This is a genomic window from Promicromonospora sp. AC04 (assembly GCF_003058225.1).
In the GTDB taxonomy this organism is placed as follows: domain Bacteria; phylum Actinomycetota; class Actinomycetes; order Actinomycetales; family Cellulomonadaceae; genus Promicromonospora.
Genome location: NZ_QBUG01000008.1, coordinates 1 through 115,343, shown reverse-complemented (window position 1 = coordinate 115,343; position 115,343 = coordinate 1). Strand labels below are relative to the sequence as shown.

Genomic DNA, 115,343 nt, shown 5'->3' with positions numbered 1-115,343 from the left:
GGGAGCAGCACCGAGCGGAACTTCTGGAGCAGCAGGTCGGTAGCGGCCCGCCGGCTGTGCCGCAGCCGGACGCGCAGCACGTCGGAGAGCTGGCTGCCCAGGCTGAGGGCGGGGTTCAGCGCCGTGCCCGGGTCCTGGTAGATCAGGCCGACACGCTGGGCGAGCGTGGTCGCGGGCACCCGGCCGAGCAGGTCGGTGCCGCCGAGCTCGAGCCGGCGCGCGGAGGCGGTGAGCCCCTCGCCGACGAGCTGGGCGACCACCGAGGCGGTGAGCGACTTGCCCGAGCCGGACTCGCCCACGATGCCGAGCACCTCTCCGCGGCGGATCGTGAACGAGACGTCCTTGACGAGCTCGCGGCCGGAGCCGCCGTGCTCGACGCGGATGCCGTCGGCGACGAGCACGGCGTCCTCCTCACCGGTGCCCGGGGACGGGGTGCCCATGCCGCGGACCAGGCGGGAGCGCGTAGTGTTGGAGCGCGGGTTGGCCGCAGCGGCGAGCCCGTCTCCCACGAGCAGCGCCGCGAGCGAGGTGAAGGTGAGCGCGACGGCCGGGCCGACCACCACCACCGGGTTCATGACGATCTTGCTCAGGCCGTCGTTGAGCAGCGTGCCCCAGTCGAAGGCCGGCGTCTGGGCGCCGAGGCCGATGAACGACAGGCCGGAGATCTCGACGAGCGCACCCGAGAAGGCCCCGGCCACGAGGATGAGCGTGGGCTCTGCCATGTTCGGCAGCACGTGGCGGGTCGCGACGAGATGGGCCGGCACACCCATGAGACGGGCAGTGGTCACGTACTCGTTCGACGCGATCCGCGCGGCGAGGTTGGCGGTCAGCCGGGCGAAGCCGGCGATGTTGGCGATCGCGATCGCCACGACCACCTGCACGATGCCCTGGCCGAGGATCGCCGCGACGATGATCGCGACGAGCATCGTCGGGTAGCTGACGGCGAGCTCGATGGCCCGCAGCCCGAGCTCGCGCAGGCGGTGGGGTGCGAGCCAGACGGCGACGCCGAAGGTGATGCCCGCGACGGCCGAGAGGGCCGTCGCCGCGAGCGCCATGAGGACCGTGGACCGGGTGGCGACCAGCGTTCGGGCGAGCATGTCGCGTCCGAGGGAGTCGGTGCCGAGCGGGTGGCCCGGTGCGGGTCCGAGGTTCGGGGTGCCGCCGATCCCGGACGCCTGTGTGCCGAGTGCGATCGGCGCGAGGACCGCGACGATCGCCACGACACCGAGCATGGCGAGGCCGACGACCAGCCCGGCGTTCCAGGCGAAGGCGCGGGGCCGCCCGGTCGGTGCGGACCCGACGGACGGTGTCCCGACGGAGGAAGTGACGGAGGGGATGACGGAGGGGATGGAGTCAGCCACGCTTCTCTCCGAGGGTGCGCGGGTCGATGAGACCCAGGATGACGTCGATGACCAGGGTGATGACGAGCGAGATCAGCCCGATGACGAAGACTGCGGCCCGGATGACCGGGTAGTCCTTGTCGATAGCGATCGCCTGCACGATGACGCCGCCGAGGCCGGGCCAGGCGAAGACCGCCTCGGTGACGAGCGCCGAGCCCAGCAGCGCGGTGAGGATGATGCCCGAGAGTGTCAGCGCCGTGGTCAGCAGGTTCGGCAGCATGTGCTTGGCATAGAGCGAGAGTGCGGGCAGGCGCCATCCGCGCGCTGTGCGCATGTAGTCCTGCTCGAGGATGACCGCCGTCTCCCGGCGCACGATCCTGGCGACCGAGCAGGTACCGCTGATGGTCAGTGCCGCGATCGGGAGGATCGCCGCCTGGCCGAAACCGTAGGCGGGCGAGTACGCGGGCGGCAGCCAGCGCAGCGTGATCGCGAAGACGGCCACCAGGGCCGTGGCCATGACGTACGTCGGCACCGACGAGACGAGGCCGGTCACCAGGTTGAACGACAGGTCCAGCCACCGGTGGCGGTCTCCGCGCGTGGCGACGCCGACCCCCATGCCGAGCGCGACCCCGAGCGCGAGGAGGAGCAGCACCGCGATGAGCGTGATGCTCAGGGTGAACGGCACCGCCGCGGCCACGACGTCCAGGGCGGGGACGCGGTACCGGTAGGAGTCCCCGAAGTCGCCCTGCACGACGCCGGCGAAGTAGGTCCCGAGCTGGACCAGCAGCGGCTGGTCCAGCCCGAGCTGCGTACGCACGAGCTCCACCTGCGCGAGGGTGGCGCTCTCGCCGGCGATCGCGACGGCCGGGTCGCCGGGGATGAGCTGCACGATCAGGAACGTGACGAGCAGGAGCAGCACGAGGTTGACCGCGAGCCCGCCCGCCCGGCGCAGGAGGAACCTGCGCCAGGCCCCGGCCAGGGATGCGGCGCCCGGGGCGCCGTTCGGGCCGGGGGCGCCCGGGTCGGGTGCCGTGGACGGCTCGGCGGTCAGCGTGCTCATGGGTTTCCTCTCGGCGTTCCGGTCCTTGCGACTCCTGGCGACCTCAGCTGAGGATGCGCATCGCGGAGATGTCCCAGTAGCCCGAGAACACGTAGGTCGCGAAGCCTTCGCGGGCGACGTAGCGGTGGCTGTCGGTGACCAGCGGAACCATGTCCACCCGCTCGAGGATCGACCGCTGGGCGGCGAGGAAGTTCTCGCACTGTTCGTCGGGGTCGTCGGCGCTCATGCCGGCCTCGAACAGCTCCACGCCCTCGGGGTTGTCGGTCGACGCGACGTTCGTGCCGCCCTCGGGGTAGGTCGCGCCGAGGTACCGGGAGATCGAGGTGTGGATGAGCCCGGTCTCGGCGTTCTCCGCGGCGACCGCGACGTCCCACGTCTTGGGCTCGGTGCGCATCTGGGCGGTCCAGTCGGCGGGGTCCGGCGCCGAGACCTCGACGGTGGCGCCGGCTGCGCGCAGCGACTCGGCGAGGAAGTCCGCGGCCGGGTCCCAGTTGCTCATGATGAGCAGGCGGATGGTCTGGCCGTCGAGCACGTCGGCGGCGGCAGCGGGGTCGTACTCCTGGAGCAGTGCCGGCTCCTCGAGGGCGCAGGCGTAGCTCGCCGAGTTCACGGTGTACTGCGCGACGCCGAGGCCGTCCAGGCCCGCGTCGTTGAAGCCCTGCGGGTCGATGGCCTGGGCGACGGCGGTGCGCAGCTCCTGGTCGCCCTCGAAGACCGAACCGGATCCCGGGGCCTGGTTGAACACGAGGTTGTACGCGGAGCTGGCGAACGTGACCGTGTTGTAGGCGTCGTCGTCCTCGAAGCGCAGCGCGTTGGAGTCGTAGAAGCGCGCGACGTCGACGCCGCCGGACTCCAGGAGGTTGGCGCTCGTGTTGGAGTCGGACTGCACCGTCAGGTTGATGGTCGCGGCGGGCTCGCCCTCGACGCTCTCCCAGGCGGGCCACTGGTCGTAGCCCTCGCGCAGCGCGTAGGTGGCACTCACACCGGCCGAGAAGTCGGTGAGGGTGTAGGGGCCCGACCAGGCGCCGTCGACGGTACCGGCGGCGAGCCCCTCGGGGTCCTCGAGACCGGCGGGGCAGATGATTCCCGTGCCCGGTCGGGTGACGCCGCCGAGCAGCTGCGAGTAGGGCTCGCTGAGCGTGATGTCGAGCGTGCCGGCCTCGTCGTCGGGCGTGAAGGTCGGCTCGCCCGGGCCGAACGCCTGGTTCTTCCAGGTCTGGGCACCCGGGTCGTCGAGGCCCACGAGGTACTCGAACGAGTTCGCGACCACCGACGGGCTGATGGCCGTACCGTCGGCACAGGTCGCGTCGTCGCGGAGGGTGAAGACGTACTCCGAGGCCGAGACCGCTTCCCACTCCGATGCGAGCCCACCCATGTACCCCTCGGTCTCGCCCTGACGCAGCAGGGTGTCGAAGCCGAGCCGGGCGACGTTCACGTCCGCGGTCGCGGACGCCCGCGCGGGGTCGAAGGTCGCGGGCGCGTACCAGAGCTCCGCGTTGATCGTGTCGGTCGGCGCGGCTTCGGTGCCGGACGCGCCTCCGGCGCATGCGGTGAGCGCGAGGCTCACCACCGCCAGCATCACGCCGGCAACAGTGCTCTTCCTAGCCATGGGTGCTGTCCTCCAGGGAATGTGGGTGGTGCATCGAGGTGAGCTCCGGATGCCGGAGGCAGGATCACCTCGAGTCCAACTTGGATCCAATATAGCCAAGTACGCATCCAATAGTGTTACCGCCGGATTACAAGTGCCGAACACTCGCCCGCGTGCGGAACGGCCTCAGGCGCCGAACACCGTGCGACCTCCTACCTCGGTGCGCAGCACGCGCGCGGCAGCGAAGGCCTCGGGCGCGCAGCGCGCCGGGTCGACGTCGAGCAGCACCCAGTCGGCCAGGTAGCCCTCGCGGAGCATGCCGCGCCGGTCCTCCGCCAGGCTCGCGAAGGCCGCGCCGCGGGTGTAGCCCTCCAGGGCCTCCAGCAGCGTGATCGCCTGCCCCGGGCCGACCGGCGCGTCGAGCCCGCGCATCCGGCGGATGGCGGCCATGGGCGCGAGCCTGCGCGGGTCGAAGGGGAAGTACGGGGCGTCGGAGCCGAACGCGAGATGCGCACCGGCGTCGAGCCAGGCGCGCACGGGGTTGACCTCGGCCGCGCGCTCCCCCAGCCTCGCGGTGAGGCCGGCCGCGTTGTTCCAGGCGATCGAGGGCTGCAGCGAGGCGATGACGCCGAGCCGGGCCGCACGGGCGATGCTCTCGGGGCTCGGTTCGAGGTAGGCGTGGATGAGCTGGCAGCGCAAGGGTTCGAGCCCGCCGGGCGGGGCGGCCGCCTCGAAGCCGTCGAGCACCTCCGCCACCGCACCGCCGCCGACCGCGTGCACGCCGAGCCCCCAGCCCGCGGCGACGCAGGCCGCGGCCAGCCTCGCGAACTCCTCGGGCGAGATCCGCCGGACGCCGTGGTAGTCGTCCCGCCACGGGCGCTCGAGCAGCGCCTGCCCTTTCAGGCCCTCGCCGTCGTAGTAGACCTTGATCGGCCCCAGCCGCAGCTGGTCGTCACCCGTCCCGGTGGTGCCGCCGATCCCGGCGAGCAGCGCGGGCACCGCGTCGACGTCGGGGACCTCGGGCGTGCCGAGCTCCGGGTAGGGCATGGCCACGATCCGCAGGGTGAGGGCGCCCAGGCGGCGGGCCTCGCGGTAGCCCTCGAGCTCGGGGACCGTGACGGCGGGGTCGATCACCCCGGTGAAACCCATGGCGTGCAGCAGCGGCTGCACCCTGCGCAGCGCGGCGAGACGCTGCTTCACCGTCGGGGGCTCCTGGCCGAGCCAGTCGGGCGCGTCCGGGTCGGCGTCGGCGTCGGCGAGCATCGCGGCGGAGAAGGCTTCGGCGTCCGCGTCGTCGTCCAGGAGCTGCAGCGCCTTGAGGCCGGCGCGCTGGGCATGGGCGTGGGCGTCGATCAGCCCCGGGACCAGGTAGCCGTCGAGCACCTCCTCGACGGCGCCCGACGGCGCGGCGGCGCGCACCTCGTCCGCCTGGCCGACGGCCCCGATCCGGTCACCGACGACGAGCACCGCCTCGGCGTCCGGCTGCTCCGGGTCCATCGTGCGGACCGGGGCGACGAGGATCCGCGGCCCGACGCCGCGTTCAGGCACGAGCCGTCTCCTGCTCGTCCAGCCACGCGTGCACGTCCCCGGAGGTGACCAGGGCGTCCCGCTGCAGGTAGGCGATGGCCTCCAGCGCGGCGTCGTGGGCGCGCAGGCTGGAGCCGCCGACGCAGTCCGTGACGACGCGGACGAAGTAGTCGTGCTGGTGCGCGTCCGCCGCCGTGTAGTGGATGCAGACGTCGGTCAGCCCACCGACCAGCAGCACGGTCCCGGCCTGGTACGCCTTGAGCACGATCTCGAGCTCGGTGCCGAAGAAGGCGGAGTAGCGCCGCTTGCGGATGACGAATTCCTCCGGCCGGGGCTCGATCCACGACGCGAGCTCCGTGCCGTCCTCACCCTCGATGCAGTGCGGCCCCTCGGACCCGTCGAGCTCGCGGCCGATGTCGACGAGATCGGGCTTGTGCACCTCCTGGATGAAGACCACCGGCACGCCGTTCTCGCGGCAGTGCGCGATGAGGCCGCGCACGAGGGGCGCACGTTCCTGCTTGCCCGCCATGACCGGGATACCCGGCGTGGGCAGGGAGGCGGTCGCGCCGCCCTGGATGTCGACGACGATGAGCACGGGTCTGCCGGTCACGGCGAGCATGACGTAGTTCCTTCCGGGACGATCGTGAAGGGGTAGTGGTGCGCCCTGGCGCGCACGAGCCGTCCGTGCCGCCATCCTCTGCGCGGTTGATTTCGCGGTGTGTTTCAGCGGCGTAAAGCCGCGGTCAGACGGGCCGGTCGGCCCGGCGGCGGCGGAACGGCAGCAGCTCGCGCACCCGGACGGCGCCGAAGCCGTCGCCGACGGCGACCCACACGACGGCGTCCGGCGCGTGATCGCCGAGCAGCTCGGCGCAGACGCCGCACGGCTCGATGATGTGGTGGCTGCCCCCGGGGCGGCGCAGCACGCCGACGATCGAGACGACCGGCGAGCCGGCGGCGATCGCCGCGCTGAGCGCCGCAGACTCGGCGCACACGGAGGCGCGGCCGGTGCTCGCCTCGACGTGCAGCCCGGTGACCACGCGCCCATCCGCGAGCCGGAGCGCGGCCGCGACCTCGTGCACGCCCGCGACGTAGCGCGCGTCGAGCAGGGCCCGTGCGGTGCGCAGCAGCTCGCGGTCGGCGTCGCCCATCCCGGCGGGCGGGCCGTCGAGCACGGGACGCTCGGCCCCGGTCATGCCCAGCCCAGGATGCGTGCCATGTTGCCGCCCTCGACCAGCGCGCGATCCGCCTCGTCGGGGATGGCCTTGGCGATCTTCATCCGTTCGAGGTCGAAGTCGCTGCCGGGCCACTCCGAACCCAGCAGGATCTTCTCGGCGCCGAGCCGCGCGTAGGCGCGCTTCACGTCCGACATGAGGGTGGCCGAGGTCTCGAGGTAGATGTGCGGGTTGCGCTCCGCGACGATGATGGCCTCGGGCACGTTCCACACCGCGCCCATGTGGGCGATGATCGTCGGCACCTCCGGGAAGCCCTTGGCGATCTCCTCGATCGCGAGCGGCGCGCAGAACGCGTCGTCCAGGGCGTTGATGAGCACCGGCATACCGAGCTCGGCGCAGATCGCGAAGAGCGGGTCGAGCAGGCCGTGGTCGGCGACGTGATACCCGTGCAGGCTGGGGTGGAGCTTGAGCCCGACGAGGCCGCCCGCGTGGAACCGGCGGATCTCGTCGGCCGCGTTCTCCCACTGCGGCATGACCTGGCCGAAGCCGAAGAACCGGTCGGGATGCTTGCCGACGAGCTCCATGAGGAAGTCGTTCTCGATGCCCTGGGCCAGGGAGCAGACCATCGCCCTGTCGACGCCGGCGGCGTCCATGCGGTCGAGGATGCGCTGCGGGTCGAAGGGCGTGTAGGCCGGCGGCTCCTCGCCCGGGCGCGCGCCGCTGAGGTAGTCGCTGCGCCCCCGGCGGTCCTGGGTCGTGTTGTACGCGTCGATGATCATGCGTCGTCTCCTTGCGGGCCGGTGGGTCGGGACGACCCGCGGCCGCCTATCCCATACAATCTAGTAAGTATTGGATCCAATCTACCGCAGACCGGTACGGCGCGTCACCGGCCTCGGGGACCAACGGGGATCCAATCTTTGACATCATTGGATACGCAGGGCAGACACTGCCCGCGACCGAAGGGAACAGCGACGTGACCACGACCGACGGCAACGCCCTCGTTGACGACCTGGCAGCACGCATCCGCGCCAGGATCATGTCCGGCGAGATCCCGATCGGGGCACCGCTGCGCCAGGCCGAGCTCGCCGCTCAGTTCGGCATCAGCCGCACGCCGGTGCGCGAGGCCCTGCGCCAGCTGCAGAGCGGCGGCCTGATCGAGGTGGTGCCCAACCGCGGCGCCGTCGTGCGGGTTCCCGCACCCTGGGAGGTGCGCGAGGCCTACGAGGTGCGCGCCGAGCTCGAGTCGCTCGCCGCGCGCCGCGCCGTCGACCGCCTCGACGACGCCACCATCGCCGAGCTGCGCACCGCCAACACCGCCATGTACGAGCACTCCGTCGCGGTCGCCGCCGGCAAGGCGACGGGGCAGGACGGGAGCGAGAACGACCAGTTCCACGGCCTGATCTACAACGCGTCGGGCAACGCCCGGCTGACCCGCATGCTCATCGAGATCAACGACGCCTTCCCCCGCAACGTGTCCGCCCGCGTGCTGCGGGACTACACCCGGTACCGCGACGAGAACTTCCGCGAGCACGAGGAGATCGTCGACGCCCTGGCCGCCGGCGACCGCGACCGCTCCGCCGCGCTCATGCGCGAGCACGTGCTGCGTTCGGGCGAGCATCTCGCGCAGTGGTACGAGCGGCGCTCCTCGACGGTGTTCACGGGCTGACCCAGGGCCCGGCGGCCTGGCCCGGCGACTGCAGACCTTGCCGCACGCCCTTTCGGCGACTGCAGACTTGGTCGCGGATATCCACCCTGTAACCGCAACAAGCTCTGCACTCGCCGAAACGGGCCGCGGCAAGGTCTGCACTCGCCGACCGGTGGGCAGACCAGCCGAGGTCATCGGCGAGACGGGAACGGCGTTCGGGCGATCCAGCCGGTGGCCTCCTCGATGGCGCGGGTCACCGCGAGGAGCTGCGCCTCCCGGCCGTGGCGACCGACGACCTGCACCCCGACGGGCAGCCCGTCCGGGGTGAAGCCCGCCGACGTCACGACCACGGGGTGCGCGGTGAGCGTCAGGCGGTTGGCGAGCATCTGCCAGGTGAAGTACCGGTCGAACCGCCGGCCGTCGACCTGATCGACCCACTCGAGCTCGGCGGGCGGTGCCGCGACCGGGGTGGCCGGCAGGATGAGCACGTCGTGCCGCTCCAGGAGCGCGGCGGTGTCGCGGTAGGCGCGGGTGCGTCGTTCGTAGGCGTCGGCCAGCTGCGTGGCGGTCGTGGCTCGTCCCTGTTCCACGTTGCGCAGGTAGTCCGGCCGGAAGCCGGACGCGCCTGCGTCGACGGCATGCCGGCCGCCGAGGAAGAACTCGAAGGTCTCGATCGTCTCCCATGCCTCGTCGGCGCCGTCGAAGTCGGGCTCGCCGGGCTCGACGACCACGCCGAGCCCGGCGAGCTGCTCGGCGAAGGCCGCGTGGACGGCGCGGATCGCCGGGTCGACGGGCAGGCCGCCGGCGTCCGCGCTCCATGCGATGCGCAGCCCGTCGAGCTCGACGGGGCGGGCCGGACGGTTGGGCAGGGAGGACAGCGGCCAGACGCTCTTCTCGACCGCGAGGGCGTCGAGGAAGTACGCGGCGTCGGCGGAGTCGCGGGCCATGGGGCCCGTGACGCCGTGCGGCGTCCAGGCGTTGCCGGTGCGGCCGCTCGCTACCCGGCCCGGGCTCGGCCGCACGCCCACGACGTTGCAGAACGCCGCGGGGTAGCGCAGGCTGCCGCCGCTGTCCGAGCCGTCCGCTATGGGCAGCATCCGCGCGGACAGGGCCGCCGCCGCGCCGCCGCTCGACCCGCCCGCGTGCCGCGTGGTGTCCCACGGGTTGACCGTGGTGCCGAACACCGGGTTGAAGCTCAGCACGCCCTGGCCCATCTCGGGCGTGTTCGTCTTGCCGATGATGATCGCCCCGGCCTCGCGCAGCAGGGTCGCGAGCACGCTGTCGTGCTGCGCCGCCGGTGCGTCGGCGAACGCCGCGGAGCCGTGCGTCGTCGGGAAGCCCACCACGTCCATCAGGTCCTTCACCGCCGTCGGCAGGCCGTGCAGCGGCCCCAGCTCCTCCCCCGTGGCACGACGCCGGTCGGCGTCCCGCGCGGCGGCCAGGCTGACCGAGTCCGGCTGCTGCGAGACCACCGCGTTGATGACCGGGTTGCGCTCCTCGATGCGCTCCAGGTGGGCACGCATCACCTCGACGGCCGAGACCTCGCCCGAGGCGATCGCCCCGGCGAGGCGCACGGCACTCCAGTCCGCGAGGTGCTCCATCAGTGACCGCCCTCCTCGCCGTGCCCGCAGTCGCAGGCCCGCCCGCCGTCGCACGCACAGTGGCCGGAGGAGTGACCTGAGGAGTGGCCAGAGGAGTGACCGGAGGCCGACGGCGGCACGTCCAGGGCGGGGTTACGGTCGAAGAAGCCGTCGGGCTCGAGGCGCAGGCCGATCTTGTCGACCGGCATGACCGGCCACTGCTCGGGGCGCGGAAAGTGGTGCACGCCGAGCACGGGCCAGAGCACGAGCCGCTCGTTCTCAAGCGAGCGGTCCGCGCGCTGCCAGACGTGCACGCCGTCGTCCCCGAGCTCGCCCTGGTTCGGGTACTCGCCCGCGATGAAGCGCTGCTCGGGGTCGAACGCGCTCGCCCACAGGTGGCTGCCCACGAAGGGCGCCTTGCGCTCGACGACGCTCCCGGGCCGGGCGTACAGCTGGGCCGTGTTCTGGATCGCCAGCCGGTACGCGGTGCTCTCCCCGTAGCGGTTCACGCCGGACCCGCTTTCGACCCGCCAGTGCAGGGCCCTGGACGGGTCGGCGCGACGGGCCCCGAGCGACTCCGACGAGATCGGCGTCTCCACGGCGACACAGGCGTTGCCGTAGGGGTTGAGCGCCTCGTCCGGCTCGGGTTCGGCATGCACCTCGACCAGCCGGTTCAGCGGCCCGTCGACGGCGGTGTCCAGCCGCACCGCGAAGTAGTGCTGGTGCGTGGGCGCCTGGACGTTCGGAGCGACGAGCCGTCCGTAGCGCGGCCGCTCGCCGTCCGCGATACCCGAGACCGACATGAGGCCCGTGAGCTTGACCTCGAGCTCGACCGAGCCGTCCTGGTAGAGCGACCAGTAGAAGCCGTAGTCGTAGTTCGCCACGGTCGCGAAGCTGGAGACGACCAGACGGCGGCTGCGGCGCACCTCCGCGCTGCCGGTCCGGGTGTTGACGTGCTTCCAGAGGATCGAGTCGTCCTCCTCGTGCAGGCAGATCCCGTTCGCGATCGTCTGCGGCACGCCGTGCCCGTCGAGGTAGTCGACGTCGAAGTAGCGGATCTCGCCGAGGCAGTCGCAGCCGAGCTCGAGGCTCGCGGTCAGCGGTCCCGCACCGTACTCGCCCCAGTCGAAGAAGTTCTTGCGGTACGCCGTCGGGTCGCTGTCCAGGTAGGGCACGTACATCTCGTTGACCGCGGCACGGCGCAGGACGGGACGCTCGACGTCGCCGTCGCGGTAGGTCAGCTCGTGCAGCACCAGGCCCTCGCGGTGGGTGAAGCCGATGCGGAAGCTCCAGTTCTGCCAGGTGACCCGGTGCCCCTCGATCCGGAAGCCTGGCCCCTCGGGCTGCACGACGTCGAGGGGCGCGACCGTACGATCCGCTCCCCAGGTACCGGAGGTGTAGACGCCCGTCTCGCTCGCCATGGGGATGACCCCGTGGTCCTCGATGCGAACCACCTCGAGGGTGTCGAGGTCGAGGATCGGCACGAGGCCGGCGACGGGCCGCGCGTAGCCGTTGTCCTCCGGGAACTCGCGGTACCAGACGGTGCCCCAGCTGAGCCGGCGGTCGGCGAGGTCCTCGGGCACGAACCCGGTGATCGACTCGGGGTCGACCCAGACGAGCGAGGTGTCCGTGATGCCGCGCTCGGCGAGCGCCGCCTTCAGCAGGGGCGAGTTGCGGGCGGCCTGCGCGATGAGCCGCGCCTCGTCGCTCGAGACGCCGGGTCGGCGGTGGTCGACGTCGGACCACACCTCGACGACGGCCGGGCTCTCGGGTCCGGAGGTCCAGCCGCGCACCTCCCACGCGGCGTGCGCGTCGGGGTTCATGACGACGAGCCGCACCGGCCGCGGGCCGCCGGGCTGGACGCCGCGGGCCTTCTCCTCGTCGAGGGCGACGCCCCAGAAGCGTGGGCGCGCGCCGATCCGGTCGCTCTCGCGGACGACGGCGACGAAGGAGGCGATCTCCGCGGACGAGAGCGGGTCGAGGACGTGGGCGCTGGTGCTCATGGTTCTTCCTTCGGGTACCGGGGTCGTGTGCGGGGTGCTGGTCCGTGGGCGTCGAGGACGAGCGCTCGCCCGTCCGCGCGGGGGTCGCTCGCGGCGTCGAGCCGGCCGTCGGCGTGCAGGCGCACGGTCTGCACGTGACCCGCCTCGTCGATCGGCCCGTCGGCCCGGGCGACCGGCAGGCCGAGCTCGTTGGCGGCGGTGACGGCGTCGCCGACGCCCGGCTCGGCCACCAGGGTCATCACCTCGTGGCCGAGGTCGCGCGAGCCGACGACGAAGCGCGGGCGCAGGAGCACCTCCGCCGGGTCCGTGGTGCGGTCGAGCAGGTCGCGGGCGACCTGCGCGAGGATCCACGGCTGAGCGCTGCCGCCCTGGCAGCCGAGGCCGACCACGAGCCCGTCGGACTCCGCGATGACCGGCAGCAGGGTGTGCGGCGGCCGCAGGCCCGGGCCGACGCGGCCCGGGTGGGCGGGATCGGTGCTGAAGGCGGAGCCGCGGTTGTGCAGCACGACGCCGGTCGCGGGGTCGAGGATGCCGGACCCGAACAGCTGGTAGACGCTCTGGATGAGGGTGACAACGGTGCCGTCGCTGCCCGCGGCGGTCACGGCGACGGTGTCGCCCAGGGCGCGGCCGGCACGCGGGAGCGCCCCGTCGCCGGCGCGTCCGCGCGGATCGAGCATCGCCGCGACGTCGATCGCGCCGCCCCGCGGATCGCCGAGCCGCGCCTGGCGGGTGAGCGCCGCCTCGTGCACCGCCTCGACGAGCTCCGCGGTGTCGCCGTCGAGCGCTTCGGGAAGGATGCCGAGCAGCACGACACCCTGGCTGGGCGGCGGGGCCACCGACCAGCGCACTCCGCCCGCCTCGACAGTGGCCGGCTCCAGCAGCTCGGCGCGGTGCCCCGCGAAGTCCGCAGCGGTGTGCGCACCGCCCAGCGACCGCAGCCGGGCCGCGAGGGACTCGGGGATGCGGCCCTCGTACATGGACCGGGGGTCTTCCGCGAGCTCGGCGAGGGTGGCGGCGAGCGCGGGCTGGACGAGCGTGTCGCCCTCGCCGAGCAGGCCGCCGTCGCCGTCGCCGAACACCTCGCGCAGGCCCTCGTCGGCGAGGAGCTCGCCGCGGCGGGTCGCGATCGCCCGGGCCAGTCCTGGCGAGATCGGGAAGCCCTGGGCCGCGAGCCCCGCGGCGCGGCGCAGCGGTGCCGCGAGACCGAGCCGCGCGCCGAGCCCCGCGATGGTCTCCCAGCCGGCGACCGCGCCGGGCACCGTGACGGTCTGGGCGCCCTGCCGTGGCATTCGCTCGTCGCGGGCGAGGGCCGCGGCGTCGATCCCGGCAGGGGCGGCGCCCGCTGAGAGCACCGCGACGACGCCGTGGCCGGGGCGCCGCACGAGCGCGACGAGGTCACCACCGATCCCGCACTGGTGCGGGTAGACGACGGTGAGCGCGGTCGCCGCGGCGAGCGCCGCGTCGATCGTGCCGCCGCCGGCCGCCACGGCCTCCGCGGCGGCGTCCACGGCCGCCGGGTGCGGGGCGGCGACGGCGATGCGGTCAGGGGTTGTCATGCTGCGGTCACCATCCGTGCGGGGTCCAGGAACGCGAGGTCGGGCCGGTCGACGCCGGCGACGAGGTCGGCGACCGCCTCGCCGATCGCCGGGCCGAACTTGAAGCCGTGTCCGGAGCACGCGGCGGCGACGATCACCTCCGGACGGCCGGGCAGCGCTCCGAGGACGAAGCGTCTGTCGGGCGTCATCGTGTAGAGGCAGGCGGCGGCCTCGCCGCCGTCTGTCGTGATACCCGGCGCGAACCGGCGCAGCAGGCCGGCGAGGTGCTCGGCCTCGGCGTCGGTCGGCGGAGCAACGGGGACCTCCGGGTCCCAGACCGGCCCCGCATCGAGACCGATCTTCGCGCCGGAGCCGGCCGCCTCGGGCAGCCCGAAGACGAGCCCCTCCGGCAGGTCGACCGAGAAGCAGCCGAGCGCCGGCGGCTGGGCGACGGGCTGCCCGGTCGGCGCGGTGAAGGTCACGATCCGCCAGACCTCGAAGAAGCCCGCCGTCGCAGGCAGCAGGCGCGGTACCCACGCACCGCCGGCGATCACCAGACGGCGGCCGCGCAGCTCGCCCCGGTCGGTCCGTACCGTCACCGTCCCGTGCTCCGCCGTCCCGTGCTCCGCCGTCCCGTGCTCCGCCGTCCCGTGCTCCACTGTCCAGCCCAGCACCGACTCCTCGAAGCGCAGCGTCGCACCTGCCCCGAGCGCACCGGCCTGGGCGTGGGCGAGCGCACGGGCGGCTTCGAGGACACCGGCGTCCGGGTCGTGGACGGCACCGTACCCCTGCGGGAGCCGCAGGGAGGGGGCGACGGCGCCCACCTCGGCCCGTTCGACGGGCCGGCTGCGGCCGCCCTGCATGGTCGGCATGCCCCGGTGGGCGTAGAGGCCGCCGGTGGGGTGGAGGAAGGGCGCGCCGTCGTCGGCGCCCCAGCGCTCCCAGCCGCGGTGGGCGCGCTCGACCAGGTCGTTCCACAGGGGGTTGGGGTAGGCGCGGCGGAACATGCGCGTGGCACCGTGCGAGGACCCGCGTGCGTGGCCCGGTGCGAAGCGGTCGATGCCGACGACGTCGAAGCCGCGCCGCGCGAGCTCGTAGACCGCGGCGGACCCGTGGATGCCCAGCCCGAGGACTATGGCGTCGTGCCTGTTCATCGTGCTCATCGTGCCGTCGCCTCGGTGGCGATCTCCGCCACGCGACCGAGGAGCACGCCGACGTCCGCCTCGTCGTTGTAGACGTGCGGCGAGACGCGCACGACGCTGTCCAGACCGCGGGTGCCGAGGTCCCACTGCGCATGGCTCGCGGGGATCGCGATGGTGTCGATCCGCGCCTCCCGCAGGCGGCCGACGACCTGGTTGCTCGGCAGGCCGGCGACCGTGAAGGTCACGATGCCGGACGGCGAGGCGGGCGGGTCCGCGACCGTCACGCCGTCGATCGCGGCGAGCGCCCCGCGCAGACCGGCACCGAGGCGCACGAGGTGCGCCTCGGTGGCGGCCATGCCCCGGTCGAGCGCCTCGCGCAGCGCGACGCCGAGGCCGAGCCGCGCGGCCACGGCCGCCTCCCAGGTCTCCAGCTGCCGCGCCGTGCGGTCCGTCGTCCACTCGTCCGCGCTCGTCCAGACCGCGCCCCGCACGTCCGGTGCCCACGTACCGAGCCCGTCGAGCACGCCGCGGCGCAGGTAGGCCAGCGCGGTACCGCGCGGGCCGCGCAGGAACTTGCGTCCCGTGGTGACGAGCGCGTCGCATCCGATCGCGCGGACGTCGACGTCGATCTGACCGACGGACTGCGTGGCGTCGAGCACCGTGAGCGCGCCGCGGTCCCGCGCGAGTGCCGCGATGGCGGCCACCGGCTCGACGAGGCCCGACGAGGTGGGCACGTGGACGGCGCTGACGACGACGCGGCCGGTCGCCTGACCCAGCGCCCGCTCGAGCGCCTCCAGGTCCATGCCCCCGGCGGCGTCGTTGGGCACGACGTCGAGACGCACGCCGGCGTGCCGCTTCATCGCGAGCAGCCGGAGCGCCTGGCTCACGTAGCTCGATCGGGGCGCGATGACGGTGTCACCCGGCCCGAGGCGCAGCGCGTCGAAGATGCTGCGCAGCCCGCTGGTCGCCGAGTCGAAGCAGGCGATCTCGTCGGCGGCCGCGCCGAGCAGGGCTGCGGCGGTCTCGTAGAGCTCGGCCGCCTCGTCGGCCATCGCCCTGGCGGCCTCGTAGCCGCCGACACCGTGCTCGAGGCGCAGGTGGCGGATCGTGCGCTCGAGCACCGCGTCGCTCATCAGGCCCGCGCCGGCGGCGTTGAAGTAGCGCCGCCCCAGGGCACCGGCCGTCCGGGCGCGTTCGGCGGCGACGTCGATCGCCGCGGTCGCCGGAGTCGCCGGGGGCAGGGACGCGCCGTCCTCCAGGCCGATCGTCATGGTGCGGATCCTTCCTCGGGCGGGCGCCGCCACGCTCGCGACTGGATCCGATGCTAGCCTGATTGTATCCATTGTTCCAACCAGCCCGTCCTGATCCGAGAGGTCGTCATGCCCGACTCCCCCGAAGCCCGTGTGCGAGAGCTCGACCTTGCGATCCCGGACTACGCGAACCCGCCCTACGGCGGCCGGTACGGAAGCGCGCTGAAGGCGTTCCATCGCACCGGGGACCTCCTGGAGCTCAGCGGCCTGACGCCCGAGTCACGGGACGGCACGCTCCTGCACCCGGGATCGGTCGGCGTCGAGGTGACCCTCGAACAGGCGCAGGAGGCCGCGCGCTACACCGCCGTGAACGCGCTGGGCATGATCCGGTACGCCCTGGGCTCGCTCGACGAGGTGGTGGCACTTTCGCGCGGCCTCTGCTTCGTGCTCTGCCCGCCCGGCTTCGAGCAGCTCAACGAGGTCTCGAACGCGGCGAGCGATCTCTTCCTCGACGTGTTCGGGCCCGTGGCCGGCCGGATGGGCCGGGCCTCGATCGGCGCGACCGCCCTGTCGCGGAGCGCCTGCTTCGAGCTCTGGCTGAGCCTGGAGTGCCGGCCCCGCTCGGCCGCGGACTGACGGCTCAGAGCGCGATGACCACGCTCTTCGGCTCGCAGAACGCGCGCAACGCGTCCTCGCCGAGGTCGCGGCCGAGCCCCGAGTCCCCCACCCCGCCGAACGAGAGCGCCGGGTCGAAGATGTTGTAGGTGTTGACCCACACCGTGCCCGCTCGCAGCCGCTGCCCCATCCGGTGGGCGCGCGAGAGGTCGCGGGTCCAGACGCCGGCCGCCAGGCCGTAGTGCGTGTCGTTCGCGATGGCCACCGCGTCGTCCTCGTCGTCGAACGGGATGATCCCGACGACCGGGCCGAAGATCTCCTCACGGGCGATCGTCATCGTGTTGGTGACCCCGGTGAAGAGCGTGGGCTCCACGTAGTAGCCCTCGCGCTCCGGCACGCCCCCGCCGACCGCGACGGTCGCGCCCTCGGCACGACCCCGCTCGATGTAGCCGAGCACCTGCTGACGCTGCTCCTCCGAGACCAGCGGCCCGACGGTCACACCGCCGGCCAGGCCGTCGCCGAGCGCCACGTTCCGCACTGCCGCGGCGAGCCGCTCGGTGGCCTCGTCAAGGATCGAGCGCTGCACGAGCAGCCTGCTGCCCGCCGTGCACATCTGGCCCGAGTGACCGAACGAGGCGCGCATCGCGGTCAGCACCGCCGCGTCGAGGTCGGCGTCCTCGAAGACGATGTTCGGGCTCTTGCCGCCCAGCTCGAGCGTGAGCCGCTTGAAGTCCGCGCTCGCGGCGGTCATGACCTTGCGACCGACCTCGGTGCTCCCCGTGAACGAGACCTTGTCGACGTCCGGGTGCGCACTCAACGCGGCACCTACCCGGCCGTCGCCGGTGAGCACGTTGACGACGCCGGCCGGTACCCCGGCCTCCGCGCAGATCGCCGCGAGCCGCAGCATGGTCAGCGGCGTCTGCTCGGCCGGTTTCACCACCACCGCGCAGCCTGCCGCGAGCGCCGGGGCCAGCTTGAAGCTGGCGGTCATGACGGGGAAGTTCCAGGGCAGGATGAGGGCGGCGACGCCGACGGGTTCGAGCGTCGTGTAGACGTGGTGCGCACCGCCGTCGACCGGGACGACGGCGCCGGTCAGCCGCGAGGGCGCACCGGCGTAGTAGCGGAAGACGCGTGCGGACGTCGCCGTGTCGGCGCGGGAGCGCTCGATCGGCTTTCCGTTGTCGCGCGTCTCGAGGATCGCGAGGTCTTCGAGCCGCTCCTCGATGAGGTCGGCCACGCGGTGCAGCACGCGGCTGCGGTCGTGCGGGCTCATGCCGCTCCACCGTCGGTCCTGGTGGGCACGCCGGGCGGACGCGACGGCTGTCTCGATCTCGGCGGCTCCTGCCTGGGGCACCCGGGTCAGGAGCTCCTCGGTGGCGGGATCGATCACGTCGAGCAGCTCGGCACCGTCCGGGGCGAGCCAGGCGCCGTCGACGAGGTACGGCTCGACTGGGGCGAGGGGAGTGAGCTGGTCTCTCATGAGGAATCCTCCGAGGCGGTGCGGGTGTGGGTGGGGGGACGTCGCCGTCAGCCGGCGCGGTCGAGCAGGCGGGCCGGCTCTTGGACGCTCATCCGGTCGAGCACTTCCTGCGGCACGCCAAGGGCGCGCAGCCCCGGCAGGACGCGGGCGGGTAGGTGTTCGAAGCCGGGACCGCCGAATCGGCGCAACTGGCTCTTGGTCCAGGTGGCGTGTCCGAGCACCCACCGGAAGTCAGGCTCCGTGGCGAGCAGCTCGAGCAGTGCGTCGAGGCGCTGTGGATCACTCGCGTTGCGAATCCGGCCGACGTGCGAGCCCTCGTTGCCGAAGCAGAGCTCCAGCACCGCGCCGGACTGACCGAGATCACGCAGGTAGGACAGGTCGAGAAACTCGTCGACGGTCGCGATGATCACCCGGTCTACCGCGACGCCCTCGGTGAGCACGTGCTCGAGCACCTTGAGGCCGTTACGAGCATCAGCCGCGAGCCGTACTGTCACGGCCGCGCCGGTGCGCGCGGCGGCGCGAGCCGCGGCAGTGAGGCTGATCCGTTCCTGTTCCCCCTCGGGGGCACTGAATGCCTCCGTCGTCCCCATCAGGCCGAGGATCCCGGCGGTGTAGCCCACGCCCGGGATCGCCTCGATGAGTGCACGCTCGAAGAGCGCTTCCCGCCCATCCAGATCGAGGTCGACGAACCAGCCAGGAAGGAGCCGGGGCAGATAGGCGCCGTATCCGGCGACGAGATGCACGCCTGCGGCGCGGGCCAGTGCAGGTAGGCGCGAGTGGTCGGGCCCGAAGCCGAATGAGCTGAGGTCGACAGCGGCGCGCAGGCCAGCCTGGGCAGCGAGGAGCAGCTCATCGGAGAGCAGCTCTGGATCGTCGAGGCGCAGGTTGTCGGACAGCCCAAGCTGACTCCAGCGCAGAGCACCGGCAAGCTCGGACGTAACCGGCTGATCGGCGTCCAGGTCCTGGACCCCTCGCCGCACCAGCGCACTCGCGTCGGTCAACAGGTGCTCGTGCATGCTCACCGTGCCGAGATCTGCGGCGTCGACCGCGCCGAGGACCGTGTGAATCATCCGTGCACCCCTCAATCGCCGGGGATCGACCTCACCCGGCACGAATATTGGATGCAATCTAAGCATACTTGGATCCGCATGGCCTGCCCCACGCGGTCTCGGTGAGGTCGAGACCGACACTCCGCCGATGCGGTCCAGCGAGAACCGCCATCCCCGCAGCCGTCCCGATGGGTTGTCGGCATGGTCGGCGATCCGAGCCTGTCCAGAGGTGCATGCGAAGACGGCGCAGATCGGGTCGTAGCGGAACTTGCACTGCAAAACCGATCGGTTTATGTTGTGGGAAACCGGTCGGTTTCTCAGCACGTTCGGTCCCATCGAGAGAGCCGTTGAGTGCCCGGTCCGGAGCCGTGCCGGACGTTGCGCGAACCGTTTCAAGACTGCTTTCAGCGAGGTCCGCGCCAGACACCGGGCGTCCACCGCATCGACCACGCATGACTCAGGCTCCAGGAGAGAAGCGAATGGCCTTCAGCACCGAAGCAACGAATTTTGGCTGGCTGCTCGACAACTTCGTGCATACCGTCCCCGGCAGCCGACACACGCTCGTCGTATCAGCAGACGGCCTGCTCATGGCGATGTCCGACCAGCTCGACCGCACCAGCGGCGACCAGCTCGCGGCAATCGTCTCGGGCATGTCGAGCCTCACGCGTGGAGCGTCCCGTCAGCTCAACGGCGGCAACGTCCGTCAGACGATCATCGAGATGGACAGCGGGTTCCTCTTCCTGATGAGCGTCTCGAACGGGTCAGTGCTCGGCGTGGTCGCGGAGGCCACGTGCGACATCGGCCTCATCGGCTACGAGATGGCTCTTCTGGTGTCCCGCACCGAGGCCACGCTCACGCCGCAGCTGATCTCGGAGATGCGTGGCGGCCTGCCGGTCGACGGGCAGACCCGGGCCGCCAGCGCGGGATGAGGACCGCAACCCTGCGCCCGGCGGGCGAAGCTCTGAGCGCGGCAGTACCGGCACGACGAACCCTCTCGCTGGGCGTCTTCGGGCTCCCACTGGGACTGGCAGGTCTCGGCGGCGGCTGGACGGCCGCGTCGCAACTTCTCGACGCGCCCCGGTGGCCCGCGGAGGTGTCCTCATCTGCAAGCACCAGGTGGCCTCAGTGCACACCCATCGCATCGAGCAGAGTGGCCGCGGTGGGCACGAGCAGTCCCGTCAGATCGTCGGCCCCGATCCCGGCACGGGCGCTGCCGCCGTCGAAGACGATGCCGAGCTGCCGGGCCAGCAGGTCCGGATCGCCCGCCCCGCCCCGTTCGGCCTCGCCACGGAAGAATGCCGTCAGGTTCGCCTTGACCCGGTGCGCCACCTGGCTCGCCGGATGGCTCGGGTCCTTGAGCTCGATCTGGATCGCAAGATACCGGCAGCCCTGGAACTCGGGCGCACCCGCCTGCAGCTCTACCTGCTCGAAGACGTGCAGGATCCGCTCGCGGGGTGGACGGCGATCATCCGCTGCGGGCAGGAGGCTCGCCACGAAGGCAGGGGCGCGGTCCTCCAGGCTCGCCGCCAGCAGCTCGCCCTTGCTCGCGAACAGCTGATACATGGAGCGTTTCGACACTCCCGCCGCTCTGCACAGCGCCTCGATGCCGATACCGACACCGTCTCGGTAGGTGAGCGTGGCCGCCGCCTCGAGCAGCCGCTCTCGGGGACCAGCCTTCGCCTCAGTACTCATACGGCGAGATTATCCCGGGCCCCGCAAATTGGAAACCGATCGGTTTACGAGCGAGCTCACAACATCGTCGCCCACCACATCCCGCCGCTCGCCCGCCCGCCCGGCCGACGCGCCCGACCGGACCGGCCTCGCCGTTGCTGGCCGCCTACGTCCTGGGCTGCTGCTCCCACGGGCAGAACACGCGGACGCCCAGGGGAGTGAAGTGGCGCAGGTTGCGGGTGACCACGGTCATCCCGTGGGCCTCGGCGACGGCCGCGATCTGGGCGTCGTCGTACGGAGCGTGCTCCGGGACCGGGTAGCGAGCAAGGATCCGCGCGGCAGGCAGGTCGAACGGCAGGACGCGGCCGGCGAAGCCGGGCAGGACACGCTCTGCAAGCCATCGCCGAAGGACCGACCCCTGGGCGGGATCCGTCTGCTCCTTGCGGACGACGCCACGCTCGATCTCCGCGACGGTCAGCGCCGTCACGTACTGGTCGACGAGCGGGACGCTACGTGCCCAGTCCGCGACCACAGGTTCGCGGTCGGGTCGCCTCAGGGCGGAGACGACGTTGGTGTCCAGGACGTACATCAGAGCTCGGCGGTGCGGGCGGTCAGGCCCAGACGCCCGGGCTCGAAGTCGATGTCGTCGCTCTCGGGCATTGCAAGGTAGTCGACGATGCTCGTCGGTTCGCCGACGAGGGCTTCCTCCACGATGGCCCGGGCCTCGGCCTCCATCGACCGGTGGTGCCGGGCGGCGCGCTCGGTCAGGACCGCCTTGGTCCCGGCGGGCAGATTGCGAATGAGGATCTGTTCCATGATGGCCACCTCCAAACGATATCGAGTCAATGATATCGCGCACGTCAAGCACGCTCACCCGCGGACAGTACCGTCGCGGCCATCGCCCGACGGCGCCATCGGGCACGGGGTGACACCGACGTCTTCCGACCACATAGGTCCGGGCGCAGCGGCCTCGCGCTCCGGGATCCGGAGCGCGAGGCGCGACAATCACCGCTCCGAGACGAGCGTGACGAGCGATCGGGCAGGCAGCTCCAGCTCTGTGCTCCCGCGTACCGGGGTGGCGATCGTGTCCACCTGCTCCAGGTCGTGGTCGTTGTCGGTCAGGTAGGCCGTCACGGGTCGGGGCAGGTCGATGTCCGTGCTCACCGGCGCCTGGTTCAGGTTGAGGAGCTGCACCACGCGCGAGCCGTCCGGGTTCCGGTAGGCCGAGACCTTGAGGCCGTCCGTCTCGTGCTCGACGTCGAACCGCACGGCGCCCGCGTCGATGTACCGGCTGAACGCCGAGAAGGCGTAGTACCTCGACGACACCCGGTACGTGTCCCCGGCCACATCAGCCTGGATCAGCGACGCGGAGGCCCCCTGGCTCACGCCGAGCCACCACAGGTAGGCGGTGACCCCGGCCTGCGCCAGCGAGTCCTGCATGTGCTCCGCCATGACGATGCCGTCGGTGGAGACGCCCTGGCCGCCGTCCCAGTTCTCGTTCCACCCGGCCGCCGAGGCCGACGTCGCCCATTCCGACATCCAGACGGGCTTGTCGGTGTCGGCCGGCGTCACCGACGGGCTGGCGTAGGAGTGCGCGCTGTACGCGTCGAGGTAGCGCCACGCGTCCCTGTCGGCCATGAGCGCCTCGAGGTACGGCTTGCCCTGCTCCCAGCCGAACGAGTCGCAGCACACCACGCCGTAGCCGGCCCTCTTCGCGATGGGTCCGACGATCCCGGTGAACTCCGCGGCCTGCGCCGGGGTGAACAGCATCGACTCATAGCTCGCGTTCCAGTCCGGCTCGTTCGTGAAGGCGAGGCTCTCGATGTCGATGCCCTCCTGGGCATAGAGGTCAGCCCACGCCACGAGGTAGTTCGCGTAGGCCTCGGTCCAGTCGCCGCTCGCACAGGTCGCGTTCGAGAGACCGCACAGCGCGCCACCCCGGACGGCCGAGCCGTTGGTCTTCATGTAGGCGGGGGCGGTCCAGGCGTTGCCGTAGAAGCGGTCGACGCCGCGTGCCTTGGCCTCCTGGGCGAACCAGACCGAGCCGTTGTCCCACCCGTCCCACTGGTACTCCGGCTCGGCGTCGGGGCCGCCCGGGTCCTCGGGCTGGATCGAGAGCATCACGTCGTAGGTGTCATTGCTCTGTCCCCCGATCCCTATCCGCAGGATGTCGGGTGCGGCGCCGTCCCTTCCCAGCAGGAGGTCCAGGGCCTCCGAGCGCTGCGGCTCCGAGATCTGGTACAGCAGCGTGGCCCGCTGGAACGCGCTCGAGAACCCGAATCCCTCGACCGTCTGACGCTCGTCCCTCGGCTGGAGGTCGATAGCGGTCGTGGAGCGTTCCGGGCCATCGGATACCTGCCCGACGGCGCCGGGTGCCAACGCCGCCCCCACGAGGCAAGTGGCGGCTGTCGTGGCCAGAACAACGGAAAGTGCTCGTCTCATGGTGCTCTCCTTTGAGCCCTTGGGGTCGCCTTCCACACGTGCGACGGTCACGCTATCCCGAGATCAGCCACTTTGAAAACGTTCTCGTAGTGGCGCCAACCCGGGTGCGCCGGAGGGCGTCGTCGACGCCGGTCCGGGGTCGGACGCCCAGGACTGCTGGAGCGGCTGCAGGATCAGCCCCGTTGCCCGAACGGGTGCGAACGGGGCCGAGCCCGCTCAACGCACGCAAGGGAGCTGCAGGAGCAGGGTCGTCCCCTGCGGCGAGGTCGACTCGACGGTCACGTCGCCGTGATAGCGGCGCGCGATGTCCCGCACGAGCGCCAGACCGAGGCCGAAGCTCCGGCGCCGCGGGTTCCCGGACGAGCGGGCGAACCGGTCGAAGACCCGCTCCGGGCTGATTCCTTGGATCCCCGGACCGCTGTCGCGCACCCGAAGCGACGCCGTCCCGCCGTCCGTCCCGACGAGCACCTCGACGACCGCGCCGGCCGGCGAGTGCTGGACCGCGTTGTCGACGAGCGCCACGACGCACCGCGCCAGGGAGACGCGCGGCACCGCGACGGTCGGCGTCGCGTCGATCCGGGTCTCGATGCGGAGCCCTGCCTCCTGCGCGAGGACCTCCAGGGAAGACACTGCGGTCCGGACCGTGTCGGCGACGGCCGTCACCGGATCACCCGGCTCCGCGTCTCCCTCCGCGCTGAGCAGCAGGTCGTTGATGACGTCCGCCATCGACGCGGCGTCGGCCCGCAGCTGGCCGACGACCTCCTCGGCGGGCTCCTCGCGTTCCAGCCGACGCTCCAGCACCTGCAGCCGGCTGGTGAGCACGGTCAGCGGGGTGCGCAGCTCGTGGCTGGCGTCGGCGACGAAGTTCCGCTGCAGCCGCAGCGCCTCGGCGAGCGGCGCGACCGCGCGGTGGGCGGCGAGCCAGGCGACGAGACCGACCAGCACGATGCCGATCGCGCCCAGCACGACGACGAGGCCGATCACTTCGTCCCGCTCCACCACCCACGCGACCTCCTCGCCGCCGCGGGGGCGGGAGATCCCGTGCTCGATGCTCTCCTCCCGCGCCCGCAGGGAGATCACGGTGACCAGCGCGGCCACGCCCGCGACCGTGAGGACGGCCGAGGCGATGCCGACGTAGAGGCCGATCGCGAGGGCCGCGCGGCGCACGCGCGACCTGTCAGAGGTCGCGGTCACGGCATGTCCCCCACCCGGTATCCCCGTGCGCGAACGGTCTCGACCATCTGATGGCTGGTCTTCCTTCGGAGATAGTGCACGTAGGTGTCGACGCTTCCCGGGGAGTCGTCGGCGCTGAACACGGCGTGCAGGATCTCGTCACGGGAGAACACGTGCTCCGGGCTGGAGCTGAGCAGGTCGAGCAGTGCGTTCTCCGTCGTCGTGAGCGGGATGCGGGCGCCCGTGGGCGAGTAGATCGTCTGGTTGTCCGGCGTGTAGATCCAGTCGCCGAGGTATCGGCGTCGGCCGGCCGCCGCGAAACCGCGCCGGAGCGCCCGCAGGCGGGCCAGCAGCTCGTCGAACTCGAACGGCTTGACCAGGTAGTCGTTCGCGCCGCCGTCGAGGCCCGAGACCTTGTCGTCCACCGTGCCCAGGGCGGTCAGCATGAGGACGGGCGTGTTGATCCGGGCTCGCCGGACCGCGGCGACCAGCGTCACGCCGTCCATGCCCGGCAGCCGGCGGTCCACCACCAGCGCGTCGTAGTGCCGGTGCAGGCACAGGTCCAGCCCGCGCTCCGCGTCGGCGGCGTGGTCGACCTCGTAGTACTCGGACAGGACCTCGGACATCATCCCCGCGATCTCCAGGTCGTCCTCCACGACCAGGAGCGCGGGCCGCGGGGGGGCGGTCTGGGAGTCCATTCTCGCCTCCTGGACGTTTCGTGGAGCGCTGCTCCGGCTCATGCCTATCCTCCGTCCACGCTCCAAGAGTTCGCTAAGAATCGGCAGCGCGCGCCCCGGGCCCGAATTCTGAGCCCAGTCTTAGAGACCGGGTCCGACGCTGTGGACATGGACACCCTGGTACGCGGTACACCGGCCTCGGCACGACCTGTCCCGTCGCACGCTCCGCGCGAGCGCGGCGGCCTTCGCAGCCTGCGTCTGTGGCGGACGGCGGGGATCGCCACCCTCTGGCTGACCAGCCTGTTCGTGGTGGCGCTGTGGGTCGACGGCGGTGGGATCCAGTCCACCGTGCAGGGCGGCGCACCGATGCTGACCACGCTCGGCCGGATCACCGGGCTGGTGGCGGCGAACCTGCTGCTCTACCAGGTGCTGCTGATGGCCCGGGTGCCGCTGTTCGAGAAGGCCTTCGGCCATGACACGCTGACCCGGGGCCATCGCCTCACCGGGTTCTGGTCGTTCTGGCTGATGCTCGCCCACATCGTGCTGATCACCTTCGGCTACGCGGGCCTGGCAGCCATCGGGTTCCTCCCGCAGCTCTGGGAGCTGATAGTCGACTACCCCGGCATGCTGCTGGCCGCGGCGGGCACCGTACTCATCATCGGCGTGGTCGCCCTGTCGATCCGGCGCGCCCGGCGCAGGATGCGCTACGAGTCCTGGCACCTGCTGCACCTGTACGCGTACCTAGGGGTGGGACTGGCGCTGCCGCACCAGCTCTGGACCGGCGCGGACTTCCTCGCCTCGCCGGCGGCGACCTGGTACTGGTGGACGCTGTGGGCGGTGGCCGCCGGCTGCGCCCTCGTCTACCGCGTGATCGTCCCTCTCGTGCGGTCGGCACGCCACAGCCTGCGTGTGGCCGAGGTGGTGCCGGACGGGAGCAGCGGGGTGACCGTGCGGCTGACCGGACGCAACATGCACCGGCTGCGTGTCCAGGCCGGGCAGTTCTTCGTCTGGCGCTTCATGGACGGGCCCGGCTGGTCACGCGGTCACCCGTTCTCCATCTCCGCCCGTCCGAGCGCGGACGGGCTGAGCCTCACGGCGCGGGTGGTGGGCGACGGGACCAGCCGTCTGGGCCGGCTTCGCCCGGGCACGACGGTGCTGGTCGAAGGGCCGTACGGCCACCTCGTCGGAGCGCGGCGACAGGGTACGAAGCTGCTCATGCTGGGCGCCGGTGCCGGCGTGGCGCCCCTGGTCTCCCTGCTGCAGGAGCAGCCCTACGCGCCGGGCGCCGCGACCCTGGTCACCCGGGACAGCCACCCTGAGGCGGCTCTGCTGAGCGAGGCCGTCGCCGCACTCGTCCGGGAGCGCGGCGTCCGCCACGTACCGCTCGACGGACCGCGCACGCGCGTGAGCTCCCCCTGGCTTCCGCGCCAGCACGAGCAGTGGCAGGGGACCCAGCTCATCGCACACCTGGCCCCCGACCTGGCCCAGTACGACATCTACCTCTGCGGGCCCGTGCCCTGGATGGACGCCGTGCGCGCCGACCTCGACCGCCTGGGCGTGGCCCCGTCCCGCATCCACTCCGAAGCATTCGCGATCTAGGAAACGACAGGAGCAATCATGAGCAGGATCATCTACGCACTCCTGACCACCTTCACCGCCCTGGTGCTGCTGTTCGGCTACCGGACCTCCACCGAGGTGGTCACGCCGACGGCGCTCGAACCTCTGTCGCTCTCGCCCACGGGCCAAGGAAACAGCACGGGCGGCACGACGAGCTCGGGCGACGAGTCCGACGACGGGTCGGGCTCGGCCGGCACGACGAGCTCGGCCGGCACGACCAGCTCGGCCGGCACGACCAGCTCCGGCGGCTCGACGTCGGCAACCTCGTCGGGCCTGCAGGACGGCACCTACCAGGGGACGACCGCCTCGACGCAGTGGGGTCCCGTGCAGGTGCAGATCACGGTCTCCGGCGGACAGATCACCGACTCGCAGGTCCTCCAGTACCCGACCGGGAACGGCAGAGACGAGCAGATCAACGGCTACGCCATCCCCGTGCTCAATGGCGAGGTCCTCGCCGCGCAGAGCGCGCAGATCGACATGGTCTCGGGTGCCACCGTCACGAGCGGCGGCTACCTCGACTCGCTGCAGAGCGCCCTCGACCAGGCGCACGGCTGACCGGGGTGATGAGCATGAGCCAGAGCAGCTTCCGCCGGTTGGTCGACGTCGAGCAGATCATGGGTATGCCGATCAGCGTGCACGTCGTCCTCGGCGACCTCGACCGTGACCTCGACACGACGGTGGTGCACCGCGCCGTAGGCCGAGCCTTCGACCACCTGCGCGAGGTCGACCGGGTCTTCTCCACGTTCCGCGAGGACTCCGACCTCCGCCGCATGGCCCGGGGCGAGCTGGACGTGGCGGACGCCGACCCGATGGTCGCGGAGGCGCTCCGTGAGAGCCAGGCCGCCGAAGTGGCCACGCGCGGGAGGTTCTCCGCGTGGTGGCAGGGCTGGTTCGACCCGACGGGGCTGGTCAAGGGCTGGGCCGTGGAGCAGGCGACGGCCCGGTTCCTGCAGCCGCTCCTGGCCGAGCCGCGTGTCGAGGCGGTCGGCATGAACGCCGGCGGCGACATGCAGCTGGCGACCGCCCCGGGATCGGCCTGGCGCTGGCGCGTCGGTATCGCGGACCCCGAGGTCCGGACCGCCACGCTGGCCACTATCGACGTCGGCGACGGCGCCGTCGCCACCTCGGGCACCGGCGAACGGGGCAACCACATCGTCGATCCCCGGACCGGGCAACCCGCGACCGGGGTGCGCTCCGCGACCGTCGTGGCCGACCGGCTCGCGCACGCCGATCTCTGGGCGACCACGGCCGTCGTCGCCGGCTTCGACGACCTCGGCTGGCTCGGCGATGCGGACAGCACCTCGGGGATGCTCGTCGCGCCGGACGGCCGCGTCCGGCGCTGGGCGGGCATCACCGAGGTGACCCTGATCGACGCCCACCCGTTCACCGTCGCCGGGTAGACGCGTCGAGCGACCGGCCGAGGGCCTGCCGACGTCCGGACCTCGCTCGGACCGCCTTGGCGGCGGCGTCGGCGAGGACGACGGCCACGGGCGCGGCGAGCACCACCGCCCAGCCGGCGGCGGGTGGCGGGCTCCCGCCCAGCAGGCCGGACAACGGGGGCGCCAGGAAGACCGCGAGCAGGACCAGCTCGACCGCCACCGCCCAGAGCAGCATCGGGTTGCCGGTCATCCGCATCGCACCGACCCAGCGGAGCTCGCTGCGGCAGGCGAAGGCGTTGCCGAGCTGCCCCAGCACGACGGCGGCGAACGCGGCCCCGGACGCCGCGGCCAGCGTCTGCGCGGAGGGTTCCGCGCCGACGACCCAGCCGGCCAGACCGAGGACCACGAAGAACGCCGCCATCTCGACGGCTGCCTCGGCCGGGCCGAGGATGCCGAACACCCGCCCCAGCAGCCCCCGGTCGATCAGCGCACCGGTCGACGGCCGCTGCCGCATCGTCGCGCGGCTGGGCGGCTCCGCGCCGAGCGCGAGCGCGGGCAGCAGGTCGGTGCCGATGTCGAGGGCGAGGATCTGCAGCACGGTCAGGGCAAGGGGTATGTTGCCGCCGCTGAGCGCCCAGATCAGGAACGGAGTCAGCTCGGCGACGTTGTCGGTCAGGTGGTAGGTCAGGAACCGGCGGATGTTGGCGAACGTCGTGCGGCCCAGCTCGACGGCGGCGACGATGGTCGCGAAGTTGTCGTCGAGAAGTACGACGTCCGCGGCCTCGCGCGCGACGTCCGAGCCGCTGCGCCCCATGGCGATGCCGATGTCGGCCTCGCGCAGCGCCGGCCCGTCGTTGACGCCGTCGCCCGTCATCGCGACCACGTGGCCGCGTGCGTGCAGCGCCCGCGCGATCCGCAGCTTGTCCTCCGGCGTGACGCGGGCGATCACCACTCCGTCCCGGTCGACCAGCTCGCCGAGCGCGTCGTCGTCCGCGGGGAGGTCGGAACCTTCGAGGACCGGTCCGTCCCGCAGCAACCCCACCTCTCGGGCGATCGCCGTCGCCGTCCCGACGTGGTCGCCGGTCACCATTGCCAGCTTGATCCCCGCCGTACGGCAGGCGGCCACCGCGCCGTGGACGTCGTCGCGGGGCGGGTCCTCCAGGGCCACGAGGCCGAGCAGCTCCAGGCGCGCCTCCACCTCGGCCGCGGGTGCGTCCACGTCGGCCGCGGTGGTGGGCCGCCGCGCGACGGCGAGGACCCGCAGACCCCTGGCGGCCAGCTCGCTCACGGCCCGGTCCGCGGCCTCCCCCGCGGACGTGGACGGCAGCACCGAGTCCGGGGCGCCCTTGACGTACACGTGGTCCCCGGCGACGACGGACATGCGCCGGCGGCGCGAGTCGAACGGCAGCCGCCTCCGCACCGGCGCCGCGGCCTCCGCGGCGTCCACGTCGACACCGGTCCGCAGGGCGAGCACGTGCAGCGCGACCTCCATCGGGTCCCCGTGCGCCGTCCACCGCTCACCGCTGCGGACCATCCGCCCGGTCGAGCAGCGGGTGGCCGCCACGGCCACGTCGCGGACGGCGGGCAGCGTCGCGGCGTCGGCGGTGACCCGTGCGGTCGGCGCATATCCGTGCCCGACGACGGACGCCGTCCCCCGGGGCGTCCACACCTCGACGACGGACATCTCGTTGCGGGTCAGTGTGCCGGTCTTGTCGGTGCAGATGAACGTCGTGGAGCCCATCGTCTCGACCGAGTCGAGCCGGCGCACGAGCGCGTTGCGGGACGCCATCCGCTGCGCACCCCGCGCCAGGGAGAGCGTCACCGTCGGCAGCAGCCCCTCCGGGACCAGGGCGACCATGACGCCGACGGCGAAGAGGAACCCGTCCGACATCGGCATCCCGAGTACCTGGGAGACGATGAAGAACGCGATGCCGACGGAGATCGCGATCCCGGCGACGACGCGCACGACGCGCCGCAGCCGGATCGCCAGCGGGCTCGCGGAACGGCTCGCCGTCCGGGTGAGGGCCATGATGTGCGCCAGCTCGGTCGCCTGCGCCGTAGCGGTGACCTCCGCTGCCGCCTCGCCCTCGACCACATAGGTCCCCGCGTGGACGACGTCCCCCGGCGACGGATGCGTGGTGGTGCTCTCGCCGGTCAGTGCCGACTCGTCGAGGGCGAGCCCGGTCACCGAGACGAGGCGGCCGTCCGCGGCCATACCGTCCCCGGCCTCCAGGAGAAGGAGGTCTCCGACCACGACGTCACGTACGGGGATCTGGCGGCGGCGCCGGTCGCGAAGGACCGTCGCCAGGGCCGGCATCAGCTCGAGCAGCTTCTGCCCGGCCTGGTCCGCCCGATACTCCTGCAGGAACGCGAAGACGCCGTTGACGATCACGACCACCGCGATGGCGATCGCGAGCTCGGGCATGTCGGCGAACCACGCAAGGACCGCCGCGGCCCAGAGCAGCAGCGCGAAGAAGTGAACCAGCTGCCCGAGCAGCAGTCGCACCGGAGACGGCGGCCGGGGCCCGGGAACGAGGTTCGGGCCCAGCTCCTGGAGACGATGAGCCGCCTCGGACGACGACAGGCCGGTGAGCTCGCTGCTGCCCGACGTGCTCGTGTCGGTCGTCGTCATCGTCTCCCCCGACGTCGCTCCGTGCCGCTGGCTCGGGCGAGCCGCGCGGCCACCCCGACGCCGCGCCCCGGCATCTCATCTCCGCACGGAGCCGACGCCGGCCATCAGGGCCGTCTGCCCCGCATCCACGGGACCTTTGGCACATGCCCCGGCACGAGCCTCGCGCGAAGACTGGCAACTGGGGACGGTGAGCGCGCTTCAGGAACGGGGTACGCGCCGAAACCTGGCAGCCGAGGAAGGGAGACGAGCCATGGACGTCGTCGACGCACGGGTCGAGAGGATCCTGAGGGCGGCTGGAGAGGCTCCCAGCGTCCTGAACACCCAGCCGTGGAAGGTGGCGGTCGCGGGCAGCACCGTGACGCTACGTGCCGACCGGTCGAGGCAGCTGCGGCACAGCGACCCCCAGGGCCGTGAGATGTTGATCAGCTGCGGAGCCTTCCTGTTCAACGCACGGGTGGCGGCCCGTCGCGAGTCGCTGACCCCGGTCGTCACGGTCCTGCCGGATCCGGACGACGAGCTGCTCGTCGCCGAGCTCGTCCTCGAACCAGGCGACGACCCGAGCGCGGACGAGCTCGAGCTGTCCGTGGCGATCGAGCACCGCGCGACGTCCCGCGTCCCCTTCGATGACCAGCCCCTCCCCGCGGACGTCCTGGTCACCATCCAGCGAGCCGCCTACGCCGAGGGGGCCAGCCTGCGCCCGATCCAGCCGTCGGACCGCTCGCGCACCGAGGTGATCGGGCTCGTGCGGAAGGCGGAGGCCATCGCGGCAGAGGACATGGCCGGCCGCGCCGAGGAGGCGGCATGGACCACCACCTGGGCAGGCCGCGACGACGGCATACCCGAGCAGCTTCTCGGGCGCGCGCCGAGCAACGCCGATGCGCCTGCGCGCCGGTTCCCCGCCAGTCGGGGCCGGGAACACTTCGAGCGGAACTCGACACTGGCCGTCCTGACCACCCCGGGCGACTCCCCCCGGGAGTGGGTCGCAGCCGGTCAGGCGCTGGAGCATGCGCTGCTGGTCGCCACGACCTACTTCGTCCACGCGTCCTTCGCGACCACCGTCCTGGAGAACCCCACGACGCGCCATGATCTGCGCCAGGCTCTGTCTCTCAGTGCCTTCCCGCAGATGCTCATACGGCTCGGGAACAGCCCGAGGCCGGAACACGCGCCCCGCCGGACGCTGGGTGCGACGACGACGTGAGCCCCGCCGTGCCCCCGTCCGTGGCTCCCGTCCGGCGATGCCGGACGGGAGCCGACGCACGTCGGATCATCGGTCGTCGTACGCCGGGCCGGTGAGCCTCGCGCGCGCCGCGGCCAGGCGGGCGATCGGGACACGGTAGGGCGAGCAGGAGACGTAGTCGAGGCCGATCCCGTCGAACACGATGATCGACGCGGGGTCGCCGCCGTGCTCGCCACAGATGCCGATCTCGAGGTCGGGTCTGGTCCGCAGCCCGCGCTCGACGCCGATCCTGACGAGCTCACCCACGCCGTCGGCATCGAGGGACGCGAACGGGTTGGCGGGCACGATGCCCGCCTCGAGGTAGGGGACGAGGAAGGAGCCCTCGGCGTCGTCGCGGGAGATGCCGATCGCCGTCTGGCTCAGGTCGTTGGTGCCGAACGAGAAGAAGTCGGCGTGCTCGGCGATCTCGTCCGCGGTGAGGACCGCGCGGGGCAGCTCGATCATGGTGCCGACCGTGTAGCGCAGGTCCGTGACCCCGGCGGAGGCGAGCTCGTCGTCCGCGGTGGCCACGATGATCTCGCGCATGCGGCGAAGCTCCTCGGCGAACCCGACCAGGGGCACCATGATCTCGACGCGCGGATCCAGGCCACGCCTCCGTACCGCGAGCGCCGCGCGGATGATCGCGCGGGTCTGCATGACGCCGATCTCCGGGTGCAGCAGCAGCAGGCGCACGCCGCGGGTGCCAAGCATGGGGTTCGCCTCGGACAGGCGCAGGATGCGGTCCAGGAGGGCTCTGGCCCGCTCCAGCTCCGCAGGTGCGTCGTCCGCCTCCAGCCGCTGCACCAGCAGGGACTGCTCGACCAGGTCGGGGAGGAACTCGTGCAGCGGCGGATCGATGAGCCGGACGGCGACCGGCAGGCCGGTCATCGCGGTGAAGATCTCCTCGAAGTCCGCCTGCTGCATGGGCAGCAGCTCGTCCAGCGCTGCCTGCCGGGCGTCGGTGGTGTCCGCCAGGATCATGCGCTGCACCACTGGCAGCCGGTCCGTGGCCATGAACATGTGCTCGGTGCGGCACAGTCCCACGCCCTCGGCTCCCAGCTCGCGGGCCTTCGTGGCCTCCTCGCCGGTGTCGGCGTTGGCGCGCACGCCCAGGCGGCGCACCTCGTCGGCCCAGCCCAGCACGGTGGAGAAGTCGTCGGTGATCTGCGGCGGCACCAGCGGGAGCGCGCCCGGGTAGACGGCCCCGGTGGTGCCGTCCAGCGTGAGCGTGTCCGCGTCGGTGAGGACGGTGTCGCCGACAGTCATGGTGTGGGCGTCGACGTCGATGCGCAGCTCGCCCGCGCCGGCCACGCACGGCTTGCCCATGCCGCGGGCGACCACGGCGGCGTGCGACGTCATGCCGCCGTGCGCGGTGAGGACGCCCTGGGCCGCCGCGACGCCGTGGATGTCGTCCGGGGTCGTCTCCCACCGCACGAGCACCACTGCCTCGCCGGCCTTGCCCCGCTCGGCGGCGGTATCGGCGTCGAACACGATCCTGCCCACCGCCGCGCCCGGGGAGGCGTTGAGGCCGCGCGTGAGCGGGGTCCCCGCCTGGGTGGGGTCGAGCGCCGGGTGCAGGACCTGGTCGAGCTGGGCCGGGTCGATCCGCCGCAGCGCCGTCTCCTTGTCGATCTCGCCCTCCGCGACGAGGTCGCGCGCCACCTTCAGCGCTGCCGCGGCGGTGCGCTTGCCGGTGCGCACCTGCAGCAGGAACAGCGTGCCGTCCTCGACCGTGAACTCGATGTCCTGCATGTCCTTGTAGTGGTGCTCGAGCTGGTCCATCGTCGCCATGAGCTGCGCGTACGCGTAGGGCAGCACCGATTCCAGCTCCGGCAGGCGCCGGGGGGTGCGGATGCCCGCGACCACGTCCTCGCCCTGCGCGTCTACCAGGAACTCTCCGTACCGCTCTCTGGCACCCGTGGCAGGGTTGCGCGTGAAGCACACGCCCGTCGCGGACGTGTCGCCCTTGTTGCCGAACACCATCTGCATCACGTTCACGGCGGTGCCGAGGTCGTCCGGGATGTCGTTCAGCCCGCGGTAGACCTTTGCTCGCGGGCTGTTCCACGATCCGAACACCGCGTCCACCGCCCGGCGGAGCTGCTCGCGCGGCTCGGTCGGAAGTTCGTGTCCGGTGCTCAGGCGGACCGCGCGACGGAACGTCGCCACGAGCTCCTTCAGGTCGTCGGCCGTCAGCCCGGTGTCCTGGGTCACCCCGCGGCGGTTCTTGAGCGCCGTCAGCTCGTCCTCGAAGACCTGCCCGGGCACGCCCTCCACCACCTCGCCGTACATCTGCACGAACCGGCGGTACGAGTCCCACGCGAACCGCGGGTCGTTCGACTCGGCGGCCAGGCCTTCGGCGGACTCGTCAGAGATGCCCAGGTTGAGGATCGTGTCCATCATCCCCGGCATCGAGAGCACGGCGCCCGACCGCACCGACACCAGCAGCGGCCGTTCGGCGGCCCCGAGCGTGCGGCCCGTGCGCCGCTCCAGGGTGCTCAGGTGCGCCTGGATCTCGTCCCACAGCCGCTCGGGCCAGGTGCCGCCGTTCCGCATGGCGGCGACGCACGCCGAGGTCGTCACCGTGAAGCCGTCCGGGACGGGCACGCCGATGCGCTTCATCTCGGCGACGCCCGCACCCTTGCCGCCGAGCAGCGCCTTCATCTCGGCGTTCCCCTCCGACAGGTCGTAGACGTACCGTCCGTCCATCACCTCTGCGCTCGTGGTGACGGCTCCGGTCCGGCTGTCCGCATGCGTGGTCATCGCGCCTCCATCGGTCAACGCCCGCGATCGGGTGCTCGTGCTGTACTCCACGGTCGTGCCGGGCAGGCCGACACGACTGCGTGAGTACTACCAGGCTCGTGGCCCGGAGCACCCCGCCGTCAGGGTCGTCCGCCCCGCATCCCTGGGACGTAGGTCCCCTCGTCGGCTCGCGTCCTTCCCCGTTCGTTCTCCCTCGGCGAGCTGGTGCCACGCTCGTCGTCGGGTCCCGGCTCGCGGCGGAAGTGGCCGCGCGTCACGTGAAGACGATCTGGCCACCGGCCGCGAGGTCGTAGAACTCACCGACGGTGATGATGTCCTTGACCTGCCCGATGAAGTCGTCCCTGCCGAAGCCGAAGAGATCGACCGATGCCTGGCACGCGTACAGCCCCGCGCCGGTGTCGGCGATCATCTGGACGAACTCAGGGATGGGTGGGATATCGAGCCTGTCCATCTTGTGGCCCATGTACCGGGTCATCGCCGCCGACACCCCAGGGATCGCGCCCGCCCAGGTCGGCAGGTGCAGGCCGGGGTTGCCCACGGTGGCCACCTTGATGTGCTCGTAGCGGTCCTTGTGGATCGCGTCCAGCCCGAAGAAGGTGAAGAACAGGTTCGCCTCCATCCCCTCGGCGCGAGCGCCGTTGGCCATGATCAGCCCCGGGTAGACACCTTCGAGAGAGCCCTTGGAAATGATGATCGAGACCTTCTCGATCTTGCCGTTGCCCGTCATGGCATGCCTCCTCTTCGTGGTCGTTCGTGGACCTCAGACGTGGATGTGGACCTCAGATGCAGCCGCGGGGCTTGGGAATGCCCGCGGTCTTCGCCGCCAGCTTCGCCGGGCCCTTCGGGAAGAGCTCGTAGAGCTCCTTGACGCTGACGCCGGAGGTCTTGCCCAGCGCCCGCACGGTCGGGCCGGTGCCCCTGAGCTCGTACTCGTGGCGCACGTGCTTGATGACCTGCCAGTGCTGCTCGGTCAGCGCGGGGATCCCGGCCTCGCGGGCGATCTCGGGTGCCATCTCCTCGCGCCACTGCTCGGGATCGGTGAAGAATCCCTCCTCGTTCACGAGCACCTGGGTGCCCGCGTAGGTCACGGTCGGCATGTCGCGCCTCCTCCTCGTCGTTCGGCTCGTCAGTGGTCAGTGGTCGCGGGTACGTGCTTGCTCGCGTGCGGCATCGCCGCGGCGACGCCGGGGATGTCCCGGCCGGGCAGCAGGATGTGCCAGTACAACCAGGCGAACATCCGCTTGCCGAGGTGGTTGAGCCGGGACTCCCTCAGCAGCGGCAGGCCCACACCGGCCGGGAAGCGGCCCGGCAGGGGCTCGGTGTCGTAGTTGAAGTCGATCAGCAGTGCCTTGTGGAAGCCGGTCTCGATGAAGCAGTTGGCGTGGCCGTCGAAGCCGGGCTCCAGCTCTTCACCAGCGAGGAACCGCGCGACGTTGCGGGTCAGGATCTCGCCCTCGAAGTGCGTCACGGAACCGGCCTTGGAGGTCGGGATCGCCGCCGCGTCGCCGATCACGAAGATGTTGGGCCGCACCGTGGACTGCAGGGTGTGGGGGTCGGTGGGTATGAAGCCGAGCTCGTCGCCCAGCCCCGCCGAGGCGTCCACGTAGGCGGCACCGCCGTGCAGCGGCACCATGACCGCCAGGTCGAAGGGGACCTCGCGGCCGTCGAAGGACACCAGGCGGTCACCGGCATCGTCGCCGTCGCCGCCCTCGACGCTGCCCGTGTTGAACTCGGTCACCAGCTCGATCCCCTTCTCGGCCAGCAGCCCCGCCAGGGCGCGGGCGGCCACCGGCTTCGTGAACGCCGCGTCCAGCGGTGTCACGAACGTCAGCGACACCGCGTCGCGGATGCCACGCTCCCGGAAGTACCAGTCGGCCAGGAAGCAGAACTCCAGGGGTGCAACCGGGCACTTGATCGGCATGTCCACCACGTCAACCACCAGGCGGCCGCCGTCGAAGGCCGCCAGCGCGCCGGCCAGCGCCTCGGCGCCCTCGTACTCGTAGAAGGTGTGCACCGTCGGCAGCCTGCCCGGCCCGGCGAGCCCTTCGGTCTCCTCCGGTAGCAGTCGTGCACCGGTGGCGATCACCAGCAGGTCGTACGGCAGCACCGCGCCGCCCTCCAGGTGCACCTGGTCCTTGTTGATGTCGACCCGTTCGACGCCCCTACGGCGATAGTCGATGCCGGCGTGCAGCTGACGCGGGCGGGAACGGACGAGACTCTCGGGCCGGGCCAGCCCGAAGGGGACGAACAGCAGGCCGGGCTGGTAGACGTGGTCGTCGTCGTGGTCGACGACGGTGATCTCCACGTCGTCGTCCAGCATCCCGCGCAGGCGGTTGGCCGACAGCGTGCCGCCGGTACCACCACCGAGGATCACGATTCGTTCGCTCATGCCCCCAGTCTCAGGACGCCGCCTCCTGACCGTTAGGGGCGTTGGTCCTTCACGGGCGGGGCCAAGGTCGCCGGTCAGTGGTCAGGCTCCGTTCCACTCCGCGTCACCCCAGGGCCAGCAAGCCCGGCCACGATCTGACCGTGGAAAACAAGTTCTCCCGCCGGTCCCTCTTCCGGGCCGCAGCGGCCGTCCCGATCATGTCAGCAGCCACCGCGACCGTAGGGACGACGGCGGCGTCCGCCGCACAGACGCCCGCCGCGCCGACGTCGGACGGCGGCCGGCCCGACCCGGCCGCCCCGCGGTTCACGATCGCCGTCCTGCCCGACACCCAGTACCTCCTGGACGACGGCGGCTCCGACGCCGAGCCCGTCCGCGCGACGCTGCGGCACCTGGTGCGCGAGCAGGCGCGGGACAACGTCGTGTTCATGACCCAGCTCGGCGACGTGACCGAGCACGGCACGGCGACCGAGATGCGCGCGGCGAGCCGCGCGTTCGAGGCCGCCGGCCGGCTGCCGTACAGCGTGCTGGCCGGCAACCACGACGTCAGCGGCGACGACCAGCGGGGTGACACGCCGTACCTGCGCACCTTCGGGCCGCAGCGGTTCGCCCGGATGGCGACCTACGGCGGCTCCTCCCCCGACGGCTACAACAGCTACCACGTGGTCCGCGGCGGCGGCCGGGACTGGCTGGTCCTGGCGCTGGACTGGCGCATGTCCGACGCCGGGCTCACCTGGGCCCAGGGCGTGCTGGAGTCGCACGCGCTGCCGACGATCCTGACCACCCACGACCTGGTCTGGGCCGAGGACGACGGCCGGGCCCACCTGTCCGACAACGGGCAGCGCCTCTGGGACCGCCTGATCAAGGGCAACGACCAGATCTTCCTCGCGCTCGGCGGGCACTACTGGCCGTCCGGCCGCACCACCCTGACCAACGACGCCGGCCACCCGGTGCACCTGCACATCACGAACTACCAGGACCGCTACTACGGCGGCGCGGGCATGGTGCGCTATTACGGGTTCGACCTGGCCCGCGGCGTGATCGACGTCGAGACGTTCTCGCCCTGGCTGCAGGCGAGGCAGGACCCCACGCCCCTGGAGACGGAGCACGTCGAGCTCAGCGGCGACGTCGACCGGTTCACCGTGGAGATCGACTTCGACCAGCGCTTCGCCGCCTTCGCGCCGCCGGTGCTGCCCGCGCCGCTGCCGCCGTCGGCCGTGATGCCGCGCGGCACAGTCGCGTACTGGCGGTTCGACGAGGCCGGGTTCGCGACGGCGGGGGCCGACGGCGCCCCCGTGGCGCCCGGCACCGTCGCCCGCGACCTCACCGGCAACGGTAACGACCTCACCTCCTCGCTCCTGCACGCCAGCCCCGCGGGGGCGCTGACCTGGTCGGCCGAGCACCACGACGCCCAGCCGGCCCACGCGAGCCTCCGGTTCGACGGCGGCCAGGGTCCCGACCGCGGCGCAGTGCTGCGGACCGGCCCCGACTCCCCGGTCAACAGCGCGAAGTTCGAGTCCGGCTACACGATCGAGACGTTCCTCAAGCTGCCGGAGCCTTATCTGGGCGACCACGCCTGGATGGGCATCCTCAGCTGGGAGGGCCGCGCGGGCGACGCCGGCAAGCACAGCGGCTGGTCCGACGACGAGCCGACGTGCAGCCTGAACCTGTCGGGCGAGCGGTTCCTGCAGTTCGTCGTCTACCCGGTACCGGTCGACGCCGACCCCACCTCCTGGAGCCACGCGATCCCGGTCGGCCGCTGGATGCACGTCGCGCTCGTCAACGACGGCCGGCACACGGTGATGTACGTCGACGGCTCGAAGATCGTGCGCAACGCCGCCGAGGAGTCGCGCGGCATCTCGACGCTCGGCAAGCCGTTCGCCATCGGCGGCACCCAGTCCGCCGAGCAGTACGGGCAAGGCTTCTACGGCTGGATCGGCGACACCCGGATCGTCTCCCGAGCCCTGCGGCCCGACCAGTTCCTCACGGCCCGGAGCCGCTGACGCCCTGGGGAGCGGTCGAGACGTCCCGGGACGTCTCGACCGCTCCGCTGTTGCGCAGGAACAGGATGATCCAGCTGAAGATGAGCACCGCCGCGACCAGCTCGACGGCCGTGAGGTTGTAGTACCCGGTGACGAAGAAGATCGCCAGGACCACTATGACGCCGACGAAGGTGTAGCCGAGCAGTACGAACACTCTTGGCATCGACGGAAGCAGCCTGCGAAGGCTCACGACCAGCGCGACGTAGACGACCACCATCCCGGTGGCGGCGATGTTGTGTACTGCCAGGAACTCGTCCACGGGAAAGATCCCCACGCACGCGAGGAGCACGCCGATGAGCACGAGCGCCAGGCGGACGCGGCTCCGGCCTCGCGCCTCCGGCCGGGTCGAGTCCGGGAGGTTCGCGGTCGCGTAGCTCGCGATCGTCGTGACGATGACGCCGGCCACGATCAGCGTCAGGTTGAACGCCATCGCGGAGAGGTCGTCGGTCATCCCGAGGGCGCTGAGGTTCTCCTGCCACCAGACCGGATCGGTGGCGCTGAGCATGCTGGCGAGGGCACCGACCACGAGGAACAGCGCCAGGACCAGCGAGAGCATCATCGGGGTGAGGTTCACGGCGGAGAGGAATGCCAGGTAGGCGGTCACGGCGAGGGCGACGCCGGCGAGCAGCGCGGCGGACGTCGCGTACACGGTCGCTCCGACGAAGCTCTCGCTCAGGACGGACGCGAACCCGGCCCAGCCCAGCAGCGCGATGATCGCGTGCGCCAGCGTCAAGGCCGCGATGTCGAACCAGCGCAGCCGCGGCCGGCCCCTGCCGCCGGCCGCGTCGCGTCGGATCTGGGTACGGCGCAGTGCGCCGCCGAAGAGGAACGCGGCGATCGCGACGACCGCTCCGCCGACGGCGGCGAAGTCACCGATCGAGCCGCGGCCGGAGATCGGCACACCCCGGTCCCAGAACACGACGAGCCCCACGAGCGCCCCCAGCACGAAGGCGCCCGCGCCGGCGAGCAGCGCGGACGACTCACGCGACTCCGTGCTCGCGACGGGGTGGCGAAAGATGCGGGCGATCGGTGACGGTTCGCTCATCTCGGGCCTCCTGTGCTCCGCGTCGTACCTGAACCAGCATTCCGCGGAGCCCGCTCCGTCCACGTCACCCGAACCGGATGATTCGGTGGTGGCCACGGCCGCACCGTCGCCTCTACACTGGCGGCGCTTGGTTGAAACGTTGCAATGGAGCAGACCTTCTCAACCGGACGATCACCGATGATCGTTCACGCCTGGAGGCGTCATGACCCTGGATCGCAGACTATTTCTGAAGACTGCCGGCGTCGCATCCACCGCCGCGGCACTGCCCGTCGGCACCGCAGCCGCGGCAGACGGGCCTCGTCACGGCGTCAGCGCCGTACAGCTGGCCGACCCGCTCGTCGAGAAGAAGACCAGCCCGCTCGGGATCGACGTCGACCGCCCGCGGTTCTCGTGGACCGTCGAGTCGGACCGGCGGGGCGTCGAGCAGGAGTCCTACCGGGTGCGGGTGAGCACCCGCGGGCCGCGGCCCCGCGCGGTGTGGGACAGCGGCGTCGTGCGCTCCCGCGAGTCGGCGAACGTCGAGTACGACGGGCCCCCGCTGCGCGCCGCCACGGACTACACCTGGCGGGTGGACGTGACGACCACACACGGGTCCAGCACGACGACGTCGGGCTTCCGCACCGGGCTGTACGAGGAGAGCGACTGGTCCGGCGCCGAGTGGATCGGCAACGAGCGCCGCCCGGCCCAGGTCACCGACCTGACCTTCGACGGCGCCTCGTGGATCTGGCTCGCGGAGGGTGCGCTGCCCAATCAGGACCGTGCGTTCCGCGTCACGCGGACCGCCCCGGACGGCGCGTCTGCTGTGCAAGCCGAGGTCCTGATCACCGCCGACGACTCGTTCACGCTCTGGGTGGACGGCGTCGAGGTCGGCGCGACCCAGCCCGTGGAGAACGGCTGGCAGGGCTCCCGCTTCTACGCGACCGACGTGTCCGGGGACACGACGGTCGTCGCGATCCGCGGGACGAACGATGCGGTCAGCCCGGGAGCGGTACTCGCCGTCGTGCGCCTGACGTACTCGGACGGGACGACGTCGATCCTCGCAACCGGGAGTGCCTGGAAGGCCGCGACGAACTTCCCGGCGGACTTCGCACGGCCGGACCTGGACGACTCCGGCTGGGTCGGAGCAACCGAGATCGCTACCTACGGTTCGGGGCCGTGGGGCAGCGGGGTACGGCTGCCGACGCGCGACCCGCTGCCCGCGCCGCTGCTGCGGAGGGAGCTGGAGATCGGGCCGCGCCTCGAGCGCGCCACGCTCTACCTGGCCGCGGGCGGCTACGCGAACGTGTCGCTGAACGGCAGGCCGGCCGACGACCAGGTGCTCGCGCCCGGGTTCACCGACTACGACGACACGGTCCAGTACACCGCCGTCGACCTGACGCGGGGCCTACGGCGGGGCCGCAACGCGCTGGGCATCGAGCTGGGCCGCGGCTTCTACGGGATGACCGGCGGCAACGTGTGGCGGTGGGAGGCGCCGCCCTGGCACGACGACCCGGTGGTGCGTGCGGTGCTGCACCTGGAATACGCCGGGGGCGGCGTCGAGCGCGTGGTCACGGACGCGGCCTGGCGGATCCACGACGGGCCGACGGTGTTCGACGACCTCTACGGCGGCGAGGCCTACGACGCGCGCCGCACCCTGCCCGGCTGGGACAAGGCCGGGTTCGACGACGGCGAGTGGGCGGCCGCCTCCGTGGCGCCGGGCCCGCGGGGCGTGCTGGTCAACCAGCGCCAGCAGCCGATCGAGGTGACCGAGTCGCTGCCCGCCGTCGAGGTCACGGAGCCGGAGCCGGGCGTCTACGTGGTGAAGTTCCCCCGGGTGATCGCGGGCTGGGTGCGGTACACCGTGACCGGGACGGCCGGGGCTACCGTCCGGGCCGCGCACGGCGAGAAGCTCACCGCCGCCGGGCGCGTCAACCTGAGCAACAACGGCGGGTTCCAGGCCGGATTCCAGACCGACCGCTTCACCCTGGCCGGGACGGCCGAGCCGGAGACGTGGGAACCGCGCTTCTCGTACAAGGGCTTCCAGTACATCGAGATCACCGGCTGGCCGCAGGACGGCCCGCCGCCCCTGTCAGCCTTCACCGCGCGGGTGGTGCACACGGCCGCCGCGGAGACCGGGTCGTTCGACAGCTCCAGCGAGATCATGAACCGGACCCACCGGGCAGTGGTGGACACGCTGAAGAACAACATCCACGGCATCCCCACCGACACGCCGATGTTCGAGAAGAACGGCTGGACCGGCGACGCCGCCATCGGCGCGGAGATGTTCCTGCTGAACCTCGACGTGCACGAGCTGTTCGCCAAGTGGCTGCGCGACGTGCAGGAGACGCGCGACGCCCAGGGCCGGCCGCTGGTCATCGCGCCCAGCTCGGGCGACTGGGGCGAGTGGGGCGTGTGCCCGCCCTGGCACGCGGCCTACGTGACGATCCCCTGGTTGCTCTACCAGTACGGCGGGGACCGGCGCGTGCTTGCCGAGTGCTACGACGGGATGAAGACGTACGTCGACCTGGAGTTCAACCGGTCCCAGGGCGGCATCGTCCCCGACGCGCGGCTCGGCGACTGGGTAAGCCCCGAGGCGAGCCCGGCGGGCGGCAACGCACCCGAGGACCTGCGCGTCTCGGCCACCGCCTTCCTGTACCTCATGACCACCTATCTGCGGCGCAGCGCCGGGTTCCTCGGCAGGGCGGCCGACGTCGAGCACTTCTCCCGGAACGCCGCCACGATCAGGGCCGCGTTCAACAACACCTTCCTCGACAACGCCGCCGGGCACTACCGCGGCGACGGGGACCGCGGGTACCGGCAGACGCACAACGTGCTCGCGGTGGCCTTCGGCCTCGTGCCCGACGCCGCGACGGCGCAGCAGGTGGTCGACAGCATCGTGGCCGACGTGCGCGCCAAGGGCACAAAGCTCAACACCGGCGTGCTCGGCACCAAGTGGTTGCTGCCGGTGCTGACCCAGCACGGGTACGCCGACGTCGCCTACGAGCTCGCCGTGCAGACCGGCTACCCGAGCTGGGGCTACATGATCAACAACGGCGCCACCACCATGTGGGAGCACTGGTCGCTGGAGGCGCGCTCCTACGGGCACTACTTCCTCGGCACCGTGGACGACTGGTTCTACCAGCACGTCGCGGGGATCCAGGCGTCGGCGGAGACCGGGTACCGGGACATCACGATCGCCCCGGCGGTCACCGAGCACCTGGACCGGGCCAAGGCCTCCACCCGGACGCCGTACGGCACGGTCGCCAGCGAGTGGCGCCGCACGAGCGCCGGTCTCAGGCTCACCGTGACCGTCCCCGTCGGGTCGATCGCGACGGTGCGGATTCCCGCCCGTGCTCCCGAGGCCGTCACCGAGCGGGGGCGTCCGCTGCGGCACGCGGAGGGTGTCACGGGTGTGTCGGTCGAGGACGGTACGGTCCTGGTCGGGGTCGGGTCCGGCCGGTACGCGTTCATCGCGGAGCGGTGACTGTCGGGACCATGAACAGGTAGCGGAGAGGTAGCAGTGCTACCTCTCCGCTACCTTCAGCGGTCACAACCAGCGGTCACAACGAGGCACGCTGCCACGCCTGGTTGGTCCCGCCGGTGCACGTCCACTGCTGCACCGTCCCGCCGTTCGCCGTGGAGAACGCGTCGACGTCGAGGCACTTGCCGCTGTTGCGGTTGACGACCTGGACGTACCCGCCGGAGACGTCCTGGACCCGCCACTGCTGGTTGGTCCCGCCGTTGCAGGTCCACTGCTGGACGGTCCCGCCGTTGGCGGTCGAGCTCGCGTTCACGTCGAGGCACTTGCCGCTGTTGACACCTGTGATCTGGACGTAGCCGCCGGCGACCGCCTGGACCTGCCACTGCTGGTTGGTCCCGGCGCCGCAGGTCCACTGCTGGACCCTGCCGCCGTCGGCGGTGGAGAACGCGTTCACGTCGAGGCACTTGCCGCTGTTGCGGTTGACGAGGCGTTCGGGCCGCTGCTCGACCAGGGTCCAGTCCTGCGAGCCGTCCGTCGCGGCCGTCTGGAGGGTGAGCGGTGCACCCGCGGTAGCCCCCGTCAGGTACAGGCCGGTGCTGGCGGCGGCCTGGAGCCTGGTGTACCCGTCGCCGGTCGTGACGAGGTTCCACAGACCGGACTCGGTGTTGTCCACCCACTGGCCGATCCGCTGGCCGGCGGATGCCGTGCCGGTCCAGATGCCCGCCGCCCGTCCGCCGGACTTGTTGAGCAGGGTCACCGCCCCGCCGGCCTTCGTGGTGACGTGCCAGAACTGCGTGTCGCCGTCGGCCACCGACCCGGCCTCCTCCAGGACGACGTCGGGAACGTCGCCGTTGCCGATGTTGGCATCGTTGCTGTGGTTGCCCGTGCCGATCACCTGGCCGGTCTTCCGGTTGACGAGCTGGTAGTACGTGCCCGCCGAGCGCCCGAGGTCCACCTCGCCGTACCGGATGATCGCGTTGCTCGTGGCGCCGCCCCACGTGCCTTGGAGGATGACCACCCGCCCGGTTCCCGTGACGTACTGCAGGGCCCGGCTGTAGCCCGCGCCGACAGTGGTCTGGTACTCGGTCCACGGTCCGGCGGCCAGCCCGCTGCGGCTGACCCAGATGTTCCCGCTGCCGCTCGCGTTGTAGGCGATCCGGCCGTCCGGCAGGGGGATCAGCACCGGGCTGCCGCCCGTGGCCAGCCTGCGCGATCCGCCGCTGACGCCGAGGGTGTCGACCCCCGTGCCGTCGACGTCTCCGTCGGCGAAGAACCGGAGCGGGTCGGTGGCGGTCTTGAACCGGGTGTTCGTCCCGCCGCCCCAGTACTCGAACGTGAGCAGCCACTTGCCGTCGGACGTCGGGGCGATGGTCGTCATGCCGGGCCGCCCGCCGCCGATCAGCGACTTCCCGCCGACGTTCACGGTCGTGCCGGCGACGTCCACGACCGGGGCGCTCCACGCCGCGCTCGTGCCGTCCCACGTGCGGTGGGCGAGGATCTGCCCGTGCGAGTCGGTGGCGGTGTCGTTCGCCGGGTCCAGCGTCGCGACGCCGGTGGTGCTGTTGTAGCCGAGGTAGTCGTTCTCGTCGGAGTAGTAGGTGACCAGCTTCCCGTCACGCACGATGAGGAACGGCTCCCAGACGGGGTCGACCTGCCGGTAGGTGTTGGCGGCGGCGACGTTCGTGCCGATCGCTCCGGCGCTGCCGCCCTGCCAGCCACCGGTCGCGATGATGTTGACGACGTCCCATGTCACGCCCTCGTCGGTGCTCGCGAACAGGGCGATCGCGAGGTCCTTGCGGTCGCCGTCGTTCGTCGGCGTCCAGCTCGGGTCGGCCGCCTTGTGCTCGGTGTAGTAGTAGTCCTCACCGGTGACGAGGCTCGCCACCAGCAGCGTGCCGGCGGCGACGTTGCCGACGGTCTGTGGCATGACGTAGAGGTACGGACTCCCCCAGTTGCTCGTGTACTTGGCGTAGGCGGGGTCGCTCGAGAGCTCCGCCGGCGGCCGGACGGTCGAGAGCGACTGCCAGGTGGTGCCGTCGTCGTCGCTCTTGTAGACCGGGAGGGTCCCGCCGGTCGCGGCACCGCTGACCGGGTTCACCGTCGCCTTCTCGAACGCGGCGACCAGGCGGCCGCTGGGCAGCTCCGTGGACTTCGGGTAGACGGCGCAGTTCCCGCGCCCCTTGAGACACTGGTCGGCGTCGGTGAGCTGGTACACGATGCCGCCGGTCGGCCGGTAGGCCTGCGCGATGGCGGTCGGCACCAGGACCGTCACGAGCACCGTGAGAAATGCGGCCAGGACGAGCCTGAATCTAGACGTCATGCCCCCTCCTTGGGGATGTCATCGACCCGTGCAGCGCTGCACGGGGTCACCACACGTGGCGCCCGTGCGGGCGCCACGGCCTTCCCGTCCATGGGGCCGACGCCGCTCTACCGGCGTCGGCCCCATGGACCGGCGTCACTTGTTGACGCCGAACCCCTGGGCGTTCCCGTACGCGACGAGCTGGTCCTGCCAGGCCTGCAGGCCGGCGTTGAGGTCGCTGTGGTCCGTGTAGGCCGCGCCGACGGTGTCGGGGAACACGCTGTTGGCGTAGACCTGGAACGGCAGGTACTGCCAGCCCGGCGCGACCTTCTCGGAGGCCTCGACGAGGACCTCGTTGATCTTCTGCCCGCCGAAGTACTCGGGCGCCTCGGCGAGGAACTCCGGAGAGCTGAGGTGCGCAGTGGTCGAGGGGAAGCCGCCCTGCTCCAGGAAGACGTCGACGCTCTCCTCGGAGCTGTTGAGCCAGCGCGTGAACGCCGCGGCGAGCGCCGGGTTCTTGCTCTGCTTGATGACCGACTGGGCGCTGCCGCCGTTCTCGGCGGTGGTCGCGGAGCCGTCGTAGCTGGGCAGGGGCGCGACGCGCCACTTGCCGGCGCCGTCGGGCACCGAACCCTCCAGGATCCCCGGCATCCACGCGCCGGTGACGATGGTGGCAACGGTGCCGTCGCTCAGGGCCTTCCACCAGTCGTCGCTCCAGGTGGGGATGTCCGCGAGCAGGCCGGGCTCGACGAGCTCGTTCCAGGTGTCGGCCCAGAGCTTGGTGCCCTCGTCCTGCAGGTTCACGGTCACGTCGGTGCCGTCGGTCGCGTAGGGGCGACCGCCCGCCTGCCAGATCAGCGGCTGCGCGAAGCCGGGGTCGCCGGCGTCGTTGGTGATGTACTTCGACGGGTCGGCGGTGTGCAGCTTCTTGGCGGCGGCGATGTAGTCGTCCCAGGTGGTGGGGACGTCGATGTCGTGCTCGTCGAAGATCTCCTTGTTGTACAGGAGGACCATCGGGCCGGAGTCCTGCGGCAGTCCGTAGATCGCGTCGTCGGCGGTGACGGCCGACCACGTGGAGGCCGTGTACTGGTCCTCCAGGTCGCCCAGGCCGTAGCCCGACAGGTCGAGCAGGCTGTCCGAGAGCACGAACTGCTGCAGCGCGTAGTACTCGATCTGCGCGACGTCGGGGGCGCCCGAACCGGCCTTGATCGCGTTCTGCAGCTTGGTGTACTCGTCGGTAGCGGTGCCTGCGTTGACGACGTCGACCGTGACGTTCGGGTACTCCTTCATGAACGCGTCGGCCTGGGCCTCGCCCGAGGGGGTCCACGTCCAGTAGGTGAGCTCGCCGCCCTCCTCGAGGGCCGCGTCGAGGTCGGCTGCCGAGCCGGCCGGTGTGCCGCCGCTCGGGTCGTCGGCGGTGCCGCAGCCGACGAGGGTCACGGCGGTCAGCGCCGCGGCGGCGAGAGCTGCCGCGGCCTTGGTGCGGGTGGTGCGGGTCGTGCGGGCTGGTCTGGTCATGATCTTTCCTTCACGTCTTTGTGGTTGGTCGGGGGTAGCGGGGGCGGGTGGGGCTAAGGGGTGGCCGGTCACTGCTTGACGCTCCCCGCGCTGAGGCCGGACTGCCAGAAGCGCTGCAGGAGCAGGAAGATGACGACGATCGGCACGATCGTGATGAGGGAGCCGGTGACGACGAGGTTGAAGATCGGCTCGGCCGCGACGCCTGCTGCCTGCGCGCTCCACTGGTTGAGCCCGACGGTCAGCGGGTACCAGTCCGGGTCGGTGAGCATGATCAGCGGCAGGAAGTAGTTGTTCCAGGTCGCGACGACCGAGAACAGCGCGACGGTGACGATGCCGGGTGCCAGCAGCCGGACCGAGATGGTGAAGAAGGTCCGCAGCTCCCCCGCGCCGTCGAGCCGGGCGGCCTCCAGGAGCTCGGTGGGTACGGAGTCGATCGTGTAGACCCAGATGAGGTAGAGCCCGAACGGGCTGATCAGCGACGGGATGATGATCGACCAGGGGGTGTTGGTGAGGCCGAGCTGGCTGAACAGCAGGAAGGTGGGCACGGCCAGGGCGGTTCCCGGCACTGCGACGGCGCCGAGGACGACGGCGAAGTACGCGCCGCGGCCCGGGAACCGGAACTTGGCCAGGCCGTAGCCGGCCAGGGTCGCGAGGAACGTCGCGCCACCGGCTCCGACGACGACGTAGAGCAGGGTGTTGGCGAGCCAGCGCAGGAAGATGCCGTCGTCGTGGGTGACGGTGGCGACGATGTTGTCCCACAGGGCGAAGGTGTGCCCGAACGAGAGACCGAACGTCGAGAACAGGTCGCCCTGAGTCTTGGTCGAGTTGACCAGGAGCCAGACGATCGGCACGAGCGCGTACACGAGGAACAGCACCATGAGCAGCGTCATGGCTACCGACTTGGGCGGGCGCGTCACCGAGAACGACCGGCGGGCCCCGCCGGTGCGCGCACGGACGTTGATGGTGCGGTGACCGGTGGACATCAGCGGTCCTCCTTTCGAGAACCGCGCATCTGCACCACGTAGGCGATCACCGCGGTGAAGACGCCCATGATGATGGCGACGGTGGCCGAGTAGTTGTACTGCTGCCCGGCGAACGACAGGTTGTAGGCGTACATGTTGGGCGTGAAGCTGCTGGTGATGACGTTGTTCGCGAGCGGCTGGAGCACGTTCGGCTCGTTGAAGAGCTGGAAGCTGCCGATGATCGAGAAGATCGTCGCGATCACTATCGCCCCGCGGACGGCGGGCAGCTTGATGGCCCGGACGACCTGCCAGCCCCGAGCGCCGTCGATCTCGGCCGCCTCGTACAGCTCGGTGGGGATCGTCTTGAGGGCCGAGTAGAAGATCACCATGTTGTAGCCGACGTACTCCCAGGTCACGATGTTGCCGATCGAGGCGGTGACCCACCGGCGCGCGAACGGCTGGAGCACCGTGCCGCCGAGCCAGTCGTTGATGCTCGCCGTCAGGCCGAAGTTGTCGCTGTACAGGAATCCCCACATGAGGACGGCGACGACGGCGGGCACCGCGTAGGGCAGGAAGACCACCACGCGGAACAGCCCGGTGGCGTACAGGCGCGCGCTGTCGATGGCCAGGGCAGCGACCATCGCGAGGAGCAGCATGATCGGGACCTGGATCAGCAGGAACCCGAGGACCCGCCCGAAGCCGTCCCAGAAGCTGGGGTCCTGGAAGGCGGTGACGTAGTTGCCGAGCCCGACGAACGAGTTGCCGCCCACGAGCTGGTTCTGGAAGAGGCTCAGCCACAGCGCGTAGACCAGCGGCGTGATGAACACGAAGACGAACACGAACGCGAACGGCCAGGTGAACAGCCAGCCCTGCCAGTCCTTCCTCCTGCGGCGGACAGCGGTCGAGGACTCCGCGGTGGTGCGGGAGGCCTCCTGTTCGCCGGTGGGCGCGGTGTACGGCGTGGTGGTCGTCATCGGACGGCCTCGCTGCTCTCGAGCACGGCGGCGGGTTCCGGCGCACTCTCGTCGACGAGCGTCCGGCAGCCCCACGGCCCGAGGGTGAGGTGCGAGCCGGCGGCGTGCGTGGCGCCGGCAGCGGTGTCCCGGACGCCGGCCGCGAGGACGAGTCGCTGCTCGCCCCAGCCCCAGTTGAAGACGAACCACGCGCGCCGCCCGTCGGGCAGCGTGCCCGAGGAGACGGTGACGGCCGGGGCGCGGTCGCCGGCCAGCAGGTCGCCGACGCCCTGGGGAGCGGCCCAGCGCACGACGGCGGTCGCGAGCGCGGGCGACGGGACCGTGCCGACGGTGGTGACCCGTCCGCTGCCGTGCGGGTGGGTGACGACCGTCGGGAAGTCGCCGAACCGCGGGTGCTTGTACGTGGCCAGGGCCTGAGCGCCGTCGGGGATCAGGCCGTCGACCCAGCGGTGTGCGCTGGCGTCCGCGTCCAGGACGAGCGGGCTGCCGTCGGTGGCCACCACCTGGACGTCGGCGTCAAGGTTGGAGAACTCCTCGTACCAGGCGCCCGCGGCGTCGTGCAGGCCGTCGGGTGCGATCGCGACGCGAGCGCGAGCCTCCGGGTCGGCGTACCCGGTGCGCGGACCGAGGATCAGGTGACCGCCGGCGGCGGCATACTCGCGCAGCAGGGTCAGGTCGTCGTCGGCAGTGAGGTACAGCCCGGCGGCGACGAGGACGGGGAAGCGGCGGGCCAGCTCCTGCGCTCCGACGTCGTGCGCCTGGGGCAGGTGCAGGATGCGCGCCTGCCGTCCGGCATCGGTCACACCGCGGTAGAACGAGTCGACGATCTGCTCGTAGGACTCGTCGTCGGCATTGCCGCCGGTGGCGAGCGGCGGCATGAACTGCATGGCGAAGCGGCTGGGGTTCGACCAGAGGATCGCGACGTCGGCGTCGGGCTCGTACCCGTCCAGGGTGGTCTCGAGCCGGGCGAGCTCGTTGCCGATCTCCGCGATCTCGGCATAGACCCGGCCCGGCCGGAGGCTGTGCGGCAGCACGCCACCCCAGTAGGTCTCGGCGCCGTACGGCAGCGTGTGCCAGTGCCAGTACTCGATCATCGCCGCACCGCGGGAGACGAACGCGTAGGCGGCCTGCTTGAGCTGACCCGGGTAGGGCGGGTGATTGGCGTGCGACGCGTCGATGGCCTGCGCGTTGGTCTCGGTGACGAGGTAGCGCGCCTGGCGCGAGGAGTACATACGGTCGGCCTGCCGCAGGAGCCCGGCCACGCCGGTGGTGTTCCAGTAGTTCGGCTGGGCGAGGTTGGTGCCGGCCTCCAGGTGGTCCTGCATGCCGTAGTACGGGTTGCCGGCCACGACGTCCAGGTGGCGCCCGAGCCGCTCGTCGTCGAGCGCGCGGCGGGGGTACTGCAGGCAGGTGGTGACGAACTGCCCGGGGCGGCGGTACTCGCCGACGATGCCCGCCTGCCAGGCGATGAACTCTTCCGTGACGGTCGCTTGATAGCGGCGCCAGGCCAGGTCGTACTGGGGGAAGGTGTTGCCGTCCGGCCGCCACAGCTCGTCCCAGCCGTCCAGGCGGTGCGACCAGTAGGTCAGCCCCCACTCCCGGTTGAGGGTCTCGACGTCGCGATACTGCTGCTTCAGCCGCCGTATGAACCGGGTGAACGTCCCGTGGTTGTGGATCAGCTCCAGGCCCGGCTCGTTGTCCACCTGGTACCCGATCACCGCCGGGTGCCCGGCGTACCGCTGCAGGATGGCGCGAATCACCCGCTCCGCGTGGTGCCGGAACGCCGGGTGCGAGTAGTCGACCTCCTGGCGGGCGCCCCACGGGATCGGCTCGCCGGTCCGCCGTTCGGCCGCGATCTCCGGATAGGCCGTCTGCAGCCACGGCGGCACCGCGTACGTCGGCGTCCCGAGGATGACGTCGATCCCGCGGTCCTGCGCCGCGTCCAGGACCGGAGCCAGCCACTCCAGGTCGAGCTCGCCGTCCCGCGGCTCCCACGTCGACCAGACCGACTCCCCCACCCGGATGACGTTGATGCCCGCCGTCACCATCAGGTCGAGGTCTTCGTGCAGCCGGTCCTGGCGGTGGTACTCCGGGTAGTAGGCCACGCCGAACATCACGTGACGCGGCAGATCGGGCGGGATGGGTGAGTCCATGAGGCAGCTACTCCGTTGTCGTGCGCTGGAACGTGAGTGACGCTAGCGTCGAATGTGACCGGTAACAAGATCCCGTGACCAAGTTGTTACCGGTCACATCGCTGGATGTGTCCCGTCGCGCCATACCGTGGGACGACTCGGATTCGTCGTACGAAGGAGACCGCATGCCCCCCGGCACCGCACCGCTGGAGACCGGTGAGGCGCAGGACGCGCCCCGGGAAGACCCGGCGCCCGAGGCCGCACCCGGCACCGAAACGGTCGCCACCTCGGCGGAGGAGCTGGGGCGGCCCGCGACGATCCGCGACGTCGCGGCACTGGCGCGGGTCTCGCACCAGACCGTGCACCGGTTCCTGCAGGGCTACGAGGGCATCCGGCCGGCGACGCGCGAGCGCGTCGTCGAGGCGCTCGCGGCGCTCGAGTACCGCCCGAACCTGACCGCCCGGTCGCTGACCACCGGCCGGTCGATGCGGATCGGCGCGCTGACCCACGAGCTCGACCAGTTCGGCCCGAGCAAGATCATCCAGGGCGCGGCGCAGGCCGCCCGCGACGCCGGCTACGTGCTCGACATCCTGAGTCTCGACATGGGCGATCCCGACGAGATCGACCGGGCGCTGCAGACGGTCACGCAGCACGACCTTGCCGGCGTGCTGGCCCTTGCCTCGACCGATCACATGGCACAGGCCTTCGGCACCGCCAACTTTCGGGTCCCCGCGTTCCTCGCCGGCGAGGAGGACGAGTTCGCGAGCGACCATCCCTCGCAGCTCACCAGCGTCGGGTTCCCCGCCCTCATCGACCACCTGGCCGAGCTCGGCCATCGCCGCCTCCTGCACCTCGCCGGCCCCTCGGCCTGGTCGGCGGCACGCAACCGCGCCCGCGCCTTCGAGGCCGCCGTCGCGGCCCACGGCCTGGTGTCCGCCGGCGTCGTGCACGGCGACTGGACCGCGCGCTCGGGCCATGAGGTGGTCTCGGCGCTGCCGTCGAGCCTCGACTTCACCGCCGTCGTCGCCGCCAACGACCAGATGGCGCTCGGCGCCCTCCTCGCCCTCCGGGAACGAGACCTGCGGGTTCCCGAGGACATGAGCATCACCGGGGTCGACGACATCCCGGACGCCGCATACTTCTCTCCCCCGCTCACGACGCTCCGGGTCGACTTCGTCGCCCAGGGCCGCCGCGCCGTCGAGCACCTGCTGGCGCGCATCGCCGGGCGCGAGCCCGAGGACGACGACGCGCTGATCTCGCAGCTCGTCGTGCGCCGGTCGACCGACGCGACGGCCCGGTAACAGGTACCGGCCGACGCCGCCCGACCGCCCGCTTCACCCGGTCGGAACCACCGGCCGCCAAGGCACCAGCCCTGCGGCGACCAGGGGTGGAGCGATGCACCCCGCGCGGTCAGAGCTCCGCGTGGGCCGGCCCGTTGGGACCCGACACGGCGCCGAGCTGGGCCAGCCCGTCGAGCATGTCGGTGCAGGTCCAGTACTCGACGAACCTGCCGTCGGCCACGCGGAGGATGTCGTGACCGCTGAACGCGATCCGCGTGCCGATGGGGGCGGTGGCGTGCGGGATGCCGCCGGTGTAGGTGGCGTTCATCGTCCAGCGGGCGGTGACGAAGTCGCCGTCGACAAAGGGCCCGAGGCCGACGTCGATGACGATTTCGCCAAATGCCGCCATGGTCTGCTCGATCTCGGGCAGCAGACGCTCCGGGCCGGTGACGAGCTCCGAGTCGCTGCCGTCGGGGCGCGCCTGATGGACGACGAAGCCGGCGTCGAGAATCTCTGCGGCGTGGCTGAAGTCGCCTCGCCACAGCTCGCTCCACCGGCCGTAGAGCGAGCGCAGCTGCTCGGGGGCGTGAGTACTCATGGATCCTCCTGTTAGATTGTTCTCGAACATACTGCGCCACACAGTCTCTGCGTGACGCAGACATTAGTGGAGCAGGGAGCGAACCGGAGTGTCAAACCGAAGCCGTACCGAGCTGATCGACGCCGTGAACACGGCTGCGCGTCGTCACCACGCCGCGTACTCATCGTTCAACCAGGCGCTGGCCGAGCGTGTCGGGCTGCACCCCACTGATCTGCAGTGCGTGAGCCTGCTGACTCTCGAGCCGGGTCCGCACACGATCGGTGCCATCGCCGAGCGGACCGGACTGACCTCGGGATCCGCGACCCGTCTGGTCGACCGGCTGGAGAGAGCCGGCCTCGTCGAACGACGAGCAGACCCCCAGGACCGGCGCAAGATGCTGGTCTCGCTCACGGCCGAACGCATCTCAGCCGTCGATGCGGCGTGGGAGAACCCGGGGCGCGCGTTCAACCTGGCGTTGGACGACTTCACCGCCACCGAGCTCGAGACGATCGAGCGTTACCTGCTGCGCATCACCGACGTCGGCAACGAGCAGGCCAAGGCCCTGAGCGGGAGCGTGGACGAAGACAGACGAACCTAGGGCCGCCGGACCCACCGGCGACCATGGACGGTCAGGTGCTCGGCACCGCGACCGGCCTGGCCAGCACCTGGTCGAGGACGCCGGCGAGGAACCGCGCAGGGTCCTGGACCGGTGCCGCGACCCGCATCGCGACTATCGCGTCCGGTCGCACGAGCAGGGCCCCGTCGTCGGGCAGCCACGGTACGGAGACCCGGTGCGCGGGCAGGTCGGTCTCCGCCGCGGCCGCGGACCACCGGTCGCCCGCGGTGCCCACCAGCAGGGTCCACCGGGACGCGACCAGGTCGAGCGTGGAGACGCCGTCGACCCACGCGTGAGGCACCCGAGAACCCGGCGACCCGTCCAGCGCCATCGCCAGGTCCACCGTGGACGGGAGCTCCGGCCGCGGGTCGACGACGGCGGTCGAGTCGTACCGCTGGCCGAGGTGCACGACCGGCGCCGCCCACACCCCCGCCGCCGCCCTGACCTCGTCGGCCTCGGGTCCACGCCCCCAGTGCAGCCGGGGGTCGGCGTACCGGCGTGCCGCCTGGTCGATCGTCGCCGCGGCGACCGGCTCACGCTCCTGCGCGTAGGTGTCGAGCAGGCCCGCTCCCGCCTCGCCGCGATGGACCGCGGCCAGCTTCCACGCCAGGTTGTGGGCGTCAGCGACGCCGGTGTTGAGGCCGAACGCGCCCAGGGGCGACACGGTGTGCGCGGCGTCCCCGACGAGGAACACCCGGCCGACGGCGAAGCGGTCGGCCAGGGAGCTCCGGGGCCGCCACGGGAGCACGCTGCGCACCTCGACGTCGAGGTCCGGATCGCCGACCGCCGCGCGGACGACCGCGGCGCAGCGCTCGGGCGTGAAGTCCTCGGGGCGCTCGCCGCCGTCGACGTCGCAGGTGACGTGGAAGACCCAGTCCCGCTCTCCGTCCACGGTCACCAGCAGACCGGATGCCTCCGGCGTGGTGATCGTGCAGGTGGCGAAGGACAGCCCACGGAGGTGGGGCCGGAGGTCGGCGCGGAACAGGATGTTGATCTTCGACGTGCCCAGGTCACCCGCCCCGGACGTGCCCACACCGAGGGCGGTCCGCACGGTGCTGTGCGCGCCGTCCGCGGCCACCACGCGGGTGCAGCGCAGGGAGTAGCGGCCGTCTGGGCCCTCCAGCTCGACGTCGACCCCGTCGGCGTCCTGCGTGATACCGACCAGACGGGTCGACCAGCGCAGGTCCGCTCCGCGGCGCGCCAGGTCGGCCGTCACCACGGCGTCGAGCCGGTCCTGGGCGCAGACGCCCCGCAGCCTGAACGGCGTCACGTCCAGCTCGTCGGCGGACGGGGTCGGCATGGGCACGGTCACGACGTCCCCCGCGCCCATCTCGACGACGGTCCGCGCCACCGCCTTGCCCGCGGCGCCACGGAGGTCGACCGCGACGGCGTCGACCGCGGCGTCGAGCCCGAGCTCGCGGAGGGCCTCGACGGTGCGCGGCCCGATGCCGGTCGCGCGCGGGTGGACCGACGGCCCGGACCTGCGTTCGACGAGCACCGCGGGGACGCCGTGGTGGGCGAGCAGAGCCGTGGTGAGCAGCCCGACGCTGCCGCCCCCGACCACGAGCACCGGCACTTCTGGATACACCGTCTTCGTCATGGCTACACCGTAGCCAGAAGGTAAGATGTCGGTCAACGAGGAAAGGAACCACGCGATGACCGAACCCGCTCCGTCGTCGGTGTGGACCAGGCCGCGCCCCGAACCGCGCCGCCGCGCGCCGGGGGTGGACCAGTACGTGGCCGCCGCGCTGGCCGTCGCCGACGCCGAGGGCATGGCCGCGGTGTCGATGCGCCGCGTCGCGAGCGACCTCGGTTCCGGGACGGCAACCCTCTACCGCTACATCACCAACCGGGACGAGCTGGTGGACCTGATGGTCGACGCGGTGCAGGGCGAGGACCCGCTCCCCGAGCTCGCCGGGGACTGGCGTGCCGGCCTGGCCGCCGTCGCACACGCGACGCGCGCGACCCTGCTGCGGCACCCGTGGCTGGCGGGCGAGCTGACGGGCAGGCCCTCGTTCGGCCCCAACTGGTTGCGGCGGTCCGAGTCCGCGATGCGCGCCGCCGTCGCGCTCACACCCGACATGACCTTGGCCACGCAGGCGCTCGGCACCCTGCATGCGTACGTGCTGGGCTCGGTGGCCACCCAGCAGGCCGCTCTGCGCGCCGAGCAGCGCACCGGCCTGACCGAGGAGCAGTGGCAGCGCAGCGTCGGCCCCTACATCACCGAGGTGCTCGCGGCGGGCGAGCACCCGATGATCGCCCGCCGCGTCCTCGAGGCCGAGGAGCTCGACCCCGACGCCGAGTTCACGTTCGGCCTGGAGTGCGTGCTCGACGGCCTCGCGGCGCGATCGGGTCGCTGACCGGCCTACCGCAGCGTGCGCAGGACCGCGACGACGCCGTGCTCCTCGACCGTCCCGGTGACCTCGCCCGCGGCATCGATGACGTCGGCCGGCGCGTGGCCCATCGCGACGCCGCGCGCAGCCCAGGCGAGCATCTCCAGGTCGTTGACCCCGTCCCCCACAGCGACCGTCGACCCAGGATCCACGCCGATGCGCTCGCGGACCCGCTCGAGCGCCGTCGCCTTGCTCAAGCACCTCGGTGTGACATCCACCCAGTCGGGCCCGGCAGGGCTCGGCGTGACTCCCAGCGCACGCAACGGCTCCCGCAGGGCCAGCACCCCGTCGGCCCGGAGGATGACGCGTGCGGCGGGCACGTTCCACAGTTCCGTGTCGGAGACCCGGCGCTGCTGCCCGTTCACCAGCCCCCGCTCGAAGAGGCGGTTGACCCGGTAGCCCCAGCCGATCTCCTCGACCCCCACCTGCACCGTGGGGATGGCAGCACGGGCAAGGCGGACCACCGGCTCGACGTCGAAGGAGTGCACCTTCTCGAGCCGGTAGCCGCCGGGCAGGGCACGACCGACGCGCGCGACCACCGCGCCGTTGGAGGCGACGACCCAGCCCTGGTCGATGCCGAGCTGGCGGGCGACGGGGAGCACGCCCACGAGGGACCGGCCCGAGGCGAGCACCACATGGTGCCCGGACCGCCGCACCTCCTTGACCGCCTGGACCGTCACGGCCGGAACGGTCATATCGGTTCCCAGGAGAGTGCCATCGATGTCGAGCGCAACCAGGGCGCTGGTTCCGGCAGTGGGCGACGTCACCGTAGCTGTCGTGTCTGTCATGCACCTCAGACGCACGGCGGGCCGGGATGTCACAGCACTTCCGGGACCGATCGGATCCTGTGGCGCTCAGACCCCGTCGCTCGCCGGGCTACACCCCGTACGTGACCCCCTCGCTCGGGGAGGGCACCTCGTGCCACCGCCCGTCGACCGCCGACGCCTCCGCGGCGGCCACCACCCGGGCGGCCTGCAGCCCGTCCGCCACGGACGGCGCCACCTGCCTGCCCGTGACCACCGAGGTGATGAACCGCGCGCCCTCGACGACCTTGAGGTCCTCGAAGCTCAGCCCCATGCCACCGCCGGGGTTGAACCGGCCGAACTCCCCGTGTGCCCCGTCGGTCAGCACCCGCGTGAAGCCGTACCCGGCGGCGCCCGGCCCGAGGCAGACCTCGAGCTCGTTCATCCGCTCGAAGTCCCACCGGGCGGTGCCCGCGCTGCCGAACACCTCGATGCCGTACCCGCACCGCGGCCCGATCGCCACGCGGGAGGACTCGAACGTCGCCACGGCGCCGCCGTCCAGGCGCGCGAGCACCGCCGCGTGGTCCTCGTTCTCCACGGGCAGCAGCTCCCCGCCGAGGTCGCCGCTCGCCTGGTGGCCGACGCCGCCGCCTACCGGCGCGGGCCGCTCCCGGATGAACGTCTCCGTCAGCGCCGTGACCTCGCGCACCGGGGCGACGACGTACTGCGCCAGGTCGAAGCCGTGGCTGAGCAGGTCGCCGAGCACCCCCGACCCCGCCGTCTCGCGCACGAACCGCCAGGTGCGCGGCCCGGCCGGCGACGACGAGTAGTCGGCGTCGAGCACCACGCGGACGTTCCTGACCCGGCCGAGCCGGCCCGAGCGGACCAGCGACCGCAGGTGCTCCACCGCGGGCGCGTGCCGGTAGTTGAACCCGACGGCGGTGACCAGCCCCGCGTCCCGTGCGGCGTCGGCGATGTCCTGCGACTGCCCCGCCGAGGTTACCATGGGCTTCTCGACCCAGAACGGCTTGCCGGCCGCAGCCGCCGCGAGCGCGTGCTCGCGATGCAGGTAGTTGGGCCCGCAGATCGACACGACGTCGACGTCGGGGTGGGCCAGCACGTCACGGTAGTCGGCGGTCGCCTCCCCGTAGCCGAAGCGGCGGCGGGCCGCCTCGGCGTTGACTGCGGAGGTGTCGGCGACGATCACGGTGTCGATGTCGACCTCGAGCTCCGGGTACTTCTCCCCCAGCGCCCGGTAGGCGTGCGAGTGGACGGCGCCCATCCAGCCTGCCGAGATCAGCCCGACGCCGATCCGGCGGCGTTCCGTCATGTCAGCGTCTCCCACGTCAGCGTCTCCCACGTCAGCACTTCCCACGTCAGCGCCTCCCACGTCAGCGCCCCCCATGTACACGCCCAGGTCAGAGCAGGCCCAGGCCGCACGAGGCCAGGTACTGCCGGGTCATGACGGCGTTCGGCAGCGGCAGCCGCGGGTCGCAGGGGTACAGGTCCTGCTCGCAGACCACGTACAGGTCCTTGTCCAGGCCGGCCAGCGCGGCGACGAGCTCCTTCATGTCGGGCGCACCGGCCGGTGGCCGGACCGACGCGCCGCGCGCGACCGCCTCGCCGAAGGGCCAGTCCTCCCGGTGCGCCTGTTCGGTCAGCTCGACGTCGAACGCCTTGATGTGCACGTAGGCGATGCGGTCGGGGTAGGTGCGCACGATCTCCAGCGGGTCGCCCCCGCCGTAGACGATGTGGCCGGTGTCGAGGCAGAGGTTCACGTAGGCGGGGTCGGTGGCGTCGAACACCCGCGCGATGTCCTCGGGCGTCTCGATGTGGCTGTCCCCGTGCGGGTGCAGCGCCATCTTCAGCCCGTACTCGTCCTTGAGGATCTGGCCGAGCCGGTTGGCGTTCTCGATGTAGAGCTTCCAGGCGTCCGGCGTCAGCACGCGGTCGTCCGTCCACTCCCAGGTCTTGTCGTCGCGGAACAGCGGGGGCAGGTGGACTATGTACTCCGCGCCGACCGCCGCGTGGGTCTCCGCGATGGCCCGGAAGGTCCGTTCGGTCTCCGCCCAGGCCTCGGCCTTGTGCAGGATGCCCCAGCCGGTGCCGGCGACCACGGTGAAGCCGTTGTCGTCCATGACCTTGCGCAGGCGCTTCGGATCCGTGGGGAAGTAGCCGTACGGGCCCGTCTCCATGTACTCGAAGCCGGCCTCGGCCATCTCGGCCAGCGCGCGCTCCCAGGGGATCTGCTTCTCGTCCTCGGGGAACCACACGCCCCACTGGTCGGGGCAGACGCCGACGGTGAGCCTGCTGAACCGGGGGTCGGTGTTGCGTGCCTTGCTGGTCATTTCACTCTCTCTCAGCCTTGTGGGTCGTACGGGTCAGACAACCGCAGACGGCGCCGGGACGGGTGCCGGGGCCACGCTGCGGCCCGTGCGGGCGGACTCCGTCGCGGCGTCGGCCAGCGCCAGCGCCTGGCGCCCGTCGAGCAGCGACGGGGACGGCGCGGCGCCGTCGCGCACGGCGGCCACGAACGCGGCCAGCTCGCTCGCGTACGCGTCGGCGTACCGTGCGAGGAAGAAGTCCAGGTACGGGCCGCGGGCGCCCGAGGATCCCGCGGCGTCGAGCACCACTGACGTCGCGGTGTGGTTCTCCACCCGCAGCGCCCCGCGCGGCCCGAACGCCTCCAGGCGCTGGTCGTACCCGGCCGCACAGTGCCGGCTGTTGATGATCGTCGCCACGGCGCCCGAGGCGGCGGTGAGGGTCACGACGGCGGCGTCGAAGTCATCGGTCTTTGCGAATGCCGGGTCCAGGCGCTGCGGCACCGTCTGGACGGCGACGATGTCACCGAGGAAGAACCGCGCCATGTCGAGGTCGTGGATGGTCATGTCGCGGAAGATCCCGCCCGAGGCCGCGAGGTACTCGACGGGCGGCGGCGCGGGGTCGCGGCTGATGATCGTGAGCTGCTCGATGTCCCCGATCTCACCGGCGCCCGCCCGGCGGTGGATCTCCGCGAGGGCCGCGTCGAACCGGCGGTTGAACCCGAGCATGACGCGGTCGGCCCGGTCGCCCACCTGGGCCAGGCACCGGTCCGCACGCCCGAGATCGAGGTCCACCGGCTTCTCGACCAGGACCGCCTTGCCCGCCTCGACGGCGGCGACGATCTGCTCGACGTGGTAGGCGGTAGGCGACCCGACGACGACGGCGTCCACGGCGTCGTCGGCGAACACGTCCCCGACGTCGGTGGTGGCCGCCGCGCCGTACGCCGAGGCGAGGCGCTCGGCGGCGCCGTCGACGGGGTCGGCGACGAGCACGAGCTCTGTGTCGGGCGACGCGGCCACCGAACGGGCGTGGACGGCGCCGATCCGGCCGGCGCCGATGAGCGCTATGCGCATGGTTTCTCCTTGGAGCACTTGGTGGTCCCGGCCTGCCCGGGACCTGTCGCGGTACTGCTCGGACCCCGGCTCACACCTCGGCGGCCCGGACGTCGGCGATGAGCGCGCTGTCGGCGTCCGTCTGCTCCAGCTCGTGCGCCAGCTCCTCGAGCTCGGCGCCGCCGGCCATCTGCGACGTCAGCTCGTCGAGCGTCACGTCCTTCTTCTCGTGGTACCCGAGCGGGCGGCCCCGCTTGAGCAGCAGGAACCGGTCCCCGACGGGGTAGGCGTGGTGCGGGTTGTGGGTGATGAAGACGACGCCGAGGCCGCGGTCGCGGGCCCGCAGCACGTAGCGCAGCACCACTCCCGACTGCTTGACCCCGAGCGCGGCGGTGGGCTCGTCCAGGATCAGCACCCTGGCACCGAAGTACACGGCGCGCGCGATCGCCACGCACTGCCGCTCGCCGCCCGAGAGCTGGTGGATCGGCTGGTTCACGTCCCGCAGGTCGATGCCCATGTCGAGCAGCTCCTGCTTGGCGATCCGCTGCATCTTCTTGACGTCGAGGATGCGGGCGGGGCCTCTCCCCTTGGTCAGCTCGGAGCCCAGGAAGAAGTTGCGCCACACGGGCATGAGCGGGACCACCGCGAGGTCCTGGTAGACGGCGGCGATGCCGAGGTCGAGGGCCTCGCGCGGCGAGCCGAGGGTCCGCTCCTCGCCGTGGATCTCCAGCACGCCCTCGGAATGCTGGTGCCGGCCGGCGATGATCTTGATCAGCGTGGACTTGCCGGCGCCGTTGTCGCCCAGCACGCAGGTGACGCGGCCCGCCTGGACGTCGAGGTCGACGTCCTGCAGGGCGAGGATGTTGCCGTACCGCTTGCCGACCCCGCGCATCGTGACGAGGGAGGTTCCGGTAGTGGTGGTCATCGCTGCTCCGCCCGCTTCTTGACGACGAGGTTGACGATCGTGGCCAGCAGGAGCATCAGGCCGAGGAAGAACTTGAACCAGTCGGGGTTCCACTGCGCGTAGACGATGCCCTTGTTGACCATGCCGAAGATCAGGGCGCCCAGCGCTCCGCCGACCGCCGAGCCGTAGCCGCCGGTCAGCAGGCAGCCCCCGATGACCGCGGCGATAATGTAGAGGAACTCGTTGCCCACGCCCTCGCCGGACTGCACGGTGCCGAACGCGAACAGGTTGTGCATGCCGAGCAGCCACGCGCACAGCCCGACCCCGACGAACAGGCCGATCTTGGTGCGCTTGACGGGGACGCCCACCGCCGAGGCCGCCAGGTCGTCCCCGCCGGCCGCGAAGATCCAGTTGCCGACGCGGGTGCGGACCAGCAGGTGGGTGGCGATCACCACGAGGGCCAGCCAGATCAGGACCGTCACCTCCCAGCGCACGCCGAGGAAGCTGATCTTGGCGGCGAACACCGAGCGCGCGGACTCGAAGCCGTCCATCGAGGCGATCGACGGGCTCGACACCCCGCCGGCCACGAGCCTTGTGACGCCCAGGTTGATCCCGGTGATCATGAGGAACGTCGCGAGCGTGACGATGAACGAGGGCAGCTTGGTCACGACCAGCAGGTAGCCGTTGAGGAACCCGAGCCCCAGCGACACGACGAGGGCGACGCCGACCCCCACCCACACGTTCGTGCCGAGGAACCAGGAGAACTGGGCGGCGGTCAGCGCAGAGAACACGACCGCGACGCCGGTGGACAGGTCGAACTCGCCGCCGATCATGAGCAGCGAGACGCCGACGGCCATGATGCCGATGGTCGAGGCCCCGTACAGCACCGTCGCGACCGACGAGAGCTGGGTGAAGACCGGCGCTACGGCGGCGAAGAACGCGAACACGGCGACGGCGCCGACGACGGCGCCCATCTCGGGCCGCGCGAGGAGCCGGGCGACTGCCGAGCGGCGCACGAGGCGCTCGTCGGCGGTCGGCGACGCCGCCGGGGCGGGGGTGGTGGCTGTGGCCATGTGGGGGTCTTCTCCTTCGAAGATGTGCCCGGGCGCGGTGACGCCGCGCCCGGGCGGCGTTCAGCGGATACCGTCCTGCGCGCCCTTCAGGACGTCTTCGGCGTTGTCCTTGTCGATGATCGCCGGGCCGGTGTAGACGGGCTGGCCACCGCCGAGCACGAAGCCGCCGTTGTGCTGCAGCCACAGCGACTCGATGGCTATGTAGCCCTGCAGGTAGGGCTGCTGGTCGACGGTGGCGAGCACGTCGCCGTCGACCACCGCCTGGGCGAGGTCCGCGTTCAGGTCGAAGGAGGCCACCTTCGCCTCCGACCCGGTCTCCTCGACCGCGTCCAGGATGGTGAGCGTGAAGGGCGCCCCGAGGCCGATGATGACGTCGGCGTCGGCGGTGGACTGGAGCTTGGCGGTCACGGTCGAGCTCACCTGCGTCATGTCCGTGCCCTGCACGTACAGCACCTCGGTATCCGGGATCTTCTCCTTCACCCCTGCGCAGCGCGCATCCAGGCCGACGTTGCCCTGCTCGTGGATGACGCAGATCGGGTGCGTGAAGCCCTCCTCGGCGAGCAGGTCGCCGAGCGCCTCGCCGGCGAGGCCGTCGTCCTGGCCGACGAAGGTGAACGCGCCGTAGTCGAGCGCGTCCTCCATGCCGCCGTTGAAGCCGACGACGGGGATGCCCGCGTCGACGGCGTTCTGCGTCACGCCCTGCATCGCCTCCCCCTTGGAGAAGGTCAGCGCCAGGCCGTCCGTCCCCTGGTCGACCGCCTGCTGGGCGAGCTGGCTCTGGCGCGCGGCGTCCGGGTCACCCGAGTACTGCAGGTCGACGCCGTAGCGCTCGGCCGCGGCCTCGGCGCCCCGGCGCGCGATGTCCCAGAACGTGTCTCCGGGCCCGGCGTGGGTGACCATCACGGCGGTCATGGTCGTCTCGGCAGCGGCGGGCGCAGCGTCGTCCTCCTGCTGCCGGCCGCCCTCCGAGCAGGCGGTGAGCAACAGCGCCAGCACGCCGCCCAGGGCGAGTGCACGGGCGAGGGGTGATCTGTTCACGGGCGAAGCTCCTTGTGTGTCACGTCGTTGTGAAGGATCTGCGTGCCCCACGCTACCGGCACGTCGGCTTATGTCAAGACATATTTACGACAGGTCAAATCGCTCCTATTTCTGCGAGTCCCCCGAGAAGTGGTACGACGCCTCCGTCCGCTGGGCGCGGTGCGGCCAGCGCTGCGTGACGACCTTGCCGCGCGTGTAGAAGCGGATGCCTTCGGGGCCGTAGATGTGGCTCTCGCCGAACAGAGAGTCCTTCCAGCCGCCGAACGAGTGCCAGGCGACCGGGACGGGAATCGGCACGTTGACGCCGATCATGCCCACGTGGACCCCGCGCTGGAAGGTGCGGGCGGACTCGCCCGAGCTCGTGAAGACCGCCGTGCCGTTGCCGTAGGGGTTCGCGTTGATCACGTCGATCGCCTCGGTCAGGCCGGACACGCGCACGACGTCGATGACGGGCCCGAAGACCTCCACGCGATAGACCTCGTGCTCCGGGGCGACCCGGTCGATCACCGTCGGGCCGACGAAGAAGCCGCCCTCGTAGCCCGGCACGGTGTGGCCGCGGCCGTCGACGACCAGCTCGGCGCCGTCGCGCTCGGCGGTGCCGATCAGCCCCTCGATGCGTTCCTTGGCCGCGGCGGTGATGACGGGGCCCATGTCGGCGCCCGGCTGGTCGCCCGCCGTGACGTTGACCGCGCGGGCCTTGGCCGCGAGCTTCTCGACGAACTCGTCGGCCACCGAGTCCTCGACCACCGCGACGGAGATCGCCATGCAGCGCTCGCCGGCCGCGCCGAAGGCCGCCGCCGTCAGGTGGTCGACGGCGTCGTCGAGGTCGGCGTCGGCCAGGACGACGCCGTGGTTCTTCGCGCCGCCGAGCGCCTGCACGCGCTTGCCCTCGGCGGTGGCCGTGGCGTGGATGTACTGCGCGATCGGGGTCGAGCCGACGAACGAGACGGCAGCGACGTCGTCGTGGTGCAGGATCGCGTCCACGACCTCCTTGTCGCCCTGGACGACGTTGAACACGCCGTCGGGCAGCCCGGCCCGCTGCCACAGGTCCGCGAGGAAGAGCGACGCGGAGGGGTCCCGCTCGGACGGCTTGAGCACGAACGTGTTGCCCGTGGCGATGGCCACCGGGCTCATCCACAGCGGCACCATGGCCGGGAAGTTGAACGGCGTGATGCCCGCGACCACTCCGAGCGGCTCCCGGAACGAGTAGACGTCGACGCCCGTGGCGGCCTGCTCCGAGTACTCCCCCTTGAGGAGCTGCGGCATTCCGCAGGCGAACTCCACGACCTCCAGGCCGCGGCCGACCTCCCCCGCGGCGTCGGAGACGACCTTGCCGTGCTCACGGCTGACCAGGCGCGCCAGCTCGTCGGTGTGCTCGGCGAGCAGCTCGCGGAACTTGAACAGCACGGCGGTGCGCTTGCCGAGCGAGTACTGCGACCAGGTCTCGAAGGCCTCGGCGGCCGAGGCGACTGCGCGGTCGACGTCGGCGGCGGTGCCCAGCCCGAGGCGCGCGATCTCGGCGCCCGTCGCGGGGTTGAAGACGGGCTGGGTGCGGTCGCCGGACGGGTCGACCGGCTTGCCGTTGATCCAGTGGGTGATCAGGGACATGAGAAACCTCGCTCGTGCTTGGTCTGGGCGGTGTGGTCTGGGCGGTGTGGTCTGGCGGTGTCGTGTGGTGCGGTGGACGGTCACAGGTAGTGACGCTGTGGTGCGCGGGCCGTGTCGTACTCGGCGCGTGCGGACTGGGTGCTGGGCAGGGTGGAGACCTCGCTCACGGGCACGTCCCACCAGCTCGACCCGGGCGGGTTCGGTCCGTAGAGGTCGGTCTCGACGTGGATGAGGGTCGCACGGTCCGACGCGACGGCCGTGCGGAACGCCGCCCGGAAGTCGTCGACGCTCTTGGCGACCTGCACGTCGACGCCGAAGCTCTCGGCGTTGCGCACCAGGTCGAGTGGCACCTCGCTACCGTCGAGCTGGCCGGTCTCGGGGTTGCGCATCCGGTAGCGGGTGCCGAAGCGCTGTGAGCCGCGGGACTCCGACAGCGCCCCGATCGAGGCGAACCCGTGGTTCTGCAGCAGCACCACTATCACCTTGATCCGCTCGGAGACGATGGTCGCCAGCTCCTGCGGGAGCATCTGGTAGGTGCCGTCGCCGACGATCGCGACCACCTCCCGGTCGGGTGCGGCGAGCTTGGCGCCCATCGCCGCCGGGATCTCGTACCCCATGCAGGAGTAGCCGTACTCCAGGTGGTACTGCGAAGGCGTCCGGGCCCGCCACAGGGCCTGCAGGTCGCCGGGCATCGAGCCGGCTGCGTTGATGACGATGTCCTCGTCGCCCATCAGCTCGTTGAGCGCCCCGAAGATCTCGGTCTGGGCGGGCAGCGGGCCGTGCCCCAAGTGGTAGCAGCGGTCGGTGACCGCCTGCCAGTCGGCCACCCGCCGCGTCATCTCGGCCCGGTACTCCTCGTCCGTGCCGTACCCGGCGAGGGCCTCGGTGAGCGCGGCGAGCCCCTCGCGGGCGTCGGCGACGACCATCTCCGCCGAGTGCTTGGCGGCGTCGAACGCGGCGACGTTGAGGTTGACGAACCGCACGCCGGGGTCGCGGAAGGCGGTGTGGCTCGCCGTGGTGAAGTCCGTGTAGCGGGTGCCGACGCCGATGACGACGTCAGCGGTGGCCGCGAGCGCGTTGGCGGCGTCGTTGCCCGTCGCGCCCACGCCCCCGACGGCCAGCGGGTCGTCCCACGGGATCGCACCCTTGCCCGCCTGCGTGTCGGCGACGGGGATGCCCGTGGCCGTGGCGAAGGCGCGCAGCGCCTCGCTCGCCCCGGAGTAGACGACGCCACCACCGGCGACGACGAGCGGCCGCCTCGCCGAGCGGATCACCTCGGCCGCGCGCGCCAGCGCCGCGGGCTCCGGCACCGGGCGGGCGACGTGCCACACGCGGTCGCGGAAGAACTCGACCGGCCAGTCGAACGCCTCGGCCTGCACGTCCTGCGGGAGGCAGATCGTGACGGCCCCGGTCTCGGCCGGGTCGGTGAGCACGCGCATCGCCGCCGGGGCGGAGCCGAGCAGCTGCTCGGGCCGCCAGATCCGGTCGAAGTACCGCGAGACCGGCCGGAAGGCGTCGTTGACGGTCACGTCGGGGCCGCCGGGGTGCTCCAGCTGCTGCAGGACCGGGTCGGGCACCCGGTTGGCGAAGACGTCCGAGGGCAGCAGGAGCACGGGGATGCGGTCGACAGTGGCGAGGGCGGCGCCGGTGACCATGTTGGTCGAGCCCGGGCCGATCGAGGCGGTGCACACGAAGGTCTGCAGGCGCTCCTTGGTGCGGGCGTAGCCGACGGCGGCGTGCACCATGCCCTGTTCGTTGCGGGCCAGCAGGTAGGGCAGCTCGTCGGGTCCCGGCTCGCCCGCGGGCACGCCGGCCTCGGCGGCCTCGACGTGCGCCTGCAGGAGCCCCTGCCCGAACCCGGCGACGTTGCCGTGCCCGAAGATGCCGAACGCGCCGGCGAACAGCCGCTGGGTCACGCCGTCGCGCTCGGTGTGCTGGTGCGCGAGGAAGCGGACCAGGGCCTGCCCTACGGTGAGGCGGACGGTGGCGCCGGTGGCGCCGGTGACGCCGGGGGCCGTGTTGGCGCTCGCGGTGCTGGTGGCTGGTGTGGCGCTCGGGGTGTTGCTGCTCACGTGGACTCCTCGGTGAGATCCGTGGTCGGGGACGTGGCGGGCGCGCGGTCCGGGACCGCGCCCAGCGGGAGGCGCGGGTCGACGGGCTCCGTCTCCCAGGTCTCGCGCACCCAGTGGTGGGCCGGGTCGTCGACGGACAGCCAGGTGCCGTCGTCGGCCGGGCCCGCCATGACGTTGAGGTAGTACAGGTCGTAGCCCGGCGCCGCGGCGGACGGCCCGTGGTAGCCGTGCGGGACCAGGACCGTGTCGCCGGTGCGCACCTCGGCCGCGACGTCGATCGGCCGGTCGGGTGTGCCGTACACGCGGTGGTACGCCAGCCCGGGACCGGAGGGGCCCTCGGCGACCTCGAAGTAGTAGATCTCCTCGAGCTCGCGCTCCTCGTGGCCCGGGACGTCGCTGTGTGCGTCGTGCTTGTGCGGCGGGTAGGAGGACCAGTTGCCCCCTGGCGTGACGACCTCGCACACCAGGATCCGGTCCACCTCGACGCCGGTGCCGATGGTGTAGTTGTGCACCTGCCGGCTGGCCCGGCCCGCACCGCGCAGGTCGACCGGCACCTGTTGCGCCCGCAGCACCTGCACCGGCAGCACCCGCCCGGCGCGTGCGGTGGCCACCGCGACCCTGGCCGAGCCGCCGTCGGTGCCGCCGTCCGCGTCGTCGCCCGAGCCGTCGCTCGCGCCGTCGGGCCGCACGGTCACCGTCGAGCCGACCGGCAGGTAAGCGGTGTCCGCGGGCCCCGCGAAGACGCCCGGGCGCCCCGCCAGCCGCAGGTCGTGCCGCTGCCCGCCGGGGTCGGTCACCTCCAGGCGCAGGCTCCCGCGCAGCGGCACGACCACCGCCTCGTCGGCGGTGAGCGCCAGGTCGAGGCGACCGCCGTCGGCGATCTCGTGGACGAGGAGGCCGCTGTAGCCCCAGCCGGCCCGCTCGGGGGTGATCTCGGCGACGGCGCCGCCGGTGCGCGCGTCGGGGACGCCCGCTCTCAGCACGAGGTCGTTCACAGCAGCGTCACCGCCTCGTCGACGGCCGCCGCGACGTCGCCGCCCGGCGGGTACAGCAGGGACCTGCCGATGACCAGGCCGCGCACGGTCGGCAGCTGGAGCGCCTTGGCCCAGCCTGCCATGGCGGCGTCCTGGTCCCCGGTGACGTCCCCGCCGAGGATGAGCGCGGGCAGGGTGGACGCCGACAGGACGCGCTCCATGTCCGCCACGACGGGCAGCTTGAGCCAGGTATAGGCCGACGTGCGCCCCAGGCCGGACGCGATGGCGATGGAGCGCATGACGGCGTCGGGCGTCAGGTCGTTGCGCACGCGCCCGTCCACGCGCCGGGAGACGAACGGCTCGACCATGGCGACCAGGCCCCGGTCGGCGAGCTCGTCCACGGCGCGGGCGCACGCCTCCAGCGTGACCACGGACGCGGGGTCCTGCGGGTCGATCCGCAGCAGCATCTTGCCGCCGTCCAGGCCCGCCTCGGCCACGCCGCGGGCGTCGTAGCCGGTGAAGCGGTCGTCCAGCTCGAACGCCGAGCCCGCCAGGCCGCCCCGGTTCATGGACCCGTAGACGAGCTTGCCGTCCAGCGCCCCGAGCGCGGCGAGCTCCTCGACGAGGTCGGCGGTGCCGAGGAAGCCCCCGACGCCCGGCCGGCCCAGGGCGACGGCGGTGCGGCGCAGGAGGTCGCGCCGGTCGGCCATCGCCATGGGGTCGTCCCCCACCGCCACGGCGCCGCGCGCCGGGTGGTCGGCGGCGATGACGAGGAACCGCTCGCCGGGGACCGGGCCGGGGTGCCGCGGCCGGGCCAGGAGCCGCGCCCGCAGCGCCCGCGGGTCGCGCAGCCGCAGCTCGACGACGTCGTCCACGGTCAGTGCGGTCGGCGCACCCGACGGCCCGGCCGCACGCTCCCGGACCTCGGCGGGAGCCCTGGTCTCCTGCGCCGGGACCTCGCCGGTGGCCAGCAGGTGCTCGACCTCGGGAGGAGTCGGCATCGCCGTCGAGCACTCCAGCCGCGCGGCGACGATCGCGCCCGCGGCGTTGGCGAACCGCAGCGTCCGCTCGAGCGACCAGCCCTGCAGCAGCCCGTGGCACAGCGACCCGCCGAATCCGTCCCCGGCACCGAGCCCGTTGACGACGTCGACGACGACCGGCGGCACGACCACCCGCTCGTCGCGGGTCTTGGCCAGGACCCCGAGGGGGCCCTGCTTGACCACCGCGATCTGCACACCGGTGGCCAGCAGCGCGTCTGCGGCCCGGTCCGGGTCCTCCTCGCCGACGGCGACGAAGCACTCCTCCCGGTTGCCCACGGCTATCGTCACGTGCGGCAGCACGGCGCGGAGCTGCTCGCGCGCCGCCTCGACGTCGGCCCAGAACATGGGGCGGTAGTCCAGGTCGAGGACCGTGTGGCCGGACCGGCCGCGCGCGGCGAGGGCGGCGTGGTGCGCGGACCGGCTGGGCTCCTCGCTCAGCCCGGTGCCGGTGAGCCAGAGCAGGCGGGCCGACCGCACGGCGTCGACGTCGACGTCGTCCGGCGTGATCCGCAGGTCGGGGGCCGACGGCGACCGGTAGAACCAGAGCGGGAAGTCGTCGGGCGGGAAGATCTCGCAGAACGTGACGGGGGTGTGCAGCTCGGGCACCACCACGACGTACCGGTCGTCCACCCCGAACCTGCCGAGCTCGCGCCGCGCGTACCGGCCGAAGGGGTCCTCCCCCACGCCGGTGACGACGGCGACGGCGTGGCCCAGCCGAGCGGCGGCCACCGCGACGTTCGTCGGGCTCCCCCCGAGGTACTTGCCGAACGACTCCACGTCCTCCAGCCCGACACCGCTCTGCAGCGGGTAGACGTCCACCCCGATGCGACCGATAGCGAGCACGTCCGGTGCCCTGGCCTCGTCGCGAACTGTCATGCTTCCTCATCCCCGTCGTCGCGGATCCGCGCGCACCACCGGTGCCGCCGGTGACTCGACCCTGCTCTGCGACCCGCCATCCTGTCAAGAATTTGTCCTGACATTTGAACATCCCGTCTTCAATACCATTCACGGCTAGACTTCTTCCACAGCCAGACCACCGCAAGGAGGCCCTCCGTGTCCCAGCCGCTGCGCATCGACCTCGATCGGTCGAGCCCGGTGCCCCTGTACCACCAGGTTGCCACCGCCATCGACGCAGCGATCGATGACGGGCGGATGGTGCCCGGCGAATTCCTCGAGAACGAGGTGGCGCTGGCCGCCCGCCTCGGCATCTCGCGCCCCACCGCGCGCCAGGCGCTGCAGGACCTGGTCGAGCGCGGCCGCCTCGTCCGCCAGCGCGGGGTCGGGACGCATGTCGCCCCCACGCGCGTGCGCCGCCCGGTCGAGCTGACCAGCCTGCACGACGACCTGTCGAAGTCCGGCCGCAAGCCCAGCACCGAGGTGCTCGAGCACCGGGCCGTGCTCGCGACCGCCGAGGTCGCCGAGGCGCTCGAGGTGCCCGAGGGCAGCGACGTCGTCATGATCCGGCGCCTGCGCATGGCCGACGGCGAGCCGCTGGCGGTGCTCACCAACTATCTCCCGCCGGACATAGCTCCCAGCGCCGAGGACCTCGCGACGAACGGGCTGTACGACCTGCTGCGCGCCCGCGGCGCCAAGCCAAAGGTGGCGCGGCAGCGCATCGGCGCCCGCACGGCGACGGCGGCCGAGGCCCGTGTGCTCGGCGAGAAGCCGCGCGCGGCGCTGCTGACCATGGAGCGCACGGCGTACGACGACTCGGGCCACGGCATCGAGTTCGGGCAGCACATCTACCGCGCCTCCCGGTACATGTTCGACACCACGCTGTTCGCGAGCTGACCGGCCGTCCCGCGGTGCACGGCGTGCGGTTCGGATGATCTTTGTCCTGACATTCGGTTGACAGGTTGCCAGGACCCGCGATCGAATGGGCCGAGCCGAACCCCGCGACGCCGCGGACCCGGGTACGGGCATGCGCCGTCGACCTACGCACCTCGGAGGACCCGTGACCCAAGCGCTCGACACCGCCACGACCGATGTCACCGGCGACAGGACTCCGCTGGCGCGCATGACGCGCGAGCACCCGCAGACCGCCCTGTGGAACGACTCGGCGGACCCCGAGCAGCTCGGCCGCGCCATCTCCTGGGGCGCCGTCGGCGCGACCTGCAACCCCGTGATCGCGCTCGCCGCGATCACGGCCGACCTGCCCCGCTGGACAGCCCGGCTGCGCACCCTCGCCGACGAGCGGCCCACCGCCACCGAGTCCGAGCTCGGCTGGACGGTGGTCCAGGAGCTCAGCATCGACGCCGCCCGCCTGCTGCTGCCCGCCTTCGAGGCGTCCGCCGGCCGGAACGGCCGGCTGTCGGTCCAGACCGACCCGCGCCTGCACCGGGACGCCGCCGCCCTGGTGCGCCAGGCCGAGCAGTTCGCCGCGCTGGCGCCGAACATCATCGTGAAGATCCCCGCGACGAAGGTCGGCGTCGAGGCGATCGAGGAGGCGACCTTCCGCGGCGTGAGCGTCAACGCGACCGTCTCGTTCACCGTCGCCCAGGCGGTGGCCGTCGCCGAGGCCGTCGAGCGTGGCCTCGACCGCCGCGAGCGCGAGGGCCTGCCGGTCGAGGAGACGGGCGCCGTCGCGACCATCATGGGCGGCCGGCTCGACGACTGGCTCAAGATCGTCGCCGCGCGCGAGGGCCTGCTCCTGCCGCCAGGGGTGCTCGACTGGGCGGGCGTCGCGGCGCTCAAGAACGCCTACCGGATCTTCACGGAGCGCGGCTACCGCACCCGCGTCCTGTCTGCGGCGTTCCGCACCCACCTGCACCTGTCGGAGCTGGTGGGCGGCGACCTGGTGATCTCCCCGCCGTTCGAGTGGCAGGAGTCGATCAACCACGCCGGCCTCGCCCTGCCGGCGCGCATCGACTCCCCCGTCGACCCCGAGGTCCTCGACACGCTGCGCACGCTCCCCGACTTCCGCGCCGCCCACGAGCCCGACGGCCTCGCGCCCGAGGAGTTCGCCGGGTTCGGTCCGTCACGGCGCACGCTGCGCCAGTTCCTCGACGCCGACGCCCAGCTCGACGCGCTGGTCCGGGACGTCTTGGTCCCTGCGCCCTGAGGTCCAGCGCGCCACCATGGTCTCCGCCCGCCACCAGCGAGGTGCCGGTCTGAGCGCATCTGGCCGGTAATGTGTGGCGTCGGATTCCAGGAGGACAAGTGACCTCGATCAGCACCCAGGCCGACCTCACCAGCGTCGTGCCGATCATCCCGGGCTTCCACCCGGACCCGTCGGTATGCCGGGTCGACGACGACTACTACCTGGCGAACTCGTCGTTCGAGTACACGCCGGGCGTCCCCCTCTGGCACAGCCGCGATCTGCTCACCTGGACGCTCGTCGGGAACATCCTCGACCGCCCCGACCAGCTCCCGCCCGGGAACGCCTCCTCCAGCGGCGGCGTGTACGCCCCGACCCTGCGCCATCACGACGGCAGGTTCTGGCTGATCACCACCGACGTGTCCGGCGGCGGCGGGCAGATCGTCGTCTCGGCCGAGGATCCCAGCGGACCGTGGACCTCCCCGACGCGCCTGAAGGGCCTGCACGGCATCGACCCCGACCTCGCCTGGGACCAGGACGGCACGTGCTACGTGACGTACTGCTCCGTCGTCGGCCCGGACGGGCCCGGGATCGCCCAGGCCCGGGTCGACCTCGAGTCGGGGACCGTCCTGGAGGAGCCGCGGCCGCTGTGGAGCGGGATCGGGCTCGCCCACCCCGAGGCGCCCCACCTGTACCGGCGCGGCGCGTACTGGTACCTGCTCATCGCCGAGGGCGGCACGGAACGCGGGCACAGCGTCTCGATCGCGCGCGCGGACCGGCCCGACGGCCCCTACGTCGGCGCGCCGACCAACCCCGTCCTGAGCCACCGGAGCACCACCCACCCCGTCCAGAACACCGGCCACGCGGACCTCGTCGAGAACGCGGACGGCACCTGGGCAGTGGTCTACCTGGGCGTGCGGCCTCGCGGCTACACGCCGATGTTCCACGTCAACGGCCGCGAGACCTTCCTCGCGGGCGTCGACTGGATCGACGACTGGCCGGTGGTCGACGAGACCCGCTACCACCGACCGGTCCTCGACACGTCGTACACGGACGCCTTCCACGCCACCGCCCTGCACCCCCGGTGGGTGTCGCCCGGGACCGGGCTGGCACAGATCGCGACGCACGTGCCCGCAGGAGGGCTACAGCTGAGCCCCGGCACCGGCCCGCGGGCCGACGTCGGCGCCCTGACCGCGCGCGTCCTCGACCTCACGTGGCGGTTCGAGGCCGACCTCGGCCTGGCCAACGGGTCGGCTGCGCTCCTGCTGCGCCTGGACGACACCCACTGGTGCGAGATCCGTACCGACGCCGGTCGGGTGCACGCCGTCGTCCGCATCGGCCCCCTCGAGGTACCGCACGGGACCGCGGTCCCGCTGGCCGGACCGTCGCTCACGCTCCGGGCCGAGGCGCTCCCGCCGACGACGAACGGACCGGACGACGTGCGCCTGTCCGCGGTCGTCGACGGGACGGAGCACGAGCTGGCGCGCTTCGACGGCCGATACCTCTCGACCGAGGTCGCCGGCGGCTTCACCGGACGCGTCGTCGGGCTTCGCTCGCTCGACGGCGTGGTCGACGTCGCCGAAGTGCGCTACACGCCGCTCGCGGAGCACGACGCCCCGTGAATCCGTCGGACGGTACGCACCCCGGCGCCCTTCTTGCCGGGTGACCTCAGCGCGACTTCGCGACCGTGTACCGGAACGTGTCCGTCCGCAGGACCTCGCCGGACACCTTCTCGATGCGGAGCGTGTGCTCCTTGTCCCCAAGTCCGGTGGCCGCGAACACCGGCTGCGCCGTGCGGCGGGTGTCGGCTGATAGGTCCACCCGCTCGACGAGCCTGCCGTCGACGAAGACGTCGGCCTCGCCCTGGTCCGGGCCGAGCGCGGTGACCCACTCGACGCCCGTACCCCGGAAGGTGAGCCCGACCGCGGCGCCGTCCTCCGACGTGTGGTGCACGTCGTCGTGGTGGTCGCCGCGGAACCGGAAGTCGATCGCGGCCTCGCCGACGGGCAGCGTGGCCAGGTACTCCTTCCGGATCGTCACCACGTTGCCGTCGATGCCGTATGCGGTCCCCTCGTCGAGCTCGGCGCCGTCCACCGAGACGCCGACGAGCTCGCCCGCGTCGCGCAGCAGCTCCACCGCGACGTCGGCCTGGGCGGCCGGCGCCTTGTCGAACGCCGCCGTGTCCGGGTCGAGCAGGCTCTCCTGCCGCACGTTCAGCCGGTCCACCAGCATGTAGTCGCCCGACTTCTTGACACCCCGGATGGTGTGCGACCCGCTCGGTAGGTCGGAGATCGAGTAGACCACCTGCTGCGCCTGGCGGTCCTCGCCCGGTTCGAGGGAGGTGTCCACGGTCTCCTTGAGCTCCCCGTCGATGTAGATGTCGACGTCGCCCTGCGAGCTGTCCTTCTCGGTGACGTAGTCGATGCCGGTCCCGACGAACGTGTACTCGAACGCGTCGTCGTTGGACTCGGTGTAGTGGACGTCGTCCCCGTAGTCCCCGAAGGTGCGGCCCGTGCTGGTGTTCCAGCTGCCCGTGTAGACGATGCCCGGGTCGTTGTCGTTCAGCACGGTCGTGCGGGTACCCGCAGCGGCCTCAGGAGCCTCGTCGGCCGCCTCGTCGGCCGGGTCGCCCGCCGACGAGTCCGTGACGGTGACCGGCAGCGGCTGCGAGACCGCCGGGACCTCGAAGTTCCCGTTGCGCTCCCACTCGCCCTCGTAGGACACCCGCAGGTCGTCGTCGTTGACGGTGATCTTCGAGCCCTTGGCCGGCGTCACCTTGATCAGGCGCGCACCGTGGATCGGCACGTCCTGCGCGACGAAGCCGCCCTCGAACGTCCCGAGATCCTTCCTCGCCCACAGGTCGCGCACCTTCGCGTCACCGTCCAGCCCAATGTCCGCCCAGCTCACCTCGACGTCCGCGTCCGTGCGGCCCCGGTTGAAGAGCGCGACCGTGTACGAGCTGTCCTTGTTGAGGGAGTACCACACCTGCTTGTTGGTCTCGGTGGAGACGGGCTGCGCGGGGACTCCCGCCTGGTTCACCCCGATCACCTCGGGGTTGGTCAGCAGCTCCAGCCCGTAGGCGTCGAGCCGGGTCATGTCGTTGCCGATGTAGAACGGGGCCGCCGACACCGCCCAGAGGGTCGCCGCCGTGCGCCGCTCGTCCCGGGTGAGACCGTCCATGCTGCCGTTGCCGACGTCCAGGGAGTCCAGGTCGTTCCAGCCGCCGGGACCACCATGGCGCCACCACTCGGCCATCCTCGGGAACAGCCGGTCGATGCTCGACCAGACGGTGAGGGCCTCCCCGGCGCAGTAGCACTCGACGTCCCAGTCCACGCGCCACCCGTTCGCGTGCTCCTTCCAGTAGTCCGCGTAGCGGATGTCCAGGGCCCACGAGAGCTCGAACCAGATCTCGTGACGGGCCAGAGCCTGCGACCAGGCGGCGACGTCCGCGCGCGCGTCGAGGGACAGGTCGCCGATGCCGGAGCCCGGGGTCACGCTGTCGAACTTCAGGAAGTCGACGCCCCAGCTCGCGTAGAGATCGGCGATCGAGTCGACGTACTTCTGCGCGCACGGGTTGGTGAAGTCCATCTTGAGACCGATGTCCCAGTAGTCCGCCTGCTGGTGCGGCACGACGGCGAGCTCGCCGGTAGTGCAGCCCGGCGCGTCGTAGACCGGCAGGTCCGCCTCCACCAGCTCCTCCGAGATCCCCGGGATGCTGTACAGGCCGAACTTCTGCCCGTTCGCGTGGACGTGGTCGATGACGTCCTGCAGCCCGTCCGGGTACAGCGTCGCGCTCGGCGTCGGCCTGCCGTAGTCGTCGACGCCGTCGTTCCACCCCGCGTCGACATTGATGTACTCGTACCCGAACGGCTGCAGCTTCTCGTGCATCGCGTCCGACTGCGCCTTGATCTGGTCGGCGGTGATCCACCCGCCCTCGGTCGGCGCGTACACCTGCATGCTGTAGCTGCTCCACCCCATGTAGGGCTTCTGCGCCTGCTCTCCCGCCGGGGCGTAGGGCTCCGGCGCGACGGCTGCCGCAACCGGCTGGACCACCGGCTGCGCACCCGGCTGCGCAGCCGGGCGGGCCGACGCCGACGAGACGGCACTGCCGAGCGAGACGATCAGGACGGTCACCGCGGCGAGCGCCCTGGTGCTCTGCCTCCCGCGACTCCTCCGCCTCCTGCGACGGTTCTCTTCCATGAGTGGTGTCCTCTCTGGTGGTGTGGTCGCCTTTGACCGCCGGAGCGCTTCGGCGCGCCCCGGATCCTCAGGACGACGCTCTGTCCTCGGGGACGGCCTCGGGGATGGCCTCGGGGACGGCCTCGGGGACGGCCTCGGAGACGACCCCGGGGGTCGCGCCGTGCTCGTGTGCGACGGCCTCGAGGATCTCCGTCGCACCGGCCAGCCAGAGGCGCGCCAGCTCCTGGTGGCCCAGCTCCCCCGGATGGATGCCGTCCGGCGCGATGTCGGACGCGGCGCCGAGAGCCCTCAGGCCGGCGTCGGCGGGGACCAGCGCCGCGCCCAGCCCCGCGGCGAGCGAGCGCGTCACCGCGCGCTTCTCGTCGAGGTCAGCGCGCCAGGTCCGCTGTACGTCGTCGACGGGCAGCAGGAACGGCTCGACGAGCACGAGCCGGGCGCCCTGGACGCGTTGCAGGATCGCCCGGTAGTCGCGCTCGAACTCCGCCGCGGACGTGGCATCGCCGCTGTCGTAGCGACGCCAGGTCTCGTTGATGCCGACGAGGACGCTGACGATCGCCGGCCGCTCGGCCACGACGTCGTCCTCCCACCGTGCCTGTAGGTCCAGCACGCGGTTCCCGGAGATGCCGCGGTTGCGCACCTCGAATCCCGCCAGCTCGGGCCTGCCCGCGAGCAGGCGCACGTATCCGTCGCCGAGCCCTTCCGGATCGGTGCGGCGGTCGCAGTCGGTGATGCTGTCGCCGGCGAAGACGATGACGGGCCGGGTCATGGCTGTCCTTCCAGGTCCAGTCGCTCCAGTCGCTCCAGGTCCAGTCGCTCCAGGTCCAGGAGCATCGCCTGCTGCGGGTTGAGCGTCGGCAGCGGGATCCCCGCGGTGGCCAGCACGTGCCCGGGGAGGTCGATGCCGCCGTCGACCGCGGCGCGAACCCACTCTGGGTCGGCACCCTGGTGGCGGGAGGCGGCACCCAGCTCCTCCCGGACGCGCACCCGGTAGGTCGCCTTCGGGTCGAGCCCGGGCAGGCGGACGCGCCCGCTCTGCCCTGCCGCCGAGGTGTCGAACCGGGTCCACGTGTACAGGGCACGCGACCCGTCCTGCGCGACGACGCCGCTGAGCGCGGTCGCCTCGTCGGCGAGGTCGGCGTTGACCACCCGTCCCGTGTGGAGCACACCGCGCAGCTCCCGGTAGAGCTCCGCCCACGCGGTGACGGTCCGCAGCTCCTCCGGCGAGGCGCCCGAGAGGTCCATCTCGATCCCCGCGTGCGCGGTCAGCGATGCCACGAGCCGGAAGGACAGGTCGGTGGTGCGGGACGTCGTGTGCGCACGCGCGGCGCCCAGGTGGGAGCCGATCAGCTCGGGCGGGACCAGCAGGCGGGTCCAGCGCTCGATCTGCGCACGCTCGACCGGGTCGTTGCAGTCCGACGCCCAAAGCCGGTCGGTCCGCTCCAGGATGCCGAGGTCGACCCGGCCACCGCCCCCGGAGCAGGACTCGATCTCCAGGCCCGGATGGCGCTCGCGCAGCTCGTCGAGCATGCGGTACAGCGCGAGCGTCTGTGCGCGCACCGCGGGCCGGTCCCCGCCGTCGCGCCGCCCGACGGCCTCGAGCAGGTCACGGTTGTGGTCCCACTTGACGTAGTCGACGGCGTACTCCTTGATCAGCGAGCTGACCCGCTCGAGCACCACGGCGTAGGCGTCGGGGCGCGCGATGTCGAGCACGTACTGCCGCCGGGCCGGGGCGCCCAGGCCCTGCCGGGGGCCGAGGACCCAGTCGGGGTGCTCGCGCGCGAGGGCGGAGTCGAGGCTGACCATCTCGGGCTCGAACCAGAGCCCGAACTGCATGCCGCGGGTGTGCACGAGGTCCGCGAACGGATGCAGTCCGTCCGGCCAGATGGCCCGGTCGACGAACCAGTCGCCCAGACCCGCGTGGTCACCGCGGCGGCCGTGGAACCAGCCGTCGTCCAGGACGACGCGCTCGACGCCGACGTACGCCGCCCGGTCCACGAGCGCGGTCAGCCGCTCGATGTCGTGGTCGAAGTACACGGCCTCCCACGTGTTCAGGACGAGCGGCCGCGGGGAGCGCGGGTGCCCGGGCCGGGCGCGCAGCCGCCGGTGCAGCCGGTCGGCCAGCCCGTCGATCCCCTCCCCGGACCAGACGAACACCGCGGTGGGCGCGTCGTAGCGCTCGCCGTCGGCGAGCATGACCTCTCCCGAGCGGAGGGCCTCTCCCCCGCCCAGGACCGCGGCGAAGGGCCCCGCACCCTCCGTGAGGCGCTCGACGAGGTACTCGCTCTCGCCGCTCCACGCGAGGTGCATCCCCCAGACCTCGCCGTGTCCGAAGCCGAAGCCGCTGGTCCCGGCGGTCAGCAGGTACGGCGAGTCGTGGCCCGGCTTGCCCCGGCGCGCCCGGCGCAGGTGCGTGCCGTAGCCGATCGGGAGCCGCTGCGGGGCGCGCTCGCGGCACCACTTGCCGGTGAAGTCGAGCAGCTCGGTGGCCCGCTCGGGCAGCGGGACCAGGGCCCGCAGCGCCCCGAGCGTGTACGGGGCCGGGCTCGCCACGGGCGACAGCGCGACGTCCCGCACGACCGAGAGATCCACGGCGAGGACCCCGAAGCGGTCCATGGTGAACCGCTGCTCGCCGCGCAGGGCGCTCACCCGGTCCACGAACCGCAGGGTGATGGCGCCCCCGCCGGCCGCCGCCGGGTCGTGCACGAAGGAGTCGAGCTCGGGGCGGGGGGTCGTGGCCGTGCCCGCCGCGTTGCCCTCCTGGGCCGGCGTGCCCGACCAGCCGTCGAGCTCCGTGGGCCACACGCTCATCACGCGGGCGACGTCCGGCGAGTTGTTCAGGACGGCGGGGACGGCGGTCGTGCGGAGGGCGTCGGCCGTCGCCGCCTCAAGGGGCCCGATGTCGGCTCCCCAGTGCAGGATGCTCGGCACCCGGCCGGAGACATCGAGCACCAGGCTGGTCCCCGCCGCACTCAGGGACAGGACGGCTCCGTCGCCGTTGGGCATCTATCGGGCTCCTCGCTCGGTTACTTGACACGGTTAATAAACCATTCCTAGGCTGCTCGACGCAAGCGGTCGACGTCGACTCCTCAGAGCCGAGGGGCCGCCGAAGAGCTCCGGCGCGAGCCGGACGATCGCAGAGAAGATCAGGAAGACCGATGACGCTCTTGCCGACAGGACCTGCCGTACCCCGGGCGCTGGAACATCGCCGACGACGATCCGGCTCGCCGGCCCATCGCGGGGACGCGCGCCTCGCCTGGCTGCTCGTCGCCCCGGCGGCGGTCGGCTTCCTGGTGTTCGCCGTGTACCCGACCCTCCGCGGCGTCTATCTCAGCTTCACCGAGTTCCGGGTGCTGACACCGCCCACCTGGGTGGGCCTCGACAACTTCGCCGAGCTCGCCGGTGACGACGTCTTCTGGGGCTCGCTCGGGGTCACCGTGTACTTCGTCGTCGTGTCGGTGACGGCCGGCACGGTCCTCTCGGTGGTCACGGCCGCGGTGCTGCACCGCGTGACCACGTCGACGGTCGTCCGCGGCGTGATGATCCTGCCGTTCCTCATCTCGGGCGTCGTCGCCGCGACCGTCTGGTCGTGGATGCTCGACACCCAGCTCGGCATCGTCAACATCGCGGTGGAGGCCCTCGGTGGCGACGGCGTGCCGTTCCTCGGCTCCCGCGGCTGGGCGATCCCGACGATCGCGCTGATCAGCATCTGGAAGTCGATGGGCTACACGGCGATCATCGTCTTCGCCGGCCTGCAGACCATCCCGGCCACGATCTACGAGGCGGGTCGCATCGACGGCGCCGGCGAGATGCAGATGTTCCGCCGGCTCACGCTCCCGCTGCTGCGCCCGGTCCTGGCCCTGGTCCTCGTGCTGAACGTGATCGGCGCGTTCCAGGTCTTCGACATCGTCCAGGTCACGACCAAGGGCGGCCCGGCCAACGCGTCGAACGTGCTGCAGATGTACATCTACAGCAAGGCCTTCGGCCAGTTCGACTTCGGCTACGCCTCGGCGATGTCGCTGGCGCTCTTCGCGATCCTCATCGTCATCACCTTCCTGCAGCTGCGCCTGCTGCGGGCGAGCGAATCGGAAACGAACTGATGGCCACCACGGACACCTCCCGCCGCACGGGCGCGGCACCCCGCCCCACTGGAACGGCACCCCTCCGCGCGGGCGCGACACCCCGCCGTCGGGCACCGCGGCTCGGCCGCGTCGTCGCCTGGACCTACCTGACGATCGTCATGCTGGTGACGATCTTCCCGTTCTACTGGATCCTACGCACCGCGCTGTCGAACAACTACGCGCTGCTCGCCGACCCCTCCTCCCTGCTGCCCGCCGACTTCACGCTCGGCGCGTTCCGGCGGGTGCTCGGCCTGGCCACCACCGAGGAGTCGATAGCGGAGGGCGGCTCCGGGGCGACCATCGAGATCGGGCACTATCTGCTCAACTCCGTGATCTACGCGACGCTGTCCACGGTGGTCGTCGTCTTCCTCTCGACGCTCGCCGCCTACGCGTTCGCCCGTCTGCAGTGGCGCGGCCGCGACCTGGTCTTCAACCTGTTCCTCACCGCGCTGATGGTGCCGGGCATCCTCACGCTGCTGCCGAACTTCGTGCTCGTGCGCGAGCTCGGGCTGCTCAACACCTTCGCCGGGATGGTGCTGCCCACCGCGCTCTTCTCGGCGTTCAACATCTTCTTCCTGCGCCAGTTCATGCTCGGCCTCAGCACGGAGACGGAAGAGGCGGCGCTCATCGACGGCGCCGGGCGGCTGCGCGTGATGTTCCAGATCACCCTGCCGATGTCCGCCGGGCCGATCACCACCCTGTCGATCCTCGGGTTCATCAACGCGTGGAACGACTACTTCTGGCCGCTGCTGGTGACCAGCGACGAGAGCGTCCAGCCGCTCACCCTGGCGCTGGCCGTGTTCAAGCAGTCCTCGCCGCAGGCCCAGCCCGACTGGGCCGGGCTCATGGCGGCAACCCTCGTCGCCGCCCTGCCGATGCTCGTGCTGTTCATGGTCTTCGGCAAGCGCATCGTCAACTCGATCGGGTTCACGGGGATCAAATGACCGCACACGACACGTTCCGTCTGCGGTGGGCCGCCCCCGCCGCCGAGTGGGCCGAGGCGGTTCCGCTGGGCAACGGCCGCATCGGCGCCATGGCGTTCGGCGGCGCGACCGGCCGGGTGGCGCTCAACGACGCCACGGTCTGGTCGGGTAAACCCGACGGCCCCGACCGGGCGCTGGACGCCGTCCTCGCGGGCGGGGCCGGCCCCGCCCGCCTCGCGAAGGTCCGCGCGGCGCTCGACGACGGCGACCTGCGGGCCGCCGAGCGCGACCTGCTCACCTTCGAGGGGCCCTACTCGCAGGAATTCCTGCCCCTCGCCGACCTGCAGCTCACCCTGGTGCGGGACCCGGTCGGCGCCGAGGCCGCGGCGCGCGACCTCGACCTGGACCGCGGAGTCCTTGAGGAGTCGTTCATCGTCGACCGCGCACCCACCGTGCGGCGCACCTGGGTCTCGGCCCCGGCGCAGGCCCTCGTCATCGAGTGGACAGCGCAGGGCCCGGTGCTCGACGTCGACGTCCGGCTCACCACAGCGCTGCGCGAGCGCAGCCGCCGGACGGCGCCCGACGGCGTAGCCGTCGAGATCGAGGCGCCGCTGGACGGCCCGCCGGAGCACGAGCGCGACCTCCCTGAGCACCGCTACCGCAACACCGTCGCCGACACCGACGCCGGCTCCGGCTCCGGCTCCGGCTCCGGCTCAGCCGACGACACCGCGGCCGACGCCTTCGACCACGTCACCTGGGCCGCGCTCGCGGTGCACAGCGACGGGTCGGTCGAGCACCAGGCGGACCTGACGACGGTCCGTGGCGCGAGCCGGATCCTGGCCGTGCTGTCGACCGCCGGCCGGTCCGCGCTGTGGTGGGCCGACCCGGCCGGCGACACCTGGCGCAGCACCCCAACCGGGGACCTGCGCGACCGGGCGCTCGCTACGGCGCGGGCCGCCGCCGCCCGCCCGGGCGCCGACCTGCTCGCCGAGCACGAGGCGGACCTGGCGCACCACGTGTCCGGCGCGCGCTTCGCGATCGGCGGACGCCGGTCCGGGACCTGGGACGTGCACGACGTGCTCCACGGTACCGACGAGGGCCTGCGCGCCACGGTCCTGGCGGAGTACGGGCGCTACCTGCTCGGCGCGTCCTCCCGGGCGGGCGGCCCGGCCGCCAACCTCCAGGGCATCTGGAACGACGACCCGCGCCCGCCCTGGTCGTCGAACTACACGATCAACATCAACACCCAGATGAACTACTGGCCGGCGGCGGTCCTGGGCCTCGACGACTCGTTCGAGCCGCTGATCAGGCTCGTGGAGCGGGTGGCGCACACCGGCACCAGGGTGGCGCGCGAGCTCTACGGCGCGCGCGGCTGGGTCGCCCACCACAACAGCGACCTGTGGGGCTGGTCGCTGCCGGTCGGCAGGGGCCGGCCCGGCAGCACCGGCTGGGCACTGTGGATGATGGGCGGCGTCTGGCTCTGCCACAACCTCCTGGACCACTACGCCTTCTCGGGCGACAAGAACGTGCTGCGGTCCCGCATCTGGCCCCTGCTGCGGGGCGCCACCGAGTTCTGCCTCGACTGGCTCGTCGAGGACCAGTCGACCGGTCTGCTGCGCACGAGCCCGTCGACGTCGCCGGAGAACATGTACACGGGCCCGGACGGGCAGCCCGAGCCCCTCGGGCTGACGGCGACGATGGACCTGAGCCTGATCGGCGCGCTGTTCGACCGCGCGCTGGAGACGATCGACGTGCTCGGCGACGTACTCGACGTCGACGACCCGCTCGCGACCGAGATCACCACCGCCCGAGCCCGCCTGCAGCCCGTCGAGGTAGCGCGGGACGGCCGGCTGGCCGAGTGGGCGGCCCCGGTGGCCGACCACGAGCCGGCCCACCGGCACATGTCGCCGCTGGTGGCGCTCTACCCGCTCGGGACCGTCGACCCGCAGAGCACCCCCGAGCTGGCCGAAGGCGCCCGGCGCTTCCTCGACGAGCGCGGCCCCGGCGCCATGGGCTGGTCGTGGGCGTGGAAGGTCGCGCTCCGCGCGCGGCTCGGCGACGCCGAGCACGCCGCGGCCCTGCTCGAGGAGGCGTTCACGCCCTACGGGGGCGACGTCGCCCGGGCCGCCCCCGTCGACGGTTCGGAGTGGGGCGGGCTCCTGCCGAACCTGTTCAGCACCCACCCGCCCTTCCAGATCGACGGCAACTACGGCTTCGCGGCCGCCGTCGCCGAGATGCTGCTGCAGAGCCACCGCGGCGCGATCGACCTGCTGCCCGCGCTGCCCGAGCCCTGGTCCGAGGGCAGCGTCTCGGGCCTGCGGGCGCGCGGCGGCATCGCCGTCGACCTGGAGTGGGCGGACGGCGACCTGACGTCGGCCACGCTCCGCGACCTGTCGGGCGCCGACCGGCCGGTCCGGGTCCGGTTCCGCGGCTCCACCGCCGACCTGGCCCTGCCCGCGCACGGGCGGCTACGGCTGGACGGCCACCTGCACCTACAAGACGCACCAGGGGGCGCCGACGGAGGCGCCCTCGTCCACAGTGAGGAACGCACGACATGAGACGACAGATCACCACGGCCATAGCCCTCGTCGGCCTGACGGCAGGCCTCGCCGCCTGCGGCTCCGCCGACAGCGGTTCGTCCGACGAGGTCACCGTGAACTGGTGGACCTGGGACGAACGTCAGGCGGCGTCCTACGAGAAGTGCCTCCCGGGCTTCGAGGAGGAGAACCCCGGCATCACCGTCAACATCTCGCAGTACGGGGTGGAGGACTACTTCACCAAGCTCACCGCGGGCTTCGTGGCGGGGACCGCGCCGGACGCGTTCCAGAACAGCGTGCCGTTGCTCGGCGAGTACGCCGGCCAGGGGCAGATCATGCCGCTCGACGACCTCATCGAGGAGACCGGCTACGACCTGTCGGTCTTCGACATCGGCGTCGACTCGTGGAAGTACACCGACGGCAAGCAGTACGGCATCCCGCTGGACTGGGCCGCGTCGGCGATCTACTTCAACACCGCCATGGTCGAGGACGCCGGGCTCACCGCCGAGGACATCCGCACGATGACCTGGAACCCGGACGACGGCGGCACGTTCGACGACGTCGTCGCCCACCTCACCGTGGACGCGAACGGCGTGCGTGGCGACGAGCCCGGCTTCGACAAGGACGACGTCGCCACCTACGGCATCAACAGCCTCACCGCGAACGACTACAACGGCCAGGTGACGTGGAGCTCGTTCGTGTCCACGCTCGGCTGGCGGCTCGGCGGCGAGGACGCGGCATGGCCGACGAGGATCCCCTACGACGACCCCGAGCTCGTCGAAACGCTGGAGTACGTGCGCAGCCTCGGCGACCGCGGGTTCATGCCCGACTTCGGGGAGTTCACGGTCTCGGGGGCGGAGCAGATGGGTTCCGGCTCGGTCGCCATCGTCCAGGGCGGGACGTGGGACGCCACCACGATCACGAAGATCCCGGACGTCGAGGTCGAGGTCGCGCCGACCGTCGAGGGCCCGGAGGGCCGGATGATGATCAGCAACTCGAACGCGAACAACGTCTTCGCCGGGACCGAGCACGTCGACGAGACGTGGAAGTGGGTCACCTACATGGGGTCGGAGGCGTGCCAGTCGACGGCGGGAGCCGACGCCACCTTCCTGCCGTCGATCGGATCGGCCCTCCAGGAGACCATCGACACCCAGGCCGAGGACGGGCTCGACCTGTCGAGCTTCGTCCAGATCCTCGAGGACGGCGAGATCTACCCCACCCCGCCGCTCGCGCACGGGCAGGAGATCGCGGACACCATCCAGCCGATGTTCGAGGCCTACTTCACCGGACAGCGGGACAAGGACGTCTTCCCCGAGATGGCGACGAAGTCCGAGGCTATCCTCTCCGAGTGACGACGGACGGTGCGAGATGAACGACGAGGCCGCGGCACGGATCGCGCTGTTGCGTTCCCTGTCCGCGGCCCCGTCGTACGTGTTCACGACGGTCCTCACCCGCAGCCCGATCAGCCGGATCGACGTCTCCCGCCTCACCGGTCTCTCGCAGGCCGCGGTCACCAAGGCGGTGGCCCCCCTCGTGGCCGCCGGCCTGGTGGTCGACAACCTCGGGTCACGACGTGACGGGCTGCCGGGGCGTCCGGTCAGCCCCGTGGCGATCGTTCCCGAGGCGCTCGTCACCATCGGGATCAAGGTCAACGTCGACGAGGTCATCGGCGTCCGGACCGACCTGACCACCCAGGTGCTGGCGACGCACCGCGCCCCGCTCACGGACCACGACCCGGACTCCGTGGTGGCGGCGATCGCGCAGGTGTGCGCGCGCCTCGAAGCGCCGCTGGGGCCGGACGGCGGCCTCCTGGCCGGCGTCGGGGTCGCGGTGTCGGGCGACGTCGACACGGCGGCCGGCGTCGTCCGGGAGTCCGCGAACATGGGCTGGACCGCCGTCGACCTCCGTGCGCTGCTGCAGGACCGGGTGGGCGCCCCCGTCGTCATCGAGAACGACGTCCGCGCCCTGACGATCACCGAGCACATGTTCGGTGTCGGCCTCGGCATCGACTCCTTCGCCATCGTCACGATCGGCCGCGGGATCGGCGCCGGCCTGCACGTCAACGGCGAGGTGGTGGAAGGCGTGCACGGTGTCGCGGGCGAGATCGGCCACCTTCCCCTCGCGGACCGGGACCGGATCTGCGCGTGCGGTCGCCGCGGGTGCGTCGAAGCGGTGGCGGCGACGCCGGCGATCGTAGCCGCGATCTCGGAAGCGCACGGGCGCGAGGTCTCGATCACCGAGGCCGTACAGCTCGCGCACGACGGCGACGCGGCTGCGACCCAGGCGTTCACCGAGGCCGCGACGACCATCGGGACCGCCATCGCGAGCCTCGTCAACCTGACCGGCCCGGACCTCGTGATCCTGGGCGGCGAGGCGGTGTCGAACTTCGACCTGTTCGACCAGAACCTGCTCGGCGCCTACCGCGAGCACGTCTTCGGTTCCGCCGGCCGGTGCCGCATCGTCATCCGCCCGCACACGTTCGAGGACTGGGCGCGCGGCGCCGCCGCCGCCGTCATCCGGACTCTCGCCCGCTGAGCGGCGCCGCCGCCGCCGTCATCCGAATCCTTGCCCGCTGAGCGAGGCCGCCACCGGCGCTCTCCCCGCAAAATCGTGACGAATCCGCTTTGATAGGTGGATACCGCCGATTCGACGTCAAGGAGATCTCGCAGATGACCCAGGCAGCCCAGGTCGGCACCGTCTACCAGACCAGCCAGGAGCTCCTCGAGGCCGACCTGCCCCACTTCAGCGTCGCGCTGGACGCCAGCGGGTACGCGGTCCAGCGGGACCGGGACGGCAACTGGTACAGCGTGTCCTCCGTCGGCCCGTCGGACCTCGCAGAGATCTACACCGTCATCCATCTCCCCGCCGCGCCGCTCCCCTCCACCTACGGGTCGGTGGTCATCGCCGAAAACGGCACGCCCTTCATGCGTCGCTGGGATGCCGCGACCGACGAGCGCTTCGGTCTCGAGCACTGGATCGGGCCCGACGGCGCGACGGTGACCGGCGAGCACCTGCGCCGCCTCGGCATCGCGCGTGCCTGGGACGCGGGCGGGTCCAACGGTGCGTCGAGCGCCGGCGGCTCCCGCGGCCGATACCGCAGCCCAGCACACCCCACGTCTATGGGCACAGGTCACTGAGCCCAGGTCACTGACGAGACCCGAACGCGGCCAGCATCATGGCCTCTCGGCGCGGTCGTGGCCTCGCAGCGTGATCACCGCCGCTCGGCGTGATCACCGCCCCCCGGCATGATCACCGCCGCTCGGCGTGGTCGATCCTGTCGGCCAGCAGCTCGTGCGTCAGCTGCTCCACGAGCTGCTCGATCTCGGGCTCCTCACCGTCGTGCCACTCGGCGACGTATAGCCGCAGCCGCTCCCGCTCCGCCTCCCGGATCGACTCGGCGACGGCGTCCGCGGCGGGCAGCGCCCGGACCGTGTCGCCGTCGACCTCCACGAGCCCGCGGGCCGCGAGGGAGTCCGCGACCCCGCGCACGGTGTCCTCGGACGCGGCGGTGCGCTCGGCCATGAGGCGCACGGACCGGGTGCGCTTGAGGGAGACGCGGGTGACCATCCACGCCTCCCCGGGGGACAGCGCGACGTCCTGCGAGACGAGCTCGTACACCCGCAACGGGTCCCGCTTGCCCACGCGCCGCCACAGGATCATGCGCAGCTCCTCGAGCGAGGTGCGGGACGACGGGAGGGCGAAGGACGCACCCACCGCGTGCCCCGATCCGGCACCGTCCTCGTCGCGGGTGACAGTGCGCAGCTCGACCTCGGGCAGCAGCCACGTCAGGGCGAACGCCAGCACCGCCACCGGCACCGCCCCCAGGAAGACGACGTGCAGGGCGCCGGCGTAGGCGTCGAGGAACCAGGCCTGCACCTCGGGCGGGCACTGCGTGAGCGCCTGTGCGGACGCCGCGAGCGCCTCCGACCCGCAGGAGCCCTGTGCGGCGTCCGGGACTCCGGTCGCCAGCTCGTCCGTGAGGCGGCCCGAGAAGATCGTGCCGAAGACGGCGACGCCCACCGACGAGCCGATGGTGCGGAAGTACGTGGTGCCGGACGTCGCGGTGCCCAGGTCGCGATAGCTCACGTCGTTCTGCACCGCGATGACGAGCACCTGGGTCACCATCCCGAGCCCGGCGCCGAGCACGAACATGCTCAGGCCCGCCTGGAGCGTCGTCGTGCCCTGGTCCATCAGGGAGAGCAGGTACAGCCCGACGGCGGTGATGGCCGTGCCAAGAATCGGGTAGATCTTGTAGCGCCCGGTGCGGGAGATGAGCTGCCCCGACCCGATCGACGTGATGAGCAGGCCGAGCATCATCGGCGTCATCTCGAGCCCGGACTCGGTGGGCGTCGAGCCCTTGACCGTCTGCAGGTACAGCGGCAGGAAGGTGATGGCGCCGAACATCGCGAAGCCGACGGCGAAGCCGATGATCGCCGCGACGGAGAAGACCTTGCTGCGGAACAGGTGCAGCGGCAGCACCGGCTCGGGGGCGCGCCGCTCGACCATGACGAACGCGACCAGGCTTGCGATCGCGAGCGCGACCATGGCGTACACGGGGGCGGAGCTCCACTCCCATGTGGTGCCGCCCAGGCTGGTGACCAGCACGATCGCCGTCGAGATGGTGCCGAGCAGGATGATGCCGGCGTAGTCGATGCGCGGCTTGGCCCCGGCGGCGATGCGCGGCAGCACGGAGGCGACGACGATCAGCGCGATCACACCGATGGGGACGTTGATGTAGAAGACCCAGCGCCAGTCGAAGTTGTCGACGAAAAATCCGCCGAGCAACGGTCCGGCGACCGACGAGACGCCGAAGACCGCGCCGAACAGGCCCTGGTACCTGCCGCGCTCCCGCGGCGGCACGACGTCGCCGATGATCGCCTGCGACAGCACCATGAGTCCGCCGCCGCCGACGCCCTGCACGGCGCGCCAGGCGATGAGCTGGCCCATCGTCTGGGACGTGCCGGCCAGGATGGACCCGGCGAGGAAGATCAGGATGCAGGTGATGAAGAGCGACTTGCGCCCGAAGAGGTCACCGAGCTTGCCCCAGAGCACGGTGGTCGCGGTGCTCGCCAGCAGGTACGCCGTCACGACCCAGGACAGGTGCTCCGCGCCGCCGAGGTCGGAGACGATGGTGGGCAGCGCGGTGGCGACGATCGTCTGGTCGAGGGCGGCGAGCAGCATCGCGAGCATGAGCCCGCCGAAGATCGCCCAGACCTTGCCCTGCGGCAACGCCTGCGGTTCGGCCTCTGCGCTCGGAGCGGTCATGCGGCGCCTCCCAGTGTCCGGCGGACGGCGTGGTCCGCGCCGTTCGTGCACGTGTCCCGGGATGCACACTTTCACGGCCGGTTCGGGTCGGCGCGGGGAACGGCGCCCCGCCTGGTGGCGCGGCCGGCCCGCCCGGAGAGCCCTCCGGGCCGCGCCGGCCGCCGCCGCACCACTGACTCACGTTCAGCAGGACGTGGGCAGCCATGTCCGCGTGACTTCCGGCTCCTTTTGGCCTGCTGAACGAAGGTCAGGACTGGCCATCACAGCGGGGTTGCGTAACGATATATCTTTGATGTATCTTTCGATGGTCGGTCGAGCGCGCACGCGCTCCCGGCCGGCCGGACTGACGAGACGCCGTCGTGCGCGATCGCGCACCGCCTCGCCCGCCCCTACAACGAGGAGATACATCATGCGTACCAACGACAACTTCCCCCAGGACCCCGGTTCCTCCAGCCGACGCGGTCGACGCGGTGGCCGCGGCCGTCGCGGTTTCCTCCCGCCCTTCGACGATGTCAGGTTCGGTCCGGCGTTCGGCCCGGCGTTCGGCCCGGCGTTCGCGATGGCCGGCGGGCCCGGCATTCCGGACGGCCCCTACGACGAGGGCGAGCGCCGGGGCACGCGCCCCGAGCGCGGCGGCTTCGGCCCGCGCGGCTTCGGCCGCGGCGAGGGACGCGGGGGCTTCGGGCCCCGGGGCCCCCGGGGCGACCACGACAGCGGCCGCCGTGGCCCCCGCGGCCCGCGTCGCGCCGGGCGCGGCGAGATCCGTGCCGCGATCCTGCTGCTCCTGTCCGAGCAGCCCATGCACGGCTACCAGATCATCCAGGAGCTGGCCGACCGCACCGACGGTCGCTGGCGCCCGAGCGCCGGCGCGGTCTACCCCGCGCTGTCCCTGCTCGCCGACGAGGGTCTCGTGGCCCTCACCGAGGACGGCGGCCGCAAGCTCGCCAAGCTGACCGACGAGGGCACCGCCTACGTCGAGCAGCACAAGGACGAGCTCGGCTCCCCGTGGGAGCAGGTAGGGCGCGGCCACGGCCGCGAGCTGCGACACGAGCTCCACGCCCTGGCCGACGCCGTCGATCAGGTCTCCCGCACCGGGACGCCCGAGCAGGCCGCGACCGTCACGGCGATCCTCGACAAGGCCCGCCGTGCGGTCTACCTGACCCTCGCCGGACAGGCGCCCACCTCGGACGACTGATCCCGATGTCGCAGGACATCGAAATGGCCGGACCTACGAGATCGTAGGTCCGGCCATCGTTTTGGTGGTACTGGAACCCAATATGTGGCAGCCTTTCTCATAATATGCATGCCGCATCCCCAGCCTACCCACGTCGAAACGAGGACCCATGGCCACGCACCTCAACGGTCTGATGCCCATCCTGGCCACGCCGTTCGACGAGTCAGGCGGCCTCGACCGGGCCGGGCTGCGCCGTCTGGTCGAGTTCGAGCTCGCGGCCGACGTCGACGGAGTCGCCGTCTTCGGCATGGCCAGCGAGGGATTCGCGCTCACCGCCACGGAGCGCCGGGCCGTGCTGGGCGACGTCGTCGAGCTGGTCGCGGGGCGGGTGCCGGTCGTGGCGGGCGTCAACGGCACGTCGACGGTCAACGCCGTCGAGCAGGCCCGCGAGGCGGAGGCGGGCGGCGCGGACGCGCTCATGGTCCTGCCGCCCTTCATGGTCCGCCCGCCCGCCGCGTCCCTCGTCGACTTCTACGGGACGGTCGCGGCGTCCACGGGGCTCCCCGTCATGGTCCAGGACGCGCCGGGGGTCACCGGGGTCGCCATGTCGCCCGCCCTGATCGCCGAGCTCAGCCGCCTGGACGGCGTGCGCGCCGTCAAGATCGAGGCGCCGCCCACCACGGCCAAGGTCGGTCACGTCGTCGACGCCGTGGCGAACCCCGGGTTCGCGGTGCTCGGCGGCCAGAACGCGCAGTTCTGCCTCGAGGAGCACGCGGCCGGCGCGGTGGGGACGATGCCCGCGTGCGAGTTCCCCGACCTGCTCGGCCCGGCCCTCCGGCGCTACGGCGCCGGCGAGGTCGACCGGGCCCGCGCGGACTTCCGCCGGATCCTGCCGCTCGTGCTCCTCGGCCTCCAGCCAGGCATCGCCTGGGCGGTGCACAAGGAGGTCCTCGTCGCGCGCGGCATCATCGAGCAGGCGACCGTCCGCTACCCGGCGTCCCCGCTCGACACGACAAGCCGGGCCGCGCTCCGCGTGGTGCTCGACGAGCTGCGGCTCACCGGGCAGCGGACCCCCATGGAGGTCGCCGACGACGAGACGGCAGGCACCGTCGGAGCCGTCGGAGCCGTCGGAGCCGCCGAGGCTGTTGTGGCCGCCGAGGCGAGCGCATGAGCGGCCGGGGCGTGCTCCTGGTCGGCGGCAACTCGGAGATCGCGGTGGCCGTCGCGGAGCAGTTCGCCGCCAAGGGGGACGCCGTCGTCGGCGTCGGTCTCGCGCCGTGGGAGCCCGGCGCGGCCGAGACCAGCGCGGGCGCGGCAGGCGCGAGCGCTGTGGGCGCGGCGGATACGGGCGCGGCAGGCGCGGCGGGCGGCGTCTACCGCGGATTCCTCGTGGCCGACTGCGCCGACCCGGCACAGGCCGAGCGGGCCGTCGCGGACGCCGCGGGCATCCTGGGCCGGCTCGACGTGGTCGTGCTCGCCGCCGCGCAGATGCCGGTGGCCTCCGCGATCGACACCACCGACCAGCAGTGGCGCGGCGCGCTCGGGGCCACGCTGGACTCCGCGTTCTTCGTCTCCCGCGCCGCGCTGCCCCGGCTCGGCGCCGGGTCGTCGATAGTCGCGATCACCTCCGTCAACGCCGCCCTCGCCGCACCCGGCCTGCCCGCGTACGCGGCCGCGAAGGCCGGCGTCGAGGGCCTCGTGCGACAGCTCGCGCTCGAGTACGGACCGCGCGGCATCCGCGTCAACGCCGTGGAGCCAGGCTCCATCGCGTCGCACGACACGGGCGAGAGCGACGGCTACCCGCTCGGCCGCATCGGCCGGCCGCACGAGGTCGCCTCGGTGGTCACCTTCCTGGCCTCGGACGGCGCGTCCTTCGTGACGGGCACGACGATCCCCGTCGACGGCGGGCTCTCGATGTCGTCCCCGGCGGCCTGGCTCAAGCCGGCGCTACGCGAACGCTGGCTCTGAACCGTGCTGGCCGGCCCGGGGCACCTCTCCCCGGGCCGGCCGCTCTCACCTCTCCGCAGGTCTCGGACCCGTGCTCAGCCCACCGGCACGAACTTGACCACGTTGGTGCGCAGGTAGCCCGAGCCCAGGTTGCTCACCGTGACGAACCCCCCGTTCCCGGCCGCGAAGGTGTGGGTCCCCAGCGACGTCCAGCCCGATCCCACCCTCTGGTCGACGTCCGTGGTCACCGTCCCGTCCGCGGACGTCACGGCGTACCGCGCCCGAGCCGAGAACTCGTTGCTCGGCACCCAGGCCCAGACCTCGTACTCCCCCGCCTGGGCGAGCTGGGGCCGCCACTGCGCGGTGGCTGTCGCCACGTTGCTCGTCCTGGTCGGCGTGGAGAGCCACCCCGGGATGCTCGACGCCGACCACGTGCCGGTCTCGCCGTACCCGGTGTCCTTGACCCCGATGATGCTCATCGGCAGCGGGGTCACGGTCGTCGTGGCCGACGCCGACTCGTTGCCGACCAGGTCCAGCGTCCGCACCTCGATCGTGTGCGCCACGTTGTTCGACGCCTCCACCGGGTAACCGAGCGGGCGGTTCGTCTCGTCGTTGATGTTCCCGACCGGCACGCTGCCGTTGACGAGCTCCCCGTCGACGTAGACGTTGTAGCCGCCCAGGTCGAGCTCGGTGTTCTGCTGCCAGTAGAGCACCGCCTGGCCGTTCGCGGCCTCCGCCTCCAGGCCCGACGGCGGCGTGGGCGCCCGGGTGTCCGCCGGGGCAACGGCGGGCCTCGCGGCGGACGGCGCCGACTCGTTCCCGAGCCGGTCGACGGCGGTCACGGTGATGTCGTAGGTCTGGCCGGCCAGCAGCTCGTGCAGCCGGAACAGGTTGCGGCGCACCGGCTGCCAGGTCAGCCGCTGCCCGTCGAGGTAGACGTGATAGCCCACGACGTCGGCCCCGGTCACCGGCGTCCAGGTAGCGGTGAACCACGCGTCGCCGTTCGCCGGCGTCGTCGAGACGTCGACCGCGAGGCCGCCCGGCGTCGTCGGCGCCCCCGCCTCCTGCGGGGCCGGGACGAACTTGACCGCGTCCACCCGCATCTGGCCGAACTTACCCTCGGAGTCGGCACTCTGCCCGTACTCCACGGCGCCGCCCGACCCGGCGTCGAAGGCGAAGTTGCCCAGCCGCAGCCAGCCGTCCGACGGCGTCGCGTCGCCGACCTGGACGGTAGCCGTGCCGCCGGCGTGCGTGACCGAGAACGCCGACTCCTCCGGCATGTTGGCGTCGCGCGGCGGGACCCACGCGTAGACGTCGTAGCGGCCCGCCGTGAGCGTGGGCGCCCAGCGCGCCTTGGCGGTCGACGGGCTCGCATAGCGCGTGGTCGACCCGCGCCAGCCGGTGACGGCCGTGGACGTCGCCCAGGTACCCACCTCCGAGTAGCCCGGCGAGCCGTGGTCCACCACTGTCGACGGGACGAACTTCACGGCGTCGGCGCGCAGGATGCCCGCCCCGGCGGCGTCGCCAGTGACGGTCACCCGCTGGCCGGCGCCCGGCGTCATCGGGTACGCGCCCAGGCTCACCCACTGCTGGCCGGCCGTGGTCTGGTCCACCACGACGTCGGTGCTCCCGCCGTTGTGCAGCACGGTGTACTTCGCGGCGGTGTGCCCGGTGTCGAGCAGGTTGGGGTTCCACGCGTAGACCTCGTAGCTGCCGGCGGCCGGGAGGGTCGGCGTCCAGCTCGCGGTAGCACCGCTCGCGCTGCTGGCCCGCACCACCTTGTCCTGCGCCCCGAACGCGACCTGACGGCCGTCGGCGGTCTCGTAGTCCCAGGTCCCGGTCTCGGCGTACCCGGCGTCGCCGTTGTCCACCATCGCCGATGCCGCCGACCGGTCGTGCCCCGTCTCCACCGGGGCGAAGTAGCGGAAGTGGTCCCACGTGGTCTCGGCCGGCAGGTGGTCGGTCACCACGCCGTCGGTGTAGCCGAGCGTCGTGAGCCACACGTTCTGGATGCCGTGCGGGCCGGCCTTGTCCAGCGTGTACTTCAGCACGCCGTCCGTGTAGAAGCGCACCTCCGTCGGCGTCCACTCGAAGCCGTACGTGTGATAGGCGGCCGAGCTGTCGGCCTGGGTCACGAGGTTGCCCTGGTTTCCGACGTGGCCCGGCATGAACCAGTGCGAGTGGTACGCGAGCTTGTCGGGAGCGTGCGAGTCGACCTCGAAGCCGTCGATCTCGTTGATCCGGTTGTGCGGACCCGTGTAGCCCGGCACGTCGGGGATGTAGGCCGACAGGCCGGTGGTCCAGAATGCCGAGTGGAAGCCCTGCTCGCCCCACAGCTTCGCGCGTACCTCGTAGTACCCGTACCCGAACCAGCGCTTCGAGACGACGCCGCCGCAGCTCGTGACGATGTCGCCGTACGGCTCGTCGAGCTCGTCGAAGGCGATGTGCAGCAGCCCGTCGTCGACGGTGACGTTCTCCGGCTGGTTCGTGCAGATGGCCTTGTCGCCCTCCCGGTAGAACCACTCGCTCTCGTCGAGGCCGGTGCCCTCCGGCGTGACCCCGTCGAACTCGTCCGCCCAGGCGGGCGCGTAGCCCGGGGGCACCAGGGAGGGGGCGCGCTCGGCCGCCGGCTGGGCCAGGGGCGCCACTTGGCCCGGGGATGCTGCTTGGCCTTGGGACACTGCTTGGCCCGGGGACACTGCTTGGCCCTGGGACGCTGCTTGGCTCTGGGACTCCGTCTGGGCCGGTTGCTCCGGCCGGCCGGCGGCCGGTCCGGCCAGGCCGAGCGAGGTGAGGGTGAGCACGGCCACGACGGCCACGAGTGCCGGTCGGCGGCGGGGTACGAGCCAGTTCGTCGTCACGGGTCTGCCTCCTTGCAGTCTCCGAGTACTGATCTGTGTCCGTTCGGCAGCTCCGCCGACGGCGGCCGGGACGGCGTCGTCCGACCGGTTCGGTGCGCTGTTCGGTGCGCTGTTCGGTGCGCTGTTCGGTGCGCTGCTACGCGTTCGCGTCGAGCAGGTCCTGCACCTCCTGCTTCAGGTCGTTCAGCCCGGCCTGCACCTCGGTCTGGCCGGCGAGGATCCGCGCGATGCCCGCGCCGATCGCCGTGTCCACCTGCGCGGTGACCGCGACCTTGTCCCAGGCGGCGCCGCGCGCGTGCTCGGAGATCTCGGTCCGGAACTCGGTCTGGAACCGGTCCTTGGCGAGCGCCGGGATCTGGTCGGCCACCGACCGCGCAGCGGGCGCCACCGCAGACCCCTCGTAGAGCGCGGTCCCCGCTGCGACGTTCGTCGCCGCGTACTTGATGAACTCGCGGCTGGTGAGCTCGCCCTCTCCGGCGGTCGCGAACAGGCCGCCGCCCCAGCCCCGGTTGTACGAGTCGTTGCCGCCGGACGTCGGGCGCGCGATCGCCCCGATGTTGTCGACGATGTCCTGCGTGCCGCCGTTCGTCGTGACGAAGGTGGCGGCGAGCGGGGCGTCGTCGTACAGCGCGGCCCGGCCGGTGGCGAACAGGATGCGCGCGTCGGTGCGGTTGACGTTCGGCTGGATCAGCCCGGCGTCCAGCAGCGACACGAACCACGTGACCGCCGCGACGCTCTCGGCGTCGCCGATGGTGCACTCGAGGCCGTCGGTGACGACCTCGCTGCCGAACCCCCACATCCAGTGGACCATGTCCTTGAGGTCGGGGTTCTTGGTCACCGCCGCGTACGGGATCAGGTCCTTGTCCTGCGCCTTGATCCCCTCGAGCGCGGTGGAGAACTCCTCGACGGACATCCCGGACGCGATGCCGGCGTCGCGGGCGATCTCGCCGTTGGTGACGATACCGACGCCGGACGCCGTGAGCGGCAGCACGTAGAGCTTGCCGTCGAGGGTGTAGGAGTCGAGCACGCCCTGCGGGATGCCGAGCCCCTCCGCGAGGTCGGTGAGGTCGGCGAGCACCCCCATCGGGGAGAGCACCTGCCACGGCCCGGCCTGCCCCACGCCCATGAGCTTGCCCGAGCGGCCCGTCAGGGCGAGCTGGGTGGCGGCCTGGTCGTAGGGGTAGACGACCGGCTCGATGGTGACGCCGGCCTCCCCCGCGAAGCCGTCGACGACGGACTGCCACGCCTCCCGCTGCGCGTCCTCCCCCAGGGAGTTCCCGTAGAAGTTGATCGTCTTGGCCGCCGTCGCGCCCTTGGCCGCCGCCGCTGGGGCCGGCGTCGTCGGGGCGCAGCCGGCCAGGGCGAGCATGCCGAACGCGGCCGCCGCTGTGCTGCCGCCGAGGAATACGCGACGCGAGATGGTCGCGGACGTGATTGCCATGAACTGCTCCTTCGTCGAGGTGCGGTGGATCAGTGCCGATGAGATGCCGATGAGATGCCGGTGAGAAGCAAGTGAGATGTCGGTGGGATGCCGATGGGACGCGGGCTACCCCTTGACGGCCCCGGATGCGAGGCCGGAGACGAAGTACCGCTGGAGGAGGATGAAGATGATCGCGAGCGGCAGCGACGTGATCAGGGACGCCGCCATGAGCGACGGCCAGTCGGCGGTGCCCTCGTGGATGAACGCCTGGGTGAGCCCGGCCGGCAGCGTCTGCTTGTCGGGCCCCGCCAGCGTGAGCGCGAAGAGGAGGTCGCTCCAGCCGCGCATGAACGCGAACATGGCCGCCGTGATGAGGCCCGGGACCACCAGGGGGAAGACGATCCGGAACATGGTCGCGGTCCGGGACAGCCCGTCCACCTTCGCCGCCTCGAGGATCTCGTCCGGGAGGGCGTCCATGATCCCCTTGAGCAGGAACACCGTGAGGGGAAGGGTGAACGTCGTGAACGCGACGATCAGCGCGGTGTAGGTGTAGAGCAGGCCGGCCGAGCTCAGCATCAGGTACAGCGAGATCAGCAGGAGCGCGCCCGGGATGAGCTGCCCCACGAGGAACATGAACATGATCGCGTTGCGCCCGCGGTAGCGGAACTTCGACAGCGAGTACGCCATGAGGCCGCCGACCAGCACCGACACCAGAGCGGTGCCCGTCGACACGATGATGCTGTTGAGCAGGCTGCCCAGCAGCGCGTCGTTGCGGAAGAACCCGACGAGGTTGTCGAGCGTGGGATCGACGGGGAAGAGCGGCCGGTCCGGGGCGAAGACGTCGTCGCGCTTCATCAGGGCGGTCGCCGTGAGCCAGTAGATCGGCAGGAGCCCGAACAGCACGAGCACGAACAGCAGGAGGCGACCGGGGATCGACAGGCGGGGGTTGACGATCCCCTCGCCGATGTCGCGTGCGCCGCTCATGACCTCTCCAATCGACGGTTGAGCAGCAGGTAGCCGCCGGTGACGAACGCGAGGAGCACGAGCCAGAGGACGCCCATGGCGGACGCCTGCCCGAGCTCGTAGCTGCCGAAGGCGAGCTGGTAGAGGCTCACGGCGAGCGTCGTCGTCGAGTCGCCGGGACCGCCGCCCGTCATGACGAAGACGGTGTCGAAGTTGCCGAAGTTGTAGATGAACTCCAGCACCGCCACGAGGGTCACCGGGCCGAGCAGGTGCGGCAGCGAGACGAAGCGGAAGCGCTGGAACCGGGTGGCGCCGTCGATGGTCGCCGCCTCGAGCTGCTCGCCCGGCAGCGTCTGGAGCACCGCGAGCGCCACGACCATGATCCAGGGGAAGGAGTTCCAGGTCTTCGCGATGACGACTGCCGCCATCGCGCCGACGGGGTCGCCGAGGAGGCTGATCCCGGGGAGCCCGACCAGGGAGAGCACATGGTCGACGACGCCGTAGCTGTCGTTGAAGATCCAGGCCCAGAGGAACGACACGACCACGCCGGGGAGCAGCCACGGCAGCATGAGGAGGCCGCGCAGCACGTTCCGCCCCCGGATGCGAGCGTTGAGCAGCATCGCGAGGGTGACGCCGATGATCACGGGGAAGACCGTGGCCAGCGCGGCGAAGGTGAGCGTCGTGCCGACGTGCCCCACGAACTCGCCCCAGACCGTCGCGTAGTTGCCGACGCCGACGAAGCTGCGCTCGGGCCGCAGCAGGGACTGGTCGTAGAGGCTCGTGCCCAGGCTGGACAGGAGCGGGTAGATGGCGATCACGAGGAAGACCAGCACGGCGGGCAGCGCGATCATGAAGCCGAAGATGCTGTCCCTGGCGCTGAGCGTCGTCCGCCGCGTGGTGGTGCCCGTCGTGGTGGTGCCCGTCGTGGTGGTGCCGCCCGTCGTCGCGGGCGCGGGGGTGCCCGCCACCGGCGGGTGGCTCGGTCGTGACCCCCCGGGCTCCCGGCGGGTCTCCGTACGTCGTCCCGTACGTCGTCGTAGCGGTGCGTGCCCTAGCATGCCGCCAGTGAACCATATTGCGGATGGGAAATCTACAAATTGCATGACGTACCCATACTTGGATTGCCGGGCCCCAGGTCCGTGACTACGATGGCGGCAAGACAGCACGTACAAGACAGCGCACGCAGCGGACCCAGCCACAAGAAGGAGCACGATGACGTCGGAGTCGGTGGGAGGCACCCAGACCGTCGAGCGCGCCATGTCGCTGCTCGCCTGCTTCACCGAGGAGAGCGGCGAGCTGCGCGTGTCGGAGCTCTGCGCGATGACCGGGCTCGGCCAGTCCACGGTGTCGAGGATGATGTCGTCGCTCGACCGCATGCGGTTCGTCGTCCAGGACGAGCGCACGGGCCTCTACCGGCTCGGCCCTGCGGCGGTGTCGCTCGGGACCATCGCGCTCAACGGGTCCCCGGTGTTCAAGGCCGCGCGGCAGATCGCCCAGAACCTGGCCCACACGGTGGGGCTCGGGGCGAACGTCGCCGAGCTCGACGGCTCCGCGCTCTACTACCTCTGCAACTTCGAGGGTGAGCGGGCGCCCAAGGCCTTCTCCATGGCGGGCCGCTCCGGCCCGCTGCACGCGACCGGGCTGGGCAAGGCCCTGCTCTCCGGCATGGAGCAGGCGCGCGTGGACGAGTACTTCGCGACCCCCCGCCAGCGGTTCACCCCGCACACCATCGTGGACCGGGACGCCATGGTCGCCGCGCTCGACGAGGTGCGGAGCCGCGGGTACGCGACAGAGGTCGAGGAGCTCGCGTTCGGCCGGGCGTGCATCGCCGCACCCATCCGCAACCGGGCCGGCGAGATCGTCGCCGCGCTCTCGGTCAGCGGCCCGCTGTCGGTGCTTGATCTCGACGCACCGCAGGAGCTCGCCCTGCGCGCCATCGAGGCCGCGGACGAGGTCTCGGTAGCCCTCGGCTACAGCCCCTCCCACAACGCGGCAGCCTTCGTAGCCCCCTGACCCCGTTCCTGCCTGACCCCCGCCTGACCCACCGTCGAGGGAGACACCGTGCGGATCGCTCGCGTCCAGACGTTCCCGTTGTTCCTGAGCAAGGAGGACGCCGACAACTCCTACGCGGGCGACTCCGCCGTCGCGCACCGCGGCTACCTGATCAAGCCGCCGTGGCGCAGCCTCTACTCCCCCGGCTACGAGACGCTGCTGGTCAAGGTCGAGACCGACAACGGCCTGGTCGGCTGGGGCGAGGCGCTCGCCCCTGTCGCGCCCGAGGTCGCGGCGGCGATCGTCGACCACCTGCTCGCGCCGCTCGTCATCGGCGAGGACCCGCGGGCCGTCCGGGTGCTCTGGCACCGCATGACCGAGTCCATGCGGGAACGCGGGCACCTCCAGGGCCACCAGGCCGACGCCATGGCCGCCGTGGACATCGCGCTCTGGGACCTCTGGGGCCGGGCCACCGGGCTGTCGGTCTCGGAGCTGGCGGGCGGGCGGTTCGCCGAGACCCTGCCCGCGTACGTCTCGGGCATCCGCGGCGCGGACGACGCCGAACGCGCCGAGCGGGCCGTCGAGCTGGCCGACGCCGGCGTGCGCCGCATCAAGCTGCACCTCGGCACGGACGTCGCCACGGACCTGGCGACGTTCGACGCCGTCCGGGCGGCGCATCCCGACCTGCTCCTGGCGCTCGACGCCCACTGGACCTACCGGCTCGGTGAGGCCCGCACCCTCGGGCGGGAGCTCGACGAGCGGCGCGCCTGGTTCTTCGAGGCGCCCCTTGCGCCCGAGGACGTCGAGGGCCACCGCGACCTCGCCTCCGCCATCAGCACCCCGGTGGCGGTCGGGGAGGCGATGCGGAGCCGCTTCGAGTTCGCCGACTGGCTCCAGCGCCGCGCGACGAGCGTGATCCAGCCCGACATCGGCCGGACCGGGATCACCGAGGGGCTCGCGATCGCGGCGCTCGGGAACGCCTTCCACGCGCCCGTCGCACCGCACCACTCGGCGGCGTTCGGTGTTGCCATGGCGGCGGGCGTGCACGTCGCTGCCGCATCCCCGGCTCTCCTCGCGTTCGAGTACCAGCCGGTCACGCTGCCGGTGGCGAACCGCATCCTGACCAAGCCGCTGGAGGTCACGAAGGACGGCTCGTTCCTGGTGCCGCGCGGACCGGGCCTGGGCGTCGAGGTGGACGAGGACGTGGTCCGGGAGTTCGTCCGGCACCCCTGAGACGGCAGGCAGCGCCGGGGTTGGCGCCGTCGTCCACTGGACGACGGCACCAACCCCTGGTTCAGCTGTAAAGGTGGATCTGGCTACCTGCCGGTGAACCTACCCGCCGGCGATCTACCGGCCGGCGAACCCACTGGCTGATGGAACCTACTGGCCGGTGAACACGAACTGCGAGCCCGGCTCCTTCTCGATGTCGCCCTCGCCGGAGTTGGTGACGGTCACGTTCGACAGGATGGCGTTGCCGGTGGCGCCGCCCATCGCGAGGATGCCGGACCCGTTGTTGGACCCGTCGATCCGCACGTTCGTGATCCGCACGTCGGGCATGTTCCCGCCGCCGTTCTTGAACTGGATGCCGTCGTAGGTGGAGTCGTAGATGTCCGTGTCGCGGATCGTGACACCGACGATGGGGTGCGTCTGCGGGAAGAGCGTGATCGCCCCGAACTCCTGGTCCTCGTTCCAGAACGCCCCGCCCGTGCGGTACAGGCCGTTGTTGGCGATGAGCGTGGTCCCCGAGAACGGCAGCGGGGAGTGGTCGGTCGCCAGCATGATGCCCGGGTAGTTCATCGTGTCGTAGACCAGGTTGTTCTCGACACTGTTTCCGTAGCCGCCGTAGATGGCGATGCCGTTGGCACGCCACGGGAGCTGGACCGTGTTGTTGCGGAACGCGTTGTCGTGCGCGATGTCGACGTTCCGGTCCCTGACGTACGGGTTGGCCCAGACGGCGAGCGCGTCGTCGCCGGTGTTGCGGAACGACGAGTTGAAGACAGTCGAGTTGCGTGTCCCGTTGCTGAAGTTGATGCCGTCCGCGTAGGTGTTGCGGATGCGCATGCCGGTGAACTCGACGCCGTCGCCGGGTCCCCACAGCTCGGGGATGTTGTCGTAGTCGCGCCCGACCCACACACCGACGTTCGCGTGCTCGATCCACACGTTCGTGAACCTGGTGTTCTGGCCGAACCGCCCGTTGAGCCCGACGCCGCCCTCCTGCTGACCGTTGTTGCCGCGGATCCTGCCGGAGCCGAAGATCGCGATGTCGGAGATCTGGACGTTGTCGTCGACGTCGAACCCGAAGTTGCCCTCGTGCGGGTGGTTGATGACGCCCGGGGCGAGGTGCGGCTCGATGAGGCTGTAGAGCTGCGAGTGCCACATGCCCGCGCCGCGAATCGTGACGTCGCTGATGCCCACCTGGTTGTGGTTGCCGCGGTTCAGCGGGTCGTCCGTGAGGATCTTCTTCTCCTGGCGCCACTGCCCCGCCGGGATCCACACGCAGGCGATGTCCCCGTTCTGGTCCGCGGTCACCGCCGCCTGGATGGCAGCCGTGTCCTCGAGCCCGTCGTCCGGGACCGCACCGTACTCGGTGATCGAGGTGCACTGCGCGGGCTTGGCCGCGGGCGGCGCCACCTGCTCGAGCTCGACCAGGTCGATGATGTAGAACGCCGCGTCGTCGCCGGCGTCGCGCTGGAGCTTGAACACCGTGCCCGCCGGGAACGACCGGCCCAGCAGCGCGTGCGACTCGTCGAAGAGGCGGCGCGCGTCACCGCCCGGCGTGTTGGTGAGGCCCTCGGGGTCGTCAGTGGTCCCGTACAGCCACGAGCGCCTCGACGACAGCGTCAGCTTCTGCACGAACTGGCCGTCCGCGTACAGGCTGATCGTCTTCTCCTGTCCACCGCCGCCGGGCGCGTCGGGGATCGAGCTGCGCACGACTATCGAGTTCGTCTGGTTCGTGGAGGTGAGCTGGACGTTCTGGCCGGTGCTGTTCAGCCGCACGGACTCGCGGCCCGACGACTCGGTGGCGAAGTTGGTGTGCCCGAAGGTGCGCAGCGGGTCGGTCTGCAGGAGCGTGCCCGTGTACTGGCCGTCCTCCGCCTCGTAGGAGGTGTACGGGACGGCGGCGCCGCGGCCGACGGTCACGGCGAGCGTGCCCGTGTTGTTGTCCTCGTTCGTCTCGTCGACGACGTCGGTCGCGTCGGCCGTCGCGGTCACCGTGACCCCGCCGTTCGTCGCGGTCCACGACCCGCTCGGGGTGACGCTGACGGTCCCGCCCGCGGGGACGGCCGGCGTCGTGCCGTTCAGGGTGCTGGAGCCCGCGACCACGCGCGTCACCGAGCCGGCCGCGGCCGGCTGGTTGCCGCGGTTGCGCAGCTGGACGGTGAACGCCACGGTCGCGCCGACGGCGGGGCTGGCCGGGTTCGAGGACACCGAGACGACCTCGAGGTCCGGGCCAGGCGCCTCGCCGACGACGAGCTTGGCCGTCGCCGTGAACGCGTTGTCGGCCTCGTTCTGCTCGGCCACCGTGTTGCCCGGGTCGACGACGGCGCCCACCGTGTACTCCCCCGCCGGACGGGTGCCTGCCGCGACCTCCACCTGGGCGCTCGCGCCGGGCTGCAGGGCCGCGACGTCCGCCGATCCCGCGGTGGTGCCGCCGATCCGCGCGTCGAGCGACGTGCCCGACGACGCCCGGTCGCCCGTGTTCCGCACGGTCGCCGTCACCGTCACCGGGGTCGTCGCCGTGGGCGAGGCCGGGGACGTGGTCACCGCGGTGACCGTGAGGTTCGGGTTCGGCGCCGGGGCGCCGTAGACCTCGAGCTCGGCCACCTGGCCGTTGCCCGCGCCGGTGTTGGCCGTGAAGCGCAGGCGCACGTCGTCGACGGTCCCCGTCACCGGGACGTCCACGAGGTTGCCGGTCCCGGGTGCGAACGCGTACCCGGCCGATGCCTTGAGATCCTGCCACGCGCCCGTGCCGGAGCGCCCCTGGACGGCGAACGTCTGCGTCCGCGCGCCCCACGCGCCGTCGGGGTTCAGCCGCACGCGCACGCTGCTGAGCTGCGTCGGTGCGGCGAGGGAGACGTCGAGCGTCGACGGGTACTGCCCGCCCGCGCCCTCCCAGTACGTCCCGACCTGCCCGTCCACGGCGTTCGCGGCGACATACGTCCACTCGGTCGACGACGCCGCGGCCGGGCGGCCCTGCGCGTAGTTGGTGTCGGTCGGGGTCGGCGGGTCGGTCGGGTCACCCGTTGGCGTGCCCCACACCTGCAGCTCGGAGACCTGGCCGTTGCCCGCGCCGGTGTTGGCGCTGAACGCGAGGCGGATCTCGTCGGCCTCCGCCGTCAGCGGGATCTCGACCCGGTTGCCGCTCGCGGGGTCGAAGGCGTAGGCCGCAGAGGCCTTGAGCGTCCGGTACGACGACTCGCCGTCGGACCGGCCGAGCACGCTGAACGTCTGCGTGCGCGGGGACCACGCGGCGGGCGGGGGCAGCGTGACGACTATCCGCTCGACGTCGGCCGGCGCGCCGAGGTCGACCGTGAGGTGCGCGGGGTACTGCCCGCCCGCGCCCTCCCAGTAGGTGCTCGTGTTCCCGTCGTTCGCATTGCCCGCGACGTAGGTCTGCGTCACCGACGTCGCCGCTATCGACCTGCCCAGCGCGAGGTTGGTCGCGTCCGCCGCTTGCGCGACGGCTGCTTGCGCGACGGCTGCTTGCGGGACGGCGGTATGCGCGGCGGCGGCTTGCGCGACGGCGGCCAGGCCGAGCGGCGCGACCAGCGCCACCGCGGCGACCGCCACGACCGTGTGCTTCCAGGGGATTCTCATGAACGTCCTCGTTCTCCCGCCGGGGCGGGGGCTCGTCCACCCGTGGGCAACGGTGCCCGACGGCGGCGCGCAGCGTGGTGCGCGTCGGCGTCCTGGGTGGGTCGGGTCGGCGCCACGAGGCGACCCATGGGGACGGGACTGGTCGCACCGGGGCAAGGTGTAAGAGTTGCAACGCGTGCACTGCTTTGTGCTAGGCGTCTGTCAAGTTCTTGCAGTTTGCTGTATGGACGTTACGAGACCGCACCCCGGGCGTCAAGGGTCGACGCAGCGCTCGGTGGGTTACCCGTACACGGTGCGCGTCACGGTGGACGTCACGGCGGACGCCGCGCTGGACGCCGCGCTGGACGTCACGCTGGACGTCACGGTGGACGTCACGGTGGACGTCACGCTGGACGTCACGGTGCGGAACTACGTGCGGAACTAGGTACGGAACTAGGTGCGGAACACGGTGGTCACGGTGCGCAGCACGGTCAACGACCGGTGAAGACCGGTGCCTGCCGGTTGAGGAACGCCGCAACGGCTCCGGCGTGATCGCTGGTCGAGCCGCACCTGACCTGCGCGAGCGCCTCGGCCTCGAGCGCCTCGTCGAGGCTCAGGCCGCGCGCCTGCCCGATCAGGCGCTTGCTCTGCGCGAACGCGGTGGTCGGCCCGTCGGCGAGCTGCCGGGCGAGGGCGACCGACCGGGGCAGCACCTCGTCGGCGTCGGCGATCTCTCCCGAGATCCCCCAGGCGATGGCTTCCTCGGCGGTGAAGGTCCGGCCGAACAGGATGAGCTCCTTCGCCCTGGCGTCGCCGACGGCGCGCGGCAGGGTGACGGACAGGCCGGTGTCGAACGTCAGCCCGATGCCGGCGAAGGCCGTGGCCAGCTTGACGCCGGTCGCGTAGACCCGGTGGTCGCAGGCGAGCGCGAGGCCGAGCCCCGCGCCGACGCAGGTGCCGCCCACGGCGGCGATCACCGGCTTGGGCATGGTCAGCAGGTCGCGCACTATCGGTGAGTAGTGCTCGCGGACCGTGGCGAATGCCGCCTCGGGCCCGTCGACCAGGGCCGTCGCATGCTCGCCGAGTTCCTGGCCCAGGCAGAACGCCCTGGCCGATCCGGTCAGCACGACGGCGCGCACCTGCTCGTCCGCGGCAACGTCCGCCACGGCGTCCCGCAGCGCCTCCTTGGCCGCGACGGTCAGCGCGTTGCGGTGCTCGGGGTCGTCCAGCGTGATCGTCGCGACCGCAGCCGTGCGGTCGACGACGACGGGGGCGTCGGTCATTGCTCCTCCTGAAGGACGAAACACCGTGCGGGCGGCTGTGCGGACAGCTGCATGAGCAGCTGTGCGGACGGTTGTGCGAGCGGCTGCGCGAACGATTGCGCGTCCAGCTGCGCGAGCGGCTGCGCGAGCGGCTGCGCGAGCGCGCGCGGATCGCTCGTCGTCGTCACCACGTGTAGAACCCCTGCCCGGTCTTGCGGCCCAGCTCGCCGGCCGCGACCTTGTCCCGGAGCACCCGCGGCGGCGCGAACCGCGGCCCGAGCTCGCGCTCCAGGTGCTCGGCGATGTTCAGCCGCACGTCGAGCCCCACGATGTCGGTGGTGCGCAGCGGGCCCACGGGGTGCCGGTAGCCCAGCGTCATCGCCATGTCGATGTCCGCGGCGTCGGCCACGCCCTCCTCCAGCATGCGCATCGCCTCCAGCGCTATCGCCACGCCGAGCCGGCTGCTCGCGAACCCCGGCGAGTCCTGGACGGTGATCGCCGTCTTGCCCAGGCCGGCGACCCAGCCCTGGGCCACCTCGACCAGGCCGGGCGCCGTCCGCCGTCCGACGACCACCTCGACCAGGTCGCTGACCGGGACGGGGTTGAAGAAGTGCAGGCCGACCAGGCGGGACGGGTCCGGCAGGGCGTCGGCCAGCGCGTCGATCGAGAGGGAGCTCGTGTTGCTGGCGATCGCCGCGTCGGGGGCAGCGGCGGTGATCCGTCGCAGCACGTCGCGCTTGAGGTCGACCAGCTCCGGCACGGCCTCCACCACGAGCGAGCAGCCGACCAGCGCGGTGGCGTCGGTCACGACGTCGAACGTTCCAGCGACCCGCACGCCCTTGGCCACCGCCTTGGCGAGGCTCGCGTCGATCCGCTCGCGCGCCGCCGTCGCCGACGCGTCGTCGCTCTCGACGACGGTGACGGCGGCGCCCACGATCGCGAAGGCGTGCGCGATGCCGCCGCCCATGCGGCCGCCGCCGTAGACGCCAACGGCCTTCGGGACAGCGTTCGGGACAGCGTTTGGGACAGCGTTCGGGACAGCGTTCGGGACAGCGTTCGGGATCGAGCCGGAGGTCATGGCTTCTCCTTCCGGCGATCGAGGAACGCCGTCATCCGGTCGGTCTTGTCCTGGGTCTCGAACAGCACCGCCTGCGCGATGTCGTCGACCAGCGGGTGGGCGTCCCGCGGTGCGTCCAGGACGGACTTGGTGAGCCGCACCGCGAGCGGCGCCTGGGCGGTGATGCGGTCGACGAGGCGATGGCCGGCCGCCTCGAGGTCGTCGGCCTCGGCCACGTCGTTGAGCAGGCGCACCGCCAGTGCCTCCTCGGCGTCGAGCACGCGCCCCGCCAGCAGCACCTCCTTGGCCAGGGGCTCGCCGACGAGTTCCTTCAGCCGCCACGCGGCGCCGGCCGCGGCGAGGATGCCGAGGCCCGGCTCGGGGTTGCCGATCCTGGTCGCGGGAGTGCCGATCCGGAAGTCGCACGCGTACGCGAGCTCCGCGCCGCCCCCGAGGGCGTACCCGTCGACGAGCGCGACGACCGGCATCGGCAGCCGGTGGATCCGGTCGAAGATGCCGGAGTTGATGCCCGCGAGCGCGTCGTCCCGACGCCGTTCGCGCAGCTGGGCGATGTCCGCGCCCGCGGCGAAGGTGCCGCCGGAGCCGATCAGGAGCGCCACCCGCGGTGCGGCCTCCAGCGCTGCGCAGGCCTCGTGCAGGGCCCCGACCATCGCCAGGTCGATGGCGTTGCGGACCTCGGGGCGGTTCAGCCGCAGGACCACCCGGTCGGCGTGCTCCTCGACCAGCAGGGGCGCGCTCATGCGTCGTAGTCCACGACTACCTCGTCGCTGACCGGGAACGTCTGGCAGGTCAGGACGAAGCCGGCGGCGACCTCCTCCGGTTCGAGGGCGTAGTTGCGCACCATGTCGACCTCGCCCGCGCGGACCTTCGCGCGGCAGGTGCCGCAGACGCCGCCCTTGCACGCGAAGGGCAGGTCGGCGCGGACCTCCTGCGCGGCGTCGAGGAGCCGCTTGTCCTGCGGCATCGCGGTGGTCGTCGACCGGCCGTCGAGGATGACCGTCACCTCGCTCGTCGCCCCCTCGACCACCCGGTCCGCGTGCCGCAGCTCGGGCGGGGGCGCGTCGACCCAGAAGAGCTCGAAGTGCACCCGCCCGGCTGGGACCCCGAGCTCGTCGAGCACCGCCCGGGCCTCGGTCAGCATGCCGAACGGCCCGCAGAGCCAGACGTGGTCCATGTCGCCGACCGGGACGACGCGGGTCAGCAGCTCGCGCAGCCGGTCGCCGTCGAGCCGGCCCGAGAACAGCTCGACGTCGCGCGGCTCCCGGGACAGGACGTGGACCAGGTCGAGCTGGCCGTGGTGGGCGTCCTTGAGGTCCGCCAGCTCCTCGGCGAACATCACCGAGCTGGTGGTGCGGTTGCCGTAGAGCAGCGTCACCTGCGCGTCCGGGTTGCCGAGCACGGTGGACACGATCGAGAGCATCGGCGTGATGCCCGAGCCCGCCGCTATGCACAGGTGCCGCCCGCCCTCGGCGGGGTCGGCCCGGAAGCTGCCGCTCGGGGGTTGTACCTCCACCTGGTCGCCGGGTCGCACCTCACGCACCAGCCAGGACGAGAACAGACCTTCGGGGATCTCGCGGACGCCGATCCGCGGCGCGCTGCCGACGGGCGCGCAGATGGAGTAGGTGCGGCGGTGCTCGACGCCGTCGATGGTGCGCCGCAGCGTCAGCGACTGGCCGGCGGCGAAGTCGAACACGTCCCGCAGGGCGGCGGGCAGGCCGAAGGTCACGGCGGCCGCGTCGTCGGTGAGCTGCTCGACGTCGGTCACGGTGAGCGTGTGGAACGTCCTGCGCGCGGCGACGGCGGGGTCGGCGGTGGCGGCGTCGGCGTCGGCGGCGCCTGGAAGGGTGGCGGGGTCGGCGTCGGCCGGAAGGGTGGCGGTCACGTCAGATCTCCTTCACGTGGTCGAACGGCTCCAGGCAGGACCGGCAGCGGTACAGCGCCTTGCACGCGGTGGAGCCGAACTCCGAGCCGACCACAACGTCGTCGGACCCGCACTGCGGGCAGCGCACCGCGCGCCGCGGAGGCACGAGCTGCAGCAGCACCGGGCCGGATCGCCGCGGGGCCGGTCCCGGCGGGGAGATCCCGGCGGCCGCGAGCGCCGCCCGCCCGGCCGGGGTGATCCAGTCGGTGGTCCAGGCCGGTTCGAGGACGACCCGCACCCGCGCGTCGGCGAAGCCGGCGGCCTGCAGCTCGCGCAGGAGGTCGTCGCGCATGGTCGCCATGGCCGGGCAGCCGGAGTAGGTGGGCGTGATCGCGGCGGTGACCACGCCGTCGTCGTCGATCCTGACGTCGCGCAGGACCCCGAGGTCGACCAGCGTGAGCATCGGCAGCTCGGGGTCGACGACGGCGGAGGCGGCCTGGCGTGCGCGTTCGAGCATGCTGTCCCGGCCCGGTGCCGGCTCCTGGTCGAACATCGGGTCCTGACCAAGTACCGGGTCCTGACCAAGTACCTGGCCCCGGTCGAACGCCGGGCCCCGGCGGAGCGCGGCGGTCACCACTGCCCCCTGGGGTGCGCGCGGGCGACGACCTGCATCTCGGCGATCATCCGGCTGTGCGCCTCGGTGTGGCGGCCGTCGCGACCCTTGCTCCCCGTGCTCCCCTTGTCCCCCTTGCTCCCCTGGACCCCGGCGAGCGGGGGCACGGCCGGCCGGTCGACGCCGCTCACCGCCAGCACCTGCTCGACGACGGCGTCGACGTCCGCGGCGATGCCGGCCGGGTCGACCCCGACGCCGGCCAGCGCGGTCGCGCGCTCGACCTCGTGCGTCTCGAACAGCTCCGCCCAGTACGGCCACAGCGCGTCGAGCCCGGCGAGCAGGCGCCGCCGTGACTCGTCGGTGCCGCGGGCCAGGGTCAGGAACCAGCGTCCGGCGAAGTCGCGGTGGTAGGTCAGCTCCTTGACGCCCTTGGCGGCCACCGCGGCGAGCACGGCGTCGCGGCTGTGCGACAGCTCCTCGAAGAGGGCAAGGCGCCACGAGGAGAAGAGCAGGATCCGGGCGATCGTCTGGGCGAAGTCGCCGTTGGGGACCTCGGCGAGCCGCACGTTGCGGAACTGCACGCCGTCACGGAAGAACGCCAGCCGGTCCTCGTCCGGGACCGGCGAGCCGTCGGGCAGCGCGGGGACCTGCGAGCCGTCCGCGGCCGCCGCCCGGGCGAGCAGCAGCCGCGCCTGGCCGAGCAGGTCGAGCGCGATGTTGGAGAGCGCTATGTCCTCCTCGAGGTCCGGCGCGTTGCTGCACCACTCGGCGAGCCGCTGCGAGAGCACGAGGGCGTCGTCGCCGAGCATCAGGCAGTACGTCGCCAGGGTCGCCGGGTCGACGCCGTCGGGCACCGTGGTGTCGACGCCGGCCAGCGGATCCTCGAAGTCGGTCCCGAAGGCCCAGTGGGCGTCGTTGACGAGCAGCCCCGAGTAGGCGTTGTCGTGCTCGTCGGGCTCGTGCGTCCGGACGTCGGGCATGCGGTGGTCCTCTCCCTCCGTGTATCCCTACCTGTATCCCTGCGGGTATCCCTACATGTGCGGTACGTCGGCGGGGATGTCGTAGAACGTCGGGTGCCGGTACACCTTGTCCCCGCTGGGCGCGAAGAGCGGATCCTTCTCGTCCGGGCTGGACGCGGTGATCGCGGACGAGCGGACGACCCAGATGCTCACACCCTCGTTGCGGCGGGTGTAGACGTCGCGGGCGTGGCGCACCGCCAGCTCGTCGTCCGGCGCGTGCAGCGACCCGACATGGACGTGGTTCAGGCCGCGCTTGCCGCGGACGAACACCTCGTAGAGCGGCCACTCGCCGCTGACCTGGCCGGTCATGCCGTCCCCGTCTCGTTGCTCTGGTTGCTCTCGTTGCTCTTGCTGGTCGCGCTGGTCGCGCTGGTCTCGCCGTTCTCGCTGTTCGCGAAGGCGAGCGCCGCCTCGCGGACCCACGCGCCGTCGTCCCAGGCCCTCTTGCGGTGCGCGACTCGCTGGGCGTTGCACGGCCCGTTCCCCTTGACGACGTCCCAGAACTCGTCCCAGTCCGGCTGCCCGAAGTCGTGCGCCCCGCGCTGTTCGTTCCAGACCAGCTCGGGATCGGGCAGGGTCACGCCGAGCGCCTTCGCCTGGGGCACCGTCATGTCGACGAAGCGCTGGCGCAGCTCGTCGTTGGTGTGCGTCTTGACGCCCCACGCCATGGACTGCGCGGTGTTGGGCGACGCGTCGTCCGGCGGGCCGAACATCATCAGCGACGGCCACCAGAACCGGTCCACCGACTCCTGGACCATGGCGCGCTGCTCATCGGTGCCGCGCATCATCGTCATCAGCAGCTCGTAGCCCTGCCGCTGGTGGAAGGACTCCTCCTTGCAGATGCGGATCATGGCCCGGCCGTAAGGCCCGAACGAGGTGCGGCACAAGGGCACCTGGTTGCAGATCGCGGCGCCGTCGACCAGCCAGCCGATGGTGCCCATGTCGGCGTAGGAGAGCGTGGGGTAGTTGAAGATCGAGGAGTACTTCTGCTTGCCGCTGATGAGCATCTCGGTCAGCTCCTGGCGGGAGACGCCGAGCGTCTCGGTGGCCGAGTAGAGGTAGAGGCCGTGCCCCGCCTCGTCCTGCACCTTGGCGAGCAGGATCGCCTTGCGTCGCAGCGAGGGCGCGCGGCCGACCCAGCTCCCCTCCGGCTGCATGCCGATGATCTCGGAATGGGCGTGCTGGGCGACCTGGCGCACCAGCGTCCTGCGGTAGGCCTCCGGCATCCAGTCGCGGGGCTCGATGCGGTCCTTGCGGCCGATCACGGCCTGGAAGCGCGCCTCGAGCTGCGCCTGGCTCTCAGGCTCAACCTCTGGCTCGGGCTCGGCGACTACCGACATGGGCACCTCCGGTGGCGCTGCTGCGACTATTTACTGACCGAACGTTCTGTACTAGATTGACACAGCCGCAGCGGGTTGCACAACGGCCCGGGCCGACCGATCCGAAGGGGTGCGCACAGTGAGCACACAGCTGGAGAGCTACGTCGCGGGCAGCTGGTTCCGCGGGACGGACGACGGCGAGCCCGTCCTCGACGCCGTGACCGGTCAGGAGGTCACCCGGGTCTCGAGCCACGGCCTCGACTTCGCAGCGCTGGTCACCCACGCGCGCGACGTCGGCGGCCCGGCCGTGCGGCGGCTGACGTTCCACGAGCGGGCGACCCTGCTCAAGGAGCTCGCACTGCACCTGGGCGGGTTCAAGGACGAGTTCTACGCGGTTTCGCTGCGGACGGGAGCCACGCGGCGCGACTCGATGGTCGACATCGACGGCGGCATCGGCACGGTGTTCAGCTATGCGAGCAAGGGCAAACGGGAGCTGCCGGACGACACCGTCGTCCTCGACGGCGCCCTCGAGCCGCTCGGCAAGGGCGGCACCTTCGTCGGCCAGCACCTGTACACCTCGCGCCTCGGCGTCGCCGTGCAGATCAACGCCTTCAACTTTCCCGTGTGGGGCATGCTCGAGAAGCTGGCCCCCGCCTTCCTCGCGGGCCTGCCCAGCATCGTCAAGCCGGGCAGCCAGACGGCGTACCTCACCGAAGCGGTCGTCCGACGGATCATCGCCTCCGGCATCCTCCCCGAGGGCAGCCTGCAGCTCGTCTGCGGCAGCGCGGGCACGCTGCTGGACGAGCTCGGCGAGCAGGACGCCGTCGCCTTCACCGGCTCCGCGCACACCGCCGAGATCCTGCGCAACCACCCCGCGGTGCTGCACCGCGGCGTCCGCCTCGGCGTCGAGGCCGACTCGCTGAACTGCTCCGTCCTCGGGCCCGACGTGACCCAGCAGGACCAGGAGTTCGACCTGTTCGTCAAGGGCGTCGTCACCGAGATGACCGTCAAGGCCGGCCAGAAGTGCACGGCGATCCGGCGCGTCATCGTCCCGGAGGCGCTCGCGGACGCCGTCGTCGGCGCGATCAGCGCGCGCCTGGCCCGGATCACCGTCGGCGACCCGGCCGACGAGACCGTCCGGATGGGCGCGCTCGCGAGCCTCGCCCAGCGCGACGAGGTGCGCAAGGCCATCGAGGCGCTGCGCGCCTCCGCCGACATCGTGTACGGCAACCCGGCGCACGTCGACGTCGTGGGCGCCGACGCCGAACGCGGCGCGTTCCTCTCCCCTGTCCTGCTGCGGGCACGCCCCGGCGCCGCCGAGCCGCACGACGTGGAGCCGTTCGGCCCGGTCGCCACCGTGCTCACCTACGGGTCTCTGGACGAGGCGATCGCGCTGGCCGCCCGCGGCCGGGGCAGCCTGGTGGCGTCGCTGGTCACGCACGACCCGCAGGTCGCCCGCGACGTGGCCCGCGGGCTCGCGCCCTGGCACGGCCGCCTGCTGATCCTCGACCGCGACGACGCCGCCGAGTCGACCGGCCACGGCAGCCCGCTGCCGATGCTCGTGCACGGCGGCCCGGGCCGCGCCGGCGGCGGCGAGGAGCTGGGCGGCATCCGCGGCGTCCTGCACCACATGCAGCGCACGGCGATCCAGGGCTCCCCCGACATGCTCACCGCGATCACCGGCCGGTGGACCACGGGGTCGCGGCGGCGGCTCGACGCGGTGCACCCGTTCCGCAAGTCCCTCGCCGAGCTGCGCATCGGCGACACCATCGAGACGGCGTCGCGGACCGTCACGCTGGACGACATCGACCACTTCGCGGAGTTCACCGGGGACACCTTCTACGCGCACACCGACCCGGAGGCCGCGGCAGCGAACCCGTTCTTCGGCGGCCTCGTGGCGCACGGCTACCTCGTGGTGTCCCTGGCCGCAGGCCTCTTCGTGGAGCCGAACCCAGGCCCGGTGCTCGCCAACTTCGGCATCGACGGCCTGCGGTTCCTCACTCCGGTCCGGGTGGACGACACCATCCGGGTCACCCTGACCGTCAAGCAGATCACTCCGCGCAGCTCGGCCGACTACGGCGAGGTCCGCTGGGAGGCTACGGTCACCAACCAGAATGACGAGCAGGTGGCGACGTACGACGTGCTGACCCTCGTCGCGAAGACCGCCACGAACGCCACGACCGCCACGAATACCGGGGAGAGCTGAGGAAGCCATGGCCACGGACACCACGTCGACGGCCGCGACCGGCCGACGCCCGCGCGGACGCCCCGGCCACGACCGCGAGGCGGTGCTCCGGACGGCCATCGCGCTCTTCAACCGCCGTGGATTCGACGCCACGTCGATCAGCGACCTCGCCGCGGAGCTGAGCGTCACCAAGTCGGCGGTCTACCACCACTTCGCGAGCAAGGAGGCGTTGCTCGCGGCGGCGCTGGACGAGGCGCTGGAGGAGCTGAGCTCGGCGGTCGAGGCGGCGTCGAACGCGACGAACGGCGAGCGTAGCTCGGTGCGCCTGCGGGCCACCGTCGAGGCGGCGGTCCGCATCCTCGTCGACCACCTCCCCGCCGTCACGCTCCTGCTGCGCGTCCGCGGCAACAGCGACCTCGAGAGGTCGGCGATGGAACGGCGGCGGCACATCGACGAACGGCTCTCGGCGCTCGTCCGGCAGGCGGCCGAGGAGGGTGACCTGCGCAGCGACGTGGAGCCCGACGTCATCAGCCGGCTCGTCTTCGGCATGGTCAACTCCCTCGTCGACTGGTACCGACCCGGCGGGCCGGTGCACGAGGACGCGCTTGCCGCGACGATCTCGAGCGTGCTCTTCGACGGACTGCGGCCTCCGCCGAGTGAGCAGCAAGCCGGCCGTCCTCGGGTGGTCGGTGTGGCTGGTGCGGCTGGTGTGGCTGGTGCGGCTGGTGTGGCTGGTGCGGCTGGTGTGGCTGGTGCGCCTGGTGTGGCTGGTGCGCCTGGAATGCCCGGCGCGCCTGGGGTGCCCGGTGTGCCTGAGGTGCCGGCATGACGGAGCCTTGGACAATCACGCTGGGTGCCCTCGATCAGAAGCTGGGCATCCAGGTCGTGGAACAGTCGGCGCAGCGCGTCGTAGCCACCATGCCGGTGGCGGGGAACACCCAGTCGCTGAACCGTCTGCACGGCGGGGCGACCGCCGCGTTCGCGGAGGCGCTGGGCTCGTGGTGCGCTCTGATCCACGCGAGCACCATGGACAAGGTGTGCGCAGGCGTGGACCTCAACATCACGCATCACCGGGGCGCGACGGACGGCATCCTGACCGGTACGGCGACCCCCGTGCACCTCGGCCGGACGATCACGTCGCACGAGATCGTCGTGACGGACACGGAGGGCCGGCGCATCTGCACGGCGCGCATCACCAACCAGCTGATCGAGCCGCGCTGACGCGGTTCGATCCTGCTGGCGAGGGGTCTGAACCCGTCGCCAACCGCGAGTGGGGCGTCCTGACAGGTGGTCGCGCGTGACCAAGTAGGGGGTCGCCGACTTCAGCCCGCATCTCCCCCACGACGGCCACGCCGCGCGGTCCCTGCATCACCCGGTCCGCCACGAAGGACGGGCGCGCCTCGTCCTCCTTCGCCGGGCCCTGACCCAGCAGTTGGGCGTCAAGGTGTGCCGGTTAGATCTGCCTGCCGGTCAGGGCCGCCTGCTTGGCCTGCTTGGCCTGCTTGGCCTGCTTGGTCTGCTTGGTCTGCTTGGTCTGCTTGGTCTGCTTGGTCTGCTTGGTCTGCTTGGTCTGCTTGGTCTGCTTGGTCTGCCGGGCCTGGCCTTGCCGGGCTTGCCGGTCAGGCGGGCCCGGCGGGGTTAGGCGGCTTCGGCGTCGGTCGGTGGTGGGGTGTCGATGGCTTGGGGTAGTCGGATGTGGTGGCCGCGGG

General features: G+C 71.8%; 92 protein-coding genes and 1 pseudogene (1 of these 93 running past the window's edge). 30 read left to right on the top strand and 63 right to left on the bottom strand.

The genetic code is table 11. From position 1 onward, the window contains the following. The 7 genes from C8K30_RS20555 to C8K30_RS20525 form a co-directional block, all read right to left on the bottom strand. Positions 1-1,361, bottom strand: the 5' portion of a protein-coding gene (locus C8K30_RS20555) for a dipeptide/oligopeptide/nickel ABC transporter permease/ATP-binding protein (RefSeq protein ID WP_233257315.1). The gene continues 406 nt to the left of window position 1, outside the view; 1,361 of the gene's 1,767 nt are visible here — the first part of the coding sequence; the start codon lies at positions 1,359-1,361; the stop codon falls past the left edge of the window. After that, positions 1,354-2,400, bottom strand: coding sequence for an ABC transporter permease (locus tag C8K30_RS20550; RefSeq protein WP_108494778.1), 1,047 nt, complete (start codon positions 2,398-2,400; stop codon positions 1,354-1,356). The genes C8K30_RS20555 and C8K30_RS20550 overlap by 8 nt, the downstream gene beginning before the upstream one ends. Positions 2,401-2,443: 43 nt before the next feature. Next, positions 2,444-4,009, bottom strand: coding sequence for an ABC transporter substrate-binding protein (locus C8K30_RS20545; protein WP_108494777.1), 1,566 nt, complete (start codon positions 4,007-4,009; stop codon positions 2,444-2,446). A 165-nt stretch (positions 4,010-4,174) separates the two neighbouring features. After that, entirely contained in the window at positions 4,175-5,536 is a 1,362-nt protein-coding gene (locus C8K30_RS20540) for an amidohydrolase (protein ID WP_108494776.1), read from the bottom strand. Beyond that, positions 5,529-6,134 (bottom strand): cysteine hydrolase family protein, encoded by a 606-nt coding sequence (locus C8K30_RS20535; RefSeq protein WP_108494775.1) that lies wholly within the window; start codon positions 6,132-6,134, stop codon positions 5,529-5,531. Before C8K30_RS20535 ends, C8K30_RS20540 begins: the two co-directional genes overlap by 8 nt. A gap of 124 nt (positions 6,135-6,258) precedes the next feature. Next, positions 6,259-6,708 (bottom strand): hypothetical protein, encoded by a 450-nt coding sequence (locus C8K30_RS20530; RefSeq protein WP_199230604.1) that lies wholly within the window; start codon positions 6,706-6,708, stop codon positions 6,259-6,261. Next, positions 6,705-7,466 (bottom strand): amidohydrolase family protein, encoded by a 762-nt coding sequence (locus C8K30_RS20525; RefSeq protein ID WP_108494774.1) that lies wholly within the window; start codon positions 7,464-7,466, stop codon positions 6,705-6,707. The genes C8K30_RS20530 and C8K30_RS20525 overlap by 4 nt, the downstream gene beginning before the upstream one ends. Positions 7,467-7,660: 194 nt before the next feature. Here C8K30_RS20525 and C8K30_RS20520 point away from each other — a divergent pair, with 194 nt between their 5' ends. Continuing rightward, positions 7,661-8,353: a GntR family transcriptional regulator gene (locus C8K30_RS20520; RefSeq protein WP_199230603.1), complete on the top strand. Its 693-nt coding sequence runs from the start codon at positions 7,661-7,663 to the stop codon at positions 8,351-8,353. Between the two features lie 170 nt (positions 8,354-8,523). Here C8K30_RS20520 and C8K30_RS20515 read toward each other — a convergent pair whose 3' ends face one another. The 5 genes from C8K30_RS20515 to C8K30_RS20495 are packed head-to-tail and all read right to left on the bottom strand — an operon-like array spanning position 8,524 to position 15,863. Beyond that, positions 8,524-9,933 carry an amidase gene (locus tag C8K30_RS20515; protein WP_108494773.1) on the bottom strand — a complete coding sequence of 470 codons (1,410 nt, stop codon included), beginning with the start codon at positions 9,931-9,933 and terminating at the stop codon, positions 8,524-8,526. Further along, positions 9,933-11,915, bottom strand: coding sequence for a primary-amine oxidase (locus C8K30_RS20510; protein ID WP_108494772.1), 1,983 nt, complete (start codon positions 11,913-11,915; stop codon positions 9,933-9,935). The genes C8K30_RS20515 and C8K30_RS20510 overlap by 1 nt, the downstream gene beginning before the upstream one ends. Further along, entirely contained in the window at positions 11,912-13,471 is a 1,560-nt protein-coding gene (locus C8K30_RS20505) for a gamma-glutamyltransferase (protein WP_108494771.1), read from the bottom strand. Before C8K30_RS20505 ends, C8K30_RS20510 begins: the two co-directional genes overlap by 4 nt. Further along, positions 13,468-14,604 (bottom strand): FAD-dependent oxidoreductase, encoded by a 1,137-nt coding sequence (locus C8K30_RS20500; RefSeq protein WP_158281074.1) that lies wholly within the window; start codon positions 14,602-14,604, stop codon positions 13,468-13,470. Before C8K30_RS20500 ends, C8K30_RS20505 begins: the two co-directional genes overlap by 4 nt. A 5-nt stretch (positions 14,605-14,609) precedes the next feature. Continuing rightward, entirely contained in the window at positions 14,610-15,863 is a 1,254-nt protein-coding gene (locus C8K30_RS20495; protein ID WP_158281073.1) for an aminotransferase class V-fold PLP-dependent enzyme, read from the bottom strand. Positions 15,864-15,971: 108 nt separating this feature from the next. Between C8K30_RS20495 and C8K30_RS20490 the strand changes: the two genes are divergently transcribed. After that, positions 15,972-16,478: a RidA family protein gene (locus C8K30_RS20490; RefSeq protein ID WP_108494944.1), complete on the top strand. Its 507-nt coding sequence runs from the start codon at positions 15,972-15,974 to the stop codon at positions 16,476-16,478. 4 nt (positions 16,479-16,482) lie between these two features. On the opposite strand, the gene C8K30_RS20485 is transcribed toward C8K30_RS20490, so the two are convergent. Then, positions 16,483-17,937, bottom strand: coding sequence for an aldehyde dehydrogenase (locus C8K30_RS20485; protein ID WP_108494768.1), 1,455 nt, complete (start codon positions 17,935-17,937; stop codon positions 16,483-16,485). A 47-nt stretch (positions 17,938-17,984) separates the two neighbouring features. Next, positions 17,985-19,007, bottom strand: coding sequence for a phosphotriesterase (locus C8K30_RS20480; RefSeq protein WP_158281072.1), 1,023 nt, complete (start codon positions 19,005-19,007; stop codon positions 17,985-17,987). 458 nt (positions 19,008-19,465) lie between these two features. Between C8K30_RS20480 and C8K30_RS20475 the strand changes: the two genes are divergently transcribed. Beyond that, positions 19,466-19,915, top strand: a complete 450-nt coding sequence (locus C8K30_RS20475; protein ID WP_108494766.1) for a roadblock/LC7 domain-containing protein — start codon at positions 19,466-19,468, stop codon at positions 19,913-19,915. 193 nt (positions 19,916-20,108) lie between these two features. Here the strand turns inward: C8K30_RS20475 and C8K30_RS20470 are convergent, their stop codons facing one another. From C8K30_RS20470 to C8K30_RS20445, 6 genes are all read right to left on the bottom strand, one after another. Next, positions 20,109-20,678, bottom strand: a complete 570-nt coding sequence (locus C8K30_RS20470; protein WP_108494765.1) for a TetR/AcrR family transcriptional regulator — start codon at positions 20,676-20,678, stop codon at positions 20,109-20,111. A 145-nt stretch (positions 20,679-20,823) separates the two neighbouring features. Next, positions 20,824-21,246, bottom strand: a complete 423-nt coding sequence (locus C8K30_RS20465) for a type II toxin-antitoxin system VapC family toxin (protein WP_199230602.1) — start codon at positions 21,244-21,246, stop codon at positions 20,824-20,826. After that, positions 21,246-21,473 carry an Arc family DNA-binding protein gene (locus C8K30_RS20460; protein ID WP_108494942.1) on the bottom strand — a complete coding sequence of 76 codons (228 nt, stop codon included), beginning with the start codon at positions 21,471-21,473 and terminating at the stop codon, positions 21,246-21,248. The genes C8K30_RS20465 and C8K30_RS20460 overlap by 1 nt, the downstream gene beginning before the upstream one ends. A 189-nt stretch (positions 21,474-21,662) precedes the next feature. Continuing rightward, positions 21,663-23,099, bottom strand: a complete 1,437-nt coding sequence (locus tag C8K30_RS20455) for a glycoside hydrolase (protein ID WP_108494764.1) — start codon at positions 23,097-23,099, stop codon at positions 21,663-21,665. Between the two features lie 216 nt (positions 23,100-23,315). Continuing rightward, positions 23,316-24,293 carry a HAMP domain-containing sensor histidine kinase gene (locus C8K30_RS20450; RefSeq protein WP_108494763.1) on the bottom strand — a complete coding sequence of 326 codons (978 nt, stop codon included), beginning with the start codon at positions 24,291-24,293 and terminating at the stop codon, positions 23,316-23,318. After that, positions 24,290-24,970 carry a response regulator transcription factor gene (locus C8K30_RS20445; RefSeq protein ID WP_108494762.1) on the bottom strand — a complete coding sequence of 227 codons (681 nt, stop codon included), beginning with the start codon at positions 24,968-24,970 and terminating at the stop codon, positions 24,290-24,292. The genes C8K30_RS20450 and C8K30_RS20445 overlap by 4 nt, the downstream gene beginning before the upstream one ends. Positions 24,971-25,117: 147 nt before the next feature. Here C8K30_RS20445 and C8K30_RS20440 point away from each other — a divergent pair, with 147 nt between their 5' ends. From C8K30_RS20440 to C8K30_RS20430, 3 genes are read left to right on the top strand one after another with little or no spacing between them, the layout of a single operon-like run. After that, on the top strand, positions 25,118-26,548 hold the full coding sequence (locus C8K30_RS20440; RefSeq protein ID WP_108494761.1) for a ferric reductase-like transmembrane domain-containing protein: 1,431 nt from the start codon (positions 25,118-25,120) through the stop codon (positions 26,546-26,548). 18 nt (positions 26,549-26,566) lie between these two features. Next, a complete protein-coding gene (locus tag C8K30_RS20435) occupies positions 26,567-27,121 on the top strand; it encodes an FMN-binding protein (protein ID WP_108494760.1) in 555 nt (184 codons plus the stop codon). 14 nt (positions 27,122-27,135) lie between these two features. Further along, positions 27,136-27,966, top strand: a complete 831-nt coding sequence (locus C8K30_RS20430) for an FAD:protein FMN transferase (protein ID WP_108494759.1) — start codon at positions 27,136-27,138, stop codon at positions 27,964-27,966. On the opposite strand, the gene C8K30_RS20425 is transcribed toward C8K30_RS20430, so the two are convergent. Next, on the bottom strand, positions 27,950-30,577 hold the full coding sequence (locus C8K30_RS20425; protein WP_108494758.1) for a cation-transporting P-type ATPase: 2,628 nt from the start codon (positions 30,575-30,577) through the stop codon (positions 27,950-27,952). The two genes, C8K30_RS20430 and C8K30_RS20425, sit on opposite strands and share 17 nt — an antisense overlap. A 250-nt stretch (positions 30,578-30,827) precedes the next feature. Here C8K30_RS20425 and C8K30_RS20420 point away from each other — a divergent pair, with 250 nt between their 5' ends. Further along, positions 30,828-31,775 (top strand): hypothetical protein, encoded by a 948-nt coding sequence (locus tag C8K30_RS20420; protein WP_108494757.1) that lies wholly within the window; start codon positions 30,828-30,830, stop codon positions 31,773-31,775. Between the two features lie 66 nt (positions 31,776-31,841). Here C8K30_RS20420 and ppdK read toward each other — a convergent pair whose 3' ends face one another. The 4 genes from ppdK to C8K30_RS20400 form a co-directional block, all read right to left on the bottom strand. Next, positions 31,842-34,499: a pyruvate, phosphate dikinase gene (ppdK, locus tag C8K30_RS20415; protein ID WP_108494941.1), complete on the bottom strand. Its 2,658-nt coding sequence runs from the start codon at positions 34,497-34,499 to the stop codon at positions 31,842-31,844. 307 nt (positions 34,500-34,806) lie between these two features. After that, entirely contained in the window at positions 34,807-35,280 is a 474-nt protein-coding gene (locus C8K30_RS20410) for a DsrE/DsrF/DrsH-like family protein (RefSeq protein WP_108494756.1), read from the bottom strand. A gap of 52 nt (positions 35,281-35,332) precedes the next feature. Beyond that, positions 35,333-35,650, bottom strand: coding sequence for a TusE/DsrC/DsvC family sulfur relay protein (locus tag C8K30_RS20405; RefSeq protein WP_108494755.1), 318 nt, complete (start codon positions 35,648-35,650; stop codon positions 35,333-35,335). 29 nt (positions 35,651-35,679) lie between these two features. Then, a complete protein-coding gene (locus C8K30_RS20400) occupies positions 35,680-36,942 on the bottom strand; it encodes an FAD/NAD(P)-binding oxidoreductase (RefSeq protein ID WP_108494754.1) in 1,263 nt (420 codons plus the stop codon). Positions 36,943-37,082: 140 nt separating this feature from the next. On the opposite strand from C8K30_RS20400, the gene C8K30_RS20395 reads away from it, so the two are divergent. Continuing rightward, positions 37,083-38,942 (top strand): LamG-like jellyroll fold domain-containing protein, encoded by a 1,860-nt coding sequence (locus C8K30_RS20395; protein WP_199230601.1) that lies wholly within the window; start codon positions 37,083-37,085, stop codon positions 38,940-38,942. Here the strand turns inward: C8K30_RS20395 and C8K30_RS20390 are convergent. Further along, entirely contained in the window at positions 38,923-40,026 is a 1,104-nt protein-coding gene (locus tag C8K30_RS20390) for a hypothetical protein (protein WP_108494753.1), read from the bottom strand. The genes C8K30_RS20395 and C8K30_RS20390 overlap by 20 nt on opposite strands. A gap of 202 nt (positions 40,027-40,228) precedes the next feature. Between C8K30_RS20390 and C8K30_RS20385 the strand changes: the two genes are divergently transcribed. Further along, entirely contained in the window at positions 40,229-43,489 is a 3,261-nt protein-coding gene (locus C8K30_RS20385) for an alpha-L-rhamnosidase (protein WP_108494752.1), read from the top strand. 76 nt (positions 43,490-43,565) lie between these two features. Here C8K30_RS20385 and C8K30_RS20380 read toward each other — a convergent pair whose 3' ends face one another. The 5 genes from C8K30_RS20380 to C8K30_RS20360 form a co-directional block, all read right to left on the bottom strand. Next, on the bottom strand, positions 43,566-45,806 hold the full coding sequence (locus C8K30_RS20380; protein WP_108494751.1) for an RICIN domain-containing protein: 2,241 nt from the start codon (positions 45,804-45,806) through the stop codon (positions 43,566-43,568). 135 nt (positions 45,807-45,941) lie between these two features. Beyond that, entirely contained in the window at positions 45,942-47,303 is a 1,362-nt protein-coding gene (locus C8K30_RS20375; RefSeq protein WP_108494750.1) for a sugar ABC transporter substrate-binding protein, read from the bottom strand. 68 nt (positions 47,304-47,371) lie between these two features. Continuing rightward, positions 47,372-48,286 (bottom strand): carbohydrate ABC transporter permease, encoded by a 915-nt coding sequence (locus C8K30_RS20370; protein ID WP_108494749.1) that lies wholly within the window; start codon positions 48,284-48,286, stop codon positions 47,372-47,374. Beyond that, the gene (locus tag C8K30_RS20365; RefSeq protein WP_108494748.1) at positions 48,286-49,239 is read right to left on the bottom strand and encodes a carbohydrate ABC transporter permease; all 954 of its coding nucleotides are present in this window, start codon (positions 49,237-49,239) and stop codon (positions 48,286-48,288) included. The genes C8K30_RS20370 and C8K30_RS20365 overlap by 1 nt, the downstream gene beginning before the upstream one ends. Beyond that, complete coding sequence (locus C8K30_RS20360) at positions 49,236-51,392, bottom strand: beta-galactosidase (RefSeq protein ID WP_108494747.1); 2,157 nt, start codon at positions 51,390-51,392, stop codon at positions 49,236-49,238. Before C8K30_RS20360 ends, C8K30_RS20365 begins: the two co-directional genes overlap by 4 nt. A gap of 164 nt (positions 51,393-51,556) precedes the next feature. Here C8K30_RS20360 and C8K30_RS20355 point away from each other — a divergent pair, with 164 nt between their 5' ends. Continuing rightward, a complete protein-coding gene (locus C8K30_RS20355) occupies positions 51,557-52,672 on the top strand; it encodes a LacI family DNA-binding transcriptional regulator (protein ID WP_108494746.1) in 1,116 nt (371 codons plus the stop codon). Between the two features lie 109 nt (positions 52,673-52,781). Here the strand turns inward: C8K30_RS20355 and C8K30_RS20350 are convergent, their stop codons facing one another. Beyond that, complete coding sequence (locus C8K30_RS20350; RefSeq protein ID WP_108494745.1) at positions 52,782-53,249, bottom strand: ester cyclase; 468 nt, start codon at positions 53,247-53,249, stop codon at positions 52,782-52,784. Positions 53,250-53,337: 88 nt separating this feature from the next. On the opposite strand from C8K30_RS20350, the gene C8K30_RS20345 reads away from it, so the two are divergent. Beyond that, positions 53,338-53,826, top strand: a complete 489-nt coding sequence (locus C8K30_RS20345) for a MarR family winged helix-turn-helix transcriptional regulator (RefSeq protein ID WP_108494744.1) — start codon at positions 53,338-53,340, stop codon at positions 53,824-53,826. Positions 53,827-53,857: 31 nt separating this feature from the next. Here the strand turns inward: C8K30_RS20345 and C8K30_RS20340 are convergent, their stop codons facing one another. Beyond that, positions 53,858-55,444, bottom strand: a complete 1,587-nt coding sequence (locus C8K30_RS20340) for an FAD-dependent monooxygenase (RefSeq protein WP_108494743.1) — start codon at positions 55,442-55,444, stop codon at positions 53,858-53,860. A 55-nt stretch (positions 55,445-55,499) separates the two neighbouring features. Here C8K30_RS20340 and C8K30_RS20335 point away from each other — a divergent pair, with 55 nt between their 5' ends. Next, on the top strand, positions 55,500-56,204 hold the full coding sequence (locus tag C8K30_RS20335; RefSeq protein WP_199230600.1) for a TetR/AcrR family transcriptional regulator C-terminal domain-containing protein: 705 nt from the start codon (positions 55,500-55,502) through the stop codon (positions 56,202-56,204). Between the two features lie 5 nt (positions 56,205-56,209). Here the strand turns inward: C8K30_RS20335 and C8K30_RS20330 are convergent, their stop codons facing one another. The 11 genes and pseudogenes from C8K30_RS20330 to iolC form a co-directional block, all read right to left on the bottom strand. Then, positions 56,210-57,025: an HAD family hydrolase gene (locus C8K30_RS20330; RefSeq protein ID WP_233257313.1), complete on the bottom strand. Its 816-nt coding sequence runs from the start codon at positions 57,023-57,025 to the stop codon at positions 56,210-56,212. Between the two features lie 88 nt (positions 57,026-57,113). Beyond that, positions 57,114-58,310 (bottom strand): Gfo/Idh/MocA family protein, encoded by a 1,197-nt coding sequence (locus C8K30_RS20325; RefSeq protein ID WP_108494742.1) that lies wholly within the window; start codon positions 58,308-58,310, stop codon positions 57,114-57,116. 88 nt (positions 58,311-58,398) lie between these two features. Further along, positions 58,399-59,328 carry a TIM barrel protein gene (locus C8K30_RS20320; RefSeq protein ID WP_108494741.1) on the bottom strand — a complete coding sequence of 310 codons (930 nt, stop codon included), beginning with the start codon at positions 59,326-59,328 and terminating at the stop codon, positions 58,399-58,401. Positions 59,329-59,361: 33 nt separating this feature from the next. Beyond that, positions 59,362-60,375, bottom strand: coding sequence for an inositol 2-dehydrogenase (gene iolG, locus C8K30_RS20315; protein ID WP_108494740.1), 1,014 nt, complete (start codon positions 60,373-60,375; stop codon positions 59,362-59,364). Positions 60,376-60,445: 70 nt separating this feature from the next. Next, the gene (locus tag C8K30_RS20310) at positions 60,446-61,279 is read right to left on the bottom strand and encodes an ATP-binding cassette domain-containing protein (protein ID WP_108494739.1); all 834 of its coding nucleotides are present in this window, start codon (positions 61,277-61,279) and stop codon (positions 60,446-60,448) included. Beyond that, on the bottom strand, positions 61,276-62,331 hold the full coding sequence (locus C8K30_RS20305) for an ABC transporter permease (protein WP_108494738.1): 1,056 nt from the start codon (positions 62,329-62,331) through the stop codon (positions 61,276-61,278). Before C8K30_RS20305 ends, C8K30_RS20310 begins: the two co-directional genes overlap by 4 nt. 60 nt (positions 62,332-62,391) lie before the next feature. Beyond that, entirely contained in the window at positions 62,392-63,369 is a 978-nt protein-coding gene (locus C8K30_RS20300) for a substrate-binding domain-containing protein (RefSeq protein WP_233257312.1), read from the bottom strand. Positions 63,370-63,474: 105 nt separating this feature from the next. Further along, on the bottom strand, positions 63,475-64,977 hold the full coding sequence (locus C8K30_RS20295; RefSeq protein WP_108494737.1) for a CoA-acylating methylmalonate-semialdehyde dehydrogenase: 1,503 nt from the start codon (positions 64,975-64,977) through the stop codon (positions 63,475-63,477). A gap of 80 nt (positions 64,978-65,057) precedes the next feature. Further along, positions 65,058-66,935, bottom strand: a complete 1,878-nt coding sequence (gene iolD / locus C8K30_RS20290; RefSeq protein WP_233257341.1) for a 3D-(3,5/4)-trihydroxycyclohexane-1,2-dione acylhydrolase (decyclizing) — start codon at positions 66,933-66,935, stop codon at positions 65,058-65,060. A 110-nt stretch (positions 66,936-67,045) separates the two neighbouring features. After that, entirely contained in the window at positions 67,046-68,044 is a 999-nt protein-coding gene (gene iolB, locus C8K30_RS20285; RefSeq protein ID WP_108494735.1) for a 5-deoxy-glucuronate isomerase, read from the bottom strand. 938 nt (positions 68,045-68,982) lie between these two features. Further along, positions 68,983-69,939 (bottom strand): annotated as a pseudogene (gene iolC / locus C8K30_RS20280) (5-dehydro-2-deoxygluconokinase); the annotation flags it as partial. Positions 69,940-70,116: 177 nt separating this feature from the next. Between iolC and C8K30_RS20275 the strand changes: the two are divergent. The 3 genes from C8K30_RS20275 (at position 70,117) to C8K30_RS20265 (ending at position 73,722) form a co-directional block, all read left to right on the top strand. Beyond that, on the top strand, positions 70,117-70,854 hold the full coding sequence (locus C8K30_RS20275; protein ID WP_108494734.1) for a GntR family transcriptional regulator: 738 nt from the start codon (positions 70,117-70,119) through the stop codon (positions 70,852-70,854). Between the two features lie 163 nt (positions 70,855-71,017). Next, a complete protein-coding gene (locus C8K30_RS20270) occupies positions 71,018-72,124 on the top strand; it encodes a transaldolase family protein (RefSeq protein WP_369940590.1) in 1,107 nt (368 codons plus the stop codon). A 98-nt stretch (positions 72,125-72,222) separates the two neighbouring features. Further along, on the top strand, positions 72,223-73,722 hold the full coding sequence (locus C8K30_RS20265) for a glycoside hydrolase family 43 protein (protein ID WP_199230599.1): 1,500 nt from the start codon (positions 72,223-72,225) through the stop codon (positions 73,720-73,722). Positions 73,723-73,768: 46 nt separating this feature from the next. On the opposite strand, the gene C8K30_RS20260 is transcribed toward C8K30_RS20265, so the two are convergent. From C8K30_RS20260 to C8K30_RS20250, 3 genes are all read right to left on the bottom strand, one after another. Continuing rightward, the gene (locus C8K30_RS20260; RefSeq protein WP_233257311.1) at positions 73,769-76,234 is read right to left on the bottom strand and encodes a X2-like carbohydrate binding domain-containing protein; all 2,466 of its coding nucleotides are present in this window, start codon (positions 76,232-76,234) and stop codon (positions 73,769-73,771) included. A gap of 133 nt (positions 76,235-76,367) precedes the next feature. Beyond that, positions 76,368-77,066, bottom strand: a complete 699-nt coding sequence (locus C8K30_RS20255; RefSeq protein ID WP_108494733.1) for an SGNH/GDSL hydrolase family protein — start codon at positions 77,064-77,066, stop codon at positions 76,368-76,370. Next, complete coding sequence (locus tag C8K30_RS20250; RefSeq protein WP_108494732.1) at positions 77,063-79,303, bottom strand: alpha-galactosidase; 2,241 nt, start codon at positions 79,301-79,303, stop codon at positions 77,063-77,065. Before C8K30_RS20250 ends, C8K30_RS20255 begins: the two co-directional genes overlap by 4 nt. A 152-nt stretch (positions 79,304-79,455) precedes the next feature. Here C8K30_RS20250 and C8K30_RS20245 point away from each other — a divergent pair, with 152 nt between their 5' ends. The 6 genes from C8K30_RS20245 to C8K30_RS20220 all read left to right on the top strand — a co-directional run bounded on the left by C8K30_RS20245 (position 79,456) and on the right by C8K30_RS20220 (position 87,015). Next, the gene (locus C8K30_RS20245) at positions 79,456-80,397 is read left to right on the top strand and encodes a carbohydrate ABC transporter permease (RefSeq protein ID WP_108494731.1); all 942 of its coding nucleotides are present in this window, start codon (positions 79,456-79,458) and stop codon (positions 80,395-80,397) included. Then, positions 80,397-81,362 (top strand): carbohydrate ABC transporter permease, encoded by a 966-nt coding sequence (locus tag C8K30_RS20240; RefSeq protein ID WP_108494730.1) that lies wholly within the window; start codon positions 80,397-80,399, stop codon positions 81,360-81,362. Before C8K30_RS20245 ends, C8K30_RS20240 begins: the two co-directional genes overlap by 1 nt. After that, a complete protein-coding gene (locus tag C8K30_RS20235; RefSeq protein ID WP_108494729.1) occupies positions 81,359-83,899 on the top strand; it encodes a glycoside hydrolase N-terminal domain-containing protein in 2,541 nt (846 codons plus the stop codon). Before C8K30_RS20240 ends, C8K30_RS20235 begins: the two co-directional genes overlap by 4 nt. Next, the gene (locus C8K30_RS20230) at positions 83,896-85,230 is read left to right on the top strand and encodes an ABC transporter substrate-binding protein (protein WP_108494728.1); all 1,335 of its coding nucleotides are present in this window, start codon (positions 83,896-83,898) and stop codon (positions 85,228-85,230) included. The genes C8K30_RS20235 and C8K30_RS20230 overlap by 4 nt, the downstream gene beginning before the upstream one ends. A 16-nt stretch (positions 85,231-85,246) precedes the next feature. After that, positions 85,247-86,413, top strand: coding sequence for an ROK family protein (locus tag C8K30_RS20225; RefSeq protein ID WP_108494727.1), 1,167 nt, complete (start codon positions 85,247-85,249; stop codon positions 86,411-86,413). 134 nt (positions 86,414-86,547) lie between these two features. Beyond that, on the top strand, positions 86,548-87,015 hold the full coding sequence (locus C8K30_RS20220) for a hypothetical protein (RefSeq protein ID WP_108494726.1): 468 nt from the start codon (positions 86,548-86,550) through the stop codon (positions 87,013-87,015). Positions 87,016-87,127: 112 nt separating this feature from the next. Here the strand turns inward: C8K30_RS20220 and C8K30_RS20215 are convergent, their stop codons facing one another. Further along, positions 87,128-89,194, bottom strand: a complete 2,067-nt coding sequence (locus C8K30_RS20215; RefSeq protein WP_255415760.1) for an MDR family MFS transporter — start codon at positions 89,192-89,194, stop codon at positions 87,128-87,130. Positions 89,195-89,552: 358 nt separating this feature from the next. On the opposite strand from C8K30_RS20215, the gene C8K30_RS20210 reads away from it, so the two are divergent. From C8K30_RS20210 to C8K30_RS20200, 3 genes are all read left to right on the top strand, one after another. After that, the gene (locus C8K30_RS20210) at positions 89,553-90,338 is read left to right on the top strand and encodes a PadR family transcriptional regulator (protein WP_108494724.1); all 786 of its coding nucleotides are present in this window, start codon (positions 89,553-89,555) and stop codon (positions 90,336-90,338) included. Between the two features lie 148 nt (positions 90,339-90,486). Then, positions 90,487-91,488: a dihydrodipicolinate synthase family protein gene (locus C8K30_RS20205; protein WP_108494723.1), complete on the top strand. Its 1,002-nt coding sequence runs from the start codon at positions 90,487-90,489 to the stop codon at positions 91,486-91,488. Then, positions 91,485-92,285 carry an SDR family NAD(P)-dependent oxidoreductase gene (locus C8K30_RS20200; protein ID WP_108494722.1) on the top strand — a complete coding sequence of 267 codons (801 nt, stop codon included), beginning with the start codon at positions 91,485-91,487 and terminating at the stop codon, positions 92,283-92,285. The genes C8K30_RS20205 and C8K30_RS20200 overlap by 4 nt, the downstream gene beginning before the upstream one ends. A 74-nt stretch (positions 92,286-92,359) precedes the next feature. Here C8K30_RS20200 and C8K30_RS20195 read toward each other — a convergent pair whose 3' ends face one another. The 4 genes from C8K30_RS20195 to C8K30_RS20180 all read right to left on the bottom strand — a co-directional run bounded on the left by C8K30_RS20195 (position 92,360) and on the right by C8K30_RS20180 (position 98,476). Next, a complete protein-coding gene (locus C8K30_RS20195) occupies positions 92,360-95,125 on the bottom strand; it encodes a family 16 glycosylhydrolase (RefSeq protein ID WP_108494721.1) in 2,766 nt (921 codons plus the stop codon). Positions 95,126-95,261: 136 nt separating this feature from the next. Next, the gene (locus C8K30_RS20190; RefSeq protein WP_108494720.1) at positions 95,262-96,566 is read right to left on the bottom strand and encodes an ABC transporter substrate-binding protein; all 1,305 of its coding nucleotides are present in this window, start codon (positions 96,564-96,566) and stop codon (positions 95,262-95,264) included. Between the two features lie 105 nt (positions 96,567-96,671). Beyond that, a complete protein-coding gene (locus tag C8K30_RS20185; RefSeq protein WP_108494719.1) occupies positions 96,672-97,529 on the bottom strand; it encodes a carbohydrate ABC transporter permease in 858 nt (285 codons plus the stop codon). Further along, positions 97,526-98,476, bottom strand: coding sequence for a carbohydrate ABC transporter permease (locus tag C8K30_RS20180; RefSeq protein WP_233257310.1), 951 nt, complete (start codon positions 98,474-98,476; stop codon positions 97,526-97,528). Before C8K30_RS20180 ends, C8K30_RS20185 begins: the two co-directional genes overlap by 4 nt. 244 nt (positions 98,477-98,720) lie before the next feature. Here C8K30_RS20180 and C8K30_RS20175 point away from each other — a divergent pair, with 244 nt between their 5' ends. Both C8K30_RS20175 and C8K30_RS20170 read left to right on the top strand, forming a co-directional pair. After that, a complete protein-coding gene (locus tag C8K30_RS20175; protein WP_108494718.1) occupies positions 98,721-99,521 on the top strand; it encodes an IclR family transcriptional regulator in 801 nt (266 codons plus the stop codon). 48 nt (positions 99,522-99,569) lie between these two features. Beyond that, a complete protein-coding gene (locus tag C8K30_RS20170) occupies positions 99,570-100,733 on the top strand; it encodes a mandelate racemase/muconate lactonizing enzyme family protein (RefSeq protein ID WP_108494717.1) in 1,164 nt (387 codons plus the stop codon). Positions 100,734-100,880: 147 nt separating this feature from the next. Here C8K30_RS20170 and C8K30_RS20165 read toward each other — a convergent pair whose 3' ends face one another. After that, positions 100,881-104,318, bottom strand: coding sequence for a CARDB domain-containing protein (locus tag C8K30_RS20165; RefSeq protein ID WP_108494716.1), 3,438 nt, complete (start codon positions 104,316-104,318; stop codon positions 100,881-100,883). 223 nt (positions 104,319-104,541) lie between these two features. Between C8K30_RS20165 and C8K30_RS30415 the strand changes: the two genes are divergently transcribed. Continuing rightward, positions 104,542-104,742: a hypothetical protein gene (locus C8K30_RS30415; protein WP_146197540.1), complete on the top strand. Its 201-nt coding sequence runs from the start codon at positions 104,542-104,544 to the stop codon at positions 104,740-104,742. Positions 104,743-104,788: 46 nt separating this feature from the next. On the opposite strand, the gene C8K30_RS20160 is transcribed toward C8K30_RS30415, so the two are convergent. The 9 genes from C8K30_RS20160 to paaA all read right to left on the bottom strand — a co-directional run bounded on the left by C8K30_RS20160 (position 104,789) and on the right by paaA (position 111,470). Then, positions 104,789-105,580: an enoyl-CoA hydratase/isomerase family protein gene (locus C8K30_RS20160; protein WP_108494715.1), complete on the bottom strand. Its 792-nt coding sequence runs from the start codon at positions 105,578-105,580 to the stop codon at positions 104,789-104,791. Then, on the bottom strand, positions 105,577-105,750 hold the full coding sequence (locus C8K30_RS30755) for a hypothetical protein (protein WP_158281071.1): 174 nt from the start codon (positions 105,748-105,750) through the stop codon (positions 105,577-105,579). The genes C8K30_RS20160 and C8K30_RS30755 overlap by 4 nt, the downstream gene beginning before the upstream one ends. Beyond that, the gene (locus tag C8K30_RS20155) at positions 105,744-106,637 is read right to left on the bottom strand and encodes a 3-hydroxyacyl-CoA dehydrogenase family protein (protein ID WP_108494714.1); all 894 of its coding nucleotides are present in this window, start codon (positions 106,635-106,637) and stop codon (positions 105,744-105,746) included. The genes C8K30_RS30755 and C8K30_RS20155 overlap by 7 nt, the downstream gene beginning before the upstream one ends. Then, positions 106,634-107,377, bottom strand: coding sequence for an enoyl-CoA hydratase/isomerase family protein (locus C8K30_RS20150; protein ID WP_108494713.1), 744 nt, complete (start codon positions 107,375-107,377; stop codon positions 106,634-106,636). The genes C8K30_RS20155 and C8K30_RS20150 overlap by 4 nt, the downstream gene beginning before the upstream one ends. After that, the gene (paaE, locus tag C8K30_RS20145) at positions 107,374-108,402 is read right to left on the bottom strand and encodes a 1,2-phenylacetyl-CoA epoxidase subunit PaaE (protein WP_304590813.1); all 1,029 of its coding nucleotides are present in this window, start codon (positions 108,400-108,402) and stop codon (positions 107,374-107,376) included. The genes C8K30_RS20150 and paaE overlap by 4 nt, the downstream gene beginning before the upstream one ends. Before the next feature lie 118 nt (positions 108,403-108,520). Then, the gene (gene paaD / locus C8K30_RS20140) at positions 108,521-109,051 is read right to left on the bottom strand and encodes a 1,2-phenylacetyl-CoA epoxidase subunit PaaD (RefSeq protein ID WP_304590812.1); all 531 of its coding nucleotides are present in this window, start codon (positions 109,049-109,051) and stop codon (positions 108,521-108,523) included. A gap of 77 nt (positions 109,052-109,128) precedes the next feature. Further along, the gene (gene paaC / locus C8K30_RS20135) at positions 109,129-110,091 is read right to left on the bottom strand and encodes a 1,2-phenylacetyl-CoA epoxidase subunit PaaC (RefSeq protein WP_108494711.1); all 963 of its coding nucleotides are present in this window, start codon (positions 110,089-110,091) and stop codon (positions 109,129-109,131) included. 51 nt (positions 110,092-110,142) lie between these two features. Then, positions 110,143-110,439, bottom strand: coding sequence for a 1,2-phenylacetyl-CoA epoxidase subunit PaaB (gene paaB / locus C8K30_RS20130; protein WP_108494710.1), 297 nt, complete (start codon positions 110,437-110,439; stop codon positions 110,143-110,145). Further along, complete coding sequence (gene paaA, locus C8K30_RS20125) at positions 110,436-111,470, bottom strand: 1,2-phenylacetyl-CoA epoxidase subunit PaaA (RefSeq protein WP_108494709.1); 1,035 nt, start codon at positions 111,468-111,470, stop codon at positions 110,436-110,438. Before paaA ends, paaB begins: the two co-directional genes overlap by 4 nt. A gap of 118 nt (positions 111,471-111,588) precedes the next feature. On the opposite strand from paaA, the gene paaZ reads away from it, so the two are divergent. Genes paaZ through C8K30_RS20110 form a run of 3 tightly spaced genes read left to right on the top strand, consistent with a single transcriptional unit; the run spans position 111,589 to position 114,855 of the window. Continuing rightward, positions 111,589-113,655 (top strand): phenylacetic acid degradation bifunctional protein PaaZ, encoded by a 2,067-nt coding sequence (paaZ, locus tag C8K30_RS20120; RefSeq protein WP_108494708.1) that lies wholly within the window; start codon positions 111,589-111,591, stop codon positions 113,653-113,655. A gap of 7 nt (positions 113,656-113,662) precedes the next feature. Continuing rightward, positions 113,663-114,463 (top strand): TetR/AcrR family transcriptional regulator, encoded by an 801-nt coding sequence (locus C8K30_RS20115; RefSeq protein ID WP_158281070.1) that lies wholly within the window; start codon positions 113,663-113,665, stop codon positions 114,461-114,463. Beyond that, a complete protein-coding gene (locus tag C8K30_RS20110; RefSeq protein WP_108494707.1) occupies positions 114,460-114,855 on the top strand; it encodes a PaaI family thioesterase in 396 nt (131 codons plus the stop codon). The genes C8K30_RS20115 and C8K30_RS20110 overlap by 4 nt, the downstream gene beginning before the upstream one ends. A 232-nt stretch (positions 114,856-115,087) precedes the next feature. Here the strand turns inward: C8K30_RS20110 and C8K30_RS30750 are convergent. Beyond that, positions 115,088-115,343, bottom strand: a 256-nt coding sequence (locus tag C8K30_RS30750; protein WP_199230597.1) for a hypothetical protein, incomplete at its 5' end; no start/stop codon positions are given.

Bases quoted from the DNA above. Each gene is read 5' to 3' on its own strand.
- C8K30_RS20550 (WP_108494778.1), bottom strand. From the start codon at position 2,400: ATGAGCACGCTGACCGCCGAGCCGTCCACGGCACCCGACCCGGGCGCC.
- C8K30_RS20545 (WP_108494777.1), bottom strand. From the start codon at position 4,009: ATGGCTAGGAAGAGCACTGTTGCCGGCGTGATGCTGGCGGTGGTGAGC.
- C8K30_RS20535 (WP_108494775.1), bottom strand. From the start codon at position 6,134: ATGCTCGCCGTGACCGGCAGACCCGTGCTCATCGTCGTCGACATCCAG.
- C8K30_RS20530 (WP_199230604.1), bottom strand. From the start codon at position 6,708: ATGACCGGGGCCGAGCGTCCCGTGCTCGACGGCCCGCCCGCCGGGATG.
- C8K30_RS20525 (WP_108494774.1), bottom strand. From the start codon at position 7,466: ATGATCATCGACGCGTACAACACGACCCAGGACCGCCGGGGGCGCAGC.
- C8K30_RS20515 (WP_108494773.1), bottom strand. From the start codon at position 9,933: ATGGAGCACCTCGCGGACTGGAGTGCCGTGCGCCTCGCCGGGGCGATC.
- C8K30_RS20510 (WP_108494772.1), bottom strand. From the start codon at position 11,915: ATGAGCACCAGCGCCCACGTCCTCGACCCGCTCTCGTCCGCGGAGATC.
- C8K30_RS20505 (WP_108494771.1), bottom strand. From the start codon at position 13,471: ATGACAACCCCTGACCGCATCGCCGTCGCCGCCCCGCACCCGGCGGCC.
- C8K30_RS20500 (WP_158281074.1), bottom strand. From the start codon at position 14,604: ATGAACAGGCACGACGCCATAGTCCTCGGGCTGGGCATCCACGGGTCC.
- C8K30_RS20495 (WP_158281073.1), bottom strand. From the start codon at position 15,863: ATGACGATCGGCCTGGAGGACGGCGCGTCCCTGCCCCCGGCGACTCCG.
- C8K30_RS20490 (WP_108494944.1), top strand. From the start codon at position 15,972: ATGCCCGACTCCCCCGAAGCCCGTGTGCGAGAGCTCGACCTTGCGATC.
- C8K30_RS20485 (WP_108494768.1), bottom strand. From the start codon at position 17,937: ATGAGAGACCAGCTCACTCCCCTCGCCCCAGTCGAGCCGTACCTCGTC.
- C8K30_RS20480 (WP_158281072.1), bottom strand. From the start codon at position 19,007: ATGATTCACACGGTCCTCGGCGCGGTCGACGCCGCAGATCTCGGCACG.
- C8K30_RS20475 (WP_108494766.1), top strand. From the start codon at position 19,466: ATGGCCTTCAGCACCGAAGCAACGAATTTTGGCTGGCTGCTCGACAAC.
- C8K30_RS20470 (WP_108494765.1), bottom strand. From the start codon at position 20,678: ATGAGTACTGAGGCGAAGGCTGGTCCCCGAGAGCGGCTGCTCGAGGCG.
- C8K30_RS20465 (WP_199230602.1), bottom strand. From the start codon at position 21,246: ATGTACGTCCTGGACACCAACGTCGTCTCCGCCCTGAGGCGACCCGAC.
- C8K30_RS20460 (WP_108494942.1), bottom strand. From the start codon at position 21,473: ATGGAACAGATCCTCATTCGCAATCTGCCCGCCGGGACCAAGGCGGTC.
- C8K30_RS20455 (WP_108494764.1), bottom strand. From the start codon at position 23,099: ATGAGACGAGCACTTTCCGTTGTTCTGGCCACGACAGCCGCCACTTGC.
- C8K30_RS20445 (WP_108494762.1), bottom strand. From the start codon at position 24,970: ATGGACTCCCAGACCGCCCCCCCGCGGCCCGCGCTCCTGGTCGTGGAG.
- C8K30_RS20440 (WP_108494761.1), top strand. From the start codon at position 25,118: ATGGACACCCTGGTACGCGGTACACCGGCCTCGGCACGACCTGTCCCG.
- C8K30_RS20435 (WP_108494760.1), top strand. From the start codon at position 26,567: ATGAGCAGGATCATCTACGCACTCCTGACCACCTTCACCGCCCTGGTG.
- C8K30_RS20430 (WP_108494759.1), top strand. From the start codon at position 27,136: ATGAGCCAGAGCAGCTTCCGCCGGTTGGTCGACGTCGAGCAGATCATG.
- C8K30_RS20425 (WP_108494758.1), bottom strand. From the start codon at position 30,577: ATGACGACGACCGACACGAGCACGTCGGGCAGCAGCGAGCTCACCGGC.
- C8K30_RS20420 (WP_108494757.1), top strand. From the start codon at position 30,828: ATGGACGTCGTCGACGCACGGGTCGAGAGGATCCTGAGGGCGGCTGGA.
- ppdK (WP_108494941.1), bottom strand. From the start codon at position 34,499: ATGGACGGACGGTACGTCTACGACCTGTCGGAGGGGAACGCCGAGATG.
- C8K30_RS20410 (WP_108494756.1), bottom strand. From the start codon at position 35,280: ATGACGGGCAACGGCAAGATCGAGAAGGTCTCGATCATCATTTCCAAG.
- C8K30_RS20405 (WP_108494755.1), bottom strand. From the start codon at position 35,650: ATGCCGACCGTGACCTACGCGGGCACCCAGGTGCTCGTGAACGAGGAG.
- C8K30_RS20400 (WP_108494754.1), bottom strand. From the start codon at position 36,942: ATGAGCGAACGAATCGTGATCCTCGGTGGTGGTACCGGCGGCACGCTG.
- C8K30_RS20390 (WP_108494753.1), bottom strand. From the start codon at position 40,026: ATGAGCGAACCGTCACCGATCGCCCGCATCTTTCGCCACCCCGTCGCG.
- C8K30_RS20385 (WP_108494752.1), top strand. From the start codon at position 40,229: ATGACCCTGGATCGCAGACTATTTCTGAAGACTGCCGGCGTCGCATCC.
- C8K30_RS20380 (WP_108494751.1), bottom strand. From the start codon at position 45,806: ATGACGTCTAGATTCAGGCTCGTCCTGGCCGCATTTCTCACGGTGCTC.
- C8K30_RS20375 (WP_108494750.1), bottom strand. From the start codon at position 47,303: ATGACCAGACCAGCCCGCACGACCCGCACCACCCGCACCAAGGCCGCG.
- C8K30_RS20370 (WP_108494749.1), bottom strand. From the start codon at position 48,286: ATGTCCACCGGTCACCGCACCATCAACGTCCGTGCGCGCACCGGCGGG.
- C8K30_RS20365 (WP_108494748.1), bottom strand. From the start codon at position 49,239: ATGACGACCACCACGCCGTACACCGCGCCCACCGGCGAACAGGAGGCC.
- C8K30_RS20360 (WP_108494747.1), bottom strand. From the start codon at position 51,392: ATGGACTCACCCATCCCGCCCGATCTGCCGCGTCACGTGATGTTCGGC.
- C8K30_RS20355 (WP_108494746.1), top strand. From the start codon at position 51,557: ATGCCCCCCGGCACCGCACCGCTGGAGACCGGTGAGGCGCAGGACGCG.
- C8K30_RS20350 (WP_108494745.1), bottom strand. From the start codon at position 53,249: ATGAGTACTCACGCCCCCGAGCAGCTGCGCTCGCTCTACGGCCGGTGG.
- C8K30_RS20340 (WP_108494743.1), bottom strand. From the start codon at position 55,444: ATGACGAAGACGGTGTATCCAGAAGTGCCGGTGCTCGTGGTCGGGGGC.
- C8K30_RS20335 (WP_199230600.1), top strand. From the start codon at position 55,500: ATGACCGAACCCGCTCCGTCGTCGGTGTGGACCAGGCCGCGCCCCGAA.
- C8K30_RS20330 (WP_233257313.1), bottom strand. From the start codon at position 57,025: ATGACAGACACGACAGCTACGGTGACGTCGCCCACTGCCGGAACCAGC.
- C8K30_RS20325 (WP_108494742.1), bottom strand. From the start codon at position 58,310: ATGACGGAACGCCGCCGGATCGGCGTCGGGCTGATCTCGGCAGGCTGG.
- C8K30_RS20320 (WP_108494741.1), bottom strand. From the start codon at position 59,328: ATGACCAGCAAGGCACGCAACACCGACCCCCGGTTCAGCAGGCTCACC.
- iolG (WP_108494740.1), bottom strand. From the start codon at position 60,375: ATGCGCATAGCGCTCATCGGCGCCGGCCGGATCGGCGCCGTCCACGCC.
- C8K30_RS20310 (WP_108494739.1), bottom strand. From the start codon at position 61,279: ATGACCACCACTACCGGAACCTCCCTCGTCACGATGCGCGGGGTCGGC.
- C8K30_RS20305 (WP_108494738.1), bottom strand. From the start codon at position 62,331: ATGGCCACAGCCACCACCCCCGCCCCGGCGGCGTCGCCGACCGCCGAC.
- C8K30_RS20295 (WP_108494737.1), bottom strand. From the start codon at position 64,977: ATGTCCCTGATCACCCACTGGATCAACGGCAAGCCGGTCGACCCGTCC.
- C8K30_RS20255 (WP_108494733.1), bottom strand. From the start codon at position 77,066: ATGACCCGGCCCGTCATCGTCTTCGCCGGCGACAGCATCACCGACTGC.
- C8K30_RS20250 (WP_108494732.1), bottom strand. From the start codon at position 79,303: ATGCCCAACGGCGACGGAGCCGTCCTGTCCCTGAGTGCGGCGGGGACC.
- C8K30_RS20245 (WP_108494731.1), top strand. From the start codon at position 79,456: ATGACGCTCTTGCCGACAGGACCTGCCGTACCCCGGGCGCTGGAACAT.
- C8K30_RS20240 (WP_108494730.1), top strand. From the start codon at position 80,397: ATGGCCACCACGGACACCTCCCGCCGCACGGGCGCGGCACCCCGCCCC.
- C8K30_RS20235 (WP_108494729.1), top strand. From the start codon at position 81,359: ATGACCGCACACGACACGTTCCGTCTGCGGTGGGCCGCCCCCGCCGCC.
- C8K30_RS20230 (WP_108494728.1), top strand. From the start codon at position 83,896: ATGAGACGACAGATCACCACGGCCATAGCCCTCGTCGGCCTGACGGCA.
- C8K30_RS20225 (WP_108494727.1), top strand. From the start codon at position 85,247: ATGAACGACGAGGCCGCGGCACGGATCGCGCTGTTGCGTTCCCTGTCC.
- C8K30_RS20220 (WP_108494726.1), top strand. From the start codon at position 86,548: ATGACCCAGGCAGCCCAGGTCGGCACCGTCTACCAGACCAGCCAGGAG.
- C8K30_RS20210 (WP_108494724.1), top strand. From the start codon at position 89,553: ATGCGTACCAACGACAACTTCCCCCAGGACCCCGGTTCCTCCAGCCGA.
- C8K30_RS20205 (WP_108494723.1), top strand. From the start codon at position 90,487: ATGGCCACGCACCTCAACGGTCTGATGCCCATCCTGGCCACGCCGTTC.
- C8K30_RS20200 (WP_108494722.1), top strand. From the start codon at position 91,485: ATGAGCGGCCGGGGCGTGCTCCTGGTCGGCGGCAACTCGGAGATCGCG.
- C8K30_RS20190 (WP_108494720.1), bottom strand. From the start codon at position 96,566: ATGGCAATCACGTCCGCGACCATCTCGCGTCGCGTATTCCTCGGCGGC.
- C8K30_RS20185 (WP_108494719.1), bottom strand. From the start codon at position 97,529: ATGAGCGGCGCACGCGACATCGGCGAGGGGATCGTCAACCCCCGCCTG.
- C8K30_RS20175 (WP_108494718.1), top strand. From the start codon at position 98,721: ATGACGTCGGAGTCGGTGGGAGGCACCCAGACCGTCGAGCGCGCCATG.
- C8K30_RS20165 (WP_108494716.1), bottom strand. From the start codon at position 104,318: ATGAGAATCCCCTGGAAGCACACGGTCGTGGCGGTCGCCGCGGTGGCG.
- C8K30_RS30415 (WP_146197540.1), top strand. From the start codon at position 104,542: ATGGACGTTACGAGACCGCACCCCGGGCGTCAAGGGTCGACGCAGCGC.
- C8K30_RS20160 (WP_108494715.1), bottom strand. From the start codon at position 105,580: ATGACCGACGCCCCCGTCGTCGTCGACCGCACGGCTGCGGTCGCGACG.
- C8K30_RS20155 (WP_108494714.1), bottom strand. From the start codon at position 106,637: ATGACCTCCGGCTCGATCCCGAACGCTGTCCCGAACGCTGTCCCGAAC.
- C8K30_RS20150 (WP_108494713.1), bottom strand. From the start codon at position 107,377: ATGAGCGCGCCCCTGCTGGTCGAGGAGCACGCCGACCGGGTGGTCCTG.
- paaD (WP_304590812.1), bottom strand. From the start codon at position 109,051: ATGTTCGACCAGGAGCCGGCACCGGGCCGGGACAGCATGCTCGAACGC.
- paaC (WP_108494711.1), bottom strand. From the start codon at position 110,091: ATGCCCGACGTCCGGACGCACGAGCCCGACGAGCACGACAACGCCTAC.
- paaB (WP_108494710.1), bottom strand. From the start codon at position 110,439: ATGACCGGCCAGGTCAGCGGCGAGTGGCCGCTCTACGAGGTGTTCGTC.
- paaA (WP_108494709.1), bottom strand. From the start codon at position 111,470: ATGTCGGTAGTCGCCGAGCCCGAGCCAGAGGTTGAGCCTGAGAGCCAG.
- C8K30_RS20115 (WP_158281070.1), top strand. From the start codon at position 113,663: ATGGCCACGGACACCACGTCGACGGCCGCGACCGGCCGACGCCCGCGC.
- C8K30_RS20110 (WP_108494707.1), top strand. From the start codon at position 114,460: ATGACGGAGCCTTGGACAATCACGCTGGGTGCCCTCGATCAGAAGCTG.